Origin of the sequence: Streptomyces sp. NBC_00576 (genome assembly GCF_036345175.1) — a bacterium.
GTDB lineage: Bacteria > Actinomycetota > Actinomycetes > Streptomycetales > Streptomycetaceae > Streptomyces.
This window is the reverse complement of the sequence record NZ_CP107780.1, coordinates 6,093,674-6,209,016: the sequence shown is the minus strand read 5'-3', so window position 1 is coordinate 6,209,016 and position 115,343 is coordinate 6,093,674. Positions and strand designations below refer to the sequence as shown.

Below are 115,343 nucleotides of genomic sequence, written 5' to 3'. Positions count from 1 at the left end.
CACAGTGAAAATCAAGCCATGATCGGGGAGCTTCCCAGAAAACCCGGAATCACAAATTCCGGTTGCTGTCTGACTCAATATCGACGGGGCGACGGACGCCCGCCGCCGGGCTGCCCACCCCACGCTTCCCGCAGGCCGACCGGAGGACAAACACACCCGACGGCAAGCGCGACGACTCGGCAAGGATGGCCGAGTCGTCGCGCTGAACAGCGGCCCCAAGGGGGCGTTTCAGCCCCACGGGCCTACCGACGTACGAATGATTAGCGCCAGAACGCGGCTGCCGCCGACGCCGCGCGCAGTCCCTGGTCCCGGCCGGCGCGCGCCGCCCCCTCCCGCACCGCGGGGTCGAGCAGGTCCGGGCCGATCGCCGATGCGGCGGCGTCGTCCGGGCGGATCACCGTGACCTTCGCCCCCCGCTCACGCAACGCGGCGACCTGCTCGTCGAGGTCGGTGTTGCCGGGAATCGCCATCACCTGGAGCACGAGAATCCGGTCGCATCCCCCGACAAGATCGGCGTTCTCCGTCGTACGGGTACCGCCGTCGATATAGCGGCGTCCTTCGATCGTGACCGGCGGCCAGGCTCCCGGCACCGCGCAACTCGCCGCCACGGCGTCCACGAGATCGACGCCCGACGCCGGGTCGAACACCCGCTCCACACCGGTCTCCGCGTCCACGGCCACGATCTTCAGTTCCGACCTCGGCCAGTCGTGCGAGGGCAGCCGGGCCTCGATCACCGCACGCCGCTCGGCTTCCGTCACGGTCGGCGCCGTCATCGCCATGGCCCCGATCCGGCGCCGCACGTCGAGGGAGTCGCTGGCGCCGTCATGGGCATCGAGGACCAGCATCAACAGGTCCTCCGGGCCGAGTGCGGGGGCCAACTCGGGGGCCTGGAGCGCCGGATCGACCTGGCGATCGAGCAATTCTCCGAGTGGGGTCCCGCTGGTGATCTGCGCGGCCACCGTGGAGCCCGCGGACGTACCGACGATCACGTCCGCGTCTAGGACGTCGACTCCTCCTTCGACAAGCCCCGCCAGCAGACCCGTCTGCCACGCGGCCCCCGCCACACCGCCGCCGCCGAGTACCAGTCCACGTCGCGTCATCTGCCGATGATATGCCCACGCCAAACGGGACCAGTGGCCTCGACCGGCACCCGCGTCATCTCAACCCTTGCACCGTCAGCCGCAGGCCAGCTTGCGGCGGGCTGCCCGTCCGCGAATGGGAAGAGCCACATGAAGGTCCACTACTACCTCGACTCAGAGGTACCGGCTACTGGAGCGCATGCACCACAAACACCGCGAGGTCTCCGGACTAGCCCGGCGCTGTGGTGCAGCCGAAGCCCAATAGCGGTCCGCTATCTCGACCAGCCGTCCGTGGGGGAGGAGTTCGGCGAGGCGTCGGCCGTGTTCGGGCGGCATCACGCGGCCTCCGCCTGCTTGCTCAGACCACGAGGACGGGGTGCTTGATGCCGGCAGGCGTTCGGCCGCGGCAGGCAGGAAGTTGGTGTCTGCCGCGGCCGCTCGCAGTGTTCGTACGGCGTCGCGGCGGATCTCGGGCTGCTTCATGGCCGGCTTCGTCCACCGAGCGGTGGCGGCGTCTCCGCGCAGGGTCAGCCACCCGAACGCGATCGGGAGCCGCCGGAGCGGCCGCAGCCTCATCTGCTGCATACACAGTCCGAACATCCGGGGCGAGAGCTTGCCGGTGAGCACAAGCGTCTCGCCTGTCAGTCCTGGCAGGAAGTTGTCGAGCGCATCGCATGAGACGAGCACGATTCCTCCCAGGCGTGCGGCGCCGTCGCACATGAGCAGCTGGACGAGTGCTCCACCGGTGTCGTTGCCGACGAGGGTGACGTCGTGCAGATAGAGGCGGTCGAGGAACTCCGCGACCAGCCGTGCCACCCCGGGCAGCGACAGGTCGGCGTCGGCGTGCATCGCGTGACGGTGCGCGCCGAGCGGCAGCGTCGGTGCCACGCACCGGTGGTCGACGGACAGGTCGGCGATGGGTCCGTCCCACAGCGATGAGTCCATCATCAGCCCGTGCAGCAGTACGGTCGTAGGGCCGTCGCCGCCCGTGTCCTCGTATTCAATTGTCCCGGCGGACAGCTCGATCTCCCTCATGTCGGTCTCCCTCATGTCCGTTGGTGCAGCGGGGAATCCTCTGGTGCGCCGGGGAGTCCACGGTGCGGCGACGTCGGTGTCGCGTGGCGGGTGCGTTTCGATGTTCGCGTCGCGTTGGCGATCAGGGCTCCGAACGCGAGCACGGCCGCGACTGTCCGCCGGCCGTGGGCGATCTGCCAGTGATCACATACGGTCGCCCAGTCGACTGGTCGGCGTTGGTGGGCAGGTTACCCACGAATCTCAGGGCGAGGATCCCGACCCACAGGGTGAGCGCCGTCAGCGTCAACCAGAGGGTGTCTCCTCTCGCCTTGAACGTGAAGGTGACGAGGAATGCCGTGGTGATCAGTGCCGGCAGGAGCGTGACGACCGCGAGCTTGTCCAGCGAATCGAGTTCGACCTACCGGACCTGGAGAGGGGCTGCCCTATGCGTCTGGGACGGAGCCTGGGACCAGTGGCGTCCGCAGGACAAGATCAGATCCTGGCTGCGCGCCTGACCTGCGGAGCCGCTGCGCTGGCGGCCTCCGTCCTGCCGGAGCATCCCGACTGCGCCCAGCACTTCAGCGGCCTGGCCGACGATCGATACGTCGATACGTACCTGCGCCTCGCAGTGCAGACGGGCGCCGATGCACCAGAAGGCTAAAAAAGCCCATTTCATACCGATCCCGCTGGGCGTGAGTTCGACTGCAGCAGCCCGAGCGTCGCGCCTGTCGCACACAGCTCGACGATCATCTGCGTGCCCACTTGATGGGTTCGAGCCCATCGGCGTGGTTGTCGAGTACCAACAAAGCATCGGTCAACTCTGAGCCCGGAAACTCTGCTTCCGATGGCCGCCCCGGCACTGTCGCTGTACTCATGGCCGCACATTGGCCGCACATGGCCCTTGATGGTACCTCAGCTAACGTAGTCGTTACCGCAAAAGCCCAGCTCAGGGAGCATGTCCCTGGACATCACTACAGAAGCTGCACCTTGGACCTACGCATTGCGATGCGTAGACTGCATGTGTCCGATTGGCCCGGATTCCAAGGTCAACGAAAAGAAGAAACCCCAGGTCAGAGGCCCGACCTGAGGTTCACCATGGAGCCGCCTTCGGGATTCGAACCCGAGACCTACGCATTACGAGACCGTGAGGGATCGTGTTGCCTGGTGACAGCTGATGCCGCGTGATGTTGTTGTGCCTGATCAGACCACATGCGCAGTATTGAGCGCCGGTACCTCGTGCTGCACCGTCCAAAGGCGTCCGGCCACCGCCTGGCCACCACGGCCGCGAGCCTGCAGAGGATTACCGCTGCAGCTGTCGCTGGGCCTACGAAACCTGCAGAGAGCGGCATCGGCAGGGACAGCAGCAGTCCATTCTCGCCGCACTTCTCCGGTGGATGGACCACTCGCGAGCGCCTGAAACCTCTGGACAATCGCAATGGACCAACTCACGGTGACCCACCACCGGCCACGCCGCCCCGACGTCCGGTCGCCCACCTTGCCGTCATCCGACGCAGAAGCCCCGCCGCTTCCGGCGGGGCTCCTCGCTTTCCATCCCGTGCCCGTCAAGGCCTACGGCCCGACCCACGACCGCACCCTACGACGGCGACCTCGACACCCAAGGTCACCCGGTGAACTTCATCGTCTACGCCTCCGTGAACGGATACCCCGTTTCACGACGACATCGATGGATCTCCATCGATGGAGACGACCACCGATCCCGACCCCTCAGCCAGGTAGTCGTGGTCCGGGTAGTGGTCCACGTGAAGGTGGTCGTCCGCGTCCGCCTCCGAAGCGAAGCCCTCGATGTTGTCGGCGAGGAGAGCCAGGGCCTCGGGTCCGCCTCGCACATCGAGGGATTCGCTGTCTCCGGACGACGAGATCATGACCTTCCCGCTCGCGCGCCGGACGCTCATCCGTGACAACGACCTGTTGTACGGGAAGGGATCGGAGACCTTCTCCAGAGGAATCTCCCCATGTCCCTTCCGCAACTCCCGCCCGAGGGTCAGCAGTTCGGAGCGGGTTCCGGAGAGCTCCAGCTCCCCGGTCGAGTCACCGCGCAGGACCTTCACCGTCACGCCTCTCTCCTCGCCTGGCAAGGCGATCCATTCGTCGCCCGTCTCACAGCCCAGAAGCCCCACCAGAAACAGATTCTGGTGGGGCTTCTGATCATCAGCGAGATGGTTCGTCGCCGGAACCTGTACCACGCGGTAGTTCAGGAAGAGGCTCCATAACCCGCTATCGAACGCAAAGCACCCTCAATCGCATTGCGGAGGTACTGCCGCGCTTCGCCGGCATCAGCCTTCCCAACGAGAATCGAAAGTAGTTCAGGGTCCGGATAGCCGTTCGCCTCTTCGCCTTTCATTGCCAACACCTGCACCCAGATGACAATCATCATCTCGTTGCACGCCTCGGCCTGCCGCGCCCCCTCCCGAGCTTCCAGCATGAAGCATTCCCGTGCCGAGATTGCCAGTCGATGCCCCAAGGCCAGCAGAAACGCCTCCTTGGAGTCTGACGCCAGAGCCGAGAGAACGTGTTGGCGAACGCTCATTCCCCTAGATTCCACCAATCTTCTTCGGACTGCGGGCCACTGCTTCCGTAAGGCTCACGGGGCAACGAGTCCACGTCATACCCTCTGGATCGCAACGTATAGACTCTTGTATTTCCGTTCATGACCACACCGTCGTCCCGCACAATCAAAGCCTCATGCTGACCCGGCCTCAGCGAAGCGACGATATCGTCCGTCGACTGCTTGCTCCAGTAGTCAAGCGAGGCCTTATTGCTCCTTTCCAACGTCTCGTTGGAATGCAAGGCCCTCAGAGGGACGCAGGAGGAATTGTGTACGAGGACTGGAGTTTTTCCTGCCAGCACATAGTACGTGTGGAGGTCGGCGACGGTGAGGTTGTACATGCCGGCTACGCCTGGGCGGGTCCGCACTCCACGCAGCGTGACCTGACTGTCGTCTGCTGCCCTGAGGGTGTGGCCCGGGGTAAGCCGACCGGCCTCGACCCAACTGTGGGCCGTATCGTCCCAGAAGGGGTGGTGCGAGGTTGTGCGGATTGTCACGGCCTTGCCGTCCGGGCCGCTGACCTCGAGGTCGACGAGGTCGTTGTCGCGGTGGAGAAGTTCAGCCGTCACCGATCGCGGACCGCGTTTGCCGGTCTTGGGGTCCGTGGCGATGACCTTGTCGCCGATCCGGACGTCGACGATGGGCTTGGTGGTGCCGTCGGCCATGAGGACTTCGGTGCCCGGGTCGAAGCTGTTCCGGCAGGCGCCGGCCGCCTTGGTCTCGGCTCCCACGGCACCGCCGACGTAGGCCATGAACAACTCGTTGACGACGCCCTCGATGACCCTGCCGCGCGCGACTTCCTTGGCCTCGTCCGAGCACTGGGCCGCGTGGTAGACGCAGTAGGTGGCCGCGATCTCCTTGGCCTTCTCGACGTCCCTGCCGCCGTGCAACACGTAGAGGTTGGCCTGACGGCAGCCCTCGCGCCCATAGCAGGCGGAGGTCTGCCGACCCTTCTGGGACGTCTCGTAGACGGGGTTGTACCAGAACTCGTCCGTGAACTCCCCGTCCATCATGCTGGACCACTTGTCCTGGAGCGTGGCGAGATCGTTCGTGACAGGGGTGAACGACGCCACCCAGTGCTTCTTCGCCGCCTGGGAGCGCTTGTAGATGTTGCCGCGGTGGTAGTCGGACGTGCCGGTCCTGGCGTCGTAGCCGACTTCCTGCTGCTGGTGCTTGCTGCAGTACTTGACGTCGTACTGGCAGGAGTTGGGCCTGGAGCCGATCTCCGTGCCCGCCGGGTCGGAGTAGGTGAGGGGGTTGTTGTTGGCGTAGGTGTAGCCGTTCATCTGCTGCGGGTCGGTGGCCGTGAAGACCGGGTCGACCGACAGGAAACGGCCCGTGGCTGAGTCGTACTCGCGCGCACCGAGGTGCGTGAGACCCGTGGCGGTGTCTGTGGTGCCGCCGACGAAACCTCTGGTGCCGGTCCACGTGGTCGGCACGGTGCCACGCAGCCCGCCGAACGGCAGCGTACGGCGCTGGCTCAGCACCTGGGTGGTGGCGTTGACGGACAGCTGGGCGGTGCCGTGGTGGTCGGCCAGGGTGAAGGAGATGGTTCCGTCGTTGGCCTGGACGGCCTGGTGGCCGCCGCCGAGGTCGAAGTAGCGGGTGCCCTTGGCGGTCGTGGCGCCCTTGGCCAGGGTGATCTCCGTAGCGCCCAGGTAGAGCGTGGTCTCCGTCGGGGTACGGCCGATCAGACGGTTGCCGTTGGCGTCGTACAGGTAGTCGGTGACCTTGTCGCTGCTGCCCTCAACCGGCTGGGTGACCTTGGTGAGGTGGCCCTCGGCGTCCCAGTCCAGCGTCTGGGACGTGCCATTGCCCAGCAGACGGGTGTGGGTGTTGCCCGCGACGTCATAGGTGAAGCTGTCGGTGGACTTCACCGTGCCGACGGTGGTGTCCACCGAGCCCAGTGTGTGCGGCCGGACCGCACCCGGATCCGGGTAGTGGTAGCTCCGGCTGGTGTCCGAGGCACCGGTCGTGGCGCCGTGCTGGGTTTCGGTGAGCCGGTTGCCGACCTTGTCGTAGGTGTAGGAGGACCAGTACGGAGCCGGACCGCCCAACACACCGGTGGTGGGTGCGGTGGCACAGCCGGTGGTCGACTGGGCCCAGGCCTCCGCCACCCGCCCGAGGTAGTCGTAGCCGAAGCACTGGTTGTCGGTACCGGAGCGTGAGGTGTCCGAGACGGACAGGACGTTGCCCGCCTCGTCGTAGGAGTAGGTGTTGAACTGGTCTACGCCAGTGACGTCCTGGCGGTCCACCCGTGAGGTGGCCAGCCGCTGGGTGCCCCACTGGTAGGTGTTGGTCTCGTACGTCGTCTTGCCGCCGTTCGCTGCCAGCGAGTACTGCAGCGGCTTGCCGGTGAGGCTGTAGCTGGTGCTCCCGGTCAGGTTCAGCGGGCCGCTGACCCCGATGGGCCGCAGGGTGGCGTCCTCGTAGGTGTAGGCGACGGTGTTGGCGGCCAGGTCACCGGCCTTGGGGTAGCCGACGCCCTGCACCGTCCCCGAGTCGTTGTAGGTGGTCGCCGACAGATAGGTGCCTGCCAGCGCTCCCTCGGCCGACGGGATCGTCACCGAGGCGCGCAGCGGCCGGTACAGACGGTCGTAGGCTACGACGCTCGACTTGTACTCCTGGCCACCGCTGTAGCGCGAGCTGGAAGCGAGCTGACCCTTGGCGCCACTGATCGTGTCGTAGACCCACTTGGCCCGCAGCGTGCCGGTCGAAGAGGTGTCCCGCAGCTCTGTCTTGCGGCCCAGACCGTCGTAGAGGGCGGCGAGGACGATACCGCGGGCGTCCTTGGTGCTGGTCGCCTGGGAGCGGTCGTCGTAGTCACTGTGGCTGGCGCCCTTGTCGGGGTCGGTCGTGTCGGTGAGCCGGCCCATCAGGTCGTACGTCCACGTCCAGGAGTTGCCCGCCGGGTCGGTGACCCTGGTCGGCTCACCACGCGGCGAGTAGCCGTACGACGTGGTGTCGTAGGCGGCGTCGGCGTCACGGGAGCGCAGGAGGCGCAGTTCGGTTGTGAGGCCGCGGGCGTTGGTGACGGTGGTCTGTGCGGTTCCGCCGACCGGCGGGATGACTGTGGTGCGGTCACCGCCGTAGATCGTCTTCGTGACGTTGAGGACGGCTCCGCCGTCTCCGTTGCCGGCGATCTGCCGTATCTCGGTCGCCCGGCCCAGACCGTCGTAGGTGTAACGGTTCTGGGTCTCCACGCTCAGCGCGTTCTCGGGCTTGAACAGAGTCGTGGAGGGAGCGGTGGTGTCGGTGTAGTAGGTGGCGAACTCCTTGGCCGTCAGGCCGCGTTCGTCGTAGAAGGTGTCCGCCAGCAGTGTTCCGCCGTTCGGACCCGGGGCCTGCGTCTGGCGGGATCGCAGGAAGCCGTCGTAGAAGGCGTACGAGGTGTCCTGGGCACCCGAGTTGCCGATGGTCTTGGTGGACACCACGACCGGCTTGCCGTCGGTGATGGTGTAGCCGAACTCGAAGCTCGGGGTCTGGCTCGTGGTCCGGTCCGCCTGCCACACCTTGGTGGTGCGGCCCAACGCGTCGTACGCGTAGGTGATGACCTTCCCGTTGGTGTCGGTCTCGGTGAGCGGCAGCCCGCGCAGGGCGTCGAAGGCGGTGGTCGACGTCTGCGTGGTCGCGCTGTCGCCCGGCGTGGCGGGCGGGGTGGTCACCGTGTTGCTCGTCGAGAACCCCGTGGTCGGGATGTACGCGGTGGTGGTGGTCCGTCCGTCGGTGCGGGCAGCCCTGGTGAGCGCTCCCGCGGAGGTGACCGTGACGTCGGCGGTCAGGTCGGTGGTGGTCAGCGCCCGTCCGTAGCCGTCATAGGTGGAGGTGGACTCCAGGTAGACCGCGCTGGAGCCGCTGTACTGCTTGAGTTTGGCGGTCCTGGTGGCGTCGCCCTTCGTCGGTGCCGCGCCGTACGCCCCGCCGTCGTAGGCGGTGCGGACGTCGGACATGACGTCGGCCGGACGGCTGGTGGTGGCGTCGCACGCCTTGGCGACCGTCTCGACCCGTGCCGGGGCGTCCACGGGGATGCTTCCGGAGACGTAGGTGGTGCGGGTGCACTGGTCGTCGGCCGCGGTCGTCGTGTCGCCGAGGTCCTCGCTCTGGGTGACCAGGCCGGTGGTCGTGTCGTGGGTGTCGGACCCCGAGGTGGTCTGCCACTTGGTGCCCGCGCCGTCGTCCAGCGAGGTCCACGACTTGCTGGAGGCGGTGCCGGTGAAGTTGGCGGTGACGGTGCCCCAGGTCCGGACCTTCTTCGCGGTCTGCTGGAACCAGGGCCGGGTCACCGACTTGGAGAGCACCTTGCCGCCGGGGGCGGAATAGCCGACGGTCTTGTACGCGAAGCCGGCCTGCGACTCGTGGTCGGTGATCGGGTCGCCCTCACCCGAGTCGAGTGTGACCGAGACGCTCTTGGTGCCGCCGGAGGAACTCTGACGGTCGCCGTCCATACCGCGCAGGAAGTAGGTGTCCGCCTGCGACTTCATCGCCGACGCGCCGCCCTGACCACCGCTACGCACCCGCACATGACCGTAACCGCGCCACTGCGACCAGGTCTTGGACTTCTCCTTGGTCATCCCGTCGTCATCGTCGTAGTGCCAGGCCGCACCGTCCAGGTAGTCGTACAGGGTGACCTGGTCGGGCGAGCCGCCGGTACGGTCGGTCGAGGTGACCGTGTTCACGACGTACTTGTTGAACCACTGGCGGTCCGGGTCGTCGGTCGTGCTGCCGCCGATGTACTGCGGGAAGCAGCGGGTGGTGTTGGTCTCCGGGGTGGGCAGGGCTGCGGCGTCACAGACCGGGGCCGAGTAACCGACGTCGATCTGACCGCCGGACTCGTCCGCGACGGTGGACAGCCGAGACTTGATGTAGGGGGCGTAGCCGTCGCCGGTCGAGTCGAGACGGTTGGCGAGCTGGGTGTAGGCGAGGGTGACCTTCGGCAGCGTGATCGAGGCCGTGCCGTCGTAACCTGTGCGCTCGATGGAGTCCAGCAGCAGCTGGTAATCGGTGTCGGCCATGCCCCACCGGTGGGCGAGCTTCCAGCCGTCGACGTTGCTGTAGGCGCCGGACACCAGCACCTGGGTGGTGACGCCGGTCAGCCGCTTGCGGGTGAAGAACGCCGGGGAGGACCGGCCGTTGTCGCAGTCGGTGGCCGCCTCGCAGTTCAGGTCCCACGGCGTGTCGTACCAGTACTGGGAGCCGGTGGAGATGGACGAGCAGGTGGTCGAGCTGTCGGGGATGCACCGCTCGCTGTTGGTGAAGTTGACCTTGGCCAGTGCCTTGGCCGAGTACATGGCGGTGGACTTCAGCCCGTACTCGATCCGGTCCAGCGTCCCGCCGCGCACGTACGGGGTGTCGTCGGCGGCCTTGAGGTTGCGGCCGTAGGAGTTGGTCTCCTTGTCGTAGTAGTACGCGGCCGCGTTGCCGTGCCGGTCCACGACGTAGTCGAGGTTCCAGCGCCAGCCCTGCTGGCACCAGGACGCCGCGAACGTCGAGGCGTTGCACGGCTCACCGGAGTTGTTGCCGAAGACCGGCACCGTCCACGTCGAGTCGGTGGTCTCGTTGCCGCTCGCCCAGCCCGGCAGCCTGTTGTAGCCGAAGAAGTACTGCGTACCGTCGGGGGTGGTCACCCGCCAGTACTCGTCGTTGCGCGCGCCGTTGGACCGCACGTCGGACGTGGAACCGTAGATCCGGTCGATCTTCGTGCCGTCGTCGTTCTGGAGCTTCCAGGAGTTGGTGCCGTTGGGCACCAACTCCCCGCCGGAGCCGTTCAGCGACAGCGTGGCGTTGTCGTACGCCCAGCACTGATCGCCCGGCTTGTTCCCGTCGGCGTTGGTCGCCCCGTCGTCCGCACACCCCTTGTAGCTGCGCTCGATGAAACCGGGCGCCAGGTCGAAGCCGTCACCGACCCACGACGCCTGGTTGTTGGTGTTCCCCGTCCGGCCGTCGACGCCGCCGGAGGAGTACGACAGCCCGACCTTCGGAGTCAGGCCCCCGGGCACCTTTGGCACCGCCATGTCGTACGACCACGCGAAGGAACCGCTGCTCTGATCCGTGGACCAGGTCGACGAGGCGGCCAGGGACGTGGCTTTGTAGTCACCATTGCCGCTGCTCGCCGAAGCGGTCGCCGCCAGCACGGTCGCGGTGCTCGCGCTGAGGGCGACCGCCTGCGTGGTCAGCGTCTGCTTCTCGGTGTCGTTGACACTCTGGACCGGCTGGGTGGTACGGCACTGCGGTTTCTGCGGCGTCGTCAGCGCACACGCGGGCAGTTGGACGAGGGTCAGCCGTGACGCGTATCCGCCGCCGTACATGCCCGCGAACGAGGAGTAGTCCAGCCCGGCGCGCACCTTGCCGCCGCGCTGGGCACCGCCCTGGCGGGGAGTCAGGGTGAAGACGGGTCCGTCGACGCCCGTCTTCTGTGCCGCCGCGCGGGACAGCGTGCCTACGGTGTAGGTGCCGGTGGCCGCGTCAGCGGACCGCTTGACGCGCGTGTCCAGGGTGAGTGGCAGCCCCTTGACCCGGGTCGCCCCCTGCCTCAGCGTCACCGCCGCGGCAGTCGCCTTGGGCCAGCTGGTGGCCGGCGCCTTGGCGGGCGTCCGGGGCCCCTTCGTCACCTTACGGGGCACCGCCTTGCCCGCCGGGCCACCGGCGACCGGCGACTCGGCCTGCGGCAGCGCGGGCTTGGCCCAGCCCTGCGCGACGGCGGGCACGCCCGACGCCTGGAGCAGGGTCGCGGTCAGCACGGCGGCCGTGGCTATCGCCACCCGGCGCCAAGGCCTGCCTGTTCTTGCTCGTGATCTGGTCTTCATGGGGTCTGTCTTCCTCCCGTTGAGTGCTCCGCGGGCAGTGGGGTATCGCGCACGGCGGAGCGAAGCAGGTGGCCGGGGAACGGGCCGGCCGCAGGTGGCGGCCGGCCCGTTCCCGGTGGCTGGGCAGATTGGATTCAGTCGCCGCTGGGGACAGCGGTCTCCACGCCCGGCATGCCGACGGCGAGGTGATCGATCTGCGTCTCGGTCAGCGCGCCCTGGAAGACCCAGACATCGGACAGCGAACCGGGGAAGTACTGGCCGGACGTGGTCCCGGTCGTGTCACGGCCAAGCTGCAGGGTCTTCGCGGCCTTGTACGTCAGTACGTCGTCGGCCCACGAGACGGTGTCGGTGCAGCTCGCGTCGTCCTGCACCCCGTCGTCGTCGGCGTCGGCGCAGGCGGTCTCTTGGAGCTCGCCGTTGACGTAGAGACGGATCTCCTTGGAGAAACCGTCGTAGACGAGTGCCACGTTGTTCCAGTCGGTGGGGCTGTAGAACATGCCGTTGCCGACGTCGGAGACAGCGGCGGTGTCAATGTCGGAGTCGGGCGTGACGATCCGCCAGCGGCCCGGATCGGTGGCCGGGGTGGCGCTGGGTTCGTAGCGCACCGCGAACGCACTCTTCTTGGCCCCGGGCGCGCTCATCACGGTGACCGGGCTCGTCGGGACGGCGGCGGTCTGGACGAAGGCGCTGACGGTGAAGCTGGCACTGGTGTCGACCGGCACCACGGAGGCCGCGGCGTAGTCGTTCGTGCCGTCGAGGGCGACGGCACCGTCGACCCAGCCCGAGCCGATCTGCGCACCGTTGTAAAGGGTCATGGCGTTGCCGGCCGACGACGCGTCGGGCGAGGTCGACGGGGTGCCGGTGGCCGTCTCGAACTTCCAGCGGCCCTTGACCACCGCGCGCTGCTTGAACAGTTGCTGCACCTCACCGGCGGACACCGGACGGTCGAAGAGCCGTACGTCGTCGATCTGACCGGGGAAGAACGAGGTGGGCACTCCCTGGTACGCGCTGGCGCCGATCTGCACCGCGCCCCCCGCGTACCAGGTCGAGGGCAGGGCGGTGGTGCCGGCCAGGGTGCCGTTGACGTACAACGACAGCTTGTCGGCGACGGTGTCCTGCACGCCGACCAGGTGCGTCCACTCACCACCGTAGGCGGTGGTGCCCTCGGGCTGCAGGGCCCGCACCACAGTGGAGTCGGCGGTGTCGGCGCTGTGCTGGTTGAACACCCAGCGGTCGTAGGAGCTGGAGTAGTACAGCTCCGGTCCTGTCACCACGCTGCCGATCTGCGAGGCGACGGTCGCCGCGTGCGTCGGCTTCGCCTTCGGCAGCTTCACCCAGGCCGCGACCGCGAAGCTGTACGAGGTGTTGACCTGCGGACTTCCCGTGGTGGCGTAGTCGTCGGTCCCGTCCAGGGTCAGCGCGTTGCCGTCCACCCCGACCGCACCCGTCGCGGCGCCGCCCTTGAGGACCGCGGGGCTCACGTCGGCCCGCGCGCTCAGCTCGGTCGCGTCGGCGGGGTCGTCCAGGTGGAAGACCATCCGGGCCGGACGGCCGCCGCTCGTGTTCGAGGTGTAGAGGCTCGACACCTCACCCGCCGTCAGGGGCTTCTCGAAGGTCTTCACCTCGTCGATGGCCCCGGGGAAGAACGACGCGGGCGTGCCGCCCGGGGTGCTGGCGCCGATGAGCATGCCGCGCCGGCCGTTCCACGGCGTGGTGTAGGCCGTGGACCCGACCAGCGTCCCGTTGACGTACAGCTTCAGCAGCTTTTCGCTCAAGGAGTAGACGCCGACCAGATGGGTCCATTCGTTGGCCTTGACCCCGCCCGCGGCGGTCGCCATGGCTCGCACCGGAGTCCCGGAAGCGGTGTCGGCGCTGTACTGGTTGAACACCCAACGGTCATAGGCCTTGGAGTAGTACAGCTCGAAGCCCGGCTGGTTGTTGCCTCGTTGGGAGGCCACGATCGCCGCCTCCGAAGGCATCGCGGACAGCTTCACCCAGGCCGACACCGAGAAGCTGACGTCGGTGTTGACGGTCGCCAGGTCGGTGTCGGCGTAGTCGTCGACACCGTCGAACTGCACGGCCTTGCCGAACCTGCCCTCCACGTTCGGCGTCGGACCCCCGTGCATGACCGCGGGCTCCTCGGGCGCGCTGCCCACCGCCTGAGTCGCTCCGGCCGCCTCGTCCATCGACCAGTCGGCGCGTTCCAACTGCCCCGACTTCACCCGGAACTGGTAGGTGCGGATCTCGGAGCCGTTGCCGGCCGCGTCGAAGGACCGCGCCGTGAAGGTGTTGAGACCCGGTTTGAGAGGCAGTACGGGCACGGTCTTGGCCGCTCCGGCCGAGGTGGTGACCGCGTTGGCGGAGACCGGGTCGCCGTTGACTCCGTACCAGTACTTCGTCACGTCGGTGACGGCCCCGGTGATCACGAAGTAGCCGTACTGGCCCACTCCGTCGTACCAGGGGTCGTCGGGGTCCTCGGGGTTCGAGGCCGGGTAGAGGACGGAGGAGACGGTCGGGGCCTTCGGCACGCTGGTGTCGTACACGAAGTAGCAGCCGGTCGGGTCGCCTGTGTTCGACCACGGCGACCACTGCCCGCCGTCGTAGGAGCGGACTATCCAGTCCACCGTCTTGTTGGCGGGGATGGACGACGGCAGGGTGATCGCGAAGTCCGAGCCGGACTTCTTCGCCGTCGTGCGACCGGACTTCCAGCGGGTGATGACGCCCTTGCCGTCACCGGTGTCCCAACCCGCCCAGAACTCGACGGAGACGGAGTCACCGTCGGGGTCGGTGACGTTGTTGGCGTAGATCTTGCCCAGGGTGCGTACCCGCGCGGCACTGGCGGGCCTCTTGCAGGTTCCGCCGTACTCCATGGTCAGTTGGGACATCTTGACCTGCTGCGGCGGGCGGTTGTACTGCACGCGCAGATAGGCGTCGTCGGAGAACCGCTTCCAGGCGTACTCGTCGGTCTCGCTGGCCGCCTTCAAGCCGAAGGTCATCGTCGACCACTTCTTGTCCGCCGCCAGTTGCACCGCGGACTTCACGTCGAACTCCGCGTCCTTCGCGGCGCAGCCGGTGAATCCGTAGGCGAAGGACGCCGTCTTGAGGCGATCGATCCAGAAGCCGTCCGCGTTCTGCGAGTTCCAGGTGGTCGACGAGGAGATGTCCTTGGTACGCCACAGCTCCACGCTGCGGTCCGAGCAGGACGCCGACCAGGTGTTGCGGACCACGAACTCCGCCTGCAGCACGCTCCGGCCGGCGAACTTCGAGGTCGGGATGCGGTAGAAGAGCCGTTTGGTGTCGTACGGCGCGCAGTACGACCAGCCGCAGTAGCCCATGCCCGCGTCCGAGTCGCCGTTGAACTTCCACTGCGGCGACGACGCCCAGTACTTGGAGGCCATCGTCCACGCCGTGGCCTTCGGGGAGTACCACTGCGGGTCGATGAACACGGGGTACACCGTGTCCTCGCCGGTGAGCACGCCGCTGTCCGGCGTCAGCACCAGCGCGTCCTGCGCGGCGGGGACGTCCACGCCGACCGGCGCGACGTTCCCGGACTCGGCGGCGGTGGCTTCGGGGGCATCCGACCCGCCCCCGTCAGCGGCGGCGGTTTCTACGGCGGTTTCTGTAGCTGCGGCGCTGACGGTGGTTTTTGCTGTGTTCTTGGCTGCGGTTTTGGCTGTGGACTTCGCCGTTGTGTCGGGGGCCTGGGTGCTGGAGTCCCACATCACGGGGCGGGGGGCCTCGAACACAGCGCTTCCGGCGCCCTCGTCGATCGCTGCCAGTCCGCCGTCCGCGGTCTCCTTCACCTGCATGCCGTCGGCGTCCAACTTCAGCCGCAGCTGGCTCAGTTCATCGCTGGCCGCGGCCTCGGCCGACTTGACGACCAGGAGCTGGGTGAAGCCGTCCTGCTGCGCCGTCATCCGCAGATCGACGCCAGGCAGCACGTCCGGGTAGGTGACGGTGCTCCCGTTCAGCTCCGGAGCGGGCAACTCCTCGGGCCAGGACAGCGCCAGTTCACGGCCGTTCTTCAGCATCCGCACCAGCGGTGCCGAACCTCCGCCGGAGAACGTCAGACCGACGGTCGTGACCTTGGGCACCACCGCTCCGTCCGCGCCGCGGGTCAAGGTGGTGTCGATGTCCCGCCACTCGCCGTCCACCCGGGTCCGCACCGGACGCAGATGCTCCCGAGCCTCCAGGTGCCCTTCCGGGGTGGCGTACACCTCGCTGCTTTCACCGCGCAACGAGGTGATCTCCACCAGCTTGCCCGTGCGCGCGGCCTCGACCAGCGCCTTCGCGTCATCACCCGTTCCGTCGTCCGCGCCGGCTGTGTCCGCCTTGCCGGTTCCGGCGGCCTCGGCGGCCAGGGTGTCGGCTCTCTCGTCGGCCACCGCCATGGCGCCGTTGGACACACCCGCCGCAAGCACTATGGCCGCGGAGAACACAACGCCGGCTGCGCGCAGCCGACGTCTCCCCCCGTACGTATTCATATGAACTGCTCCCCCACCAGACCGCGTTGGGCTGCGCCTGGATGTCTTCGATCAAACGGTAAGGCCGCAACATACGGGCAGCGCCAGCTTGTTAACCAGAGACTCACAAGTGGACAAAGCCCACAAGATCCACTAACCAGGGAAAGTCAGGCGTGAATTACTTCACGTTTCCTCTACGAATTTTCCACGGTTGAGCACTCACACCCCTTTTGCCATGCACTCGCCGCGTCAACCCCTGAAAGCAAGAAAATGTCCCCGACTTGCCATGATGTCGTCGTGCGGGGAGGGCAAACTCCAGTGCCGGTGAGGCAGCCGTAGAGTGCGCTGCTGCGGTACTGAGTACGCACAGGCCCTGAATGACAGCAACAACAAGGTCACGGGAATCGGCGAATGCGCGGCGTTGCCCGCGTTGCCACCGGTGAACGTCCACGCCCGCTCGTCGGGCGGAAGCGCGGCAACACGGCCAGCGCGGACGTAGGTGCAGGCGACCTCGGCGAAAAGTGTCCCTTGGGGGAACTGGTCGCCTTCGCCGACGGCGACCAGCAGCAGTGCGGCGGTCCTGACCGCGACCTTCGACATCGAGGTCAGGTGGCTTCGACGGACGGTGGTTCTCCAGCCCGGCAGGCGTGAAGGTGGCCCGGACGAACTCCACCGCTACCGGCTCCAATCGACGGCATGGCTTCGCACGTCAAGGCCATGGCCGCCGAGGTGGGGCAAGGACGTACTTCGGCAGACAGGGTGCTGCCGGGGGCTTTTCCCAGCCCGTCTCGTGGTGGCGAAGCCGTACGCCTCGGATACGGACAGGGTGAAGTCACCGGTCAGCGCCTCGCAGGCCAAATCCGTAGCCAGTCCGCCGCACTGGCCCCACGGGAGCAGACCGGGCAACGGCCCTGCGCAGCCACTGCTGACGAAGAGCCGCCAACGAATCTGATGGAGGGCCAACGAAACCCAACTGGAGTATCAGAGCCGTTGAAGGTCTCTCGCACTCCTGCCGGTCCAGTGGGAACGGCCCAGCGCGATCATGGACTTCCAGGATCTGTTCCCCTTGAAGGGAATCTCGAAGATCCGGGCGAAAAGCCAGGCCCCGATCACCGAAACCGGCAGGGCCGCGATAAGCGTGAACCCGAACGTGGGCAGACCGGGCGATACGAAATGCGGGGCCACTCGGCGGATCACGGCCAGGACGATCGGCAGGTGGATCAGGTAGAGGCTGTAGGAGAAGCTACCGAGACTCCGAATGGGCCGCGCGGTCAGTAGCCGCACGAGGACGGCGGGTCTGCCGGTGGCAACCGCCGCAATCAGCATCGTCATGGCCGGAGCGATGGCGAGATCCACCCAGAAGTAGTGGGTCACCGTCCAGACCGACCCCCGGACGACGCCGAGAGCCACAACCGGCACGGCCGCCAGGACGGCGAACCATCCCCAGGGCAGGCGCCGGACCCTGTCCGACGCCACGACGATCCCCGCGCCCACCATGCCGGCGACGAACACTGGGGCGAGATTTGGAGCGAGCCAGTTGGCGCCCTCCACAGGAGACGCGCCTGCCGCCATCAGGCCACGCCCGATCACCGGAAGAGTCACGACCGCGACCAGGACCGCCGCGCCCCACCGCCGCCGGACGAACAGCAGAAGGGGAAAGAGGAGATAAAGCTCGGCCTCGACACCGATCGACCAGAACGCGCCGTTCGGTGTCGGGGCGGTGAACATGTCCTGAGCGAGAAGGCCATACACCAGAATCGACGAGTCCGTAGGCGGTCCGAAGCGCGAAGCCGGCACCACGAACCAGGAAATGATCAGACTCATGACCAGCGCCGCCCAATAGGGAGGCAGGATGCGCCAGGCGCGTCGGCGCAGGAACTGGGCGACGCCACCCGACCCCCAGCCGTGACGAGCCGGGGAGATCGCCAGCGAGAACCCGGACAGCACCAGGAAGAAGACGACAGCAAGGCGCCCGAACATCAGCCCGTCCAGCCATGGCGGCGCCGAACTGTTCGGATACCCCGGGAACGTGTACAACCAGCAGTGGAACAGCACCACATACAAGGCTGCCAGGCCACGGAGACCGTCCAGGCCCAGCACCTGCCGACGGACATCTGCCCCGCCTGCCCCCTCCTCCTCCACCGGGGCGGCCAAGTCGAGGGTGCTTCTGACCGGACTGCTCGCATCCACTGAAATCGTTCAGCCCTCTATCTGGACACCGCGTCTACAGCGCGCCGCCGACGCCTCGACGGTCGCTGCCGCTACACGATGCAACCTACGACAGACACATGCCCGCCGACCCGTTTCCCTGGTTAGTACGCCGGGCGCCGCGGTGCCGCCCCACAGCGACTGATACGTGACGTCCGGCTGAACAGTTCAACAGACAAACCTGGCACCAACACCGTGACTCTGTTGGTGATCTTGCGCGGGGCAGCTGGTGGGCGAAAACGTCGCCCCCAGATTCTGAACGACAGCAGATTCCAACCCGCCCGAAGCAACCCAGCCCTCGTTGCCGCACGACGAAGGGTCGCGCCGAGCACGCCATCTCTGCCGCGACGACTTCCCCTGGCTCAGGCTCAACCGACCAGCAAATGATTCCAGACGGACGGCCCGGCCCGCTCGCAGCCGAGAACCGTCGCGCCACAAACCATGGGCACACAACACCCGCATTGTCGACCTCCCACAACAACGGCAAGCCCACGGCGACCTCCGCCAACGCCGCCCCGCCCCACTCCATGCACGTACGCTGCACGGATGGCCACCGCTCGGCCACCCAAAACCTCGCCCATGCCGACTCGCGCATCAGCCAATCCCAAGAAACCGCAGGTCAACGCCGACATCTGGCTCGGGAGACCCTTCACCGAACCCAAAGAGCGAACCTCTGACCTACGCATTACATGCACAGCCTCAAGAGGCCCTCAGTACGCACATTCCAAGGTCAAGAAAACAAAGAAACCCCAGGTCACGGCGAGTGAGTCCTGGGGTTCCTCGGAGCCGCCTTCGGGATTCGAACCCGAGACCTACGCATTACGAGTGCGTTGCTCTGGCCATCTGAGCTAAGGCGGCGCGCTGTCCACACCATGGTGCGGTCAGCAACGTCGGCAAGTCTACACAGTTTCCGGGGGTGCTCCGCACACCCCCCGGACGCCTCCCAGAAGCCGCCGCACCGCCGCCCACCGTCCCGCTACGAGCACCGTTTCCCCTTCACCGGAGGGGTCCCCCGGAGCAAGTACGCGTTGATCGTTTCGTCGATGCAGTCGCTGCCCCGCCCGTACGCCGTGTGGCCGTCGCCCTCATAGGTCAGGAGGCGGGCCGAGGAGAGCTGGCCGGACAGGGACCGGGCCCAGCGGTACGGGGTCGCAGGGTCGCGTGTCGTGCCGACGACCACGATCGGGGCCGCACCCTTCGCCTCGATGCGATGCGGCGCGCCCGTCGGCCGGACCGGCCAGTACGCGCAGCTCAGGGAGGCCCAGGCCATAACCTCGCCGAAGACGGGGGACGCCCTCTCGAAGGACGGCAGCGCATCGCGCACCTGCTCGGGGGTGGCGTACGCCGCCGGGAGGTCGAGGCAGTTGACGGCCGCGTTGGCGAACATCAGGTTCGAGTAGCGGCCGTCGGCGTCGCGCTCGTAGTAGCTGTCGGAAAGGAGCAGCAGGCCCGAGCCGTCCTTGTCCCGCATCGCCGAGGTCAGCGACTCGCGCAGTTGCGGCCAGGTGCTCTCGTCGTACATCGCGGCGATCACGCCGGTCGTGGCGAGAGCCTCGCCCAGCTTGCGGCCGTCCGCGTCACCCGTCGGGATCGGCGACGTGTCGAGGCGGTCGAAGAACGCCTTCAGCTTCGTGCCGACCGCGCCCTCTTCCGTACCCAGCGGGCAGTCCGGCTGCCGTACACAGTCCTTCGCGAACGCGTCGAACGCCGTCTCGAAGCCCGTCGTCTGGTCGAGGCTCAGCCGGCTCGCGGACAGGGAGGGGTCCATCGCGCCGTCCAGGACCAGTCGGCCCACGCGGCCCGGGAAGAGACCCGCGTACGTCGCCCCGAGGAACGTTCCGTACGACGCCCCGACGTACGTCAGTCGCCGGTCGCCCAGCACCGCCCGCAGGATGTCCATGTCTCGGGCCGCCTCCACCGTGGACACATGCCGCAGCAGACCGGGCGAACTGCTGCCGCAGCCCTCGGCGAACTCCTTGTACGCGCCGACCAGTTCGTCCGTCTCCCGGGCGTTGTTCGGAGTCGTGTCCGTCTGTGTGTACGCGTCCATCTCGCGGCCGTCCAGGCACTCGATCGGCTCGCTGCGCGCCACCCCGCGCGGGTCGACCGCGACCACGTCGTAGCGCGCGCGGACCTTGGCCGGGTAGCCGATACCCGCGTACGACTGCACGTACCCGACCGCCGAACCGCCCGGTCCACCCGGGTTGACCAGCAGTGAGCCGAGCGGCTTGCCCGCGCCCGTGGCCTTCTTGCGGGAGACGGCGAGTCTGACGTCGCCCGCGGAGGGCGCCGCGTAGTCGAGGGGCGCCTTCATCGTGGCGCACTCGAACCCCGGGACACCGCACGCCCGCCAGCTCAGCTTCTGCTCGTAGTACCGCGCGAGGCCGGCCGGCGTGGCCGACGAACTCACGGCACTCGCCGTATTCGCCGCGCTCGTCGAACTCCCTGTCGAGCAGGCGGACACGAGCAGCGCGGCAACAGCGAGCAATGTCCAGGTCGGACGAGGTGTGCGCCTCATATGCATTCAGCGAGCGTAACCCTGAGGAACCATATGAATACTCTCCGTCCCCGATATGACCCGTACGAGTTACGGGTCATGAGTCACCAGTCACCAGTCACCCGTCGACAGCCACCCGTCGACAGTGGCGAGTTGCCGATGACGACCGTCAGCCCGCTCTCAGCGCCAGCGTCATCGCCTCCACCGCCAGCAGTGGCGCCACGTTGCGGTCCAACGCCTCGCGGCACGCGGCGATCGCGTCGATGCGGCGGAGCGTCGACTCGGGTGAGCCGGCGCGGGCGAGGCGCTCCAGGGTGTCCTCGGCCCCCGCGTTGGCGATCGCCAGGCGGGAGCCCAGCTGAAGGGCGAGAACGTCGCGGTAGAAGCCGGTGAGGTCGATCAGGGCCAGGTCGAGAGTGTCGCGCTGCGTACGCGTTCTCCGGCGCTTCTGGCGGTCCTCCAGCTCCTTCATCACGCCCGCCGTGCCGCGTGGCATCCGGCCGCCCTGGGCCGCGCCCATCGCCTGCTTCAGCTCCTCCGTCTCCTTCACGTCGACCTCCTCGGCGAGCTGCTTGGCATCCTCCGAAGCCGAGTCGATCAGCTCCTGGGCCGCCTTGAGACAGCCGCCGACGTCCTCGACGCGGAGCGGCAGCCTGAGTACGGCGGCCCGGCGCTCACGCGCCCGCGCGTCCGTGGCCAGTCGGCGGGCACGGCCGATGTGCCCCTGGGTGGCACGGGCCGCGGTGTGCGCGACGTCCGGCTCGATACCGTCCCGGCGGATGAGGATGTCCGCCACCGCCTCCACCGGCGGGGTACGCAGGGTGAGGAGACGGCAGCGGGAGCGGATCGTGGGCAGCACGTCCTCGATGGACGGGGCGCACAGCATCCACACCGTGCGCGGCGCGGGCTCCTCGATGGCCTTGAGCAGGACGTTGCCCGCGCCCTCGGTGAGGCGGTCCGCGTCCTCCAGGACGATGACCTGCCAGCGTCCGACGGCCGGTGACAGCTGGGCGCGCCGGACCAGGGCGCGGGTCTCCTTGACGCCGATGGAGAGAAGGTCGGTACGGACGATGTCCACGTCGGCGTGATTGCCCGTCAGGCTTGTGTGGCAGCCGTCGCAGAACCCGCAGCCGGGGACTCCGCCCAGGGCACGGTCGGGGCTCACGCACTGCAGGGCGGCGGCGAAGGCGCGGGCCGCTGTGGACCGGCCGGAGCCGGGCGGGCCGGTGAAGAGCCAGGCGTGCGTCATCTTCGACGCCTCGGGCTGGGGCTCGCTCGCGGCGACGGCAGTGACCAGGGCGTCGGCATCCCGCGCGGCGGCCTCCAGCTGCGCGCTCACCTTCTCCTGGCCCACCAGGTCGTCCCACACCGGCATGGGAGCACCACCCTTCCGTCACGCCATCGCGTCATACCGTCTCGGCACGCCGTTTCGTCACGGCTTGCCTCGCGGAGTCCATTGTGCGGGTCCCCACTGACAACGGGCTCCACGGGCGAACGGGACCCACTGCCGACGAACCCCCTGCCAACGAGCGCCCGCGTCAGCGGCGCCGCCCGCCCCGCCCGCGCCCCTCGTCCCGGTCGTCGTCCGCGTGCGGCCCGAACAGTTCGTCGGCCAGCGTCGGCAGGTCGTCCAGCGGAGTCTCCTCCGCCCAGTCGGAGCGCGGGCGCCGGCGCGGGTTGCCGTCGGCGTCGAGCTGGGGCAGCTCCCGCGTACGGTCCTCGCCGGCCCCGGACGGACCGTCCGCCCGCTCGTCCCGGAAGAACCCCGGCGGCACGCGATCCGCAGGCGCACCCTCCTGCCGACCCGCACTGCCGTCCCGTACGGGAGGCAGCACCGCGGTCTCATCGGCCGCACCCGGCACCACGGGCGGCAGCACAGCCGTCTCGTCGGCCGCTCCCGGGGGCACCGCCGGCAGCACCGCGGTCTCGTCCGTCGCACCCGGCACCACAGGACGCAGCACAGCCGTCTCGTCCGCCGCACCCGAGGGAACCGGCGGCAACACCGCGGTCTCGTCGGCCGCCCCCGGAGGCATCGGCGGCTTCTGCAGCTTGGCCGTCACCTCCGCATCGGAACCGCCGGACCGTCCGCCACCCGCCGCACCAGAACCCGCAGCCCCAACCCCAGTCGTACCACTGCCTGAAGCCGCACTCTCCGCAGCCGCCGCACTCTCCGCAGCCGCCGCGGCAGCCACCGCCGCCGAAGCCGCGGCCGCGGCAGAAGCCGCCGCCTCCGCGACCCGGCGCCGCTCGGCCTCCGCGCGGACCAGGGCCTCCTCGGCCTTCCGCTGCTTCTCCAGGCGCCGTTCCTCCGCCTCCGCGTGCAGCCGCGCCTCCTCCTCGGCCTGCCTGCGTCGGCGGTCCTCCTCGACCTTGCGGCGGGCCTCGGCCTCGGCGCGGGCCTTCTCCTCCGCGAGCAGCCGTACCCGCTCCTCCTCGGCGCGGCGGCGCGCGTCCTCGGCCCGCTGCCGGGCCTCCTCCGCCTGGCGTTCGGCCTCGCGGCGCTGCGCCTCCTCCAGCTCGCGGCGCTTGCGCTCCTCCTCCTCGGCGCGCAGCCTGGCCAGCGTCTCCTGGCGCTCGCGCTCGACGCGCTCCTCCTCGGCCTTGCGCGCGGCCTCTTCCTCCGCCTTGCGCCTGGCCTCCTCCTCGGCCGCCTTGCGCGCCTCCTCCTGGGCCTTCACCTCTGCCTCGGAGAGGGGCAGCATCAGGTCGAGCCGGTGCCGGACGACCGTCGTGACCGCCTCGGGCTCCTGCGCCGCGTCCACGACCAGATAGCGGCCCGCGTCGGCGGCGGCCAGCGTGAGGAAACCGGAGCGCACGCGCTCGTGGAACTCGGCCGGCTCCGACTCCAGCCGGTCCGGCGCCTCCGTGAACCGCTCGCGCGCGGCCTCCGGAGAAACATCCAGCAGGACAGTCAGATGCGGCACCAGGCCGTCGGTCGCCCAGCGCGAGATCCGTGCGATCTCCGTCGGGGAGAGGTCCCGGCCCGCGCCCTGATAGGCCACCGACGAGTCGATGTACCGGTCGGAGATGACGACCGCGCCCCGCTCCAGGGCAGGCCGTACGACCGTGTCGACGTGCTCCGCGCGGTCCGCCGCGTACAGCAGCGCCTCCGCACGGTGCGACAGCCCGGCGCTCGACACGTCCAGCAGGATCGACCGCAGCCGCTTGCCCACCGGGGTCGCCCCCGGCTCACGGGTGACCACGACTTCGTGCCCCTTGGCCCTTATCCACTCGGCGAGTGCCTTCGCCTGCGTGGACTTGCCGGCCCCGTCGCCGCCCTCCAGTGCGATGAAGAAGCCGGTTGTGGCGAGTGCCTGCGCGGGGTCGTCGCCGCCGCGCAGCGCGTCCCGCAGGTCGTGCCGCAGCGGTACGCCGGAACGGTCGTCGGCCTTGGCCAGGACCAGCGCGGCCACCGGCAGCAGCAGCGCGCCCACCAGCATCAGCGTGAACGCCGCGCCGCCGTGGGCGAACACGAACTTGCCGCTTTCCAGGCGGTGCGGCCCGATGAGGGCGGCCACCAGGGGGGCGATCAGCACGGCCAGCGCCACAGACACCCGTACGACCGCGTGCAGATGCTCGGTCAGCCGTGTCCGCCGCTGGTCCTCGGTCTCCTGGTCGAGCAGCGTGTGCCCGGTGTTGGCGGCGACGCCCGCGCCGATGCCCGCGAGGCCGACGATCAGCAGCACCGTCGTCACGTCCGGGACCAGCCCGGCGGCGAGCAGCGCGATCCCGGTGAAGGCGACGGCCAGCGCGAGCAGCCGGCGCCGCGACAGCGACACCAGCACCTTCGGTGCCGTACGGATACCGACGACCGTGCCGCCGGTCAGGGCGAGGACCAACAGCCCGTACATCACCGGGCCACCGCCCAGGTCCTTGGCGTGCAGGACGGCCACGGAGACGGCCGCCGCTACCGCGCCGGAGACGGCCGCGCAGGCCAGCACGAGCAGCGGGATCGCGCCCGTACGGCCCGTGTCGGCGGCCGTGCCGTACTTGGGGCGGCGCAGGCCTTCGAGGGGTGACCGCGCGCGTGGGGTGCGTGCGTCGGGCAGTTCCAGGGCGGTGAGCACGGACAGCGAGGCGGCGAACAGCCCGGCCGCGACGTACGACCCGAAGGCCCCCTGGTGCCGGCCGAACCAGTCGATCCCGGTGCCCAGTAGGTTGTTGACCAGCCCGGCGCCGACGAGCGCCGCGCCCGCGAACGGCAGCGCGATGAAGGTCGTACGCAGGGACAGGCGCCGCAGGGCGTCCATGTGGTCCGGCAGCGGGCGGACCGTCGCCCCCTCCGGGGGAGGCGCGGGCAGCAGCGCGGGCGCCGCGCTCTCCCTGCACACCGTCCAGAAGCGCTCGGCGACGCCCGTCACGAAGGCGGTCACCAGGAGGACGGCAAGGGCGTTCTCCGGCGTCCAGTCGATCCACAGCGGCGCGATGATCATGAGTACGGCGCGCAGTCCGTCGGCGCCGACCATGGTCCAGCGGCGGTCGAGCGGGCCCTCCTGCGAGGTGAGCGACGTGAGCGGGCCGAGCAGGACGGCGCCGAAGAGCAGCGTGGCCAGAACCCGCGCCCCGAACACGGCGGTCACGGCGAGCGCCGCACCTCGGTAGCCGCCGCCGAACGAACCCTCGGCGATGGCCGCCTGGAGGACGAGCACCACCACGACCAGCAGTGCCAGCGCATCACCGACACCGCCCACCAGCTGCGCGCTCCACAGCCTCTTCAGCTGGGGCTGGCGCAGCAGGGCACGGACGGCGCGTTCGCGGGAGTCCGCGACCAACGCGTCGTCGGGGGCCTGGTGGATGGCCGTTGGCTGCTCGGCTGGCGTCATGCTTTCAGCCTATCGGCAGCCACCGACAGCCCGAAGAGGCCGTCCGACGTACGACCGCCCCGACACCTGATGGTGCCGGGGCGGTCGTTTCACGAAGCTCGTGCGAAGGCGAAGTGAAGATCACTCACCGAAATCGGTCGTGACCACTCGCCACCGCTCCGCATCGGCCGGCAGGCTCACCGGCCGACAGGCTCACTCCTCGCCCGTGGCCCTCACCGCGGTCGCCTTCTTGGCCGGGGCCTTCTTCGCGGCCGTCTTCTTCGCGGTGGTCGTCTTGGCGGCCGTCGTCTTCTTGGCCGCGGCGGTCTTCGTCGCAGCGGCCTTCTTGGCGGGGGCCTTCTTCGCCGGCGCCTTCTTCGCGGTCTTCTTGGCGGGCGACTTGGCGCGCTTCTCGGCGAGCAGCTCGTAGCCGCGCTCCGGGGTGATCTCCTCGACGCTGTCGCCGGAACGCAGGGTCGCGTTGCTCTCCCCGTCGGTGACGTACGGCCCGAAGCGACCGTCCTTGACGACCACCGGCTGTCCGCTGACCGGGTCCGTGCCCAGCTCCTTCAGCGGCGGCTTGGCGGCGGCCCGGCCACGCTGCTTGGGCTGGGCGTAGATCGCCAGCGACTCCTCGAGGGTGATCGTGAAGAGCTGGTCCTCGGTCTGCAGGGACCGCGAGTCCGTGCCCTTCTTGAGGTAGGGGCCGTAACGCCCGTTCTGCGCGGTGATCTCCACGCCCTCCGCGTCCTTGCCGACGACCCTGGGCAGGGACATCAGCCGGAGCGCGTCCGCCAGGGTCACCGTGTCCAGGGACATCGACTTGAACAGCGAGGCCGTACGCGGCTTGACGGCGTTCTTACCGGTCTTCGGGGTGCCCTCGGGGAGCACCTCGGTGACGTACGGGCCGTAGCGGCCGTCCCTGGCGATGATCTGGTGGCCGGACTCGGGGTCGGCACCCAGCTCGAAGTCGCCGCTCGGCTTGGCGAGCAGCTCCTCCGCCAGCTCGACGGACAGCTCGTCGGGAGCGAGATCCTCCTGCACGTCCGCGCGCTGGTGGTTCTCGGAGTCCTTCTCGCCGCGCTCGATGTACGGGCCGTAGCGCCCCACGCGCAGCACGATGTCGTTGCCCACCGGGAACGACGACACCTCACGGGCGTCGATCGCGCCCAGGTCGGTCACCAGCTCCTTGAGACCGCCGAGGTGGTCCCCGTCGCCGTTGCCCGCCTCGGCCGCGCCGCCGACGCCGGTGGCGGGAGTGCCCTTCGCGCCCTCACCGAAGTAGAAGCGCCTCAGCCACGGCACGGACTGGGCCTCGCCGCGGGCGATGCGGTCGAGGTCGTCCTCCATCCGGGCGGTGAAGTCGTAGTCGACGAGCCGCCCGAAGTGCTTCTCCAGGAGGTTGACCACGGCGAAGGACAGGAAGGACGGCACCAGGGCCGTGCCCTTCTTGAAGACGTAACCGCGGTCGAGGATGGTCCCGATGATCGACGCGTACGTCGACGGGCGGCCGATCTCGCGCTCTTCGAGCTCCTTGACCAGCGACGCCTCGGTGTAGCGGGCCGGGGGCTTGGTGGCGTGCCCGTCGACCGTGATCTCCTCGGCGGACAGGGCGTCGCCCTCGTTCACCTGGGGCAGGCGCTTCTCGCGGTCGTCCAGCTCGGCGTTCGGGTCGTCCGCGCCCTCGACGTACGCCTTCAGGAAGCCGTGGAAGGTGATCGTCTTGCCGGAGGCACTGAACTCGGCGTCCCGGCCGTCGGCGGACGCGCCCGCGATCTTCACAGTGACCGAGTTGCCGACCGCGTCCTTCATCTGGGAAGCGACCGTGCGCTTCCAGATCAGCTCGTAGAGCCTGAACTGGTCGCCGGTGAGGCCTGTCTCCGCCGGGGTGCGGAAACGATCACCCGACGGGCGGATCGCCTCGTGCGCCTCCTGCGCGTTCTTGACCTTCCCGGCGTACACCCGCGGGGACGAGGGCAGGTAGTCGGCGCCGTACAGCTGCGTGACCTGGGCGCGGGCGGCGTTGATCGCCGTGTCCGACAGGGTCGTGGAGTCCGTACGCATATAGGTGATGAAGCCGTTCTCGTACAGCTTCTGCGCCACCTGCATGGTCGCCTTCGCACCGAAGCCGAGCTTGCGGCTGGCCTCCTGCTGGAGCGTCGTCGTACGGAACGGGGCGTACGGCGAGCGGCGGTAGGGCTTCGACTCGACCGAGCGGACGGCGAAGCTGGTGTCCACCAGGGCGGCGGCCAGGGCGCGGGCGTTCGCCTCGTCCAGGTGGAGGGTGTTCGCGCTCTTCAGTTGTCCCAGGGAGTCGAAGTCGCGGCCCTGCGCGACCCGCTTGCCGTCGACGGCCGAGAGGCGGGCGACCAGCGACGACGGGTCCGACGAGTCCCCCGCGCGGCCGGTCGCGAAGGTCCCCGTCAGGTCCCAGTACTCAGCAGAACGGAAAGCGATGCGCTCGCGTTCCCGCTCCACCACAAGTCGGGTCGCGACCGACTGGACACGGCCGGCCGACAGACGCGGCATGACCTTCTTCCACAGGACCGGCGAGACCTCGTAGCCGTAGAGACGGTCGAGGATGCGGCGGGTCTCCTGGGCGTCGACGAGCTTCTGGTTCAGCTCACGCGGGTTGGCGACGGCGGCCTGGATCGCGGCCTTGGTGATCTCGTGGAAAACCATCCGCTTGACCGGGACCTTGGGCTTCAGAACTTCCTGGAGGTGCCACGCGATGGCCTCGCCCTCGCGGTCCTCATCGGTGGCGAGGAAGAGTTCGTCGGAGTCCTTCAGCAGGTCCTTGAGCTTCTTGACCTGGGCCTTCTTGTCCGCGTTGACCACGTAGATCGGCTGGAAGTCGTGTTCGACGTCCACCCCGAGGCGGCGCACCTCGCCGGTGTACTGCTCGGGCACCTCTGCGGCGCCGTTGGGGAGGTCGCGGATGTGCCCGACGCTCGCCTCGACGACGTATCCGGGGCCCAGATAGCCCTTGATCGTCTTCGCCTTGGCAGGCGACTCGACGATGACGAGTCGGCGGCCGCCCTGTGCGGTCTCGCTGGTCGGGGACAACTTCGCTCTTCTCTCCGGTCGACACTGGGGGTCTCCCCCGGTCTTGCTCCCGGGGTCGGGTCATGCTGACGCTGCGGAGTGTGACGGTACATCCCGCCCCCGTGTCAAACGGGAAAAGCCCGCAACGGCCACTCGAACGGTAACCCGACTACCGCCATTCCTGCCGCCCGGAGTGTCGACCTGCCCCTTCGGACCTATTCGGAGGGGGACCTACCAGTTACCGGCGCGGCCCGCCGTATGCCCCACCCATACGCCTCTCGCGCACCTCACACAAGGGTGAAGCACCATGCGCCGACCCCGAGGGCGACCACCGCGGCGACGCTCGCGAGGACCGCCGATGCGACGGGGTTCACACCATGGGCGACGGGCGCCCCGTGCCGTACCCGGGCCGCGGTCCACACCAGCAGCCCGCCCCCGAACAGGGCGAACACCAATCCCACGAAGATCGCCGGTCCGCTCTCCATACCCCTGCGCGCCCCTTTCCTCCCGCCCGGGACTCCCCGGACCCGGGAGGCTGCCACGCCTGGGAAGCGTCCGCGCGAACCCGAGGTGAACGCCGGGCGGACGGCGGCCACGGGCCCCTCTGAGTACCCGCCCGACAACCCCGGAGCACCCGTGCGAACGGGTCGGCCGACCACGGTCCGTCGCGAACCCCGCCCATGAATCTCACAACTGGTGGCCGGAGCCCGCCCCGGACCGGCCACTCCAACTCGGCGCGAATATGCCGCCCGAACCTCGCCACCCACGCACTCGCCACGGCGACACAGGCGCCGCAAGCGGTCGGTCCGCACCACTCGCGCCACCCGCACGCTTCCCCCACGCCTCGCGCGCCGCCCCTTCGCCTCCCTCCGCCGTACGCCGCAGAGGTACGCGACCTGCCGTACCGACCTCGGCCACGACGCCCCTCTCCACCATGGTCGTCACGGCGTAGACCACAGCCTCACGCCGGCCGAACCGGCAGTACAGCGCCCCACGGCACACCCCCCGGAACGCTTACTCGCCCGACGGCTCCAGGAAGCCCTGCTCCACCAGCAGCCGGATCTGCGCGGGTGTCCGGTCCCGCAGCGACACCGGGTCCTCGCCGACCAGTTGGGCGATGGCGTCCAGAATCCGCCCGGCGCTCAGCGTGCCGTCGCACACGCCCGCGAAGCCCGCGCCGACCGTGTCCACCTTGGTGGCCCTGCGCATCCCGCGGTTCTGGCGCAGCACCACGTGCTCCGGGTCCTCGGCGCCGGGCAGCCCGACCTGCTCCTGCACGACCTCGCCCGCCAGCCTGAAGTGCGCAGCGAGCAGAGCCGCGTCGTCGTGCGCGCGCAGGTAGTCCACGCGCTCGAAGTGCGCCCGGACCGTGTCCCCGAGCGGCTGTTCGACGGGATGCGGCCACTCCTCCACGGTGATCGAAGGCTCGGCCACCCCCGTCCTCCGCAGCGTGATCCAGCCGAACCCGACCGACTTCACCTTGCGTGCCTCGAACTCGTCCAGCCACGCGTCGTAGTGCGCCCGGTACTCCGCCGGGTCGGAGCGGTGGTCACCGGCGTCGCGCAGCCACAGTTCGGCGTACTGCGTGACGTCCTGCACCTCGCGCTGCACGATCCAGGCATCGCATCCGCGCGGCACCCAGGACCTCAGCCTGTCCTGCCAGTCCTCCCCATCCACGTGCTGCCAGTTGGCGAGGAACTGTGCGAACCCGCCCTCGCGCAGCCGCTCGCCCGCCTCCTGAACGAGCGTGCGGCACAGATCGTCCCCGCCCATTCCGCCGTCCCGGTACGTGAGCCGCGCGCCCGGCGAGATCACGAACGGCGGGTTGGAGACGATCAGGTCGTACGTCTCGTCCCCCCGGACCGGTTCGAAGAGGGAGCCCTCGCGCAGGTCGGCCGCAGGGGCGCCGGACAGGGCGAGCGTCAGCGCGGTGATGTGCAGGGCGCGGGGGTTGAGGTCGGTCGCCGTCACGCGCGTGGCGTGCTGGGCGGCGTGCAGCGCCTGGATCCCGGAGCCGGTGCCGAGGTCGAGCGCGGAGGCGACCGGCGTACGGACGGTGATGCCGGCGAGGGTCGTGGAGGCGCCGCCCACCCCGAGAACGACGGCTGCGTCGTGACTGCCGATGCCACCGGCGCCCCCGACCGCGCACCCCAGGTCGGACACGATGAACCAGTCCTCGCCGCCCGGCCCGCCGTAAGGTCGTACGTCGACGGCGGCGGCCAACTCGCGACCGCTCCCGGAGTCCGTACCGACGGCGATGAGCCACCCGCTCGCCACACAGTCGTCGACGGGCAGCACGCCCGCCACGCGCGCGTGGGGCACGGACTGCTGCAACAGGAACAGCCGTACGAGCAGTTCCAGCGGCGTGTCGCCACGGGTCGCCCGGAGCGCGGGCACGGTCTCGCTGCGCGCCAGCGCGGCGTACGCGGGCGCGCCGAGCAGGTCGAGCAGCCCGTCGGCGGTGAAGTCGGCGGCCAGAAGTGCGCCCCGGAGGCGCGCGGCGACGTCAGAGCGGTCGGCGGAGGGCAGGGTGTGCAGGCTGGCGTTACTCACGCCCCCATTGTGTCCGCCCTGCCGCTCCGCCGCGCCCGCCTGTGGACAGACGGGCGCGAAGACCCGTACGCCTTTGGAAAACCTTCGGCGACGCGACGGAGGAAGCGGGTACTCGGCGGAAGGTCAGCTGGCCGTCGAAGAGGCCGCAGGGGAGGCAGAGGTCGACTTGCAGCTCTCCTGCTTGGCCATCGCCTTGCCGACGTCACCCTCCTCCAGAGCCTTCAGGGCGTCGTTTCCGCTCTGGCTGAGCTTGTCCAGCTGGGTGGCGACACCCTTGAGGCCGTCGGCGAACTTCGCCTGGTTCTTGATGTCGAGTCCGTCCACCTGCTTCTTCAGGCTGGCGTAGGAGGCCGAGATGTCGTTGAGTTCCTTGACGGCGTTCGTCTTCTTCGTCTCGCCGTCATCGACGTTCGGCGCGCCTGCGGTGTTCACGGCCGTGCCGATCGCCTTGTAGGAGTCCGCCATGTCCTGGAAGGCCTGCGCGTCGGTCTTCTGGACGGCCTCCGGCGTGCTGTTGTCGGAGGTCTCCTTCTGGATCGCGGCGTTGGCGGCCTCGATCTTCTTCGCCTGCGGTTTCACCGCGTCGCACACCTGCTTGGCCCAGGCATCCAGCTTCTCGTTGCCGTCGTCGCTGCTGCATCCCGACAGCGCCAGTACCAGTACCGCACCGCCGGACAGTGCGACCGCGAGCTTCTTGTTCACCGGATTGGTCCCTTCCATGGCTCTCGGCCCCGGAACATACACGCCAACTGGGCGACAGCAGCGTGACGAACATCCGCTTGATGTGTTATTGCAGCCATTTGCACCAAGAGAGAGAAGGCTCACGAAAATGGCGGGCAACTCATGTCGAGCGGGCGGTCGACGCGTCAAAACACGTCGTCCGCCCGCTCGTTGGCCGGTTCCTGACCAGCCGTAGGACATCGTCGGAGACAAAACCGTGGTGCGCGGAACCCCGCTCGGGCTACGAAACCACCGCGGGATCAGCCGACTTGGCCACTCGTTCCGCCTCCTCCGTCTCGTCGTCCCCGGCGACCCCGCGCCGCTTGGACACGTACACCGCGCCCACGATCACCGCGATCGACAGGATGGCGATGACGACGCGCAGTGCGAGGTTCTTGTCGTCGCCGTAGCTGAACTTGACGATCGCGGGCGCGATGAGCAGCGCGACCAGGTTCATCACCTTCAGCAGCGGGTTGATGGCCGGGCCCGCAGTGTCCTTGAACGGGTCGCCCACGGTGTCACCGATGACCGTCGCCGCGTGGGCCTCGCTGCCCTTGCCGCCGTGATGGCCGTCCTCCACCAGCTTCTTCGCGTTGTCCCACGCGCCACCGGAGTTGGCGAGGAACACCGCCATCAGTGTGCCGGTGCCGATCGCGCCCGCGAGAAACGCGCCGAGCGCGCCGACGCCGAGCGTGAACCCGATGGCGATGGGCGCCAGGACAGCCAGCAGCCCGGGCGTGGCGAGTTCCCTGAGCGCATCCCTTGTACAGATGTCGACGACGCGCCCGTACTCCGGTTTCTCGGTGTAGTTCATGATCCCGGGGTGCTCGCGGAACTGCCGCCGCACCTCGTAGACGACCGAACCCGCCGACCGCGAAACGGCGTTGATCGCCAGCCCGGAGAACAGGAAGACGACCGCCGCGCCGGCGATGAGACCGACCAGGTTGTTGGGCTGCGAGATGTCCATCACGAGGTTCATCGGCCCGCCCTCGCCGACCTTCTCGCCCACGTCGCGCGCCGCGGTCGTGATCGCGTCGCGGTACGACCCGAAGAGCGCCGACGCGGCCAGGACGGCGGTGGCGATGGCGATGCCCTTGGTGATGGCCTTGGTGGTGTTGCCGACGGCGTCCAGGTCGGTGAGCACCTGCGCGCCCGCGCCCTCGACGTCGCCGGACATCTCGGCGATGCCCTGCGCGTTGTCGGAGACGGGCCCGAAGGTGTCCATCGCCACGATCACACCGACCGTGGTGAGCAGGCCGGTGCCTGCCAGGGCCACCGCGAACAGCGCCAGCATGATGGACGTACCGCCGAGGAGGAACGCCCCGTACACGCCGAGGCCGATCAACAGGGCGGTGTAGACGGCCGATTCGAGCCCGATGGAGATACCGGCGAGGACGACGGTGGCCGCGCCGGTCAGGGAGCTCTTGCCGATGTCCCGTACGGGTCGGCGGGTCGTCTCGGTGAAATAGCCGGTCAGTTGCTGGATCAGGGCCGCCAGCACGATGCCGATGGCCACGGCGAGGAGCGCGAGGATCCGCGGATCGCCGCCCTTGGCCGCGATCGCCTCGTCGGTGACCCCCTTCAGATCGGCGTACGACGACGGCAGGTAGACGAAGACGGCGATCGCGACGAGTGCGAGCGAGATCACAGCGGAGATGAAGAAGCCGCGGTTGATCGCGCTCATGCCGCTGCGGTCCGAACGCTTCGGCGCCACCGCGAAGATGCCGATCATCGCCGTGAGCACGCCGATCGCGGGCACCAGGAGCGGGAAGGCGAGCCCGGCGTCGCCGAAGGCGGCCTTGCCGAGAATCAGCGCGGCGACCAGCGTCACGGCGTACGACTCGAACAGGTCGGCCGCCATCCCCGCGCAGTCGCCGACGTTGTCGCCCACGTTGTCGGCGATGGTCGCGGCGTTGCGCGGATCGTCCTCCGGGATGCCCTGCTCGACCTTGCCGACCAGGTCGGCGCCGACGTCGGCGGCCTTGGTGAAAATGCCGCCGCCGACACGCATGAACATGGCGATGAGGGCGGCGCCGAGGCCGAAGCCCTCGAGCACCTTCGGCGCGTCGGCCGCGTACACCAGCACCACACAGGAGGCGCCCAGCAGGCCGAGGCCCACCGTGAACATGCCGACGACACCGCCCGTTCGGAAAGCGATCTTCATCGCTTTGTGCGAGACGTCGGTGAGATCCTTTTCCGGCTCTCCTTCCGCCGGTGTCGCTTCCCGCGCCGCGGCCGCGACACGCACGTTGCTGCGCACGGCGAGCCACATGCCGATATAGCCGGTGGCCGCCGAGAACGCGGCGCCGATCAAGAAGAACAGCGACCGTCCGGCGCGCTGATTCCAGTCGTCCGCGGGCAGCAGCAACAGCAGGAAGAAAACGATCACGGCGAATACGCCGAGCGTGCGCAACTGCCGTGCCAGATAGGCGTTCGCGCCTTCCTGGATCGCCGTCGCGATCTCCTTCATGCTGTCGGTGCCCTCGCCCGCCGCGAGCACCTGGCGCACCAGCACCCCGGCGACCACGAGCGCCGCCAGGGCGACGACGCCGATGACCATCACGATCAGTCGGTTGTTGTCGGTCAGTACCGCGGCTGCGAAGGTTGTGGGTTGGTCGAACCGATGAGGGGTAGAAAGCCCCGCCATTCGTCCTCCTTGACGCTTGGGCTGAGCTCAAGATGTGGACGGGATTGTAGGTACCGGAAGCTGATCAAAACAGTACGCGGAAACGGAATAGATTGCCCCATGCTATTCAGCAAATGATCGGCAGAAGATCCATTGACCCAAATGGCGTAATGGCGCAGACACATTCACACTTGATCAAATCATCGCGCGACCGATCGTGAATATCTTCACTAATTCCGGAAGTCGCCGATAAAAACGCCAAAGGGCCCTGCTCAGCAGGGCCCTTGAGGTTGTACGGGGGTATACGGAGGCGTCAGGGGAGGAGCGTGGCCGGCGGCGCGGTCGGCCAGCTCATGCGGATCGATCCGCCGGTCTCCCCCGCGGTGACCTCCACGTCGTCGACGAGGCCGCTGATGACCGCGAGGCCCATCTCGTCCTCTTCGACATCCGCGTCCACCTCGCCGTCGGCACCCGGAGCGCTGTCGCCGGGAGCCGATCGGGGCGCTTCGTCGCCGACCTCGATGGAGAACAGCTTCTCCTCCTCGGTCAGCGTCACCCACACAGGCTCCGAGATACCACCGCTCTGATGCAGTCCGACGGCACGGGAGCAGGCCTCACCAACGGCGAGTCGCACCTCGTCGAGTACGGCCTCGTCCACTCCGGCCCTGCGCGCCACCGCTGCCGCCACCAGTCGGGCGGTCCTGACGTGCTCGGGCAGCGCGCTGAAGCGGAGCTCAACGGTGGCCATGCATCCCCCTCGGAATACGGGCGTGCGGTCAGGGGGTCGGGTCGCCGAGACCCGAACCCCCCTCGTTAACTTCTTCCGTCACGAACACGCACACGAGTGACCGCACACGCGTCCGACAAACGGCCGTCAGTCGGTGGCCGCCACCGCTTCGTCGACCGAGGTGTGGATCGGGAACACCTTGGTGAGACCGGTGATACGGAAGATCTTCAGAATGCGCTCCTGGTTGCAGACCAGGCGCAGCGAGCCCTCATGGGCACGCACGCGCTTCAAGCCGCCGACCAGCACGCCGAGCCCGGTGGAGTCGAGGAAGTCGACGCCCTCCATGTCGACGACGAGGTGAAAACTCCCGTCGTTGACCAGCTCGACCAGCTGCTCACGCAGCTTGGGCGCGGTATAAACGTCGATTTCGCCACCGACCTCGACGACCGTACGATCGCCGACGGTACGGGTCGACAGGGACAGGTCCACGGATCCTCCAGCACCTTGCTAATCGAGCGGTCATCCCAAGGGACACCTCGGCAGAGTCCCCAGGACGGTTCGCCAGCCGCGATGGCATTCAATCACTTACCGCAGGGCGTGCACGACGCCTTGGCCCCATTGTCCGTCACGCCAGTGACACACTCGATGCCGATGGCCAAGAATCACCGATCCGAACGACCCTCCGCTTTCGCCGCCGCGCGACCCGATCCGGGCACGATCCTGGACCGGCTCGCCTCGGGGCCGAGCCGGGCTTCGCGCATCACTCATACGGAGCACTTGCCCCCACGTGCGGGCCGCCATGCCGTCTGGCCCGACCGGATTCGCCCGGAGGTCATCGCGGCCGTCCAGGCCGCCGGTATCGAACACCCCTGGGCCCACCAGGCACTGGCCGCCGAGCACGCCCTGGACGGCGACAACGTGATCGTCGCCACAGGCACCGCCTCGGGCAAGTCGCTCGCGTACCTCGTACCGGTCCTCTCCCGCCTCCTGGACGGCTCCGAGGCCCCCAACGGCCGCGGGGCGACCGCCCTGTACCTCGCCCCGACCAAAGCCCTCGCAGCCGACCAGCGACGTTCCGTGAAGGAACTTTCACAACCTTTGGGAAACGCGGTACGACCTGCCGTGTACGACGGCGACACTCCCGTCGAGGAACGCGAGTGGGTCCGCCAGTACGCGAACTACGTCCTCACCAACCCGGACATGCTGCACCGGGGGATACTCCCGTCCCACCCCCGCTGGTCCTCATTCCTGAAGGCGCTGAAGTACGTCGTCATCGACGAATGCCACACCTACCGCGGCGTCTTCGGCTCCCACGTCGCCCAGGTCCTGCGCCGGCTGCGCCGCCTGTGCGCCCGCTACGGCGTCTCCCCCGTCTTCCTGCTCGCCTCCGCCACGGCCGCCGAGCCGTCCGTCACAGCCGGCCGTCTGACGGGCCTCCCGGTGGTCGAGGTCGCTGACGACGCCTCACCGCGTGGTGAACTGGTGTTCGCCCTATGGGAACCCCCGCTCACCGACCTGCACGGCGAGAAGGGCGCCCCGGTCCGCCGTACGGCCACCGCGGAGACCGCCGACCTGCTGACCGACCTCACCCTCCAGGGCGTGCGCTCGGTGGCCTTCGTACGCTCCCGGCGCGGCGCCGAACTGATCTCTGTGATCGCCCAGGAGCGACTGTCCGAGATCGACCGCTCGCTTGCCCGGCGCGTGGCCGCCTACCGCGGCGGCTACCTCCCCGAGGAGCGCAGAGCCCTCGAACAGGCCCTGCACTCAGGCGAACTCCTCGGCCTCGCCGCCACCACCGCCCTCGAACTCGGCATCGATGTCTCCGGGTTGGACGCCGTCGTCATCGCCGGCTACCCGGGCACCCGCGCCTCCCTGTGGCAGCAGGCGGGCCGCGCCGGACGTGCCGGACAGGGCGCGCTGGCGATCCTGGTCGCCCGCGACGACCCGCTGGACACGTTCCTCGTCCACCACCCGGAGGCCTTGTTCGACCAGCCGGTCGAGTCGACGGTCCTGGACCCGGACAACCCGTACGTCCTGGCCCCCCATCTGTGTGCCGCGGCGGCCGAATCCCCTCTGGTCGAGGAGGACCTGGAACTCTTCGGCCCCGAGACCGCCGCCCTGCTCCCGCAGTTGGAGGCCGCGAAGCTGCTCCGGCGCCGCACCAAGGCCTGGCACTGGACACGCCGTGAACGGGCCGCCGACCTGACCGACATCCGAGGCGGTGGCGGCAACCCGGTCCAGATCGTCGAGGAGGGCACGGGACGGCTGCTCGGTACGGTCGACGCGGGCGCCGCGCACACCACCGTGCACGAGGGCGCGGTCCACCTCCACCAGGGCCGCACATATCTCGTCCGCTCCCTCGACCTGGCGGACTCGGTCGCCCTGGTCGAGGAGGCGAACCCGCCCTATTCGACGGTCGCCCGCGACACGACGTCCATCGCCGTCCTGGAGACCGACGTCGAGATCCCGTGGGGCGACGGCCGCCTCTGCTACGGCTCCGTCGAGGTCACCAACCAGGTCGTCTCCTTCCTGCGCCGACGCGTCATCACCGGCGAAGTCCTGGGTGAGACAAAGCTCGACCTCCCTCCGCGTACGCTGCGCACCCGTGCCGTGTGGTGGACGGTCACCGAGGACCAGCTCGACGCCGCCCGCATCAACCCGGAGATCCTCGGCGGCGCCCTGCACGCCGCCGAGCACGCGTCGATCGGCATGCTGCCCCTGTTCGCGACCTGCGACCGCTGGGACATCGGCGGCGTCTCCGTCCCGCTCCACCCGGACACCCTCCTCCCCACGGTCTTCGTGTACGACGGCCACCCGGGCGGCGCGGGCTTCGCGGAGCGCGCCTTCCACACGGCCCGTTCCTGGCTGACGGCCACCCGCCAGGCCATCGCCGCCTGCGAGTGCGACGCCGGCTGCCCGTCCTGCATCCAGTCCCCCAAGTGCGGCAACGGCAACGATCCCTTGCACAAACGGGGGGCCGTGCGATTGCTGACGGTCCTGCTGCAGGGGTCGCCTGAGGAGAAGGCTCCGGACGACAGGGGTTGAGGCCAGGGCCTGCCCTTACGGGGGCGGCTCGGTCGGCCTCAGAGGGCCAGGGAGCCCTGGTGGACCCGCCCTCGACCTGACCTCCGCCCCGAACACTCCCCGTCCCGCTGTCACCGTCAGGTCCGACGTCTCGCCCACCAACGCGCACCGAACGAGCCGGGTGCCCTGGGCCGCGGCCACCCGGTCCGCCTGTGCACAGGCCACCGAGGCGCCCTCCGTCCAGTGGTCCGCCGCCGCGAGAGCCGCCAGATCCGCACCGGCGGCCGCCCGATGCCGGGCCACAGCGGCCTGCCCCATGGCAAGCACGACGCCGAACACCACACACAGGACGGCGATGGCACCCACGCTCCAAACGGTGGCGGAGCCACGGTCGGAGCGGATCGAGCGCGCGGAGACAGCTCTGGCGAGCCTGGCGGTCCACCCGCCTCCCAGACGCGTCATGCACCCACCCCCACCGTCTCCTCCGCCAACGCCACCGCTTCGTGCGCCACATCGACGGTCAGCCCACCGAGCCCCGGCGGCTGCGCCACCACCTGCACGCGCACGAGGTCGCCCTCTCTGGTGACGGTGACCTCCGCCCCGCGCGGGGCGGTTCCGCGAGCCACCTCGGCGACCGCGCCGGGCGGGTCCTGCCGGGCGGCGGCCCGGGCACCGGCCCGGGCCGCGTCCACGCACTGGATCTGCGCTGCGGCGACGAGCAGCGCCCAGACCAGCCCCATCGAGAACAGCACCAGCGCGGGCAGGACCACAGCGGCCTCGGCGGTCACGAACCCCCGATCCCGGAACCGCCCCACATCCCGCTCCCGGCCCTGGCGTTCACATTTTGGCATCGAGGGCCTTCTTCACGATGGCCTGCAACTCCGAGCTGACCTGCCCACTCGTCACCACTTTGTAGAGCACCGCGGCGAAGGCCACCGCGGCGATGATGCCAACGGCGTATTCCGAAGTCACCATTCCGGCATCCCTCCGCGCCACCAGCACCGCACGCGTCCTGCATACCAGGGCGCACATCCGCTCCCGTACCACTGTGAACATCTCAACTCCCGTAATTTTCAACTCTGTTGACGACTTGTTGTTGACGACTTGCTGTTGATGAACTTCCGTTGACGACCTGCTCCTGATCAGGCGCCGCTCACGTCATCCGCCACCCCCGCCCAGCAGCCCGTCCGCCAGCCCGATCACCACAGGCAGTACGCCGATCGCGATGAACGCGGGCAGGAAGCACAGCCCCACCGGCGCGGTGACCATGACGGCCGCCCGCCGGGCCCGTTCCGTCGCCGAGCGGCCCCAGTCGGCGCGGGTGTCGGCTGCGAGGCGGGCGACGGGCCCGGCCGCGGGTACGCCCGACTCGTCGGCCCGCTCCAGCAGCGTCGCCAGCGGGCCGGCGCCCGGTATCGACGCCAACCTCCGCCAGGCTTCGGCCGGTTCGCCGCCGAGCCGCACCTCCGCCGCACCCCGCGCCAGCCGCTCCCCGACCGGTCCCGCCAACGCCTCGCCCACGGCCTGGGCCGCGATCACCGGACCGGCGCCGGCGGCGATACAGGCCGCCAGCAGATCGGCGGCGAGCGGGAGTTGCCGTGCCGCCTCGGCCGCGTCGACGTCCTCCGCCGCCGGACCACAGGCCGACCGCCGCAGTCGCCACCGCCACAGCCCGAACCCCGCGACCAGCCCCACCACGACTCCGGCCCCGCCGCCGACCAGCACCCACCCGGCGCTCACCGCACCCGCCACCGGCAGCCACCGACGTACAGTCCCTCGGGCTCCCAACCACCGCCCCACCGGAGCGCGTTCCCGCTCCAGCTCCGGCGCGAGCAGCCGGGCCAGCCTCCGGTGCACCCTGCGTTCACGGCGTACCGTCTCGATCCACCGCAGCAGCCATCCCAGGGCCAGCACGACCCCCAGCGCCGCCCCCAGCCTGTGGAAAACCTCCGCGCTCACGTCAGCTCCCCTCTCCGGCCACCCTCAGCAGCCGCACCGGGACGGCCCCCGTCATCCACTCCGCCGGCCCTCATACCGCTTCCGCTCCCCGCACGATCCGCAGTGCCCACCACAGCCCCACGCCCTCCAGCACCCCGCCGACCAGCAGGCAGCCAAGTCCGGCGCCGGTGTGCAGCAGCATGTGCAGGGGGTCCGCGCCCAGTGCCGTGCCCAGGACCAGGCCCAGCACCGGCAGGCCGGCGAGCATCACCGCCGTCGACCGGGCACCCGCCAACTGGGCACGCAGGTCGGCCCGTTGGTCCCGGTCGGCGCGCAAAGCCCCTTCCAGGCGGTCCAGTCCGGCCGCCAGTCCGGCGCCCTGGTCCACGGCCACCCGCCAGCACGCCGCGAGGCCCAACAGCCCCTCCGCGCCCGGTTGTCGGGCCGCCGCGGCGAGCACCCCGGGTACATCACCGCCGAACCGCGCCGCCGCCAGCACCGACGCCTGCGCCACACCGAGCCCACCGGAGTCGCGTGCCGCCCGCAGCAGCGCCTCCCCCGGCTGCCGTCCGGCCCGCACCTCACCGGCGAGCGCCGCGCACAGCGCGATCACCTCGTCGCCCCGCCGCTCCCGCGCCCGCCGCACCTCACCGGCCAGCCTGACCCGGCGCAGCAACGGCACCCCCGCCGCGCCCAACACCGCCGGTACGACGGAGACGCCCACCAGCGCCACCATCAGCCCGACGGCCACCGACCACCACTCGGCCCGCAACCGCCCACGCAGCCGCCGCAGTTCACCGACCGCCCGTTCCCACGGAGGCGGCCCGGTCCCCACCGCCCCGACCCCGGCAAGCAGCAACTCCGCCCGCCGCGCCCCCGGATACCGCCCGCCCAGCAACCAGCAGACCGCCCCTACGCACACCCCGGCCACACCCATCGCCAACTCTCCCGTCCCCGTCACGCCGGTTCACTCCCTTGCCCCTTGTGACCGCCGGCGCGAAGCAGCCCCCGCAACCGCTCCCACCCCCGCTCGTACGCGAACGCCTCCTCGCCCCACCGCAGCGCCGGAACCGTCACCACCAGCCCTGACGGGTCCCGCTCCAGCACATGCACCTCGGCGATCCGGCGCCGCCCGGCCCGGTCGCGGACGAGATGCAGGACCACCGACAGCGCGGCCGCCAACTGGCTGTGCAGCGCGGTCCGGTCGAGCCCCGCGGCCGTACCCAGCGCCTCCAGCCGGGCCGGTACGTCCGCCGCCGCGTTCGCGTGGACCGTCCCGCAGCCGCTGTGACCCGTGTTCAGCGCTGCCAGCAGGTGCACGACCTCGGCGCCTCGAACCTCCCCGACCGCCAACCGGTCGGGCCGCATCCGCAGCGACTGCCGCACCAGATCCTCGAGGTTGACCAGGCCAGCGCCCTCCTGGTTGGCCGGCCTGGTCTCCAGCCGTACGACGTGCGGATGATCGGGCCGCAGCTCCGCCGAGTCCTCGGCGAGCACGATCCGCTCGCCCGGGCCGACCAGGCCCAACAGCGCGCTGAGGAGGGTGGTCTTGCCGCATCCCGTCCCGCCGCTGATCAGGAAGGACAGCCGAGCGTCGAGCAGCGCCCGCAACACCCGGTCGCCGCCCGGCGGTACCGTCCCCGCGGCCATCAACTCGTCCAGGGTGAACGCGCGCGGCCGTACCACCCGCAGCGACAGGCAGGTGCAGCCGACGGCCACCGGGGGCAGTACCGCATGCAGACGGGTCCCGTCGGGCAGCCGGGCGTCGACCCATGGCCGGGCGTCGTCGAGCCGCCGTCCGGCCACCGCGGCGAGGCGCTGCGCCAGCCGTCGTACGGCGCCGGCGTCCGGGAAGGAGACGGGGGTCAGTTCCAATCCGCCGCCCCGGTCCACCCACACCCGGTCCGGGGCCGCCACCAGTACGTCGGTGACCGACGGATCGGCGAGCAGCGGCTCCAGTGGGCCGGTGCCGACCAGCTCTGACCTCAACCGTTCGGCGGCACCCAGCACTTCGGCGTCCCCGAGCACCCGCCCCTGCTCCCGCAGGGCCTGCGCCACGCGCGCGGGGGTCGCCTCCGCGCCGCTCTCGGCCAGCCACTGCCGTACGCCGTCCAGCAGCCCGGCAGGCGCCCCCGGTCCCTCGTCCCAGCGCACGCCGCTCATACGCCACCTGCCTCGGCCAGCGCCCGCTCCCAGAACACCGTGCAGAACCGGGCCAGCGGCCCGCGTGTTGCCCCTCCTGGCGGCGCCTTGCCCTCGTGCGGGCGCGTCAGGGCCGATTCGACGGGGACCTCACCTGCCAAGGGCAGGTTCAGCAGCCGGGCCACCTCGTGGTCGTCCAGTCCGGGCGTGTACGGCCCCCGTACCGCCACGCGCAGGTCGCGCAGGACCATGCCGACGGCGGACGCCACCCGGCCGGCCGCGGCGACGGCGCGCAGTTCGCCGGGGACTACCAGGATCCCCACGTCCAGTTGGGCGAGGACTTCCGCGACGCCGTCGTCGATCCGCCGCGGCAGGTCGACGACGACCGCGCCGCCGCGCCGTCTGGCCGCGGCGAGCACCGCCCGTACTGCCTGGGGCGGGACGGCCACGCAGTCTCCGCGGTCCCAGCTCAGCACCCTCAGGGAGTGCAGTTTCGGCAGCGATTCCTCCAGGGCGCCGCCGCCGACCCTGCCGCGCGAGGCGGCGAAGGCCGGCCAGCGCAGTCCGTCGGCCGTCTCGCCGCCGAGGAGCACGTCGAGTCCGCCGCCCAGCGGATCCGCGTCCACGAGCAGGGTCCGCAGTCCCTCGCGCGCGGAGGTGACCGCGAGCGCGCAGGCCAGGGTGGACGCTCCGGCCCCGCCCCGGCCGCCGATGACGCCGACGGTGAGCGCGGGCCTGCCGACGCCCTCGGCGACGTCGGCGATCCGGTCGACGAGCCACTGCTCTCCGTCGGGCAGCATCAGGACATGGTCGGCGCCGATCTCGACGGCCCGCCGCCAGACCCCGGAGTCGTCCTGGTCCCGCCCGACCAGTACCACTCCCCGGCGCCGCGCGGCCCCGCGCACCCGCCGTACGGCGTCGTCGCCGACCAGGACGAGCGGGGCAGCCTCCCAGCCTCCGCCTCGCTCCGGCACCCCGTGGTGCACTTCGGGGGTGGCACCGGCCGCCGCGCAGAGCCGCAACAGGTCGTCGAGCAGGTCGGCGTCCTCTGTGACGATCAGCGGTCCGCTCTGCCGTCCCTCGGCCGCGGACTGATCGTTGTCGTGTGTGATGGCTCCTGCCATGTTTTCCGGCCCCCTTCGCTATATGAACGGCCGACAGAAACCGGCCAAACGCGTCCGACAAACGGACCCGGCCATGAACTTGGCCGCGAGCGGGACGCGTTGGAATCACGGTGCAGGGATCCCAGAAATCGTGTGGATCTTGATCGAAATCTGTGGACAACTCGGTGGTTGTGAATATCGCCGCCACCCAAACAGGTGAGTGACGTTCGACTTTCCACAGAGCAGCGCTTCAGTTACCCACAGTGACGAGAGGCGGACATGCGAAAGAGGCGGCCGGAGCCGCCTCGGACGGCACCACGGCCGCGAAGAGTGTTGCTTGGGAGAAAGAAAACCCACCCGGACATGCGACGACCCCCGCCGGGGGGGAGAGCGGGGGTCGTCCCCACGGTTCGACTCGGGGGGGGAGGAGCCGGACCGGGTTAGCACGGTCGCGAACGATCCGTGACTTCCATGGTGTACCCGAGAGCCCTCTCAGGCAAACCCACGGGCCACACCTTACGCCGAATGGTGGGCGCCTATGCTCAGCCTCGTGGAAAACCACTCCTTGCCCCGCACAGCCGCCTTCTTTGACCTGGACAAGACGGTCATTGCGAAGTCGAGCACGCTCACGTTCAGCAAGTCGTTCTACCAAGGCGGTCTGATCAACCGCAGGGCCGTCTTGCGCACCGCATATGCCCAGTTCGTCTTCCTGGCGGGCGGTGCCGACCATGACCAGATGGAGCGCATGCGCGAGTACCTGTCCGCGCTGTGCCGCGGCTGGAACGTCCAGCAGGTCAAGGAGATCGTCGCCGAGACGCTGCACGACCTGATCGACCCGATCATCTACGACGAGGCTGCCTCCCTCATCGAGGAGCACCACACCGCCGGCCGTGACGTGGTGATCGTGTCCACGTCGGGCGCGGAGGTCGTCGAGCCGATCGGCGAACTGCTCGGCGCGGACCGGGTGGTGGCCACACGCATGGTCGTCGGCGACGACGGCTGCTTCACGGGCGAGGTGGAGTACTACGCGTACGGGCCGACGAAGGCCGAGGCGATCAAAGAGCTGGCGGAGTCCGAGGGATACGACCTCGCGCGCTGCTACGCCTACAGCGACAGCGTCACCGACGTCCCCATGCTGGCGTCCGTGGGCCATCCGCACGCCGTGAACCCGGACCGGGCACTGCGCCGGGAAGCGGTCGCCCGCGGGTGGCCGATCCTGGACTTCCACCGCCCGGTCCGGCTGAAGCAGCGACTGCCCGCCCTCTCCGTACCGCCGCGTCCGGCCCTGGTCGCCGCCGCCGCGATAGGCGCGGCAGCCGCCACGGCCGGTCTCGTCTGGTACGCGAGCAGGCGCCGCCCCACGGTCGCCTGATCCGCCACTCCCGCCCCGTCCGGGCACACCAGCGCCCGATTCATTGCTGTTTGAGGATAAAAGTAAAGAAGTGCAGTCAGGGCTTCCGCTTGCTCCGGTCCAGGAGTAGAAAGGACTCAACGGCCCGCGAGACCAAGGACATCCGAAAGGATCACCTTAATAACGCATTTGGCCACACGGACCGCGCATGAAAACCGGGCACCCACGCGACGTCGACCCGTCGATTACGGGCCAGCCGCACCAGGTGACGGGCCAAGTACCCGCCCTGATGGGCAACACTATCGAGGACGCTTGGTAACCGGGTGGACATGCCAGCGGCGGTACGAATCCTCGTACCGCCGCATTCCTTTGCCGGCCCTCCACGGAGGGCCTTTTCACTTCCCTTGTGCCGTCATTTCTTACTTCCCTACGCCGCCCCACGCTGCAACGCCTCGCACACGGCCACCGATTCACGCGCCCCGAGTTCGACTGCCCGACCGCAGTGGGCGATCCACGCCCCCATGCCCTCCGGGGTGCCGGAGACATAGCCGTCGAGTGCGGCCAGATAGGCCGCGCGGCCCGGTTCGGCGTGGCCGACCTCGGCCGGGCACACGGACTTCGGGTCGAGGCCGCTGCCGACCAGGACGATCCGCTCGGCCGCGCGCGCGACGAGGCCGTTGTGGGAGCCGAAGGGGCGCAGCGCGAGGAGTTCGCCGTGCACGACAGCGGCTGTGACCAGGGCGGGGGCCGAGCCTCCCGCGATGATCAGCTCCGCGAGTCCCTCCAGCCGTCCGGACACCTCCGCCGCACTCGGCAGCGGCAGGTCGACCGCCGGCTCCTCGACTGGCTCACCGTCCTGGCGCGGGCGTCCCACCTCGTCGCCCGTGCCCGCGGCGGCGACCAGATGGAGCCGGGCCAGCACGCGAAGCGGTGACTGGCGCCAGATGGACAGGAGTTGGCCCGCCTCCGCGGTCAGCCGGAGGGCCGCGCCGACGACCCGGGCCTCGTCGTCACCGCTGAAGTCGGTGCGCCGGCGCACCTCTTCGAGGGCCCAGTCGGCGCCGGAGAGGGCCGCGGAACCGCGCGCGCCGCGCAGTGCCGCCTCACCGGTGATCTCGTTGCTTCGTCGCCGCATGATGCGATGCCCGTAGACCCGGTCCACGGCCTTGCGCACGGACTCCACGGAGTCGGCCACCCCTGGCAGTGCCCCCAGGGCCGCGAGCGGATCGGCGGTCGCGCCTGTCGTACTCATGAGTACGACCCTACGCACTCCAGGGAGCCCACCCACGAAGGAGTGGACTTCCTCACGCCCCCTGGACACTCTCAGCGCTCACTCCACTACCGTTAGTGAACATGAAAATTGCTTTCGTCGGGAAGGGCGGCAGCGGCAAGACCACGCTGTCCTCGCTGTTCATCCGCCACCTCACGGCCTCCGGGGCGCCGGTCCTCGCCATCGACGCCGACATCAACCAGCACTTGGGCGCCGCACTCGGCCTTCACGACACCGAAGCCGCCGCGATGCCCGCGATGGGCGAGCGGATGGAGCTGATCAAGGAGTACCTCCGCGGCACGAACCCACGCATCGCCTGTGCCGACGCGATGATCAAGACGACCCCGCCCGGCGGAGGCTCGCGCCTGCTGCGGATCCAGGAGACCAATCCGGTGTACGACGCCTGCGCGCGGCCGGTGGAACTCGACGGCGGCGCCGTCCGTTTGATGGTCACCGGCCCGTTCACCGAAGCCGATCTCGGAGTGGCCTGCTACCACTCCAAGACGGGCGCGGTGGAGCTGTGCCTGAACCATCTCGTCGACGGCCCGGGCGAGTATGTCGTCGTCGACATGACCGCGGGCTCGGACTCCTTCGCGTCCGGCCTGTTCACCCGCTTCGACATCACGTTCCTCGTCGCCGAACCGACCCGGAAGGGAGTCTCCGTCTATCGCCAGTACAAGGAGTACGCCCAGGACTTCGGCGTCGCCCTGAAGGTCATCGGCAACAAGGTGCAGGGTCAGGACGACGTCGACTTCCTCCGCGCCGAAGTCGGGGACGACCTCCTGGAAACGGTCGGGCACTCGGACTGGGTGCGTGCCATGGAGAAGGGCCGGACCGCACGGTTCGAGCACCTGGAGGACACCAACCACCGTTCCCTGCGCCGGTTGCGGACGGCCGTCGACGCCAGGTACGAGCTGCGCGACTGGGAGCGCTACACCCACCAGATGGTCCACTTCCATCTGAAGAACGCCCACTCCTGGGCCAACGCCCGCACCGGAGTCGACCTGGCGGCCCAGGTGGACCCCGGCTTCGTACTGGGCGAGCAGTTGGCAGCAACCACCGTCTGAGGTCGGGTGCGCGCAGCGCCCCGAATGGGCGCGGGGCTGTATCTGTCTGCGGCTCCGCCGCGGGCGCGACCAGCCCCCACCGACCCGCGGCCAAAGAATCGCACCCACCCAATCGCTACCGCTTGGCAGCCGGAGCCCCCGGTACCCCCTTCGGGGCCGGGCCCGGCCGCCCCGCCAGGAAGGTCGCCCAGCCCCCCTTCGGCGCCTCACCGACCCCGAGCGTGCGCAACCTCGCCAGGGTCTGCGGATCCTGCGCGTCCAGCCAGTCGGCGAGCTGCCGGAACGAGACACAGCGCACGTCGGCCTTCGTGCAGACGCGTTCGATGACCTCCTCGACGGCGCGCATGTAGACGCCGCCGTTCCACGACTCGAAGTGGTTGCCGATGAGCAGGGGTGCGCGGTTGCCGTCGTGGGCGCGCTCGAAGCCCTTGAGGAGACCGTCGCGGAACTGGTCGCCCCAGTACTCGTGCCGGCCCTTGGCGCCCGTGCGTGCCTGGGACTGGTTCATGTAGAAGTTGTAGTCCATGGTCAGCGTCTCGAAGCGGCGGCCGGGGACCGGGACGAGCTGCATGGACAGGTCCCACAGGCCCTGCTTCTTCGCGGGCCAGAGCTGGTCGTTGACACCGCTCGTGTCGTAGCGGAAGCCCAGTTCGCGGGCCGCGCTCATGAAGTTCTTCTGCCCTTCCAGGCAGGGCGTGCGGGCGCCGACGAGTTCCTTCTCGTAGTCGAAGGGCAGTGGGGACGCCTTCGTCATGCCCGTGGTGGTCTTCCAGGACTTCACGAAACGTTTCGCCTGGGCGATCTCGTTCTTCCAGTCCTCCACCGACCACTCACCGACACCGCCTCCGCTGCCACAGAAGTGGCCGTTGAAGTGGGTGCCGATCTCGCTGCCCTCCAGCCAGGCCAGCCGCAGCTGCTTCACGGTGTCGGCGATGCCCTGCTCGTCGTTGAAGCCGATGTCGGAGCGGCCCGGCGAGTGCCGGGGTGGCCGGTACAGGTCGCGCTTGTCCTCCGGGAGCAGGTACACACCGCTCAGGAAGTACGTCATCGTCGCCTTGTTGGCCTTGGCCACCTTGCGGAAGCGGGAGAACAGCCGCTGGCTGTCCTCACCCGCGCCGTCCCAGGAGAAGACGACGAACTGCGGCGGCTTCTGGCCGGGCTTGAGGCGCTCGGGCCTGGGCTGGTAGGGCTGGGCTCCGGTGTACGCGGTGGAGCCGTCGCCGATCAGCCGGGCCGCGCTCTTGGGTGCCGGTGCCGGGGCCGCCTTCTTCGCATCGTGCGCGCCCCCCTTCGCACCGGAGGAGCCGGTGGTTTCCGCCCCGCAGCCGGCGAGTGAAGCGGCACAGGCCGCGACGGCCATGACACCTGCGGCGATCCTCTTGGTGACGGCCATGTCCGCCCACCTCTTCCTTCGTTCGGGCCGGCGCTTTCGGGCGCGGCGCCGTCAAGGTCGCATGGGACCGAGAAGGAATTAGTACGACAAGCCGATCAAAAGTCCACTTCACTCATTGAGGTGATTCGTTAACCCATTTGCCCCGAAAATACATACACGTCCTTTACCGTGCATTACGATCCGTTTACCGAGCGTTGAATTATCCCGCCGCTTGCACGCCGTGACCCACGGCCGCGACCCGCCCCCCGCGCATCGACGGGGGACCACCTGTTCCGCGACCGCGCTGCCCCGGAGGAGACGGGAAACATGTCTGCCTGCATCCCCACTCGCGCCCCCGACCCGACTCGGACAAAGCGCATGCACCAGCCCCACAGCCCCCCACCGCCGCCGACACCGCCTCGCCGCTTCCGCGTCGCGGGCGCCGATGTGTCGGCCTCGATCGCGGTCTTCCTGATCGCCCTGCCTCTCTCCCTGGGCATCGCCCTCGCCACCGGCGCACCGCTCCAGGCCGGCCTGGTCGCCGCCGCCGTCGGCGGACTCGTCGCCGGACGGCTCGGCGGCTCCCCGCTCCAGGTGAGCGGCCCCGCCGCCGGGCTCACCGTCGTCACCGCCGACCTCATCCAGCGGTACGGGTGGCGTACGACCTGCGCCATCACCGTCCTCGCCGGGCTCGTCCAACTCGCCCTCGGCTGCGTGCGCGTGGCCCGCACGGCGCTCGCCGTCAGCCCCGCCGTCGTCCACGGCATGCTCGCCGGGATCGGCGTGACGATCGCCGTCGCCCAGCTGCACATCGTCCTCGGGGGTACGCCGGAGAGTTCGGTCCTCGACAATCTCCGCGCGCTGCCCGCCCAGCTGGCCGGCCTGCATCCCGCCGCCGTGTCGATGAGCGTGCTGACCCTGACCCTGCTGCTGGTCTGGCCACGGCTTCCCGGCCGGGCGGGGCGCGTTCTGCGCAAGGTGCCGGCCGCGCTCGTCGCCGTCAGCGGCGCCACACTCACCGCCGCGCTCGCCGGGCTGGTCCTGCCCAAGGTCGACCTGCCGTCCTGGCGCAGCCATGCGCTGGCCGGGCTGCCCGAAGGACCCGCGCTCGGCGTCGCCGCCGCCGTGCTCACCGTCACCCTGGTGTGCAGCGTGCAGTCGCTGCTCGGCGCGGTCGCCGTGGACAAGCTGGTGGCCTCCCGGCCCGAGCTGCTGGCCGGACGGGCCACCGGCGGCGGAGCGGCTCGCGTCGGCCGTGCCGACCTGAACCGTGAACTGCTCGGCCAGGGCGTCGCCAACGTCGTGTCCGGTGCGCTCGGCGGACTGCCGGTCGCGGGCGTGGCCGTGCGGAGTTCGGCGAATGTACAAGCCGGTGCCGTGAGCCGGAACTCCACGATGCTGCACGGCGTTTTCGTAGTAGTCGCCGCGTTGCTGATGGTTCCGATCCTGGAGCTGATCCCGCTCGCCTCACTCGCCGCCCTGGTGATGGCCGTCGGCATCCAGATGGTGTCCCTGCACCACATTCGCACGGTGACCCGCCACCGCGAGGTCCTGGTCTACGCGGTGACAACCCTGGGCGTCGTTCTCCTCGGCGTCCTCGAAGGAGTGATGCTGGGCGTCGCGGTCGCCGTCGGCGTCGCCCTGAACCGCCTCGCTCGCACCCGGATCACCTACGAAGTCAGACACGACGAGACAGGGGGAGTCCATTACGTACATGTCCGAGGGCAGTTGACCTTCCTCGCGGTGCCCCGGCTCAGCCGGACCCTGCACCTCGTGCCCCAAGGGGCGGACGCCGTCGTGGAGTTGGACGGATCGTTCATGGACCACGCGGCGTACGAATCCCTGCACCACTGGCAGAGCACGCACACCGCGCAGGGCGGCACCGTCGAGGTGACCGGCCGGGCGGGGACACGTATCGCCGAGCCCTCGAACGCCTCCGACTGCCGCTGTCGGCCCTGGACGCCCTGGCGCAACCACCAGTGCGAAGTCCCGGAGTCCGGACAGGGGCGAGGGGAGACGGCGGCTGGGCCCGGCGGGGCGAGCGGTGTCGCCGGCTCTCCCGGCTCGTGCAACTCTGCCAAATCGGCCCACTCGGCCGACTCGTCGGGCTTGTTCGGTGCCGGCGAGCCGAGCGGGCATCAACTGGCGCGCGGTATCAGCGCGTTCCAGCGGAACACCGCGCCGCTGGTACGCGGTGAGCTGGCCAGGCTGGCGCGCGAGGGGCAGCAACCCTCACAGCTGTTCCTGACGTGTGCCGACTCGCGCCTCGTCACGTCGATGATCACCTCCAGTGGTCCCGGCGACCTGTTCGTCGTACGGAACGTCGGCAACCTGGTGCCGCGGCCCGGCGAGGAGAGCGGGGACGACTCGGTGGCGGCCGCGATCGAGTACGCGGTGGACGTACTGAAGGTGCGCTCGATCACGGTGTGCGGGCACTCCGGGTGCGGGGCCATGCAGGCGCTGCTGAGCATGGAGCCCGACGGGGCACCGACTCCGCTCAGGCGCTGGCTGCGGCACGGACTGCCGAGCCTGGAGCGGATGGCCGCGACGGACCGGCCCTGGACACGGCTCGCCGGGCGGGCACCCGCCGACGTGGCCGAGCAGCTCTGCCTGACCAACGTCGTCCAGCAGTTGGAGCATCTCCAGGCGCACGAGTCGGTGGCCAGGGCGCTGCAGGAGGGCGCGCTCGAGCTGCACGGAATGTACTTCCATGTGGGTGAGGCACAGGCGTATCTGCTCACCGGAATGGTGGGCGGGGACGAGGTGTTCGATCATGTGAGGGCGGCCGGACTGTCCGCCTGACGAGGACGGGTGAACCGGGCGGCCATCGCGTACGTGACCTTGGTTGTCCCCCTCACGAAGAGGCGCGCCGACGGGAGCGACCCGAGGGAGCCCAAAGGTCTAAACCAATTTCTCGTCGGCCCTTGTCAGCGGGCCCCCCGGTCTGATGAGCTGTGGCCTGGGACACAACGGTCGCCCCGGCAAAGCACCGTAAGGGAGATGTCGTGAGCAACGAAAGCCTGGCCAACCTGCTCAAGGAAGAGCGCAGGTTCGCGCCACCCGCCGAGCTGGCCGCAGACGCCAACGTCACGGCGGAGGCGTACGAACAGGCCAAGGCTGACCGGCTCGGCTTCTGGGCCGCGCAGGCCCGCCGGCTGACCTGGGCCACCGAGCCGACCGAGACGCTGGACTGGTCGAACCCTCCGTTCGCCAAGTGGTTCAAGGACGGCAGCCTCAACGTCGCGTACAACTGCGTCGACCGGCATGTCGAGGCCGGGAACGGCGACCGGGTCGCCATCCACTTCGAGGGGGAGCCCGGCGACAGCCGCGCGATCACCTACGCCGAGCTCAAGGACGAGGTCTCCAAGGCCGCCAACGCCCTGCTGGAGCTGGGGGTCGAGAAGGGCGACCGGGTCGCCGTCTACATGCCGATGATCCCGGAGACGGCGATCGCGATGCTCGCCTGCGCCCGTATCGGCGCCGCGCACTCCGTCGTCTTCGGCGGGTTCTCCGCGGACGCGCTCGCGACCCGCATCCAGGACGCCGACGCCAAGATCGTCATCACCACCGACGGTGGCTACCGGCGCGGCAAGCCGTCCGCGCTCAAGCCCGCCGTCGACGCCGCCGTCGAGCGCGTCGACAACGTGGAGCACGTGCTCGTCGTCCGCCGTACCGGGCAGGACGTCGAGTGGCACGAGGGCCGGGACGTGTGGTGGCACGAGGTCGTCGAGCGGCAGAGCGCCGAGCACACGCCCGAGGCGTTCGAGGCCGAGCAGCCGCTGTTCATCCTCTACACCTCCGGTACGACGGGTAAGCCCAAGGGCATCCTGCACACCTCCGGCGGCTACCTCACCCAGGCCGCGTACACCCACCACGCCGTCTTCGACCTCAAGCCGGAGACCGACGTCTACTGGTGCACCGCCGACGTCGGCTGGGTCACCGGGCACTCCTACATCGTGTACGGACCGCTGGCCAACGGTGCGACCCAGGTGATGTACGAGGGAACGCCGGACACCCCGCACCAGGGCCGCTTCTGGGAGATCATCCAGAAGTACGGGGTGACCATCCTCTACACGGCGCCCACCGCCATTCGTACGTTCATGAAGTGGGGCGACGACATCCCCGCCAAGTTCGATCTGTCCTCCCTCCGGGTGCTGGGATCGGTGGGTGAGCCGATCAACCCCGAGGCGTGGATCTGGTACCGCAAGCACATCGGCGGCGATGTGACGCCCATCGTCGACACCTGGTGGCAGACCGAGACGGGCGCCATGATGATCTCCCCGCTGCCCGGCGTGACCGAGACCAAGCCGGGGTCCGCTCAGCGGGCGCTGCCCGGCATCTCCGCCACCGTCGTCGACGACGAGGCGCGCGAAGTGCCCAACGGGGGCGGCGGCTACCTCGTGCTGACCGAGCCGTGGCCCTCCATGCTGCGCACCATCTGGGGCGACGACCAGCGGTTCCTCGACACGTACTGGTCCCGGTTCGAGGGCAAGTACTTCGCGGGTGACGGCGCGAAGAAGGACGACGACGGCGACATCTGGCTGCTCGGACGCGTGGACGACGTCATGCTCGTCTCCGGGCACAACATCTCCACCACCGAGGTCGAGTCCGCGCTCGTCTCACACCCCTCCGTCGCCGAAGCGGCCGTGGTGGGTGCCGCCGACGAGACGACCGGGCAGGCCATCGTCGCCTTCGTCATCCTGCGCGGCACCGCCTCCGAGACCGACACCCTCGTCGCCGAACTGCGCAGTCACGTCGGCGAGGCCCTCGGCCCGATCGCCAAGCCCAAGCGCATCCTGCCGGTCGCGGAGCTCCCCAAGACCCGCTCCGGAAAGATCATGCGCCGCCTGCTGCGTGACGTCGCCGAGAACCGGGAGCTGGGCGACGTGACCACCCTGACCGACTCCACCGTCATGGACCTCATCCAGACGAAGCTGCCCGCGGCGGGCAGCGAGGACTAGCCAGAGGTGGACTGAAAAACCAGGGGGTCCCTCCGGGCGGCGCCTTCCCCGCACCTTAGGTAAGCTAAAGATCGCGTCAACGACGCGACAAGATCCGCGAGGATCGACAAGGTGCGCCGGGAAGTCTGGTCGGCATGTGTTCCGTGCTGCCCACCGTCCGGAGGTCTCCCCGTGGTCGCCCCCCGTACCACCAACCGCAAGCTTCTCGGACGGCTCTCGCTGCCCGAGCGGACATTCGTCGCGGACGCGTTGCGGACCGAGACCGTCGGCGGGGTGCTGCTGCTCGTCGCCGCCGTCACCGCGCTGATCTGGGCGAACACGCCGATCAAGGACACTTACGAGGCTGTCCTCGGCTTCCATGTCGGACCCGCCGCCCTCGGCCTCGACCTCTCCCTCCAGCACTGGGCCGCCGACGGACTGCTCGCGGTCTTCTTCTTCGTCGCCGGCATCGAGCTCAAGCGTGAACTTGTCGCCGGGGATCTGCGCGACCCGAGGGCCGCCGCGCTGCCCGTTGTCGCCGCCCTGTGCGGAATGGTCGTACCGGCGCTCGTCTACACCCTCACCAACATCACCGGCGGCGGGTCGCTCGCCGGATGGGCCGTGCCCACGGCCACCGACATCGCCTTCGCGCTCGCCGTGCTCGCCGTCATCGGTACGTCCCTGCCGAGCGCCCTGCGCGCGTTTCTGCTGACGCTCGCCGTCGTCGACGACCTCTTCGCCATCCTGATCATCGCGGTCTTCTTCACCGACGACCTGAACTTCGCCGCGCTCGGCGGCGCGCTCGTCGGCCTCGCCGTCTTCTGGCTGCTGCTGCGGAAGGGCGTACGCGGGTGGTACGTGTACGTCCCGCTCGCGTTCGTCATCTGGGGGCTGATGTACAACAGCGGCATCCACGCCACCATCGCCGGTGTCTCGATGGGCCTGATGCTGCGCTGCACGCCCCGGACCGAGGACGGGGAGGAGCGCTCGCCCGGTGAGCGCGTCGAACATCTGGTGCGGCCCCTGTCGGCAGGGCTCGCCGTGCCGTTGTTCGCCCTGTTCAGCGCGGGTGTCTCGGTGTCCGGCGGGACACTGGGGGACGTGTTCACGCGGCCGGAGACCCTCGGCGTCGTGCTCGGGCTGGTGGTCGGGAAGACGGTCGGGATCTTCGGCGGGACCTGGCTGACGGCCCGTTTCACCCGCGCCTCGCTCAGCGACGACCTCGCCTGGGCCGATGTCTTCGCCGTCGCCTCGCTCGCCGGGATCGGGTTCACCGTCTCGCTGCTGATCGGCGAACTCGCGTTCGACGGTGACGCCGCGCTCACCGACGAGGTCAAGGCCGCCGTCCTCACGGGCTCGCTCATCGCCGCGCTCGCCGCGACCGTGCTGCTGAAGATACGAAACGCCAGATACCGCCGACTGTGGGAGGCGGAGGAGCGCGACGACGACCTCGACGGCATCCCCGACATCTACGAGGAACACGATCCGGCGTACCACCTGCGCATGGCCGACATCTACGAGGGGAAGGCGGCAGAACACCGGCGCATCGCCGGGCTCAGAGCCGCCGAAAGGGCCGCCGAACTGGAGGCCGCCGAGCGGGACCGGCCTACCGAAGTGGTGGGCGGGGCGGGCGACGTGGGTGGCGGTCCGGCATGATCTGACACGTAGACGTCAGACACGTAGTCAGGTGCGTACGCCAGGCGCGTACGTTCAGACGTCTGAGCAAGGCAACCAAGACAACAGGGAGACCTCGATGAGCGCACCCGACGGCAGCCCGGTCGGCGCCGAACGCAGCATCGGCCAGTTGTTCGCCTCGGCGACGACCGAGATGTCCGCGCTGGTGCACGACGAGATCGCGCTGGCGAAAGCCCAGCTCAAGCAGGATGTGAAGCGCGGCGCGACGAGCGGCGGCGCCTTCACGGTGGCCGGCGCCGTACTGCTGTTCTCCCTGCCGATGCTCAACTTCGCCCTGGCGTACGCCATCCGGACCTGGAGCGACTGGAACCTCGCGGTCTGCTTCCTGCTTTCGTTCGCCGCGAACGTCCTCCTCGCCGTCCTCCTGGTGCTGGTCGGCGTCGTCTTCGCGAAGAAGGCCAAGAAGAGCAAGGGCCCGCAGAAGGTCGCCGCGTCCATGAAGGAGACGGCGGGCGTTCTGCAGAAGGCCAAGCCACACCCCCGGCCCGCCCCGGTGAGTGACGGAGTCGAGGTTGTGGCACGCTCGTCCTCATGACGGACCCCGCCACACCCTCGGCGCAACCCGCCTCGACCCAGCCCTCGTCGCCCCAGCCCTCATCGGCGCAACCCGCCTCGACGCAACCCGCCTCGGTCGTACGGCTCGACCTTCCCGGCGGGCGCGAGGTGATCCACCGGGATGTCGCCGCGAACGGCGCCCGGTTCCACATCGCCGAGCTGGGCGACGGGCCGCTGGTCATGCTGGTGCACGGTTTCCCGCAGTTCTGGTGGACGTGGCGGCACCAGTTGGCCGCCCTCGCCGACGCCGGCTTCCGGGCCGTCGCCATGGACCTGCGGGGCGTGGGCGGCAGCGACCGTACGCCGCGGGGTTACGACCCCGCGAACCTCGCCCTCGACATCACGGGCGTCGTCCGGTCCCTGGGCGAGCCCGACGCCGCGCTGGTCGGCCACGACCTGGGCGGATACCTGGCGTGGACAGCCGCGGTGATGCGCCCCAAGCTCGTACGGCGGCTCGTGGTCTCCTCGATGCCCCACCCCCGGCGCTGGCGCTCGGCGATGCTCGCCGACGTCAAGCAGACGGCCGCCGCTTCCTACATCTGGGGGTTCCAGCGGCCCTGGCTCCCGGAGCGGCAACTCGTCGCGGACGACGGGGCGCTCGTCGGGCGGCTGATCCGGGACTGGTCGGGGCCGCGGCTGCCGGACGACGAGGCGGTGGAGACGTACCGCGCGGCCATGTGCATCCCGTCCACCGCGCACTGCGCGATCGAGCCGTACCGCTGGATGGTCCGCTCGATGGCCCGTCCGGACGGCATCCAGTTCAACCGGCGCATGAAGCGGCCGGTGCGGGTGCCGACGCTGCATCTGCACGGCTCGCTCGACCCGGTGCTGCGTACGCGCAGCGCGGCCGGATCCGGGGAGTACGTCGAAGCACCGTACCGCTGGCGTCTGTTCGACGGGCTGGGGCACTTCCCGCACGAGGAGGATCCGGTCGCCTTCTCGACAGAACTGGTCAACTGGCTGAAGGACCCCGAACCGGACCGGTGATCCGAACCGGTGGCCCGGACCGGTGACCGCGCCGGTACGCCCGGTATCCGCGAATTGAACACCTGTCCTACGAACGGCCAATTGCCCGGCGCATAGGCCAATTCGGGGCCCGTGGGGCGGTTATCGACCTTGGGGCAGGGGCAGACGTCGGGGTATGGGCTGGACGCACGACTACAGTGACGCACCACGCAATCGCCGCTCGGGTCATGGCCTGAGCTCCCACCAAGGAGGTTCCCCGCACATCGCGGGGACGGACCTGAGGGTGGGAATCCCGCGCATCCTGCGCCGCCGGGCCCGCTGGGTCTCGGTGCGCCTGCGCCACCCCCGGCCCTGAGTCTTTACGGGACTCACCCGTAGGGGCGGCTTGCCTCCAGCGGCTCCAAAGGCTCCAGGAACCCGTAGGACTCGTCCGAGGGCCCGTCCCTACCGGCTCAGAGCGCGCAGCTGTCGCTGTCCACCTGCTGGTTGGCGAGGCGCCCCTGGTCGATGTCCTCCTGGATCTCGCCCGCCGTGAGCGCGTAACCGGTCTCCGGGTCGTCGAGGGACTTCGCGAAGACCACGCCGTACACCTTGCCGTCGGGCGTGAGCAGCGGGCCGCCGGAGTTGCCCTGGCGGACGGTCGCGAACAGGGAGTAGACATCGCGGCGCACCGTGCCGCGGTGGTAGATGTCCGGGCCGTTGGCCGTGATGCGACCACGCACGCGCGCGGGACGGACGTCGTACGACCCGTTCTCCGGGAAGCCTGCGACGATCGCGCTCTTGCCGCTGCTCGCGACCTCGGTCGTGAACTGCAGCACGGGCGCGCGCAGATCGGGCACGTCGAGTACGGCGATGTCGCGCTCCCAGTCGTAGAGGACGACCGTCGCGTCGTACTTCCTGCCCTCGCCGCCTATCTGGACGGTGGGCTCGTCGACGCCGCCGACCACGTGCGCGTTGGTCATCACGCGCCGTTGGCCGAAGACGAAGCCGGTGCCCTCCAGAACCTTGCCGCAGCTCTGGGCCGTGCCCACGACCTTGACGATGGAACGCTGGGCGTTGACGGCGACCGCGCTGTTGGCGAGCGCGGGGTCGGGCGGGTCGACGTCCTTGATGGGCTCGTCGGAGAACGGGCTGAAGACCTGCGGGAAGCCGTTCTGCGCGAGGACCGAGGTGAAGTCCTTGAACCAGGTGTCCGCGTCGGAGGGCAGCACCTCCTGCACGCCTGCCAGCACCTTGGAGCCGCGGACCTCCTTGCCCACCGTGGGCATCGTGGTCTGCGCGAGGGCGGCGCCGATCAGCCAGGCGACCAGGAGCATCGCGACGACGTTGACGAGGGCCCCGCCGGTCGCGTCGAGGGCGCGGGCGGGCGACCAGGTGATGAATCTGCGCAGTTTGTTGCCGAGGTGGGTGGTCAGTGCCTGACCGACGGAGGCACAGACGATCACGATGACGACCGCGGCGACGGCGGCGGTCGTGCTCACCTCGGCCTCGTCGGTCACACCGTCCCAGACGACGGGCAGCAGATAGACCGCGACGAGACCACCGCCCAAGAAGCCGATCACCGACAGGATGCCGACGACGAACCCCTGGCGATAGCCCACGATCGCGAACCACACGGCGGCGACCAGCAACAAGATGTCCAGCACATTCACGAACGCCACCTTGTCACGCGCGCCAGTCCAGCGGGACCTGCTTGTTTCTGTCCCAGGGACGCTCCCAGCCCGAGTAGTGCAGCAGACGGTCGATGACCCCGGCCGTGAAGCCCCATACGAGGGCCGATTCGACCAGAAATGCCGGACCCTTGTGGCCACTTGGGTGCATGGCGGTCGCACGGTTGGCCGGATCCGTGAGATCCGCCACGGGGACGGTGAAGACCCGGGCCGTCTCGTTCGGATCGACGACCCCGACCGGGCTCGGCTCGCGCCACCAGCCCAGCACGGGCGTGACGACGAAGCCGCTCACGGGGATGTAGAGCTTGGGCAGTACGCCGAAGAGCTGGACGCCGGCCGGATCGAGCCCGGTCTCCTCCTCGGCCTCGCGCAAGGCGGCCCGCAACGGACCGTCGCCCTGCGGGTCCCCGTCCTCGGGATCGAGGGCGCCGCCGGGGAAGGAGGGCTGACCGGCGTGGGAGCGCAGCGAACTGGCCCGCTCCATGAGCAGCAGCTCGGGCCCGCCGCCATCGCCGCCATCGCCGTCGTTTCCGGTCTTCCCGTCGCCCTCTCCGAAGAGGATCAGCACGGCGGACTGGCGGCCCCCGCCGTCCTCGGGCGGCAGGAAGCGGCTCAGCTGCAGCGGCTCGACCGTCTCGACGGCGTGCACCACCGGATCAAGCCAGCCGGGCAGGCCGTCCTTGCTGAGCGTCGCCTCGCCGCCCTGTGTGTTGCTCGCGCGCGTCACCGCCACCCCCGTTCTGCTGCTTCCAACGCCTGCGGCCACCCCGTTGGTTCCGTCCCGGAGTCCGCCGTACTGCTTCCATGCCTCGCGCAGGCCCTCACCCCGGGCCTCATCCGGCCCCCAGCGGGGGCGCCGGGATGCCGCCCGCGTCGAGGTACGCCTGCGGCGGGTTCAGCCGCTGGCCGGGGAAGCCGCCCTTCTCGTACTTCAGAAGCTTCTGGGCCTTCTCCGAGTCCGTCTCGCCCTCCCCGTACGCCGGGCAGAGCGGGGCGAGCGGGCAGGCGCCGCAGGCGGGCTTGCGGGCGTGGCAGATGCGGCGGCCGTGGAAGATCACGTGGTGCGAGAGCATCGTCCAGTCGCTCTTGGGGAAGAGCGCGCCGACGGCGGCCTCGATCTTGTCCGGGTCCTTCTCCGCCGTCCACTGCCAGCGGTGCACGAGCCGCTGGAAGTGCGTGTCCACGGTGAGGCCGGGGCGCCCGAAGGCGTTGCCGAGCACGACGAAGGCGGTCTTGCGGCCGACGCCGGGGAGTTTGACGAGGTCTTCGAGGCGGCCGGGCACCTCGCCGCCGAACTCCTCCGAGAGGGCTTTGGACAGCCCTATGACGGACCTGGTCTTGGCCCGGAAGAAGCCGGTCGGGCGCAGGATCTCCTCGACCTCCTCGGGGTTGGCGGCGGCCAGGTCCTCGGGGGTGGGGTACTTGGCGAAGAGGGCGGGCGTCGTCTGGTTGACCCGCAGGTCGGTGGTCTGGGCGGACAGGACCGTGGCGACGAGCAGTTGGAAGGAGTTCTCGAAGTCCAGCTCGGGGTGGGCGTAGGGATAGACCTCGGCGAGTTCGCGGTCGATCCGGCGAGCGCGCCGGACGAGAGCGGTGTGCGACTCGTTGCGGGGCGGCTTCGGGGCGACGGTCTTGGAGACGGTCGCTTTGGGGGCAGCGGTCCCGGAGACGGCAGCCTGGCCGGCGCGCTTGGCGGTTGCCGACTTCGAGGGCATGGCCTTCTTGGCCGGGGTCGCCTTCTTGGCCGGGACGGCTTTCTCAGCCGCCGCAGAGGCAGCCTTTTTCGCCGGCCCGGCCGACCGTGCGGCCCTGTCCTCCGGGGCGCTCTCAGGGGCACCCTCCGGGGCTCCCATTTCGGCCGTCCCAGCCACCTCGGTAGCCCCGGTCACCTTCTTGGCGGCTTTCTCCACCGACATCACCTCTGCCGCTTTCTACGCATTCCGGCCCCCACCCGTACCCTGTTCGCCCACAGCGGAATCGCACCCTGCGACCGCCCGCTCAGCCCGCTTGGCCTGTGCTCCCACCGGCGATTTGGACACCCGGCCAGCCTAGAGCCCGGCACTGACATCCGCCCCGGACCCTGAAGATCGGCGCCCAATTGGCCCCCTGCCACACTGATCGGGACACCCGTACGGCATCCTTGTGACAGATCACACTGTTTGGACCGTCCGGCAAGATGGGGAGCACGGTCCCCGGTAACCGGGGAGCAAGATCCCCTGAGCAGGTCGACAAGGAGAGAACTCGTGGACGACGTTCTGCGGCGCGCCCCGCTCTTCGCGGCGCTCGATGACGAGCAGGCCGCGGAGCTCCGCGCTTCCATGAGTGAGGTGACCCTCGCGCGCGGTGACGCCCTGTTCCATGAGGGCGACCCGGGTGACCGGCTGTATGTGGTCACCGAAGGCAAGGTCAAGCTTCACCGTACGTCTCCGGACGGGCGCGAGAACATGCTGGCCGTCCTCGGCCCCGGCGAGCTGATCGGCGAGCTGTCGCTGTTCGACCCGGGCCCGCGTACCGCCACGGCCACCGCACTGACCGAGGTCAAGCTGCTCGGCCTCGGCCACGGCGACCTCCAGCCCTGGCTGAACGCCCGCCCCGAGGTGGCCGCCGCGCTCCTGCGCGCCGTCGCCCGGCGCCTGCGCAAGACCAACGACCAGATGTCCGACCTGGTCTTCTCCGACGTGCCGGGCCGCGTCGCGCGCGCCCTGCTCGACCTCTCGCGCCGCTTCGGCGTGCAGTCGGAGGAGGGCATCCACGTCGTGCACGACCTGACCCAGGAGGAGCTGGCGCAGCTCGTCGGCGCCTCCCGCGAGACGGTCAACAAGGCGCTCGCCGACTTCGCGGGCCGCGGCTGGCTGCGCCTGGAGGCGCGGGCCGTGATCCTGCTGGACGTGGAGCGCCTCGCGAAGCGTTCGCGTTAGCCGGGAGCGTCCGTAAGCGCGAGAGGGGCCCTGCCGCACGGCGGGGCCCCTCTCGCATTCGACGGGTTCGCCGGGGCGGGGGCCACGCGGTGACGAGAACGTGCTGAACGGAACCAAGGGGTGGGTGGGATGCACCAGGACAGAGCGCCCGAGTCGGTCTGGGCGGCGGCGCCGGAGCCCGCGAAGCGCCGGTTGCGCCTCTTCCGCCGGGACCCGGAGGCGCAGCCCCTGTGGCAGTCCGAGTTCGAGCAGCGGGACCTCGGCGAGCCGCTCGGCCTGTGGGCGACGGACGAGGCGGTGGCACTGACCCGCTTCGACCGCGTGACGGCGTACGCACCGGCGACCGGTGAGCCCCTCTGGGCCTGGCAGCCACCGGGCCAGGACGTGATCGTCGGGGTGTCCCAGGACACCCAGGACGGTCTGGGCGTCGTCCTGCACCACGACGACGGCGCACCGGGCGCCACGCATGTCCGCCTCACCGCCCTCGACCTCGGCTCCGGGGCCGTGGCCTGGTCGCGCGAGCAGCCGAAGGACCAGCTGGGACACATCGGCGCCGAATCCACGCGCCACGTGACGATCGGCGGCGGCCGGATCGCGACCGCCCCCGTCCGGATCGCGAACAGCCAGGGCTGGAAGGGCGACGAACCGCCGGTCGTCCGGTGTCTTGACGCGCGCACCGGCGCCGTCCAGTGGGAGCGGTCGCTCCCGGACCGGTGGGGCGACTGGTTCTCCCTCCTGGCGACGGACCCGCCGGTCCTGTCCGTTCGCAACGACGGCAGGCGCTCCCGCCCCCGGCTGTACGTGGTCCGCGAGAACGGGCAGTGGCACGTCGAACTTCCTGACGGGTACAAGGACTTCGGGCCCGCGGTCGCCGTCGTCGGCGACACGCTCACCATCGGGTTGGAACCGGACGAACCCGCCGGCGACAACGAGAAGAGCGCCGACACGCTCCTGCGCGCCTACTCCGTGTCGACCGGCGAACAGCTCTGGGAGTGGCGCACCGACCACGGCCGTACGCTCCATCCGCTGGTCCACCGCGGGTACTTCATGGTGGGCAACGGCTACGGCAGCCGGGTGACCGTCCTCGACCCCGCCGACGGCCGGGTCGTCGCGGAGCGCAGGGTCCCCGGCTTCAGCTACCGGGCACGGTACGCGGCCTGGGACGACCGGCTGGCCGTGGTGTGCCACGCGGTGAGCGAGACCCGCCGCCTGCGCGTGTTCCGCTGGAAATGACGTACGGGGTGACACGACGCCCGGGGCTCGACGAGCACGGGTTCATCGCGCGTGAGGGCTCCCTCGCGCGTGTGCCGCCCGCTTTCCGACCCGTCGTCGGCGCGGCCCGCGACCAGCTCCTCGACGTCTTCGGGGAACGGCTGCACAGCGCGTACCTGTACGGCTCGATTCCACGCGGTACCGCGCGCGTGGGCCGCAGCGACCTGGACCTCCTGATCGTGCTGCGCGAGGAGCCCACGGAGGGGGACCGGACGGCGGCCGGTGCCCTGGACGCGGCGCTCGACAGGGAGTTCGAGCAGATCGACGGCGCCGGCACGCTGCTGGTCTCCCGGGCACAGGTGCTGAGCGACCTGGAGAGGCACGACCTGGGCTGGTTCCTGGCCTGCCTCTGCACCCCCCTCCTCGGTGAGGATCTCGCCGAGCACCTGCCCAGCTACCGCCCCGACTCCCTCCTCGCCCGCGAGACCAACGGCGACCTGGCCCTCTGCCTCCCGCGCTGGCGACGCCTGATCGCCGAGGCGACCGCTCCGGGAGCTCCTCCGGGGGCGGTACGCGCACGCGTGCGGGGCATTTCGCGCCGCCTGGTGCGTACAGGCTTCACGCTCGTGATGCCGCGCTGGGCAGGCTGGACGAGCGACCTGTACGAGATGGCCGAGGCGTTCGCCGCGTACTACCCGGAGTGGGGCCCACGCATGAGGGAGGCGGCGTCCTTGAGCCACGAGCCGACGGACGATGCGGCCGTCCTGCGGTCGTTCCTGCGCTCGCACGTCGAGGAGCTGGGCTCCTGGCTGGCCGAGGAGTACGCGCGCGTGCACGGCGTGAAGGCGCCGAGGCCCGGCTGACAGCGGCTGGGCCTGGGGCTGGGGCTAGATGAGGCCGTGTTCGCGGAGGTACTCCAGCTGGGCGCGTACCGACAGCTCGGCGGCCGGCCACAGGGAGCGGTCCACGTCCGCGTACACACGGGCGACGATCTCCGCGGGGCTCGCGTAGCCGTTCTCGACCGCTGTCTCGACCTGGGCGAGCCGGTGGGCGCGGTGGGCGAGATAGAACTCGACGGCGCCCTGGGCGTCGTCCAGGACGGGCCCGTGGCCCGGCAGGACGGTGTGCACGCCGTCGTCCACCGTCAGGGACCTCAGGCGCCTCAGAGAGTCCAGATAGTCCCCCAGGCGGCCGTCAGGATGGGCCACCACGGTCGTTCCGCGCCCCAGGACGGTGTCTCCGGTCAGGACGGCCCGATCGGCCGGGAGATGGAAGCACAGCGAGTCCGCGGTGTGCCCCGGCGTCGGTACGACCCTGAGCTCCAGCCCGCCGACGGACACGACGTCGCCGTGCCCGAGGCCCTCGTCGCCCAGCCGCAGCGCCGGATCGAGCGCCCGCACATGCGTTCCCGTCAGCTCGGCGAACCGTCCGGCGCCCTCCGCGTGGTCCGGATGCCCGTGCGTGAGCAGCGTCAGCGCGATCCGCTTGCCGGCCTTCCGCGCGGTGTCGACGACATGCCTGAGGTGTGCGTCGTCCAGGGGCCCCGGGTCGACGACGACGGCCAGTTCCGAATCCGGCTCGGAGACGATCCAGGTGTTCGTGCCGTCGAGGGTCATCGCGGAGGCGTTGGGCGCGAGGACGTTGACCGCGCGCGCGGTGGCGGGGCCCGAGAGAACCCCGCCGCGCGGCCGGCCGGGGAGGGCGGCGGCTTCTGTCATGCGGGGGCTCCCCCGATCCGGATGTGCTTGGTGAACTCGTCGTGCCCGGGCCAGGCGAGCACGATCTCGCCGTCCTCCACGCTGGCCCTGGCCAGGACAGGCGCCAGGTCCCGCTCCAGGGACCCGGCGAAGGCCCCGGACACGCTGCCGTACGGCGTCAGTGCTCGTAGCGTCGCGATCGTGGGCGGCATCATCAGCAGCTCGCCCCTGTCGTACGAGGATGCCGCGTCGGCCGGTTCGATCCACACCGTGCGGTCCGCCTCCGTGGAGGCGTTGCGGGTGCGCTGGCCCTTCGGGAGCGCGGCCACGAAGAACCAGGTGTCGTAACGGCGGGACTCGAACTCCGGGGTGATCCAGCGGGCCCAAGCCCCGAGGAGGTCCGACCGGAGCACCAGCCCACGGCGGTCCAGGAACTCGGCGAAGGACAGTTTCCGGGCGACCAGGGCCGCACGGTCCGCCTCCCAGTCGTCGCCCGTGGTGTCGCCGACCACGGAATCGGCGGCCGGGCCCGCGAGCAGGACGCCCGCCTCCTCGTACGTCTCCCGTACGGCGGCGCAGACCACCGCCTGTGCGGACGTCTCGTCGGTGCCCAGGCCCAGCCGGGACGCCCACCACGCGCGCGTGGGGCCCGCCCAGCGGATCAGGTGGTCGTCGTCGCGCGGGTCGACTCCGCCGCCCGGATACGCGTACGCGCCCCCGGCGAAGGCCATGGAGGCGCGTCTGCGCAGCATGTGGACGACGGGGCCGGTGTCGGTGTCCTTCAGGAGCATGACGGTGGCCGCGCGCTTGGGGGTGACCGGGGTGAGGGTGCCTTCGGCGAGCCCACGGATGAGGTCCGGCCACTCCGGTGGGTACCACTGCCCGTTTGCCATGGGCGGAGGCTATCCGGTGGTGGGCGCATGTTCGAGGCCCCGAGGGTTCTCGCCCCCGCCGCCCCTACCCGTCCCATCCCTGGGGGCGCTGCCCCAGACCCCCGTATCGCGCTCGTCCTCAAACGCCGGACGGGCTAAAGATCGCTCAGCTCCACCTGGACCTCGACCTCGACAGGCGCGTCCAGTGGCAGTACCGCCACGCCGACCGCGCTGCGCGCGTGGACGCCCTTGTCGCCCAGTACCTCGCCGAGGAGTTCGCTCGCGCCGTTGACGACCCCGGGCTGGCCCGTGAAGTCGGGCGCCGAGGCGACGAAGCCGACGACCTTCACGACGCGCGCGATCCGGTCGAGGTCACCGGCGACCGACTTGACCGCCGCGAGCGCGTTCAGCGCACACGTGCGGGCCAGTTGTTTGGCCTCCTCGGGCGTGACCTCCGCGCCCACCTTCCCGGTGACCGGAAGTTTCCCGTCCACCATGGGCAGCTGGCCCGAGGTGTACACGTACACCCCCGACCGCACAGCCGGCTGGTACGCGGCCAGCGGCGGCACGACAGCCGGCAGGGTCAGGCCCAGTTCGGCGAGGCGCGCCTCGACCGCGCTCACGCCTTCTCCCTCTTCAGGTACGCCACGAGCTGCTCGGGGTTGTTCGGCCCGGGCACGACCTGGACGAGCTCCCAGCCGTCCTCGCCCCAGGTGTCCAGAATCTGCTTCGTGGCGTGGACGAGCAGCGGCACGGTCGAGTATTCCCACTTGGTCATGGAGGCGACTTTATCCGCTGGCGCCGGGCACCTCGCGCCCACGTTGTCCACAGCCTCCGGCGTAGCTTCGAGCCGGACTGGTTAATCTCGAATACGTGAGCAGGTTCCAGGTCGTCAGCGGTAAGGGCGGGACCGGAAAGACCACGGTCGCCGCAGCGCTCGCGCTCGCCCTCGCCACCGAGGGGAAGCGCACGCTTCTCGTCGAGGTCGAGGGCAGGCAGGGCATCGCGCAGCTCTTCGAGACAGAAGTGCTGCCTTATGAGGAGCGGAAGGTCGCCGTCGCTCCCGGGGGCGGGGAGGTGTTCGCCCTCGCCATCGACCCCGAGCAGGCGCTGCTGGACTACCTCCAGATGTTCTACAAACTCGGGAGCGCAGGCCGCGCCCTGAAGAAACTCGGCGCTATCGACTTCGCCACCACCGTCGCCCCCGGGATCAGGGACGTACTCCTGACCGGCAAGGCGTGCGAGGCGGTCCGCCGGAAGGACAAGAGCGGGCGGTTCGCCTACGACCACGTCGTGATGGACGCCCCGCCGACCGGCCGCATCACACGTTTCCTGAACGTCAACGACGAGGTGGCCGGCCTCGCGAAGATCGGCCCGATACACAATCAGGCGCAGGCCGTGATGCGCGTGCTCAAGTCGCCGGAGACGGCGGTGCATCTGGTGACACTCCTGGAGGAGATGCCCGTCCAGGAGACCGCGGACGGTATCGCCGAGCTGCGGGCGGCCAAGCTGCCGGTGGGACGGATCATCGTCAACATGGTGCGGCCCGAGGTCTTGGACGAGGCAGAGCTGGAACTCGTACGAGCGGCTCCGCGCACCGCGCTCGCGCGGTCGCTGTCGGCCGCCGGGCTCGGCGGGGCACGGCGCGGCGGCCACGCCGAGAAGCTGGTGGACCCGTTGCTGACCCAGGCCGAGGAGTACGCCGAGCGGTATGCGCTGGAGCACGAACAGCGTTCCGTGCTGGGCGGGTTGCATCTGCCGTTGCACGAACTGCCGCTGTTCACCGAGGGCATGGACCTGGCAGGTCTGTACGAACTGGCCAACGAACTGCGGAAGCAGAGGATGTCATGAGCCCGGACCCGCACGGCACCGCTTCCCGCCATGGCCTGTCCCCCGCGCGCGTGCTCGCGGTGGATCCACTGATCGACGACCCGCACACGCGGATCGTGGTGTGCTGCGGAGCCGGCGGGGTCGGTAAGACGACCACGGCGGCGGCGCTCGGGCTGCGCGCCGCCGAGCGGGGGCGGAAGGTGGTCGTGCTCACCATCGACCCGGCCCGCAGGCTCGCCCAGTCCATGGGCATCGACTCGCTCGACAACGTCCCGCGGCGGGTCAAGGGCGTCGAGGGCCCCGGCGAGCTGCACGCGATGATGCTCGACATGAAGCGTACGTTCGACGAGATCGTCGAGGCGCACGCCGACGGGGAGCGGGCCGCCGCGATCCTCGCCAACCCCTTCTACCAGTCGCTTTCGGCGGGCTTCGCGGGCACGCAGGAGTACATGGCGATGGAGAAACTGGGGCAGCTGCGAGCCCGCGACGACTGGGATCTCATCGTCGTCGACACGCCTCCGTCCCGGTCCGCGCTGGACTTCCTGGACGCCCCGAAGCGGCTCGGTTCGTTTCTCGACGGCCGGCTGATCCGGCTGCTGACGGCGCCGGCGAAACTGGGCGGGCGCGCGGGGATGAAGTTCCTGAACGTCGGCATGTCGATGATGACGGGCACCCTGGGCAAGCTTCTCGGCGGCCAACTCCTCAAGGACGTCCAGACGTTCGTCGCGGCGATGGACACCACCTTCGGTGGTTTCCGTACCCGCGCCGATGCCACGTACCAGCTGCTTCAGGCACCCGGCACGGCGTTCCTGGTGGTGGCGGCACCGGAGCGCGACGCGCTGCGCGAGGCCGCGTACTTCGTCGAGCGGCTGGCCGCGGAGGACATGCCGCTCGCCGGACTGGTGCTCAACCGGGTCCACGGCAGCGGCGCCGCCCAACTGTCGGCCGAGCGTGCGCTCGCCGCCGCGGAAAATCTTGAAGAGCCCCGCATTGTCGATCAGGAGGACGGGAAAGCTGGACTTCGTAACTCTCCCGACACGTACGGCAGTTCAGACCATCCAGACCGTCCGGCTCACGACGTGGATGCCGAACACGCCGAAGGCTCCCCCACCACCACCGACAGTGAATCGACCGCCGACCCGAGTGAGCCCACCGTCCAACAACTCACCGCAGGCCTGCTCCGGCTGCACGCCGACCGTATGCAACTGCTCTCCCGCGAGCAGCGCACACGGGACCGCTTCACCTCGCTCCACCCGGAGGTGGCCGTGACCGAGGTCGCCGCGCTGCCCGGCGATGTACATGACCTCGCAGGACTGCGGGACATCGGTAACCGGCTCGCGACCGACCGGCCAGAGCTGCCGGAGCTTGCGGAGGCGAGTGACTGACCGAGACGGCGGCTCAGCCCACCGCCAAGTAGTTCTCGTACACCTCTTCCTCATCGAGAGGCAGGATTCCCGCCCCCCGCTCGTACTCCGTACGCGCTGTTTCGAGCAGCCGGCGCCACGAGGTGACGGTGGGACGCCTGCGCAGCAGTGCGCGGCGCTCCCGCTCCGTCATTCCTCCCCACACGCCGAACTCGACATGGTTGTCGAGCGCGTCGGCCAGGCATTCCGTGCGTACCGGACATCCGGTGCACACCGCCTTGGCCCTGTTCTGCGCTGCTCCTTGAACGAACAGTTCATCCGGATCGGTAGTGCGGCAGGCCGCCTGCGCACTCCAGTCGGTTACCCAGCCCATACCGGCGCCGTCCTCTCCCGAATCGAGGCTCCCCCACGGCGGCAGCGGCATATTCACCGCCGCCAGTTGAGGACGTTACGGAAGGCGGGCACGACGCAACACCCCCTTCGGGCCCAATCTTGAATGGCCCGAACGGACTATGGGTAAGCGGCAGATCACCCGGGGGAGTGAGCGACCGACATGCGTGACTATCCCGGCAAAGCGGGACAGTTCACCTGGGTCACAACGGACACCTCGTGACACACAAGGCGGATCCGGGCACGTTCTCCACAAAAAAAGTTGGGCTACATCCGAAACGATTCGGGTCTCACGGACGTATTGATACGTGACCTCACTGCTGTGACAGTTGTGAGCAGCTTAGGCCAAGGCCTATACGTGTGTCCGGCGAATGAGAACGTAGGCTGCCCTCATGCCAAACAAGCGCTCGGGCGGTGGCCTGTCGACAACACAGCAGGCCGCCAAGTTCCTCGGTGTCAGCGTGCTCGCGGGAGCCGTCATGGCAGGGATCGCCCTGCCCGCCGCCGGCGCGCTCGGTCTCGCGGCCAAGGGTTCGGTAGAGGGGTTCGACGAGATCCCGGCCAATCTCAAGCGCCCGCCGCTCAGCCAGCGCACCACGATCCTTGACGCCAAGGGCGGCCAGCTCGCCACGGTCTACTCGCGCGACCGCACGGTCGTCGAGCTCAAGGACATCTCGCCCTACCTGCAGAAGGCGATCGTCGCCATCGAGGACTCCCGGTTCTACGAGCACGGTGCGGTCGACCTCAAGGGCGTCCTGCGCGCCCTCAACAAGAACGCGCAGAGCGGTGGCGTCGCGGAGGGCGCTTCCACGCTCACGCAGCAGCTCGTGAAGAACGTGTTCGTCGAGGAGGCGGGCGACGACCCGACGAAGGTCGCGCAGGCCCAGCAGCAGACCATCGGCCGCAAGGTCAAGGAGCTGAAGTACGCGATCCAGGTCGAGGAGGAGCTGGGCAAGAAGAAGATCCTCGAGAACTACCTGAACATCACGTACTTCGGCCAGCAGGCCTACGGCGCCGAGGCCGGCTCCCGGCGCTACTTCTCCAAGTCCGCGAAGGACCTCACCCTCCCCCAGGCGGCCCTCCTGGCCGGCGTCGTCCAGCAGCCGACCCGGTTCGACCCGGTGAACGACCCGGCGGAGGCCATCAAGCGCCGTAACACCGTGCTCCAGCGGATGGCGGAGGTCGGTGACATCCCCCAGCAGGAGGCCGACGCCGCCAAGGAGGCGCCGCTCGGCCTGAAGGTCAGCAAGCCCAAGAACGGCTGCATCGCGGCGGTCAAGGGGGCCAGCTTCTTCTGCAAGTACGTCGAGAGGGAGTTCCTCGCCAGCCCGGTCTTCGGCAAGACCCGCGAGGACCGGACGAAGATCTGGAACCAGGGCGGCCTGACCATCCGTACGACGCTGGACCCGCAGTCGCAGGCGTCCGTGCAGGCGTCGATCAAGGAGCACGTGTACAAGTCGGACAAGGTGGCGACGGCGGTCACGCTGGTCGAGCCGGGCACCGGCAAGATCCTCGGCATGGGCCAGTCGAAGCCGTACGGCTACGGCAGGAACGAGACCGAGATCAACTACTCGGTCGGCAACGACCGGGGCGGCTCCAACTTCGGCTTCCCGACCGGTTCGACGTTCAAGCCGTTCGTGGCGGCGGCGGCCCTGGAGGAGGGCCGGCCGGCGATCCAGGAGTACTCGGCACCGTACGAGATGGAGTACCCGAGCCCGGTCCAGACGTGCAGCGGCAATCCGTGGACCAACCAGGAGAAGGCGAAGGTCGAGAACGAGAGCGAGTCGGAGAAGGGCCCGTACCGCCTGCGCAAGGCGATGGAGCTGTCGGTCAACACCTACTTCGTGCAGATGATCTCCGACATCGGCCTGTGCCCGGTGGTCAAGATGACCGACGCGCTGCACGTGAGGCAGGGCAACGGCGACAAGCTGCCCGAGGTTCCCGCCATCGCCCTCGGCTCCAAGGGCATCTCGCCCCTGACGATGGCGAGCGCGTACGCGGCCTTCGCCTCCCGGGGCATGTACTGCACGCCGATCGCCATCGAGTCGATCACGCAGAAGATCAACGGCCGCCAGAAGTCGCTGGAGGTCCCGAAGTCGACGTGCTCGCGCGCCATGTCGGAGAAGACCGCGGACACGGTCAACACCCTCCTCCAGGGCGTCGTCGACTCCGGCACCGGCAAGGAGGCCGGCCTCACCGACGGCCGCGCCAACGCCGGTAAGACGGGTACGACGGACGAGCGCAAGAACGCCTGGTTCGTCGGCTACACACCGACTCTGTCCGGCGCCGTCTGGGTCGGCAGCGCCATGCAGAACGTGAAGATGACCAACATCACCATCGGCGGCGTCTGGAACGAACTCGTCTTCGGCGGCAAGGTCCCGGGCCCCATCTGGAAGGACGCCATGACCGGCGCCCTCGAAGGCAAGGACTCCGGGCAGTTCAACCTCGTCCCCATCATCGAACCTCCCGTCCAGAAGCCGCGCGAGAACGGCGACGGCGACAACGGGGACGACCGGGGCAACAACAACGGCGGCGCGACGGACGGCAACAACAACGGCGCCAACAACAACGGCGGCAACACGACGTTCCCGACGCCGTCCTTCTCCATCCCCGAGGGCTTCATCCAGGGCAACGACAACGGCGGCAACAACGGGAACGGCAACGGGGACGGCGGCAACGGAGGGTTCCCGTAGAGGGCCCGCGCGCGCCTGGGTGGCGTGAGTCCTAGTACGTGAATGGGGGCGCCCTCCTTGAGGAGGGCGCCCCCATCGACGTACGGGTGCGTCGGTGTTCGCGGCAGGTCAGCCGGCGAGGAGCTTCTTCACGGCGGCGGCGACCCGGCCGCCTTCGGCGAGGCCGGCGACCTTCGGGTTCACGATCTTCATGACCTGGCCCATGGCGCGCGGCCCCTCGGCACCGGCCGCCTTGGCCTCCTCGACGGCCTGGGAGACGATCCGGTTCAACTCGTCGTCGTCGAGCTGCTTGGGCAGGTAGGTGGCGAGGAGCTCGCCCTCCGCCTTCTCGCGCTCGGCCTGCTCGGGGCGGTTGCCCTGAGCGAAGGCCTCGGCGGCCTCGCGGCGCTTCTTCGCCTCGCGGGTGATCACCTTGGTGACCTCCTCGTCGGAGAGCTCGCGCTTCTCCTTGCCGGAGACCTCTTCCTGGGTGATGGCGGTGAGAGTGAGCCGGAGCGTCGAGGAGCGGAGCTCGTCGCGCGCCCTGATGGCGGTGTTGAGGTCGTCCCTGAGCTTCGACTTGAGCGTGGTCATGCGAACGATTGTCGCAGGTGCGGGAAGCGGACCGCCCGTGGATTTCCGCCGCCCCTTCCGGCCTGACACGATGGGAGCATGCGCGCGCGATACGGAGTACCCCTGGGAATCACGGCGGTTGCCGCCGCCGGCCTCGTCTACTCGGCGGGTTTCGAGACCCGCTCCTTCCGGCTTCGACGAGTGACCGTGCCGGTGCTGCCCGCCGGTATGCGCCCCCTGCGCGTGCTCCAGGTCTCCGACATCCACATGGTCGGCGGGCAGTACAAGAAGCAGCGCTGGCTCCGCTCCCTGGCGGGACTGCGCCCCGACTTCGTGATCAACACGGGCGACAACCTGTCCGACCCGGAGGGCGTGCCCGAGGTGCTGGACGCGCTCGGTCCGCTGATGGAGTTCCCGGGCGCGTACGTCTTCGGCTCCAACGACTACTACGGCCCCAAACCCCGTAACCCCGCCCGCTACTTGGTCGAGAAGGTCCAGGGCAAGCACGGCCTCAACGGCAACGCGCCCGCCGTCGACGTGGTCCACAACCCGTGGGAGAACCTGCGCGACGGCTTCGACGGGGCGGGCTGGCTGAACCTGACGAACACCCGCGGCACGCTGAAGATCGACGGCATGTCGCTGGAACTGACGGGCCTGGACGACCCGCACATCAAGCGGGACCGATACGCACAGGTGGCCGGCGGCCCCTCCGAGACGGCAGACTTCTCGATGGCCGTCGTCCACGCCCCCTACCTCCGGGTCCTCGACGCGTTCACGGCGGACGCGTACCCGTTGACCCTGGCAGGCCACACGCACGGCGGCCAGCTCTGCATCCCGTTCTACGGCGCCCTGGTCACCAACTGCGACCTCGACACCGACCGCGTGAAGGGCCTGTCGACGCACACGGCGGAGGGCCGGACGTCGTACCTCCACGTCTCGGCGGGCTGCGGCGCCAACCGCTACACGCCCGTACGGTTCGCCTGCCCGCCGGAGGCGACACTGCTGACACTGACGGCGCGGGACTAACCCAGACAGCCCACCCGGATCGTCCCATTTGCCCGCCCGCCCTAGCGTGAGGGCATGACCACCCCGATACCCAGCGACATACCGGACCTCCCCGCGCTCCCGGGTGGCCCGACACTCGTCCCCTCCCCCGTCCCCGCCACGGCGGTGGTGACCCCGGTACGCCGCCCCGTGACGGCGGTCTTCCGCCTCCTCACCGCCGCCGCAGCGGCCACGGCCGTGACGATCGAACTGGTCCTGGGCAGCCCGGCCCAGGTTCTGAGCCAGTTCACGATCCAGAGCAGCATCCTGCTGACCGTGGTCATGACCATCTCGGCCCGCCGCGCCTGGACGACCCACCGCCCACTCCCCGACGCCCTGACGGGCGCCACACTCCTGTACGCCGTCATCGCAGCCCTGGTCCACCACCTGCTGGTGGCCAACCCGTCGAGCCCGTTCACCACACCGTCTCCGCCGACGGGCTGGCACGCCATCACCGACCAGACGCTGCATACGGCGATCCCCATCGCGGCACTCGCGAACTGGCTGCTACTGACCGCCTCCGGCCACCTGCACCTGCGCCAGGCGGCACCATGGCTCCTGTACCCCATGGCCTACCTGGCCTTCTCCCTGGCCCGCGGCGACCTCCTCCTCCCGGGCACACCGAACCGCTACCTGTACGGCTTCCTCGACGTGGAGCAGCACGGTTACAAGAGCGTCCTGGGCAACGCCCTCCTCCTCGGCCTGGGCTTCTACGCGCTGGCCGTCCTCCTCATAACCCTCGACCACATCCGCCCGAACCTCGTCCACCACCGCGCCAAAACCGGATTTCGCCTGGGGCCACCGGTGGGCTAAAGTAAACGACGTCGCCGCGACAAGCAGGTTGAGCAGGACAAGCAGCGACAATCGGGGTGTAGCGCAGCTTGGTAGCGCGCTTCGTTCGGGACGAAGAGGTCGTGGGTTCAAATCCCGCCACCCCGACAGTTAAAACACCAGGTCAGGGCCGGTGCTGAGAAATCAGCACCGGCCCTGATTTGCGTTGCGGGCCCATTTTGGGAGCCATTTGGGAGCCGACTTCGGGGAAAGGCTCCCCGGTGGCTCCCAGCGAGTGGCGTTCCACCTTCGAGCGCGCCGGGCGCCGCATGTGCCCCGGGAGAGTCATCCCCACGGCTTGTGCCGAGGAGCCCGCAGACGGTACGACGATCGCCATGCACCCTTGGTCTCCGTTAAACGACCGGCAGATCGCGCTCCTCACCCGCATCGAGGGTGGAAGCGACCCCGTCACGTCGGACAGCCCCGAGCTCGCTCTTACCGCCCGCGCGCTCAAGGAGCGGCGCCTGATCACCATGCCCAAGCAGGGCGGGAAGTGGCAGGCGGAGATCACTGACGCGGGCCGCTTCTACCTGGAGCACGGCCATCACCCGGACCGGCCGGAACCAGTTCCGCGCAAGCAGCGGTCGACGGGTCCCGAGCAACGGACACGAACAGCCCCTCCAGCGCAGAGGCAAGCCCCAGCCTCATCCACGACGGAGCCAGCGCCGCAGCGCACCGCGAAGCCCTCACGGCCGTCGCCGGCGGAAGTCGGAGCGGCCTTGATCGCGGAGGTACAGCAGGCTGGGCGGTTCCTCCGGATCCCGAATCCCAGCGCCGAGGAGCGGGCCCGCTACCGCAGGGCATTCGACGCAGCCCGGCAATGTGCCCCTGAGGGATACAGCCTGAAGTACAGCGGGCGGGCGAAGGGGGACTTCTTCCTCGGGCTGCTCAGGGTGACCGGCGAGGACGAGACCGAGTGGAACCGGATCCGGCTGGCGCGCAGTCGTGTGATCACCGATGTCCAGGTACGTCCCCAAGCAGCCGGGCCGCCGTACGTACGACTGGCAACGTGTCACCCCAGCCCAGAAGTCCGAGCCGTCCGGCGAGCTGGAGCTGCTGGTCAGCCAGCAATCGGGTTCCAGCTACAGCTACGGCTGGAAGAAGGAGTGGGCCGACACGGCCAAGAAACCGTTGGAGGAACAGATCGGTTCAGTCCTCCGGGCGTTGAAGGCTCGCGCGGAGGAAGAGGAGCGGGCTCGACTGGAACGTGAGGCGGAGCAGCAGCGCCTACGAGAGGAGCGGGAGCGGCAGGAGGCCGAGCGTCGGCGCCTGGAAGCGGAGCGGGAGGAGCGCGAGCGGCGGGAGTGGGAGGCCGCCGTCAGCGTGGCTTCGATCAAGGCGGTTCACGCGGTACGGGGCGAGCATTTCGGCACGGCCCTTGAGAGGTGGCAGGCTGCAGGGGAGATCCGGACGTTCTGCGCCGCTCTGGATGAAGCCGCCGCCGCGTCGGAGGACGCCCTCGAAGCCGAAAAACTGCGAGAGTGGTCGGCTTGGGGCAGGGCGGAGGCCGACCGGCTCGACCCCACCCTGAGCGGCAGGGGCCTGGCTTCTCTCGACTTCCACGCGGAGCCGACGGGAGATCAACTGCGGCCGTTCCTCGACGGCTGGCACCCACACCGGCCGGAGAAGGAAAAGAAGCCCGCTGCACAGCCGGCGCCGCCCAAGGCGGAGCCAGATCCGTGGCGCGGTCTCATCGACGCACGTCAGGATCAAGGCTGGCGACATGGACCCCAAGGTCGCGCTCAATGGTGGAGGCGATGACGCCGTGGCCGCGGTCGCGTAGTGCCTTGACCGCCTTCTCGACCAGCTCTCCGATCCGGATGACCTCGGCGCGTAGGGCAACCAACTCGTCGTAGCGGTCGGCCTTGTCCTGGCCGCACCACGCCCGGACGGTACGCAGGACGGCCGCCTCCGCGTCCAACTTGCGCTCGTCCCGCCGACTGTAGGAGTACCTGGAGGGCTGGGCACGCTCCTGCTCGATGTCCCGCTGCTTACGGTCCACCTCCGGAAGGATCTCGTCGGCGAGTCGGCCAGCCACGTGGCGGGCGATGCACTCGGTGATCGGCCACCCGGCAATGCACATGCCGTGGCGGTTCTCGTACACCATGGCGTCGCTACGGAGCTCGGCCGCGTCGATGCCGGTGAGCGGTGCCGTCTCGTCGAGGCGGCTCAGCTCCAGAACCCCTGCGTCCGCCACGATTCGGCGTAGGCGCAGCCTGTTCTTCGGGCGGACGAACCCGAGGATCATGCGGGCGGCCTCGAACTCCGTGCTGCCCCGGACGTGGCGGGAGGACTCCACCAGCGCCAGCTCCGCCGCGTCGTCCGCGCGGAACGTATCGACATCCACCCACGGTGCTACGAGAGAGCCGGAACTGACCCACTCCTGCAGGCCAACGGCATCGCCTTCGAGAAATCGCACGTGGATCCAACCAGACCTACCAGGACCGCCCACTCGAACGACCTCCACCTGGCGAACCGCGCTGCCCAGATCCTTCGGCCTCGCGCGGTAGGCCCAGTGTTCGCCAATCTCCATGTGCCTATTGAGCCAGGTCTGTTGGCCCCGTCACCGGGTATTTGCCGTAACGGCCGGAGCGAGCTGACCGCTCCATGTTGACGCTGGGCCGGTGAGGCATCGCGGGAGATGGCTGTGCTCCTGGCGGTGACCGCCAGGAGCACAGCAGCATTCACCGTTGGGGCTCTTCAGGCGCATGCGACTCTCTGCGTGCCCGTAGGAAATCGCCGAGTACGCGGACTGGTGACGTGGGGCTCATCGCCAGGCGAGCGTCGAGTGCCGTCTCCCATTGTTCAGTCAGTCCGAGCATGAGGCGCTTGCGCATGCCAGGGGTGACGTGGGCGTAGCGAGCCGAGACCGATCCGTCGATGTGGCCCATGCGTTCGTCCATGAGGACCTTCTCGGTGCCGAGGTCCTCCATCACGGTCCGGTGGGTGTGGCGAAGGCCGTGGGGCGTAAGGCCCTTGGCGATCGGGAGCCAGCAGGCGTCGGCCCGGTCACTGGCGCCACGTCCCCGGGCCGGGATGCCGGGCCGCGGTTCGCCCAGGAGCGGTACGGGGCGGGCATCCTGCGGTGCCTTCCTCGGGTACCAGCCGGAGACCGCCGGAGTGAACAGCCATGTCGCAAAGCCGTTTCGGCGCCAGTGGGCGGCGTGCTGCGCCACCACGCCGCCCCGCACGAACCCCAGGTCCACGATGGCCTGCTCCACCCTCACCCGCTTGGCCTCGGTGACGCGGTCGGGGTGGTTGAGGACGTTGGACACCGTGCCCGTGGAGACTTCGGCACGGCGTGCGACGTCGATGAGCTTCGCACCCTGGTGGCCGCCGGTGCGGGCCGCGCCCTGTCCCCGGAAGACGTAGGTCTTGCCGTGACACGGGCAGGGTTTCGGCTTCGTTCGGGCGACGTGGTTGGCGACCAGGGCCGACAACCAGTCCATCGCATCGATCTTGCGGTAGCTGTCGTCCTTGGGCGGACAGCGCACCAACTCGCCGGTGTCGAGTTCGTACAGCTGCCACTCGACGCGGACGGAGCCTGGGCGGGCGAACTCCGTCTCCAGGCCGACGATTTCGCCCCAGCGCATGCCGGTGTACCCCTTGAGGACGACGGCGACGAACTCGTCGTCGCGGCCGGAGAGCAGGGCGGCCCGTTCGGCGGTCAGCAGGATGCCGAGCGGGTCAGTGATGACCTTCTCCGGGCCGCGGTCGCGGGAGCGGCCGGCGCGCTTGCCGCGTCCGCGCCGCCTGGCCGCCGGGTTGGACGTGATCAAGCCCTCGTCGATCGCGTCCTCGAAGATCAGGTGGAGCGTCGAGCGCCAGGTCTTGACGCTGGAGGCCGCGTACACGGCCTTCTCCTTCTTCTCCCACAGGTCAACGTCCATGCGCAGGACGCCGGCGAGCGCCTTGTCCTCGAAGTCGGGGAGCAGGTGCTCCTCGATGTGACGCTTGTAGTTCTGCATGGTCGAGGCGGCCAGATCCTGGGCCGCGTACCAGCGGTTCGCGTACTCGCCGAAGGTCTCCTGGCCAAGCGACGGGTCGCGCCAGTCACCGCGCCGGTACTTGTTCTCGGCCTCGCTCGCGGCGCGCTGGGCCTCGCCCTTGGTGGCGAACCGGATCGCCTTGCCGTTCTCGTCGGCGACCGTGAGGTGCATGCCGGGCGCGGTCTTGTATCGGCCGCGCCAGTAGTTCCCACGCTTCTCCGCGAAACCCAACTTCCGTCTTCCTCCTTGCTCGTGGCTCGTGGCTGGGTGCGGGCGCGCTACACGACGGTCTCGTACTGGGTACGGCGCGGCGGCCGGGCCCGCAGATGCCCCGTCGTCGCGGCCGTCGTCGGCCGAGAAGACTGGGCGGCGCGAGTTCGTGCAGCGGGAGGACTTGTTACTGCTGGACCGGCCAGCGCACTGTTGAAGGATCGCTTCGGGCGCTCTTCGTGGAGGCGGACGATCTCGACGAGGTGTGCGGCGGTGAAGCGGTAGGCGCGGCCGACGCGGGTGTGCGGGATGAGGCCGCGCCGAGCACGGTCCTTGACCCACCAGGCGGAACAGCCGAGGGCTTCGGCGATTTCTTCGGGGCGGTAGAGACGGGGCAAGGGGGCTCCGCCCTCGGTGCCGGGAAAGCGGCGCACGAGGGCAGGGGATATCTCGGAATGGTGCAAGAAGAGTGGGTCCTAACTCGGTTGGGGTCCTGCTCACTCAGCAGTGCTGGGCGGCCTTCGTCACATGGCGCTCGGTCCCTGCAGCAGCACGAGGGGCGAGACGTGGAGGGCCTGGGCGAGGGCGACGAGGTCGTCGACGTCGCAACGGCGTTCGGCGCGTTCGATGCGGGACAGCATCGTGTTGGACATCGGGCGGCCGAGGGCGGTGACACGAGCGGCCAACTCTCCTTGGGCGAGACGGCGTTCGGTACGGAGGATTTCGATGGTGCGGGCGGCCCGTATTCCGGCCGGACCGATTTCCAGGGATCGTGTTGCCATAGCTCCAATTGGAACTCGCATTCGCCGGTTTGGTAAACCGGCGATCGTCGGCTATGTTGCGCCCGGCCGGGCAAGGGGCGTTGCCGCGGGTTGGGTTCCGGGCAGCCGGCGGGTGGTGGCTTCATCGGTCGGACGGGCGCTCTGACATGGGATGTTGTGTTGTAGCTTGCGCTCCGACGGAGGTCAACGGCTTCCCGATGTGATCCTTCTGGCTCGGCCCCGTGGGCAACCAATTTCGGCAACCGGCAGTCTGGGATTATCATTTAAGGAATGCCCCAGAGCGTGCGTTCGCCGTCAGCTGTCTGAATTCTCGGCGGAATGCTGGACTTCTGCGGCGTTGATGTGACTGTCTTGGCTAGGCGAAGCCACCAGTCCCCACGCCCCTCGGGCCGGGGCTGTACCGCCACTCTCCCCGCGCACTGCCCGACAAGGGCGCGCAACTCCACCTGCCCGTCCTGACCCAGGAGCCGCCGACCCATGAGCCTCGACGCCCGAGAGTGGGTGTGGGACCACAGCCGAAGCAAGGGCACAGCCCGCATGGTGCTCGCGTTGATCGCCGACCGCTGCCGCGACCGGAACTGCGTCGCGTACGCCTCCGTGCCCACCCTGATGAAGCGAGCGAACGCCTCCCGTACCGCCGTACGCGACGCCCTGGCGAAGCTGATCGCCGACGGCGAGCTCGTGGCGCTCGGTGACCACAAGGGGCCACGGGGAGAGACGTATTACCACCTCCCGGAAGCCGCTCGGTTCCTCGCCGAACACGCCGTTGAAGGGGACTGGGAACCGGCCCATCCGGGGGATCGGATTCCGACCCTCGGGGTACCGGAATCCGACCCTTCCGATCCTTTCGAAGAGGAGCCGGAATACGGCCCCGGGGAACGGAATCCGACCCCGGGAGGGTACGGATTCCGACCCGTCGGGGGCACGGATTCCGACCCCCAGAACAGTAGAGAACCAGAGGTGAACGGTAAGAGCAGCAGCTCTGCCCCACTCATCTCCGCCGACCAGTGGCAGATCGACGACGGCACCCGGGCCTGGTTGCAGCAGCACGGCCACCTCGACCGCCTCGGCGAACAAGCCGTCCGATCGGCCGACGAGAAGTGGCGCGTGTACCGGGCCACGTGGCCTCCCCGTACCGCAGCCGCCTGGGCTGCCGACTGGCGCACCTGGATCGCCCGGGAGCACACCCCCACCCCAGGCCGCCCGAACCTCTACGCCCTGCCCGACGGCACGCCCACCCGGGCCCCTGGCATGACGCGCTCCGAGCAGCACATGGCCGCCCTCGACGAACCGACCGGAACGGAGTAACCCGCCCTTGGACTCACGCGAAGTCGCCGCTGTCCTCGCCTACACCGGCCGCCTAGACCCCCGCACCATCCGCACCGGCACGGGCGAAGCCCGTGACCAGATCGCCCAGTGGCAGGAGCTGCTCGACGACGTGCCCTTCGCCACCGATCACGGCTGGGACGTCCGCGAGGCAATACGGGCCCACGTCCTCGACTCCCCGTACCCGATCCTGCCCGTGGACGTCGCCCGCAGATGGCGGGCCCATCGGCGCGACCGCCTTGACCGGCACACCGACCCCACACCGGCTGCCGACCCGGACGATCCTGCCGCCTGGCGAGCCGAGTTGCTCCGCGCCCGCCACGCCGTCGCGGCCGGCGTGGCCCCGCCTTCCACACACCGGCAGATCACCGGCGGTGACCCACAACGCGACATCGATGAGCACCTGCGCGCGATCGGGTCATATATCCCGCCGGCCGTCCGCACCGAGCTGACCCGCTACCGTCCAACCCGCGCCGCACGCGAGGCCGCCGTCACCACAGGTGCCCCCGACGCGCTCAATGTCCGGTGCGAGTGGTGCCACGCGCCCGCGGGCACCCCGTGCCGACAACGGCGGGCAAGCCCGGACGGCACCGCCAAGGGCAACGCGGTACGTGCGACTCCCCACCCGTCGCGCATCGACCTCGCGACTGCCCGGATGGACCGACAGCGGGCTGCGTGACGCGGGCCAGCCTCGCTCCTCACCGTAGCGTCGTAAGTCCCCCAGCCGTCGGGTCCCGGATCGGTAGGACCCGATGGACGAGGACGTCTCGATGAGCACCTTGGGGACCGCGTCCCGGGGACCGAGCCTGCGAAGTTCGGGGACCGGATCTCGGTCCCCGATGGTCCCCGCGATCACGGTCAACTCTTGGCGGGGACCGTGACGTGCGGGAGCACCGCGCGTCGGAATCGGGGACCGTGACGCCACCGAACTGGGGACCGGCTCAGGACCGGTCCCCAGAAACTGCAGCTCAGACGGGCTATCTGGTTGGTCTCCAGAGCGTCCCCGACGACGGGGACCGACCCCGCATCGGCGCACGCGGTTGGGGACCGGTCCCCGCAGTGCAGCAGGACGGGACGGTCCCCCTGACGACGGGTCACGGGGACCGTCCCCGATGAACATCTCGTCACGGTCCCGAACCGTCTGGGGACCGTGTACCGCCGCACGCACGCCGGGGAACCGGTCACCGGCGCACGTCCTTCGACCACGGCTCTCGGCCCGACGGCCCAACCTCAACAGCCCGTCTCAGATCTCGTCCCGCAACAGCCCAAGAGCTGCCCCATCCCTGGTCAATCGGCGCCTTGGCAGTTCAGCTCCCCAACCGAACACACCCCGGAGGACCGCACGTGCACGAACGACACCATGAACGCCTCGGCACCCGTCAGCAGGAGATGCCCGCCACCCCAACCACCAGCGCAGCAAGTTGGAGGTTCGGACACTCCCCCGCAGGGGGAGTGTCCGAACCCGACCCCGCCCCGGGGGTGGCGGGGTCCGTCCGGCGCCAGGGGGCGCCGGACGGGAAGGCTGCGACCGAGGGCGGATCGCAGCCGGGAATGGCCGGTCGCAAGCGCCGGACCAAAATCAAGGGGAAGGCGCGTCCGCGTGACAAGAAGCAGCGTCCTGCCCAGAGTGTCCGCCTCAGTGATCAAGAGCACGCCATCATCCAGGTCGGCGCCGATGCCGTAGGCATGAGTCTGGCCGGCTTCCTCGCCCACTCCGCGCTGGCCGCCTCCCGTGACCAGTCCCGCACCGCCGCCACCATTGCCACCGAACGCGATGTGCTCACAGAGCTGTTCGCCATGCGCCGTCAGCTCGGCTGGGCCGGCAGCAACCTCAACCAGGTGGCCAAGGCCCTCAACTCCGGCGGCGATGTCCCCCACCTCAAGGAGGTACTCGCCGACATTCACTGCGCGGCCCACGCCGTGAAGAAGGCCGCCGACCGGGTCACCAACCGCCAGGAGCAAGAAGGTGAGGCGGCTTGATCCCCAGCATCCACAAGCAGGGCAGCCGTACCCTCGGCCTGCTCCGCTACCTCTACGGCAAGGGCACCCACGAGGAGCACGTCGACCCGCACCTGGTCGCCTCCTTCGACCACATGGCGCCCGACCCCGGCCGCGACCCCTCGGCCACGATGGAGGACCTCAAGCAGCTCCTCGACCAGCCCCTCCATCTGCTCGACGCCGACCAACGGCCCGAGAAGCACGTGTGGCACTGTTCGGTGCGCGCCGCCCCCGACGATCCGATCCTGGCCGACGAACAGTGGGCCGACATCGCCCGCCGCATCGTCGCGGCCACCGGCATCGACCCCGACGACGGCGCCAGCTGCCGCTGGGCCGCCGTCCGCCACGCGGACGACCACATCCACATCGTCGCCACCCTCGTACGCGAAGACGGCCGCCGCCCTGACCACCACCGCTCCGGCAAACGCGCCCAGGCCGAAGCCCGCCTCATCGAAGCCGACTACGGCCTCCACCGCGTCACCCCCGGCGACGGCACCGCCGCGAAGCGCACCACCAGCGCCGAGCGGCACAAGGCCGAACGTCTGGGCAAGGAGCGTGCCTCCCGCGAGGAACTGCGTGAGACCGTCCGCCGCGCGGTGGCCGGCGCCGCTTCCACGGACGAGTTCCTCGGCCGCCTCAAGGACGCCGGGCTTCTCGTCCGCGTCAAGGTCCTGCCCTCCGGTGACCTGAAGGGCTACAAGGTCGCCTTGCCCGACGACCGCAACGAGGACAAGGAGCCGATCTACTACGCCGGATCCACCCTCGCCCCCGACCTGTCCCTGCCCCGCATCCAGCAACGCTTCACCACCGACTCCGCCCCCGCGGAGGCCGCCGACAGCGAGCGGCCGGAACGCCCTACCGCGCCCTCGGCACCCGCTGCGGCACGGCGCACCACCACCCACGCGGCCTGGGCGGCACTGCTCATCCTCGACCACAGCGGCGACGACGGCGCAGCTGCTGCCCAGATCGCCGCCACCGGCGAGGTCCTCGACGCCCTCGCCAAGACCTCCGCCCTCCGCACCCGCAACGAACTGCGCCAAGCGGCCTGGGAGTTCGAGCGGGCCTCCCGCTCCCACACCCGAGCCGGGTACCGCCACGCGCAGGACCTGCGCCGCGCGGCCCGCGACCTTGTCTACGGCGGGCCCGCGTTCGGCCGGGGCGAGGACGGGGCCGGCACCGCGATGGTCCTGGACACGCTGATCTTCCTCGCCCTCGCCGCCGCCCACTGGCACGCCCAGCGTCAGCACGCCCAGCAGGCCGAGGCCGCCCACCGGACCGCCGAGCACCTGCGGGCCGCCTACCAGCAGGCAGCCACCGAACCCCTCACCGTGCTGCGCGAACGGGGCCGCCGTATCGCCCCGTTCCTGCGCCACCACCACGCCACCACCGTGCGCGCCGCCCTGCCCGAACTCGCCGAGACCGTCCTGGCCGAGCCCGGCTGGGACGCCCTGGCCGCCACCCTCACCGACGCCACACAGGCAGGCCACAACCCGCAGGCTCTACTCGCCGAGGCCGCCGCCCGCAGGGAACTGGGCACCGCCGACTCCATCAGCGACGTCCTGGTCTGGCGCCTGCGTCACATGGCCGACCTTCCTGCCTACGCGCCGACGGCCCCGGAACCCACCCAGGGCAGCCGCCTCACGGCTGGCCAGGCCGTGACTCCGCCCATCGCAGCGCCTTCAGCATCACGCGCGCCGCGCCGCTGATCCTGGCACGGGTCCGTAGCCGACCACGCCGCTGACGTCACCGGCTGCGCGTCGCACGACGGGCCCGACCGGTTCTCCCGGTCGGGCCCGCCATCTTCTGACTCGTTCCCCAGGTCGGGCAGCCCTTCACGCCTCCGGCAACTCCTTGTACGCAGACGGCAGGCGCCGTGCGGTGCGGGCCAGGAGCCGTCGGCCGAGGGCTGCCGCGAGCGTGGCTCCCGTCACGGCTCCCAAACTCAGGGCGACTTGGGCGGGGCGGGGTGCCAGGGCCGCCGTCGCGCCCAGCACCGCGACGACCGGGCCGGCGAGGAACAGCACACTGCGGCCGCCGGCCGAGACGCGCCGTCCGGCGGTGTGGCGTGCCAGGGGCGCAGTGCCCGCGAGGAGGGCCGTGAGGGTGGTCAGGAGGAGCGGAAGCCGGGCCGACCCGGTAAGGACTGCCGTGAGGCACAGCGCCCCTGTCACCGCGTAGCCGGCTGTCATCGTCAGCCGGAACGCGGTGGAAGTACCGACGCCGTGGGGTCCGGGCCGCAGGCCCAGCACGATCGCCGTGGTGCGGAGCCCGGCGGACAGGTCCGTCTCGAGGTCCTTGATGTCTCCTCCTGCCACGTCGAACGCGGTGACCACCAGGGCGAGAGCGGCCGCCGCCGCCAGATGTCCGACCGCGGGTGCCGGGGTGAACGCGAGCAGCGGTGCGGCCACGCTGACACCCCAGAGCAGGTCGGACACCGGGGTGGGGACACGGGAGCGCTTCTGCCGCGTGTTGCCCCAGACAGTGAGGGCCAGGGAGACCCACAGGAGGGAAGGGTGCTCGCTGGGCAGGGTGAGCACCGCGAGCGTGAACAGCGCGCCCAGGAGCAGCGACAGGACGACAGCATGCCGGACCGGTACGCGTCCCGAGGTCAGGGGCCGGTTGGCTCGCCGTGGGTCCAAGGTGTCCAGTTCCCTGTCGGCGATGTCGTTGCTGGCACAGCTGAGGCCGTGCAGGGCCAGACCGGCTGCGAACCATGCGTACGCCGTTGCCGGTGAGCCGGTGGGTGACACGGCAAAGCCCAGCAGGAAGGGCGCCGACAGCAGGGGCAGGCACTCCAGCCGCACCAGACCCGTGTAGTCCCAGAGGCGTCCGGCGATCCCCGTGCCGTTACGGCCGGAGATGGCTGCGGCCGGTACGGCGTTGCCGTGCGCGGTCCTGGCGTCCCTCACGGTTCCTCTCGCCCGCCTGGTGCCGCCTCGCTCAGTGCGTCCAGGGCGTGCTGGAGCATCTCCAGGCTCCGCTCGGTTCCGGCCGCGGACAGCGCAGCGGCGGGGATCGGCTCGCCCCGGGCGACCCGGATCGTACTGAACGGACGGGGCACCGACTGGCCCTGGAACTCCCAGGCCCGGTCCGCGCGGACGCGCAAGGGGGCGACCGCCCTGCCGGTGTCCTTCGCCAACGCTGCAAGGGAAGTCCTCACCCTGCCGTCCCGGCGGCCTCCGTCCGTGAAGATCCCGACGGGCCCCGTGCGCTCGCGGAGGAAATCCCGGACCTGCTCGTACGGGCTGCGGTGTCCTCCACGACCGATGCGGAAGACGTCCACTCCAGCGGCCAGAGCGGGCAGTGCTGCCGCGTAGCCGCCGACCGTGTTGTCGTTGACCCAGGCGAAATGACGGAATCCGCGAGCGGCGAAGACCCCGGGGACGAGGTCCCCGTGCGGCATGTAGTAGAGCACCGGGTCCGGGGGCATCACCGTGCGCGGCACCCGCACGGTGGGGCGGAAGAGACCGATGCAGAGGGTGTAGTAGACACCGTAGGTGTGCCCGGTCAGCCGGGCACGGACCGGGGGCTTCACGCGGTCACCCCAGACGAGCATGGGCGCCTGATCCCTTCTCCGCTCGGTCGAGTTGCCCTGCGGCGCGTTCGGCCCATGTGTCGGTCAGTCCGAGGACGACTTCGGCGTCGGTCCGCGACAGCGCGGCGCGTGCCCGCTCAAGGCAGCGCAGTGCGAGTCGCAGCACCACGGCCGCTCCGCCGCTCAGATACAGCGCGTCGAGGAGGTCGTCCGCGGTGTGTGCGGCGAAGGGCGTGAGCGAGGGGTCGGCACTGTCGGGGGCGCTGATGCCCAGGGCACTGATGCCCAAGGAGACGGGGAAGGTGACGTTGCGGTGTTCCCAGTCCTCCCTCAGATCTTGCAGGTCGTCGAGCAACTGGAGTCCGGAACACAGGTCCGTAACGGCCTGGGGAAGCTCCGCGAGGTGCCGCGACCGTCCGCAGCGCGCCGCCACGACGACCAGGGCCAGAATCCCGGGGGCGGCCTTCTCTCCCAGACGGAACACGTCGTCGGGGCTGTAGTCGTCTTCCGGCCGTTCGTTGTGCGCGATGTCCCGCAAGAGCGCCTCGGCATAGGTGGCCGCACCGGCGGCATGGGACACCAGGAAACGCTCGGCTCCGGCCCCGAGCCGTGCCCCGCGCGTCAGGTACAGGGTGAGCGCGGCGTCCATGAGCACAGCTTGCCTGGGGGAAAGCCGTCCCTGGTCGACGAGCTGGTCGTGCAGGACGTAGTACAGGTGCCCGAGGCCGAAGACGGTGGCGACATTCTCCAGCCAGCCTCCGTCCTCCTCCCCCCAGTGCATGGCCTGGGCGAGTGGCATGTAGAAGAAGCCGGAATCGAGGCCGAACACCTTGCGAGGGAGTTCCCGGACCGTTGTGTCGAGCGCGGGTACGGCGTGGGTGATCTCGTGGTGAATGCGAGCGACGACGGTTTCCCAGGGCACGGCGGAGCGCGCCTCATTCAGGGACAGCATCAGGCGATCTTCTCCTGCTCACGGGTAGGGAGGGCCACCAGGCCGCGGGTCAACACGAGCCACACGGCGGTGAGGACGGCGACGACGACCGTCGCGAGGGGTGCCCAGAGCAAGCACGCCACCATCAACGAGAAGAAATTCAAGCCGAGATAACGCTCCCGGCCGTTCGGGTCCACGGCCCGCGCCTGCCGCACCAGCGTCCACAACGAATGGCCGGCCATGCCCTGGAGGACGAGCAGTACGACCGTCGTCACCGCGCGGTGTCCGGCCGGAGACGGCGCGGCCAGGACCAGTGCGAGAAGGGAAGACGCCGAACCGAGCAGCAGAACGCAGAGCAGCAGCAGATAGGAGCGCGTCGGTATCAGCCGGTCTGAATCGGTCAGCCGCACCCCCGCCCGGAGCGCTGTTGTGTCGTCTCCCACCGCCCGGTCGTGTTCGAGGTCCTTGAGATTTCCGGCGACGACATTGAGCAGGACCATGTGGATACCGAAGGCCACGGCCACCAGCCATGCGGGCGTGAGATCACGCGGGGCCGTCACGGCACAGCACAGGACAGCCGGTGCACCCATGTTCACGCCGAACAGGAGGTCCATCACCAAGGGATGGGCGATCCTGCGCTTCTGATAGGTGTTGGAAAAAGTGACGGTCGCGAAAAGGACGGTCATGCCTACGGCGAACAACCACCCGGATTCTCCGGCGACCGCGGCGAAGATTGTCAACGCGACGGCCAGAGCCAACTGAACTCCGAGAGCGATACGCGCCTCGGTAATACTGACAGCACCACTGACCAGAACACTTCTGCGTCGCGCCGGGTTCCGTCGGTCGGACTCCAGATCGGCGAGGTCGTTGACCGTGCACCCATAGGTGTGACCGAGTACCCCGAGGGCCGAGACCGCGATCACCGGAGCTGGGGAGACGTCTCCCCCCGCGGCCACCAAGGGGCCGAGGGGGTAGACGAAGGCCGCCGCGCTCGCGGCATGAACCCTGGTCAGCCGGCTGTACCGCCGGAGACCGGAATCCTTTCTCACCAAGTGACGCCTTCATCGGCTCGCGGTTCGAGAAGCCGTCGGCGTTCTCGTGTGTTGTCCGCCGTCTCCGCCGTACGCCAGTCCTGCTTGATCGAACCCACGAGCTCTTCGAACAATTTGCGATCTTCGATGGTTGCCGAACTGCCTTGCTGCACACCCGCCCCCTTGATCAGTGATGCAAAGTTCCAACAGTGTGACCGCGTACTTGATGAACTGTCCATACGTACGGAGTAGTTCGATTATCCGAGATCGGAAGTGCACAATGATGCGAGAGGATCACCGAAAAGATCTCAATCGCTCACGGCAAACGATCAGAACCGGGCGGGGAACCGGGGAATTCTATGCATGTGTGTTCGGTTCGGAAGTGGTGGACCGCGCGGGTCCGATTCTCGACATCGGCGCAGGCGACTCACCCTTCGGGCGTGAGCGGCTGGATGTCGTCCGGGTCGACCCTGCGTACGCGGACGAGCCCCCGGCGGGTTCGAGGGCGGTCGCCGCGCTCGGGCAGGCCCTGCCCTTCGGTGACCGTACGTTCTCCGTCGTCTTGGGGAACTTCGTCGCCCAGCATGTACGGGACGTCGACGAACTGCTGACCGAGTTGCTCCGGGTGGTACGGCCGGAGGGCTTGCTCGCCCTGCACCCGGTCTGGCGGCCGTCCGCCGGGCGCCGCGCAGTGAGTGAACTGGACGGACATGCCCGCCTGTTGCCGTCTGCCGACATCCGGGCATCCTGGTACGGCGGTCTGCGCCCGCCCCCGCGACGGACGCGGTGGAGGACGCTGCCTTCCTTGGTCCTGCGCCGGCCACCGCACGGGGCGCCGGGGGAACTCGGCCGGATCGCGGAGACGATCGCCCGGAGCCGCACACTTGTCCCCCCTGCCGTCATCGCCGTGCCGGCGCGCTGGGGCATGCGGGCCCTGGTCTGCGCGAGGGGTACGACACGGCTCACTCTTCCCGGTAACCGGGACTCACCTCCCTAATTCCCGGCAGCCTTTGGCGAGTCGGTCTCCGCCTTACGCTGCTGGGCAGCGCCGTGAGCCAGGACGGCGAGCGTCACCGCGGCGCAGGCGATCTGCAACGGCGCGCGCAGCACGAAGCGTGCCACGAGCAGGACATCGGTGTCGCCGCGCAGGTACAGGACGGTCATCACGAAGGCTTCCGCGGCGAACCGTGCCGCCCACAGCAAGGTGAGCAGTGCGTGCACCCGCTTCGAACCCGGAACCCGGAACCGCCATCGCCCGGCGACGGCGCGCAGCACCACGCCGATCAGGGGCCGCCGCAGCGCCACGCTCGCCGACAGCACCACCGCGTAGAGCGCGTCGACCAGAATGCCCGGCAGGAAGTAGTCCTGCGCCCGGCCCGTAAGGGCCGCGAGAGCCACAGAAAGAGCCAGCAAGCCCAGGGCCACCAGCATCTTTCGCGTATGCCCCAGGCGAGAGGCGATCAGCGTGGCAGCGCAACCGACTGCCAGGGCGACGCACGCCGCCACGGCCAGGGACGCCGACGCGAAGCGCCAGGCACCGTACCAGACGAGGGTCGGTGTGCCGACCAGAGCCACCAGGCAGGCGTCGCGGGCCATCACCGAGCGCCGCGACTGCGCCGGCTCCGTCGAATCTGGGGACGTCACGGCAGCGTTGCCCCTTTTCCATCGACTGATGCGTTCCATCCGTAGTCGTGCGGCCTCGAAGGGGTCGGCTACCCGAAGAGCCGAGGAACAGCACGCCCACGATGCCGCCCGCGACGGCTGCCGCCTACGTCCCCGACGCCATGAGCACCGCCAGGACGAGCCACAGGACGAGGAACATCACCGACGCGATCATCAGGGGAATTCGAGATCGCTGGGCTTGGCCGGGCGAGGGCCGGCAGATTCTCGGCGACCTTCGCGACGATCGCGAAGAGGATGATGCCCCCAAGAATCACGCTGACGACGGCCGTGGTCACCGTCTGACTGCCGTCCGCGAGCCGCACGTATTCCACCTAATACGGCCACCCTTCCCCCTGCCGGTCAGCTTCTTGATTCCGGCCAGTGTGGAGGGACCGATTGCCAACTGTCCTGATATCGGAGGCTTGTTGCCCGTTTCGTGACCAAGGAGGGGACGCGAAGCGTTGCCGCAGGGGGCCGCCGGGCAAATCCTGGTACGGGCAACAAGGTAGATCGAGCGTGAGGAAGGCGAGTCTTCGGGCCCGCCTTCCCCACGTTGGCCTGCCGTTACTGATACGGACCTCGCCCTCGATGACGAGCGGCTGCATCCAGCGCATCATCACTCCTCGACATCCTGCCGGGACGGGGCCCACAGATCTGCCGACGGTAAGTCCGGCACAATCGCTTCCGAACTCGACCCAGCCGACGCCGGTGCCTGGACGCTGTCGAACGGCAGTGGCTGCCGCGCGTGCATCCGGATCAGCGCGAGCGCCTCACGCTGGGCCTCACGGAGTTCACGGTCGGCGCGAGCACGCCGTCGGAACACGAAGTCTCCATTTCTGTCATCTGACGGGCAGAGGAAACGTGCAACTCAGGCCAAGCGGCGACGAGCAGCACGAGCCACTCCAGTTCGCGGATCGTCAGCCGCGGCGGACGACGCTGAGCCGGCCCTCGGCGCTCTCGGGCAGCGTGCGGCGAGGCACCGGGTCCGGTGAGGCGAGCGACGAGGCGAACGCGGCGACCAGATCGTGCGGGACGCTCGCGCTGAAGCTGGCACACCACAAATACGGGGCGCGCAGAACGGGTTGCGCCCATGCCTGCCAACCCACCAGGTCGGGACGCGGATCGGCGTCCTCGATCAGCGGCGGCAGCATCTCCAGGGAGACGCTGGAGGCGAACCCGGGGTCGATGGCGGTGGTGTGGGGCCGGTCCACGTCGCGGACCCAGCCCCGCGCGCTGAGTGCGTTGACGACCGTGTCGGGCCCCGCACAACCGACGTCCGGCGCCTCACGGGCGTCGAGCGCGACGAGGAGATCAGCGAGCGCCTCGTACGGGACACTGCTGGTGAAGTATGCGTTCCACTCCGCCATTGTGGAGGCGGCATTTAGGCGGGCACTCAGCTGCCAGGCAACGGGCAGTCCGCCCAGCTCAAACGGGTAGGCCGCCAGGATCCACTCGGCGCCGCGCAGCCCGTCCGGGCTCACGTACAGCAGGGTGTGGCGGGCCGTGGGCCACATGCGCCAGCCGAGGCCGGTCAGGGTGTCGCTGATCCGCTCGGCGAGTACGCCGTCGTCACCGGCCAGGTGGCGGGGAGTGACCCAGTACACCGGGTCCGACGAGTCGGAACGGGAGGGATCGCTGGGGTGGTGCGGGTGCAGGGGCGCCTCCGTGGGCTCAGGGGGTTTTACGCTAAGACGTTGTACGTTGACATGGTTTGCAGCAGCACACCAGTCCTTGCAGGATCTTTCCTGTCTGCCCCGGCGAACTGATGCAGTGGCACCCCACCATCAGCCCAGGCGGTAGACGCGGAGCGGGCACGGCTACCAGTGCCCGCTGGTAGCCATGCCCGCGACTGGGCTGGATCTGGCCGGGTGGATGTTGCGTTGCTCAGCAGCCGACGGAGGCGGGTGCACAAAGAAACCGGTCGAGGGAGGTGCCGAGGCGCTGGCACCCTGGTGCAATGTTGTTCAAGCTCACCGGGTCCAGTTGCTCGGGCAAAACGACGCTCGCCAACGGCACAGCTGGCAGACTCCGGCCGATCGTCGTGCACGACTTCGATGAACTCGGTGTGCCAGAGGGCGCCGACCTTCACTGGCGCCATCGAATGACCGAGATGTGGGTGCGACGCGCGCTGGAGTACCAGGATCGCGGCGTTGACCTTCTACTCACCGGGCAGTCTCCCCTGGGCGAAGTCCTCGCCGTGCCCTCCGCGCCACTACTGGACGGCATCGCCGTATGCCTGGTCGATGTCGCCGACGAGGTCCGGCGCGTTCGACTCGCCGAGCGTGACCCCGGCCGGTGGGACGCTCCGGCGGTCGACGCCTTCATCGGCTGGGCCGCATGGCACCGGAAGCACGCTCTCGACCCCCGTCACCGGCCCGACGTCGTCATCGACAACAGCTGGCCCGCGATGGCCTGGCAGCGCTGGACCAGGTGGCACGCCGATGATCCCCGATGGCGCACTCAACTGCTCGACACCACGGACCAGCCGGTCACGAAATCCGTAGACCAGGTCGAGCGGTGGATCACTGAGCAGCGCGAAATGCATCGGGCTGGCCGACTCGCCCTGGGTCACGACTGGGCTTCATGATCCGATCGGGCGGTCCGGGCGTACAGCTGCCATCATCACCCACGTCCACCAGGCCGGTCGTGGCTCATGTGAACTGCCGACCGAAGCAGTTGCCCACTCGGGACCTGGACACCGCCGAGTCCGTCAGCGACGTCCTCCTCCGGTGTGTGAGTCAGATCGCCGGCCTGTCTGCCGAGCCTGCTGCCCCAGCACACGGCCGCCCCGCCAGTGGCCCCGCCCCGATCACGACAGAAGCAGCACGGACGACAGTCGAGCTTTCCTCCGACGCCGAGATCTTTGCAATCGGGCGATCCGGCAGTAGCCGAAGCAGGTAAACTGGTTCACGGTCGCACGAGAGCGTTCTTGGTCACACTTGGACTGCCTTCGTGCGGCCACTTTCATGCCCTGGCCAGGGACTGCGCTCGGAGAGAAAGTCCGGCGAAGGCAGAGACCCCGGGCCCCTAGAATGGCCGTCGTGACCGACAACACTCAGCGCCCCGACAGCGGGCTAAACAGCTCCCCCGAACTGCCGACTCAGTACGCGCCGGCCGAGGTAGAGGGGCAGCTGTACGAACGCTGGGTAGACCGCGGTTACTTCGAGGCCGACGCAAAGAGTGACAAGCCCGCGTACACCATCGTCATCCCGCCGCCGAACGTCACCGGCTCCCTGCACCTCGGGCACGCCTTCGAGCACACGCTGATCGACGCCCTGACCCGCCGCAAGCGCATGCAGGGCTTCGAGACGCTGTGGCAGCCGGGCATGGACCATGCCGGAATCGCCACGCAGAACGTGGTCGAGCGTGAGCTTGCCAAGGAGGGCAAGTCCCGCCACGACCTCGGGCGTGAGGCTTTCGTCGACCGCGTGTGGCAGTGGAAGGCCGAGTCCGGCGGGCAGATCGCCGGCCAGATGAAGCGCCTCGGCAACGGTGTCGCCTGGAGCCGTGACCGGTTCACCATGGACGAGGGTCTCTCCAGGGCCGTGCAGACCGTCTTCAAGAAGATGTTCGATGACGACCTGATCTATCGCGCCGAGCGCATCATCAACTGGTGCCCGCGCTGTCTGACGGCCATCTCGGACATCGAGGTGGACTACCAGGACGACGACGGAGAGCTCGTCTCCATCAAGTACGGCGAGGGCGACGAGACCCTGGTCGTCGCGACGACCCGCGCCGAGACGATGCTCGGCGACACCGCAGTGGCGGTCCACCCCGACGACGAGCGGTACGCGTCGCTCATCGGCAAGCAGATCAAGCTGCCGCTGACCAACCGCACGATCCCGGTCGTCGCGGACACCCACGTCGACCCCGAGTTCGGCACCGGCGCGGTCAAGGTGACCCCGGCCCACGACCCCAACGACTTCGCCATCGGCCAGCGCCACGGCCTGGAGTCGCTGACCGTCATGGACGAGCGCGGTGTCATCACGGTGCACGGTCCGTTCGAGGGCCTGGACCGTTTCGAGGCCCGCTCCGCGATCGTCGCCGCGTTGCGCGCCGACGGCCGGATCGTCGCCGAGAAGCGCCCGTACGTCCACTCGGTGGGCCACTGCTCGCGCTGCAAGACGACGCTGGAACCGCGCCTGTCCCTGCAGTGGTGGGTCAAGGTCGAGACGCTCGCCAAGGCGGCCGGGGACGCGGTCCGCGACGGACGCGTGAACATCCACCCCGGCGACATGTCCCAGCGGTACTTCGACTGGGTCGACAACCTCAACGACTGGTGCATCTCACGGCAGTTGTGGTGGGGCCACCGCATCCCGGTCTGGCACGGCCCGAACGGTGAGACGGTCTGCGTCGGCCCCGACGAGCAGCCTCCGACGGGCGAGGGCTGGACCCAGGACACGGACGTCCTCGACACGTGGTTCTCCTCCGGCCTGTGGCCCTTCTCCACGCTCGGATGGCCGGAGCAGACCCCCGACCTGGAGAAGTTCTATCCGAACTCCGTGCTCGTCACCGGATACGACCTCATGTTCTTCTGGGTCGCCCGCATGATGATGTTCGGCCTGTACGCCATGGACGGCGAAGTGCCGTTCCGCACCATCGCGTTCCACGGCATGGTCCGCGACGAGTTCGGCAAGAAGATGTCGAAGTCCTTCGGCAACACCGTCAACCCGCTGGACTGGATGGACAAGTACGGCTCGGACGCCGTCCGCTTCACCCTGGCCAAGGGCGCCAACCCCGGCACGGACGTCCCGATCGGCGAGGACTGGGTCCAGGCGTCCCGGAACTTCGCCAACAAGATCTGGAACGCCACGCGCTTCGCGCTCATGAACGGCGCCACGATCGAGGGCGACCTCCCGCCCGTCGAGAAGCTCTCGGCCACGGACCGGTGGATCCTGTCCCGGCTCAACGCGACCGTCGCCGAGGCGGACGCGTACTACGACGACTACCAGTTCGCGAAGCTCGCCGACTCCCTCTACCACTTCGCGTGGGACGAGGTCTTCGACTGGTTCGTCGAGCTGTCGAAGACGACCTTCTTCGAGGGCGGCGAGCAGGCGAAGGTTTCCGGCCGCGTGCTGGGCGAGGTCCTCGACGTCACCCTGCGCCTCCTGCACCCGGTCGTCCCGTTTGTCACCGAGAGCCTCTGGACGACGTTGACCGGCCGCGAATCCATCGTGATCGCCGACTGGCCGACGGACAGCGGATTCCGCGACCCGGCGGCTGAGGCAGAGATCGACAACCTCCAGCAGGTGATCACGGAGGTCCGCCGCTTCCGCTCCGACCAGGGTCTGCAGCCGGGTCAGAAGGTCCCGGCCCGTCTGGACCTGTCGGGCACGCAGCTCGCTGCCCACGAGGCCGCCATCCGCCAACTGCTGCGCCTCCAGCCGGAAGGCGACGACTTCAACGCCACCGCGACGCTCCCCGTCGCCGGCGCCACGGTCGCACTCGACCTGTCCGGCACGATCGATGTCGCGGCCGAGCGCAAGCGTCTCGCCAAGGACCTCGCGGCGGCCGAGAAAGAGAAGGCCCAGGCCACGGGCAAGCTCGGGAACGAGGCGTTTCTGGCGAAGGCCCCGGACAACGTGGTCGACAAGATCCGCACCCGCCTCGCCAAGGCAGAGGAGGACATCGTCCGTCTCCAGACCCAGATCGACAATCTGCCGTCTGCCTAACGGCCAGGCCAGCGAAGAAGCCCCGGACCGTGGTCCGGGGCTTCTTGCTTGAGTGTGCGGCGGCTACGGGATTCCCAGGCACTCGAACGGACTCGACAGGGAGAACTCCCTCTGGCGAGCGACCGTCAGGGCCTGCTCGACGTCGTGCGTGGCCATGCGAATCAGGTCGTCGAGTCGAGAGGGCTTCGACGCAAGGACGTCGCGGGCAATGTCTTCTGCACTGCCGTCGCGCTGGAAGTGGTGCTGGAACAGGTCAAGGTTCTTCTCGACCACGAGGAGGGTCATGTCGAACTCGGAGATCGCGGCGTTGGACACGCGCCGGCCGCGCGAGTGCACCCGGTACTCGTGCAGCGGGCCGGAGATGCACACGATGGCGTTGTGCGCTCCGTTGCGGAAACGCCCGGCGAGGAGGTTCACGGCGAACGCCCAGTCCCCCCACTTCAGTACCTGCGGGTCATACATGCCGCCGTGGATCGCGTCGTCGCGGCGGTAGACGATCGAAGTGGGCACATGGTGCTTGCGCAGCACCAGCTCCTCCCGGCACGGATACGAGGAGATGGTGAGGCCCTCGAATTCGCCGATCATGCGGGACATCGTGTGCACGAAGGCCACGTGGTCGTGTGTCCGGAGGATCTCGACCGCGCGGTCCGGATAGCTGCCGTCTGCGAGGAGTTCCGGAGCGGTGGCGAGGCGGTCGTCGGCATCGAGCTGCATGACGTACTCGAAGCCCGCGGCTTCGACACCAGCATTCCTGGCCGCGTGGTGCCCGCTGCGACCGAGGCAGATTACCCGTACCTCCGGTCGTTCGCCACATGCTGCGATCGCGCTGAGAGTGCTCTCATCGTCCGATCCGTCATTCACGATCAGGACCTCGTACGGGAACACGTGCGGTTGCCCAATGAGGGAATCCACGGCCTCGATGAGGTAATCGCCCGAGTTGAAGCAGGGGATGACGAAACTGATCCCTGCTGGCATGGTCGACTTCACGATGATCTCCCTGTCACTGATCAGGCCGACGTGTTTGCCGCAATGACGGTGGCGCGGACCGCTTCGAAACAGTTGGCCCCGGTTCGGCTGTCTGTCTCGGCGTGCTCATCCCAGAGCAGCGTGACGTCCCACCCGTGGTAGACACGCTCGATGAGGCGCTGGAAAGACTCGGGCGAGTAGCCTGCTTCGCCCTCGATCTGCCGGAGCCGGCCCTCTGCGGATCTGCGGGTGATCGACGTGAAGACCTCAAGGTAGTGATAGTTTTTTGACCGCGCGTTGGCGACCGCGCTCTCCAGCACGGACTCGACGTCGGGTTCTGCGAGGTAATGCAGTACGTCCTTGGCGACGACTATCCCGAAGTTCCGGTCAATCGCGTACTCCTCAACGAGCAACTCACGTACGTCGATTCGCTGGGCCAAGTCCTCCTGCCCGTCCAGGCGCAGCAAGAGCACGCTGCTCGGGACCTGGTCGACGGCAACCACTTTGTACCCTGCCCGCGCCATGGCAATGGTGTAGTTCCCCGCGCCGTATCCAAGGTCTAAGGCCGTCCGCGGAGTCCCTTCCCCGATTGAGTCCAAGACCAGGTTGAACCGCTCAGAGATCGGGGCCTGGAGGTTCTCCGCTGTGTTCCTCCCTCGCTGGATCGCATCCACGTAGAAGGCATGTACGGACGCCTTCGACACCAGGTCAGCCATTGAACTCCTCCTCAGTCGCTGTGAGATGGGCACTGCGAGCCACTAGAACGGGACCTCGATCAGGCGGCCCGGAGTGAGGACCGCCGAGGCGAGCGCCTCGGTCACCTTCATCGGGAGGAGGTGGCTGGCCAGGGAGCTCCGCTCCTCCGCGCCGTTCAGCCAGTGCTCCATCAGCTGACGGTTGCTGTCGCTGTGGAACAGCCCGTCGAACGACTCCTCCGACACGTACTGCTCGTCGCGGAGGAGGGTGGCGTTGGCGCGCGTGGTCACACGGGCGAAGGCGTCGATCCCGTCTGCGCTGGCACCACGAGGGATGTCGTAGCAGTGGACGTGCGTGGAGAACAGCGTCGAGATCTGGGCCTCCATGTCGACGCTCGAAGTCCGGCCGTTCACGTTGTAGAGCTCTGGCGGGAGCTCGTCCCAGTTCCGGATCGACGGAGTGGTCTGCTCGAAGGACAGCGTGCCGAGCGAGACCGTTCTGCCCGACGCGATGTCGACGAGACGGAACGTGGAGGTTACGTCGGTCTCGCCGAACCGGAAGCCGTCGTCGGCGTCATCTGCCCAGAGCGGATCGCAGTCCTGGAACCTCCTCGTGATCGGCCGGGACATCCGCTGATGCTGGTCGATGGGGAACGCGCCGAAGCCGCTGAGCTCCAGTTTGAACTGGAGCTCAGGGAACAGGGCAGAGTTGAGCGAGAGGATCTGCGTCGCGAGATCGACGTAGTGGTACGCGCCGTGCATCATCATCCCGTAGCCGTACTTGTACGGGTGATCGTCGCGGCTCTCGAACTCGCGCTGGAGATTCCATACTCCGCCAGCTGCCCGGAGATGGAAGGAAGTCAGGGGTGCCTCCCATCTCTCCATTCTCTCTCTGAGTGACGCGATGACCCTCTGGTTGTAGATCGGGTGGTACCGACTCAGGGTCATGACCGAGTGCTCCGCCGGAGAGTCGACAGAGACCCCGATGAGCTCCTGCATGGTCTTGGTGATGTACGACGGTTTGAAGCGGCCATCCACCATGGGCGCCAACACGGGCTTCTCAACAAGCGAGTTGATGTGGTTCTCCACGCAGAACCGAAGGTATGCCTCATGCGCCCGTACTTCCGTGGCGATGTATACCTTCGTCGGTATTCCTGGCGTACGGAGACGTCGCACTGCCGCTGCGATGATTTCCTGCGGAGTCTCCCGCACCCTGGCATCGGAGTCCGGGAGGTAGACGATTCCTCGCGGCTTCAGGTCAACAGCCTGTACTCGCTGCTCGATTGCCGACCTCTGGCACTCCAGGTCGATGATGGAGTAGGAGTCGATATGGCCTGACTGGACAGCACCCTTGATGCAGGGAAGGTACTTGTTGGCGACGATCTCATCGAAACCGACCACAATGAGATGATGCTTCGCTATCACGGGACCACCTTTTCAAGTATGCCCAGGAGGCATGGCGAATGCGGTGAGTTTTTGAGCGCACGCCACTACAAACCGAAAGGCTGCAGTGCACGGTTACTGCAAGTTCAGCAGTCGGGAATTCCCTACCTGCGGCCGTTCATCGCTCCCTTGGAAGGCCCGTGAGACGAAGAGAACGGCATTACTTGCGACGACGCGGGCAGCAGATCGACAGCCACGGCGGAGCCCCTCCGATCTCGTACGGATACTGGAGACCGAGGCGGGTAAGCGATCGCCGCGTCGGTGTGACCATGACAGCGGCTCGGGGGTGTGCGGAGTATCACAAGCTGTTGCCGAAGCTGCTCATCAGCAGCTCATGGCCGGTTGGTCTGACTTTTCAACATCCGCTTACACACGGGTTCATGACAGGCAGACTTAAGCTCCGGATCATGACCAGGGATGGGCAGGCGATAGGCGCGGTGGGTAAGAGTCGCCCAGGGTGGCGCCCGGACAAGCTGAGGCAGCAGCGCGAGGCGCACGGCCTGACGCTCGAAGGCGCGGGTGAGCAGGTGCGCGAGGTGGCCAGGGCCGCGGGGCTCACGGTGCCGGCCGCCAACTTTCAGACGCTGTGGCAGCACGAGCAGGGTGAGGTCTATCCCGGGCCGCACTACCGTCGCGCGTATTGCCTGCTGTACCGCGCGACCGAGCCTGAGCTCGGCTTCCGTAACGCTCTGCCCGACGAGGCCACGAAGCTCAAGTTCACCGCGTCGAGCGAACCGCAGAACGGCGCCCATGTCCTAGCCGTGGAACGGGCGTTGCACCAGCTGGCACCCAGCGCGGAGGACGCCGACGGCATGGGCGTCCAGCAGCGGATCATCGATGCCTGGAAGCGGCGTCACACCGGCGGTGATCCGAACCGGCCGACGCTGATGATGGTCGGCGGCTACGCGGGCAGCGGGAAGTCGGAGTTCGCCCGCTTCCTGTCGCAGCTCACCGGATGGCCCGTCCTCGACAAGGACCCGATCACGCGCCCGCTCGTCGAGCGCCTCCTTGTTGAAATGGGCAGCGAGCCCAACGACCGGCACACCGACCTCTACCGGGAGAAGGTCCGCCCGCTGGAGTACCAGTGCCTGCTGGAGACCGCGTACGCGAACGTCGACTGCGCGATCAGCACCGTCCTCTCGGCCCCCTTCATCGCCGAGACCACCGACCCTCGGTGGATGCGGCGCCTGATCAACCGCTGCGAAGCACGTGGCGTCACCGTCGCTGTCGTCTGGATTCAGTGCGACCTCGACACGATGCACGAGTACATCAGCTTCCGGTCCGCCGCCAGGGACAGCTGGAAACTCCAGAACTGGGACACGTACGCCAGCGGGATCGATCTCGAACTGCGCCCCGTCGTGCCGCACTTGGTTGTCGACAACCGGCTCGGCGCCGCGATATCACTCACGGACCAGGTACGCCAGGTCTTCGGGACGATGTTCCCGTGAGGCAGGGCATCCTGCTGTACGGGCCGCCGGCCGCAGGCAAGGACACGATCACGGCCGCACTCACCGAACTCGACGCGCGGTACGTGCCATTCACCCGACTGAAGATCGGGACCGGGAAGACCAAGGGCTACCGGATGGGCACACCGGAGCAGTTGGCCGAACTAGAGGCACGCGGCGATGTCATCTACCGCAACGACCAGTACGGCAACATTTACGTCGTCGACCGGCCCGGCCTCGAACAGGCCATGGAGGGAGGCAGGATCCCTGTCGTCCACCTCGGTCAGGTGGTGGGGACAGAGCAGGTGACCGCCCTCTTCCCGGCGCACTGGGTGCGTGTTCTGCTGTGGTGCTCCAAGGAGACCACCGCCCGACGCTCACCCCAGCGGGGCGACGCCGACACGGCGGCCCGGCTGGCCGCGTGGGACGCCACTCAAGCCGATCTTGCGGCCCATCCTCAGGCTCAGTGGGAGCTGCACGTGGACACGGATGCGACGGCACCCCATGAAGCCGCACAGAGGATCGACGACATCGTCCGTGCCACGTCACCTCAGCCCTGACTGACTCGGCGCAATACACCCTGCTCAACTCAGGTTGTCCGCGTCTCCCCCGACGCGCAGGGCTTCCAGCGCCTCGGCGATATCCAGGCGCTCGTCTCTGTTGCCGTCCCACCGGGCGAGCGTCACAGCGGCGGCATGCATGAGGGAGTCCGGCAGCCCGGCGTCGGCCAGCAGAGCCGCCGCGTCCTCAAGCTCTGGGCCCCAACGCCAGGAACGTGCGGCCGTCTTGGGGATGTAATCGGTCTCCACGAGGTAGCTGCGGGTGCGCTTCGCCGCGATCACTAGCAGCTCGTCCGCGACACCGTACGTGTCCGCCGCCCCGTATGCCACGGCGGCCAACACACGGGAGACCTTCTGATAGCTGGAGTACGCGAGCTTGAGAGCGGAGGCTTTGCCGATGCTGTCGCCCAGAACATGGGTCTGCACGTCGGTGCCGGCGAAGAGTTCGGCGATTCGGTCGGCCTTCTCGCCGGGGCCAGACAGATAGAGCGTCGGGGACTTGCCGCCAACCGGAGGCGATCCGACTACGGCGGCATCGATGACCGGCATCGGGGCCAGGCGGTCGGCGATGCGCTGCACGCGCGATGGCGAGACGGCGTTCGCTTCAACATAGATCGTGCCCGCGTCGGCCAGGCCGAGCTCGGCTACCTGGGCGGCGGTCTCCTCCGCTGCGGCGGGAGGGCACAGGGAGAGGAGCACGTCGGAGCGGGAGACGAGCTCGGGCAGTGCCTCGGGTTCGAGGCCCGCGTGCTCGGCCCGGCGACGGGTTGTGTCACTACGCCCGTCGGGGCACCACAGCACGAGGTGGCCGCGGGCGCGCAGTTGGGCGCCGAAGGCGGATCCCATGCTGCCGGGGTGCAGCAGCCCGACGGTGTACGTCATGTCGTGGTCCTCGTGTCGCCGGCGGAGTGCAGAAGCAGCAGGTCGATGGCGGCGCGTGCGTGCGGCGCCGTGTGGTCGGGCTCAGGGGCGTCCGGCGGCCAGGAGCGGCCGTTGCCGATCCAGATGGTGTTGAGCCCCGCTGAGCGTCCGCCGCCGATGTCGTTGACCGGGTTGTCGCCGACCATCCAGCCGCCGTCGCTCAGCACAGTGCCGCAGCGGGCCGCCGCCAGGGCGAAGTGCCGGGTCTGCGGTTTGCGAGCGTCGGCCTCCTCTGAGACGAAAACGCCGTCCACGCTCTCGGTGATACCGGTGGCCCGCAGCTTGGCTCTCTGGATGTCCACCGCACCGTTGGTCGCCACCCCCACTCGCCAGCCGGCCGCACGCAACTCCTCCAAGCCGTCGAGGACCTCGGCCTGGCACGAAACCAAGGCCGCGATGTCGGTGCAGTACGCACGCCACAACTCCGCAGTCGACATGGGTAGCCGGTACCGAGTGCGGATCACGTCAAAGGTGAACGGATAGGCCCGCTCGGCCACCATGTCTAGGACGTTCGCCTGATCTTCGTCCCCCAGGCCGTGCTGGGCGGTGAACCCTGCGGTCCAGTCGGCGAGCGTTCCCCGCCGGTCCACGAGGGTGTTGTCGAGGTCGAAGAGAACCAGAGGCGGCTGCACATCCCGCACCCTAATGCGCGGCGGTCAGCTGTGTGCTCGGGGCTGCGGGGCGGGTCGAGTGACCCTTCCCGCTGCACTCTGCGCCACGCATCGTTCCTTCTTGCTGCCAAAGTGATCAATCTAGACCGATGGCGCCTACGGCTGCGCCGAGCCCAGGGCGGCATCCTTGTCCCGGCCGGCCCAGCTGTTGTGGGTGCGCCAGAGGAGGTGGACACCGTAGACGGCGAGCAGAGTTTCGGCGGCCCAGTCCTCGGCCGGAGGCTCGGTGAGGACCAGGTAGAGACGGTCGGCGGGGGCTGCCAGGGTGTGGTTGATCTCCAGGAGGCGGGCGGCACCCGAGCGGAGGTCGGTATAGGCGGAGTGACCGGCGCCGAGGATCTCGTATAGGAAGTCGCCATCTTCGGCCGTGCGGCTGACATCTACGACTTGGGATGACGTCGCCTGTTCGTCGGCCTCGAACAAGGCCGACATCAGGGCGTGGCGCACCGCTTCGTGCTTCTTGCACGTGCGGTCGGCGGCCGCGGTGGTCTCCAGCGTGTGCAGAAGATTCGTCGCGGACGGTGTCGTTACGGCGGTGTCCTCGGCGAATGCCATGGGCTCGGCTGCTTCCTGCTCGGGCTGCGGTGCGGAGGGTGTGGGTGCGGTCTCGGCTGTCGGCTCGGTCAAGGTGGTCATGCGGTGCTGAAGCGTCTCCCTGGCCTGGGCCAGAGAGGGGGACCAGTCCGTTCGCGCCAGGTTCTCGCGGAGACGACTCACGTCCAGGCTGTCGTCCTTGAGGGCGCGATTGGTTTCGGCGGCGAGGTCACGCAAGATGTTCAGACGCTGTCTGTCGGGTGAGCCGAGCACTCGTCTTACGTCCACCCAGTCCGCCTGGTCGCGGCGGAGTACGCGGTTGGCCATGCCCTTGAGCTCGGAGAGCCGTTCACGGGCGTTCTCCGGTAGGGCGACGCCGTCGGTGGTCAGTTCGTCGAACACGCCGAGCGCCGCCAGGTAGCGCTCGGCCATCTTCGCCGAGATGGGCTGGCGTCCACGCTGGTCCGTCGTGAGCAGGCAGTGGTTCCTCTCCTGCGCGAAGACCCAGCAGTCCAGCTTCTCGCCGGGGCGGGGCGGAGTCGATCCGTGGCGGACGGTCAGGATCAGCGGGACCTCGACCGGCGGGGAGAGCGCTTCGACCTTGTAGCGGCCGCCTGTACCCCGGTCGAGGACGCGGACACGAATGTCGGTGCCGATCTCGGGGACGTCAGCGGCCGCCATCGACGGCTCGGTGGGGGTGGTTCCAGGCCCGAGAGTATCGGTGGTGTCCATGAGGGCATCCGGGAGCGGGGAGGTGTGCAGGACGGTCAGACTCTGGGTGCTTCGGGTGAGGGCGACGTAGAGCTGGCGCAGCCCAGCCGGTCCGCGGTCGGCGATGGTGGCGGGTTCGACGACGAGGACGTGGTCGTACTCCATGCCCTTCGCGTGGGCGGCGGCGAGAACGGACACGGTGGCACGGTGCTCTTCGGTGAGGTCGGGGGTCTGGTCGAGATGATGATTGATCTCGTCGAGCCAGCCGGAGTCGTCGGGGACGATGACGGCCACGCGGCGCAGGGTGTGTCCGTCGCTGGTGCCGACGAGCCGGGTCGTCTGAGTGACGGTCTCGTCGAGCAGCGTCCACGGTTCGGCTGCCAGGATCCGGACGCTGTCGGCGCCCGCTTCGCGCACCGCCCGCGGGTAGGGGAGCGAGGGGGAGATCGTGCGAGCCAGAGGTGCGACGAACTCCATGATTTCCGCCGGTACGCGGTAACTGGTGTTCAGTTCGGCGACATGCCAGTCGCCGTGGTCGGACAGCAGAGTGCCGAGGCGGTCCCAGTCGGCGTAGGCATGCGGACCCGTGGCCTGGGCGAGATCGCCGAGTACGGTCATGGAGCCGTTGACCGCGATGCGTCGGCGCAGTGAGCGTGCCTGCATGGGGGTCAGGTCCTGGGCCTCGTCGATGACGATGTGCCCGTAGCGTTGTGGAGTCTCTCCGGTGATGAGGTAGCGCAGCTCTTCCAGGCAGACGCGGTCGTCGAGGGTCCAGAGGTCGGCGTCCGCCGTGGCTGCCCTCGGACGGTGAAGGGCTGCCTGCTCCTCCGGGTCGAGGACGCCGTCGGCGCAGGTGCGCAGGAGTTCGGGGGAGTCGTAGAGGCTTCGGAGGGCTTCCCTGTCACCGGGCGACTGCCAGACGCGTTCAATCAGCCGCTCGACCTGGCGGTTGCGTTCCAGGTCCCGGCGGATCGTGTCTCCTTGGCTGCGGCGTGGGGCCAGAGCAACGAGTTCCTGCAGCAGGCGGTCCACGAGCAGACTGCGGAAGCGGTTGCGGCGCTCCCGGTAGGAGCCGTCGCCCTCGCGTGCCTCCTGGAGAAGGACGAGAACCTCGGAACGCGGGATACGCAGAGTGGTACTGCCAGCAGTGACCGCGAGTTCGGGCTTGGCGTCCTTGTATGAGGGCGTAGTGGTGAATTCGTCGATCGCGTCGGGGCGGCACTCGTGTTCCACGCGTCGGCGCAGGACGGCGGCCATGCGGTCGTCGGACTTGACCAGTCGCGCGCGTGGGGTGTCGGTGCCGAGGACATCGCCGTCCCAGAGGCGGTTCATCTGAACCGCGTTGATGTTCCGGGTGCCGAGGGTCGGGAGGACCTGGCCGACGTAGTCGAGGAAGCGCTCGTGCGGGCCGATGACCAGGATGTCCTGCGCCTTGAAGTGGTCGTTGTTGACGAGCCACGTCACGCGGTGCAGGCCGACCGCGGACTTTCCGGTGCCCGGGCCGCCCTGCACGACAAGGATGTCGGCGGGAGAACCGGTGACGAGATCCATCTGATCGCGGCGGATGGTCTCGACGATGTCCCGCATGCTGCCACTGCGGGAGCGCTGGAGCTCTCGCAGGAGGAAGTCGTCGGGCGGCTGTTGTCTCTGCCGATGGAGCTGGGTGACATCGGACGGGGTAGGAGCCGGCGGGGCCGTCGGCGTCTCGGACGCCGCGACCTTGGAATCGTCCTGGACCCCCGCTTCGGGCTCGGTGCCGTCGATGACAGACGGCGTGGTGGGAGAAAAGACGGAGATTTCATCGACGTACGTTTCGACGACGTTCTTCGCGCAGCGCAACTGTCTCCGCAGGAGCACTTCGCCTGGCGCCTCGGGCCGGGCCTCCCCCCACTTCTCCGCCACCGGGGCGGTCCACAGCACTACGACGGTCTCGCGAGTCTCGACGTCGGAAACGGCACGGCGGCCGATGTAGAAGGTGTCCGACTCTTCGCCCGGCTGGACTTTGACGCGGCTGACGACCAGCGACGCGTCCCCGAGGCCAGCGTATTCGGCGGCCTTCTCCTCGGCGTCCTTCCGGTTGGCGACGCTGTCCTTGCCGCTGGCGGAGGCCGTGGCGATCGAGCCGCCGCTCAGTTCGGCCAGTCGCTTCTCGTAGCAGTCGTAGGCGCGGTCCACCGCCTTCTGCTCTTCGGCGATGATCTCGTCGCGCACGGTGGTGCTCATGTACGTCCCCTCCCCCTGCGGCGCCCCAAGAGACGCCGCGCGCCGGGAATATGCCCGGCCCCCCGGCAAAAGACTTACCAGACGCATGGGCCAGCTGTGAATATTCGGTCAACGAGGCAATTCCCGTACCAGTTCGCTGACTTCCGCACGCCATGCGTGGACCTGGTCTCGGGTAGGGCCGATCTCGTACTGGTGGTAGTGGCACCCGAGGCAGAGGTGCGACCAGATGGAGTTGGCCCTGCGGGCGGTGGTCGCGGCGGTGTAGCAGCGCAGGCAGAGCATCTTCGCCCGCGTGGTGATGCCGGCCAGTCCCGGCATCACGGCGTCGAGTGTGCGGTCGACCGCGATCTCCAGGGCGGTCCGCAGCGCGAGTGAGGCTCCACGGTGCCGCCCGGCCGCCGAGGCTTCGATGCTGGGGTCGGAGAGCAACTGGTCGGCTGTCAGCAGTAGTTCGTCGATCGAAGTACTTGCGGCGCCGGTCACTTTGCCACCTCCGTCTTGCGCACCTTCTGCGCGAGCTCGCTGATCTCGGTCACGAAGCGGTGCGCGTCGGCGATGCGGGTTCCCGTGGCGTGGGCACCGCTCTGACACTGCTTGAGGAGGTCCACCGCACGCGGGCCGCAACGGGTGCGGAGCTCCCGGTAGACATCACCGGTGCGGCCGATGTCGCCGAAGAAGGCCAGCGCGGCCATCTTCATGAGCTTGTCCGCGTCGGCGACGGCGGACTGCAGATCGTGCTCGGAGCCCCCGGAGCGGAGGTGCTGGACCCAGGCCGCCTCGACGAAGGCGTTCTCCAGCGCGATCCGGCACAGTGCGGGGAGCACGTGGGTGCGGGCCGCCTCCGGAAGACTCTCGGTGCTGGCGAGAGCCCTGGCATCCGCGATCGCCTGGCGGATCGGATCGGTCACCGCCTTGACGTTCACCTTGGACGCCTTGCCCCGCTCGACCTCGAACACCGTGACCGGCAGCTCCTGGGTCGTGAAAGCGCGCTGAAGCCGGGTGTCGTGGGTGAACACGACCACCTGCCGGTGCTCGCCGAGCTCGTGCAGGACCTGGGCGAGCCCGTTGACCTTGGCCGGGTCCATGGACTGCACGGGGTCATCGATGACGATGAAGCCGAACGGGCTGTCGGCGGTGGCCGCACGGGGCAGGAACAAGGACAGCGCGAGAGAGTGCTGCTCTCCCTGGCTCATGACGCTCAGCGCGGAAGCCTCCTCCCCATCGACGGTGACGTCCATGACAAGCTTGCGGACGTTGGCCCTCTCGCTGCCCTGAAGGCTCACCGACTGGAGGTCGATGTCGCTCTCCTGGCGAAGCTTCTCCCAGATCCGCTGGGAGTGGCCGGTGAAGCCCTCCATACGCCTCTCCCGCAGCTCGGCGGTGAGAGTCTTGACCCAGGTGCGGGCCCTCCTGACATGGCCGAGCCGGGGCTCGGCGTCCGCCGCGGTGCGGGCCATTTCCGTCCAGGTCGCCAGGCGCGTGACGAGCTGGCGCCACCGTTCGTCCCGCTTCTCCAGCTCGCGGACCGCGTTGTCCTTCACGGCGGCGCAGGCGTCGGCCAGGGTCAAGGCGGTGTCGTGGAAGCGATGCACGAGCTGAGCCGGATCGCTGATCGCACGACAGGCGAGCCATTCGTTCCAGGGATCGGTCAGGGCGGCCGGGATCCGCTGAGGCGTCTCGATGAGGTTCTGAGCCGCCCGTGCCGCCGACCGCAGTTCGCTGCGCGCGTCCTCGGCGGTCTTCGCCTCCTGCCGGAGCAGGGTGATCTGGGCATCGGCGTCGGCGGCCCACGCGGCGTCGAGGACCCGTTCCGTGCCGCAGACCGGGCAGGAGCCCTCGTCGGGATGACGGTTGCTGTGGGCCAGGGCCTTCTCCAGCAGGCCGACGCGCTGCAACGCGTCCTCGGCCCCGGTCAGGCGCACGTCCTCGACTCCGGCGAGTGCCTCGCGCAGCCGGTCCACCGCTGCTCCGACCTGCTCCAGGTCAGGTCCCCGCATGTCGACCGCGGCACGCAGTTCGGCGAGGAGACCATCATCCTCGGAGGGCAGGCCCGCCACGAGCCTGTCCAGTGCCTCGAAGTCGGGCCGGCCCTTCGTCTCAATGGCGACGAGCGCCTGGACCGCACGCTCGTCGTCCTCGAGCGCGTACAGCGCGGCCTTGATCTCCGGCAACTCATTCTTCGCCGCCTTAACCGCGTCGCCCAGCACCTTCTCCTGCAGCCCAAGGTGGTTGTACGCGGCGCTCAGGTGCCCGAGTCCGAGGATCGTGGCGATGGAGTCATACATCTGGGAGGGCTTGCCGCTGATCATGCGGCCGAGGTCGACGTACGACAGAAAGGGACGGTAGTCCGTCAGGGCCTGCTTCCACGCCGCCTGGTCGAGGGGGACTGCGCCGTGTCCCGGACGCCGGAATGTGCCCACGCAGTCGGTGATGTCGTGGCCGGTCCAGGCGCGAGTGAGCGTGCTCCGGCCGGAGTCGCCCTCAACCGTCAGCTTGACCTCGATCTCCGTCTTGGCGCCATCGTGCAGGTTGCGCCAGTTGCTGGTGCGCGTCGCATCCTGCCCGAGCCAACGCATGTTCGTGCCGGTGAACGCCGTCTCGATGGCTTCGGCGATGCTGGACTTCCCCGAGCCGTTGCGGCCCACGACGAGCGTGACACCCGGCCGGGGACTAAGGTTCAGCCAGGCACGGGGGCCAATGCCGCGGAAACCTTCCACAGAGACGGAGTCGAGGAAGATCCGGCCCATGGGCGAGTTCCCCGGGGTCTGCGCGCTGCCGAGTGCCTCGGTCAGGAGCGCCTTCACGGGTTCGCCGAGGGGCGCGGCAGCCAGACGTGTCTCCACCAGGTCTACGAGCGGCACGGACTCGGCGGCAGGAGCCTGTGGGGCGGGGGGCGCGGAGGGGGACGCGGCAGGCTCGTTCTGTTCCGAACTGGTCATGGGAGTGCTCCTTGATCCGGTACTTGACTGGGAAGTGGCGCAACAGCTGTGCTGCGGGGGCGCTGGGTTATCCCCTTGCGCCGGTTCCGATGAGCTCGACACCCAGAGATGTCGGAGATGACGAAGTCGACAGGGGCGGCGGTCGGTCGCCGATGGCGTGCGCGCGTCGCACGTACGCCGGTGGGCGGTTCCCCGTGAGCGGTCAGCCGCCGAGGGTGTACTCGAGGCCGTCAGCTCGAAGGGCGGCCTCCGTCCGCGAGAGAGCGCCGTGACGGGACACCTCTCAGGCGGCCAGGGAGGGAGGCTCCTCGACGTCAGCCGACCTTCTGCCAGTCCTGGCAGCCGCTGGTCTTGAAGTACTCGCCCTTGTTGACGGTGACGCGGCCCTGCCCCTGGATGTTGTCGTTGGCGATGATCGCGTCGAACTCGCCGGAGGCGTTCTTCAGGCGCGCCCAGTAGCAGTTGGGGATGATGCTGTCCTTCTCCGGGCCGGAGGTCCGGTAGGTGCCGGCCTGGAGGTCCTCGCCCACGAGGTACTGGCCTTCGCCCGAGGAGCTGCTCGGGGGGCCGGACTTCTTCACCGGCTTCGGCTTGGCGGTGACCGTCGCCTTGACCGTCTCGGTGACAGTCACGGCCGGCTTCGGTTCGCCCGCGGCGGCCTTGGTGACCGTGACGGCCGGGGCGGGACTCGAGGAGCCCGCCGTAGCGCCGGACTCTCCGCCGTCACCGATCGCGGCACCGAAGATCAGCGCGACGAGTGCCGTCGCGCCGTGAGTGAGCCAGACCTTGCGCCGCGAGGGCGTATGCCCGGCGGGCGGCAGGCCCGGCACGGGCGGCTGGGTGAACGTGTGCGGCGTCGGCTGTGGAGGCACCGTCGCCCAGCCGGGGCCGGGGCCCATGCCTTCCGACGGCTGGTGGACGGGCGGCATCGAGGGCATGTCAGTCATGGGGAGACCTCCGGATCGCGACTGCGGCGAGCACCGGGTGTCGGTGCGCCGAACGAGCACCAGAGTGGGACCGGAAGGATCAGAAATTTGTTGGAGATGCTGATAACCGGGGTTATCAGCTTTCCTCTCCTGCCCCTTTCCCCTTCTCGGTAGTGTTCTGCCTGCGTCGGTGCCCGCTGATCGACCGGCGAGGATGCCCGAACAGGACCGGTACGGAAGGGAGAGTGGAGCGAGTGACCAGCACACGCGAAGAGGCCGTGTCGCCCATCGTGCCCGAGCCGCCGGCCTGGCGGATCACGTATGCGGAAATCGCCACCCTTGCCCAGGTGCGTCGGCCCGTCCCCACCACCTGGAGCCGTAGGCACCCCGACTTTCCCGCTCCCGTCGCCCACGAGGAAGGGCGGCCCCTGTTCGACGCCCGCGCGGTCGTCGACTGGCTGACGACGACGGGCCGCGGTAACGCGGACGCCCGCCATCTGCGGGCCGAACTGGCCCTGTACACCCTGGCCGCCTGGCGGACGCCGGTCCTTTCCGCCTCCGTCCTGGTGGGAGCGCTGACCGCGCTGATCTGCCTGCGCCAGCAACTCGACGTCCCTCTCTCGGGCCAGAGCTGGGACGCGGTCCTCACCCAGGCCGACGAGCTCGATCCCGAGGACACGTACGTGTCAGCCGAGTTGAAGGCCGTTCTGGAGCCGGACCGCATCGGTCCCGAGCTGGCCGCGTTGGCCGACGAGCTGACCGAGGCCGCCTACACCCCCGCCGAGGCGTTCGACTGGGTCCTGGAGGCCCGGCGCCGCCTCGGCTCCCACGACCTGGCCGCCGACGAGCCCACCCCAGCCGTGGTACGCGCCCTCGCTGCCCTGTCCGGCGTCAACACCCTCGACGAAGGCTCCGTCGTCGCCACCCCGCACGCACGCTCCGGCGACCTGCTCGCCGCCCTGCACGCCCGGGCCGCCGAGGACTCCGGCCACACCTACCTCGCCGCCGACCCCGACCCGGTGCGGGCCCGCCTGGTCCGCCGCCGGATGCTCGTCCGAGGCGTGAACGAGTTCGACCTCGGCGTCACCGAAGGGGAGGACCTGCCCGTCGACGACTGGGGATATCCCCATCTGCTGGTCTCCGTCCTCCCCTACGAGTCGGGGGAGAACCGGAGCCCACAGGTCGTCCTGGAACAGGTACAGGCACTCACCGACTACCTCGACGAAGGCTCGACAGCCGTCGTTCTCGGCCCCGCCGACGTGCTCGTACGCCCGTTCCCCCGGCACAGCGAGGCCGACCGTCTACGCCGGTCCTTCCTCCGGGACGGTTTACTCAAGGCCGCGGTGAGCCTGCCCGACGGCGCGTTCCCCTACCGTCCCGGCTACCGCACCGCCCTCTGGGTGCTGGCCCGCACCTCGGCGGAACACCGCACGGGCCTGGTCCTTCTCGCCGACTATTCCGCGCAGCCGCTCACTGACACGGTCCTTGACGTGCTTGCCGAGGACATCGCCATCTGGCGCGCCGCCCCCTGGCGCGACGACCGCCGCCACGAACCCCGCCACGCGGTGATCGTCCCCGCGAAGGACCTCGACGACCGGCCGGGCGCCGCCTTCACCACCCAGCACCGCCCGCCCATGGCCCGCTACACCCGGGGCGTCATCGAGCGTCCGGTCCGCATCAGCGCCTTGGAGCAGCGCCTGACGGAGCTGCACGAGCAGGCCCGGCAGCGCGCCGACTTACGCACGGCACTGAGGACCCAGGCCGTACTACGTCCCGACGATCAGCCCGTGCGGCGCACCACCGTCCGCAGGCTCCTCGACGACCGGCGCCTGCGCCGACGCCCCGGGCACCGTTTCGCCGATGAACACCTCACGGCAGACGGCCACTACACCGTGCTCACCCCCGACGAGGTCCTCGGCATCGCACGCCCGGGCGGACGCCGCATCGACCGCGGAGTTCTCCTCACCGGCTACGAACACGCCCTGTTCACCGAGCCGGGCGACATCGTCGTCACCACGAGCCCCCACTTCGGCACCTACGTTGACGAAGCGGGCATGTCCCTGGTGGCAGCCCCGGCCCGCATCCTCCGCGTCACCCCCGACGCCGACCCGCCAGTGCTGCCACGAGTGCTCGCGGTACTGCTGCGGGCGGCCGCCGCCGACTACGCGCGCACCAGCGGTGCGGTGCGGGCCTCGCGAGGTATCGAAGACCTTCTCATCCCTGAACTGAGCAGGCGCGAGGCCGAGCGCTTCGACTCCGTGCTCGCCGAGATCGAGACCCGCGCGCACCTCCTGCGGGAGCAGTCCGCCGCTCTCGACGACCTGGTCCGCCTCACCGCCGCCGGCATCGCCGACGGCACGCTCACCATCCAGAACCTGCCCGGAACCGACGACTGAAGGAGACGGTCTGCCCCATGACTACCGCTGCGAAGAAACCCACCGAACAGGCGGAGTTGTTCAACGCCTCCACCGCCAAGGAGATCCAGGCGATCCTGTGGAAGGCCGCCGACAAGCTGCGCGGCTCCATCGACGCCGCGCAGTACAAGGAGTTCGTCCTCGGCCTGATCTTCCTGAAGTACGTTTCCGACGCCTTCGACGAGCGCCGGGGCCAACTCGCCGCGGAACTCGCCGATGACGGCATCACCGAGGACCGGATGGACGACTTCCTGGAGGACCGGGACGAGTACACCGGCGCCCACGTCTTCTGGGTACCAGAGACCGCCCGTTGGACGTGGATCGCCACCCACGCCAAGAGCCAGGGTGTCGGCAAGCTCCTCGATGACGCGATGGACGCGGTCATGCGTGAGAACGCCTCGCTCACGGGCGTCCTGCCAAAGATCTTCAACCGCGACAACGTCGACCAGAAGCGCCTCGGCGAACTCGTCGACCTCATCAGCGACGCCCGCTTCGGCGGCAGCGGAGACAAGCCCGCACAGGATGTGCTGGGTGAGGTGTACGAGTACTTCCTCGGCAACTTCGCGCGGGCCGAGGGCAAGCGCGGCGGCGAGTTCTACACCCCGCAGTCCGTGGTCCGGCTGATCGTGGAGATCCTGGAGCCGTACGAGGGACGGGTCTACGACCCGGCGTGCGGCTCGGGCGGCATGTTCGTCCAGGCGGCCAAGTTCATCGAGGCCCACGCCGGGCGCGCCCACAAGGCCGACATCTCCGTCTTCGGCCAGGAACTCAACGAACGCACCTGGCGCCTGGGCAAGATGAACCTCGCCATCCACGGCATTGACGGCAACCTCGCCCCCCGCTGGGGCGACACCTTCGCCGACGACAAGCACCCCGACCTCAAGGCCGACTTCGTCATGGCCAACCCCCCGTTCAACATCAAGGACTGGGCAAGGGACGAGGGTGACCCGAGGTGGAGGTATGGGGTACCACCGAAGGGCAACGCCAACTACGCCTGGCTCCAGCACATGATCGCCAAGCTGGGCGAGCGGGGCACGGCCGGCATCGTCCTGGCCAACGGGTCCATGAGCTCCCAGCAGAGCGGAGAGGGCGAGATCCGTCAGGCGCTGGTGGAGGCCGATCTGGTGGCCTGCATGGTCGCGATGCCGTCCCAGCTTTTCCGCACGACGCAGATCCCGGCGTGCCTGTGGTTCCTGGCCAAGGACAAGACCCCGCAGGGCGCGAAGCGCCTGGACGACCGGCGCGGCGAGATCCTGTTCATCGACGCCCGGAACATGGGCGAGATGGTCGACCGTACGGAGCGGGTCCTGACGGAGGTCGACCTCGCGAAGATCGCCGGCGTCTATCACGCGTGGCGGGGAACGGCGTCGGCGCGCGAGGAGGGGTTGGCGTACGCGGACGAGGCGGGGTTCTGCTTCTCGGCCGACCTCGCGACGGTGCGGGAGCACGGGTACATGCTCACGCCGGGGCGGTACGTGGGGGCGGTTGAGGCGGAGGAAGAGGGGGCGGATGCGGTGGCGGAGCGGATCGCTGCGCTGACGGAGGAGCTGTACGGGCTGTTCGACAGGTCGGCGGAGCTGGAGAAGACGGTCCGCGTGCAGTTGGGGAGGGTCGATGTCTGAGTGGAACAGGGTCCCACTCGAATCCTTGTTGAAGAGTGGGGTCTCGTACGGAATTGTGCAGCCGGGATCGGCTGAGGCGACCGGGGTGCCGATCGTACGTGTCAAGGATGTGCGCAATGGAAGAATCGATACAAGTGATCCCCTGCGCGTATCTCCTGACGTCGAGGTCAAATATTCGAGAACCCGCCTACAAGGCGGTGAGGTCCTTTTGACCCTGGTTGGGTCTACGGGGCAGGTGGCAATCGCTTCAGATCGGCTCGCCGGGTGGAACGTAGCTAGGGCAATCGGAGTACTGCGGCCTATCCCGGATATTTCTCCTCGATGGCTGCAGTATTTTATCGAATCCGAGGATGCCCAGCAATACATTCGGGAACGCCTGAACACAACAGTGCAGGCCACACTCAATCTCAAAGATGTGCGTGTACTCCCGGTACCCCTTCCCTCGCGTCAAGAACGCGAAGGGATTATCTCCGTCATTGGGTCACTGGATGACAAGATCGCCGTCAACGAGCACATCGCAGCCACAGCGGACACGTTGGTAAGCGCTCATTACCAGAGCGAACAAGCCGGCCTGCCCGCAGAGTCCGAACACCTTGGTCGGCTGGCCCACGTAGTGGTCGGTGGTACGCCGAGCCGCTCCATTCCGGAGTACTGGTCTGGCGGGACGATCAACTGGATCAATTCCGGGAAGGCCAACGAATTCCGCGTTCTTGAGCCCAGCGAGATGATTACCGAGGATGGGTTGTCTGCAAGCTCTGTGAAGCTTATGCCGCCCGGAGCCACCTTGATTGGGATTACCGGCGCCACGATGGGGCAGGTCTCCCGCTTGGAGATCGTCGCCGGGGGTAGTCAGAACGTCGCCGGGGTTTGGTCCGACGACCCGGCGCTCACCGACTGGCTGTTCTACGACATCAAGGCACGAGTCGCCGATCTCACCAAGCATGCTTCGGGCGGGGCCCAGCAGCACATCAATAAAAGGATCATCGTAGAACTTGAGTGTGGGGTGCCCACCGCCGCGCGGCTCGCGGCGTGGTCGGCGAAGACCTCTCCGCTCCTGCAGATTGCCGCTCACGCCCTCGTGGAGACACGCACCCTCGCCACCCTCCGCGACACCCTCCTCCCCCAGCTCATGTCCGGCCGCCTTCACGTCAAAGACGCCGAGAAGATTGTCGAGGATCACACATGACGCACGACGACGAGAGCGGAAGCAGAAGAGGCCCGAACCACCGCCCCCTGGAAGCCGACTGGGAGTTGCTTGCCCTCGACGAGCTCGCCGAGTTGGCCTGGCTGCCGGCATCCGGCAACGAGTTCGCCCCCGGCTCCGGGCACCGTAAGTCCTGGGACGACCTGATCCTCTACCCCGACCTCCGTGAGGCGATCGAGCGGCTCAACCCCGAGTTGCCCCCGGACGCCGTACGCGACGCCATCGCCGCCGCGGCGACCCCGGAGTCGCAGGACACGTACGAGGAGAACCGCACCGCCCACGGTTACCTGACGACCGGCATCCGCTCCGTCGTCTACACCGACGCCTTCGGTGCCGAGCACAACCCGACCGTCCGCCTCGTCGACCTGACGGACCCGGACGGGAACACGTACCGCGCGCTGAACCAGGTAACCGTCGTCGACGGCGAGAAGCGGCGCCGCTTCGACATCGTTCTGTACGTCAACGGACTCCCGCTCGCCGTGCTGGAGTTGAAGCGCGCCGGCGACGAGAGCGCCACGCTCCAGGACGCGCACTCCCAGGTCGCCCGGTACGTGAAGGAGTTCCCGACCGCCTTCCGCTACAACGCGGTGGTGCTGCTCTCCGACGGCATCACGGCGAAGTACGGCACGCCCTTCACCCCGTACGAGCACTTCGCGCCGTGGAACACGGACGAGACCGGGGCCCGCGTCACCCCGTTCGCCGTGGACGGCGACGGGGTGGCCGACTCGGGTCAGAACCTGGCGCTGCACGGGCTGTTCACCCAGACCCGGTTCCTCTCTCTGTGCCGGTCCTTCATCAACTTCGTGCCGCCCAAGCGGATGAAGCGCATCGCGAAGCCGCACCAGTACTTCGCGGTGACCCGGGCCGCGGAGAAGGTGCGCGAAGCGGCAGCCGGAGACGGGAAGGCCGGTGTCATCTGGCACACGCAGGGCTCGGGCAAGTCCGAGGAGATGGTGCTCACCACGGCGATGGTGATGAGCGATCCGGCCCTGCTGAACCCGACCGTCGTCGTCATCACGGACCGCAACGACCTCGACGACCAGCTGTACTCCACCTTCCTCGAGAGCGAGATCCTCCCGGGGACTCCTCTCCAGGTCGCGACCCGGGCCAAACTGCGGGAGGAGCTCGCTGCCAAGAGGACCGGTGGCATCCTCTTCACCACCCTGCAGAAGTTCGGCAGGACCAAGGAGGAGAAGGAGTCGGGGGCCGACCACCCACTGCTCTCCGACCGGCGCAACATCGTGGTCGTCGTCGACGAGGCCCACCGCAGCCACTACGACAACCTCGACGGCTACGCCCGCCACCTCCGCGACGCCCTCCCGCACGCCACGCTC

The 115,343-nt window shown here is 69.1% G+C and carries 85 protein-coding genes, 2 tRNA genes and 2 pseudogenes (1 of these 89 cut by a window edge); 32 read left to right on the top strand and 57 right to left on the bottom strand.

The window, feature by feature from the left end:
* Positions 1-260 precede the first annotated feature (260 nt).
* From OG734_RS26825 to bldG, 19 genes are all read right to left on the bottom strand, one after another.
* Positions 261-1,100, bottom strand: coding sequence for a patatin-like phospholipase family protein (locus tag OG734_RS26825; protein ID WP_330290043.1), 840 nt, complete (start codon positions 1,098-1,100; stop codon positions 261-263).
* Between the two features lie 153 nt (positions 1,101-1,253).
* Positions 1,254-2,114 carry an alpha/beta fold hydrolase gene (locus tag OG734_RS26820; protein ID WP_330290042.1) on the bottom strand — a complete coding sequence of 287 codons (861 nt, stop codon included), beginning with the start codon at positions 2,112-2,114 and terminating at the stop codon, positions 1,254-1,256.
* A 1,649-nt stretch (positions 2,115-3,763) separates the two neighbouring features.
* The gene (locus tag OG734_RS26815; RefSeq protein ID WP_330290041.1) at positions 3,764-4,168 is read right to left on the bottom strand and encodes an Imm32 family immunity protein; all 405 of its coding nucleotides are present in this window, start codon (positions 4,166-4,168) and stop codon (positions 3,764-3,766) included.
* Between the two features lie 137 nt (positions 4,169-4,305).
* On the bottom strand, positions 4,306-4,641 hold the full coding sequence (locus OG734_RS26810) for a hypothetical protein (protein ID WP_330290040.1): 336 nt from the start codon (positions 4,639-4,641) through the stop codon (positions 4,306-4,308).
* Positions 4,638-11,462 (bottom strand): polymorphic toxin-type HINT domain-containing protein, encoded by a 6,825-nt coding sequence (locus OG734_RS26805; protein ID WP_330290039.1) that lies wholly within the window; start codon positions 11,460-11,462, stop codon positions 4,638-4,640. The genes OG734_RS26810 and OG734_RS26805 overlap by 4 nt, the downstream gene beginning before the upstream one ends.
* 134 nt (positions 11,463-11,596) lie before the next feature.
* A complete protein-coding gene (locus OG734_RS26800) occupies positions 11,597-15,946 on the bottom strand; it encodes a LamG-like jellyroll fold domain-containing protein (protein ID WP_330290038.1) in 4,350 nt (1,449 codons plus the stop codon).
* 228 nt (positions 15,947-16,174) lie between these two features.
* Positions 16,175-16,525: a hypothetical protein gene (locus OG734_RS26795; protein WP_330290037.1), complete on the bottom strand. Its 351-nt coding sequence runs from the start codon at positions 16,523-16,525 to the stop codon at positions 16,175-16,177.
* 381 nt (positions 16,526-16,906) lie between these two features.
* Entirely contained in the window at positions 16,907-18,079 is a 1,173-nt protein-coding gene (locus tag OG734_RS26790) for an acyltransferase family protein (RefSeq protein WP_330290036.1), read from the bottom strand.
* An 838-nt stretch (positions 18,080-18,917) separates the two neighbouring features.
* Positions 18,918-18,991 (bottom strand) — tRNA-Thr (locus OG734_RS26785).
* A gap of 118 nt (positions 18,992-19,109) precedes the next feature.
* The gene (locus OG734_RS26780) at positions 19,110-20,657 is read right to left on the bottom strand and encodes an alpha/beta hydrolase (RefSeq protein WP_330290035.1); all 1,548 of its coding nucleotides are present in this window, start codon (positions 20,655-20,657) and stop codon (positions 19,110-19,112) included.
* Between the two features lie 142 nt (positions 20,658-20,799).
* Positions 20,800-22,005: a DNA polymerase III subunit delta' gene (locus tag OG734_RS26775; protein WP_330290034.1), complete on the bottom strand. Its 1,206-nt coding sequence runs from the start codon at positions 22,003-22,005 to the stop codon at positions 20,800-20,802.
* 163 nt (positions 22,006-22,168) lie between these two features.
* Positions 22,169-25,453: a dTMP kinase gene (tmk, locus tag OG734_RS26770; RefSeq protein WP_330290033.1), complete on the bottom strand. Its 3,285-nt coding sequence runs from the start codon at positions 25,451-25,453 to the stop codon at positions 22,169-22,171.
* A gap of 192 nt (positions 25,454-25,645) precedes the next feature.
* Positions 25,646-28,498, bottom strand: a complete 2,853-nt coding sequence (topA, locus tag OG734_RS26765) for a type I DNA topoisomerase (RefSeq protein WP_330290032.1) — start codon at positions 28,496-28,498, stop codon at positions 25,646-25,648.
* Between the two features lie 266 nt (positions 28,499-28,764).
* Entirely contained in the window at positions 28,765-28,962 is a 198-nt protein-coding gene (locus OG734_RS26760) for a hypothetical protein (protein ID WP_330290031.1), read from the bottom strand.
* Between the two features lie 529 nt (positions 28,963-29,491).
* The gene (locus OG734_RS26755; protein WP_330290030.1) at positions 29,492-31,030 is read right to left on the bottom strand and encodes a class I SAM-dependent methyltransferase; all 1,539 of its coding nucleotides are present in this window, start codon (positions 31,028-31,030) and stop codon (positions 29,492-29,494) included.
* A gap of 123 nt (positions 31,031-31,153) precedes the next feature.
* The gene (locus tag OG734_RS26750; RefSeq protein ID WP_330290029.1) at positions 31,154-31,750 is read right to left on the bottom strand and encodes a small secreted protein; all 597 of its coding nucleotides are present in this window, start codon (positions 31,748-31,750) and stop codon (positions 31,154-31,156) included.
* A gap of 241 nt (positions 31,751-31,991) precedes the next feature.
* A complete protein-coding gene (locus tag OG734_RS26745) occupies positions 31,992-34,397 on the bottom strand; it encodes a sodium-translocating pyrophosphatase (protein ID WP_330290028.1) in 2,406 nt (801 codons plus the stop codon).
* 292 nt (positions 34,398-34,689) lie between these two features.
* Complete coding sequence (locus tag OG734_RS26740) at positions 34,690-35,124, bottom strand: ATP-binding protein (protein ID WP_330290027.1); 435 nt, start codon at positions 35,122-35,124, stop codon at positions 34,690-34,692.
* A 126-nt stretch (positions 35,125-35,250) separates the two neighbouring features.
* Entirely contained in the window at positions 35,251-35,592 is a 342-nt protein-coding gene (bldG, locus tag OG734_RS26735; RefSeq protein WP_005475923.1) for an anti-sigma factor antagonist BldG, read from the bottom strand.
* Positions 35,593-35,673: 81 nt separating this feature from the next.
* Here bldG and OG734_RS26730 point away from each other — a divergent pair, with 81 nt between their 5' ends.
* Positions 35,674-38,148: a DEAD/DEAH box helicase gene (locus tag OG734_RS26730; protein WP_330290026.1), complete on the top strand. Its 2,475-nt coding sequence runs from the start codon at positions 35,674-35,676 to the stop codon at positions 38,146-38,148.
* 15 nt (positions 38,149-38,163) lie between these two features.
* Here the strand turns inward: OG734_RS26730 and OG734_RS26725 are convergent, their stop codons facing one another.
* From OG734_RS26725 to ssd, 7 genes are all read right to left on the bottom strand, one after another.
* Entirely contained in the window at positions 38,164-38,589 is a 426-nt protein-coding gene (locus tag OG734_RS26725; protein ID WP_330290025.1) for an Rv3654c family TadE-like protein, read from the bottom strand.
* On the bottom strand, positions 38,586-38,978 hold the full coding sequence (locus tag OG734_RS26720) for a TadE family type IV pilus minor pilin (protein ID WP_330290024.1): 393 nt from the start codon (positions 38,976-38,978) through the stop codon (positions 38,586-38,588). Before OG734_RS26720 ends, OG734_RS26725 begins: the two co-directional genes overlap by 4 nt.
* Positions 38,965-39,183, bottom strand: a complete 219-nt coding sequence (locus OG734_RS26715; RefSeq protein ID WP_307628551.1) for a DUF4244 domain-containing protein — start codon at positions 39,181-39,183, stop codon at positions 38,965-38,967. The genes OG734_RS26720 and OG734_RS26715 overlap by 14 nt, the downstream gene beginning before the upstream one ends.
* A gap of 102 nt (positions 39,184-39,285) precedes the next feature.
* Entirely contained in the window at positions 39,286-40,086 is an 801-nt protein-coding gene (locus tag OG734_RS26710) for a type II secretion system F family protein (RefSeq protein ID WP_330290023.1), read from the bottom strand.
* A 70-nt stretch (positions 40,087-40,156) separates the two neighbouring features.
* Positions 40,157-41,026: a type II secretion system F family protein gene (locus OG734_RS26705; RefSeq protein ID WP_443064913.1), complete on the bottom strand. Its 870-nt coding sequence runs from the start codon at positions 41,024-41,026 to the stop codon at positions 40,157-40,159.
* Positions 41,023-42,228 carry a TadA family conjugal transfer-associated ATPase gene (locus tag OG734_RS26700; RefSeq protein WP_330290022.1) on the bottom strand — a complete coding sequence of 402 codons (1,206 nt, stop codon included), beginning with the start codon at positions 42,226-42,228 and terminating at the stop codon, positions 41,023-41,025. Before OG734_RS26700 ends, OG734_RS26705 begins: the two co-directional genes overlap by 4 nt.
* On the bottom strand, positions 42,225-43,331 hold the full coding sequence (ssd, locus tag OG734_RS26695) for a septum site-determining protein Ssd (protein ID WP_330290021.1): 1,107 nt from the start codon (positions 43,329-43,331) through the stop codon (positions 42,225-42,227). The genes OG734_RS26700 and ssd overlap by 4 nt, the downstream gene beginning before the upstream one ends.
* A 517-nt stretch (positions 43,332-43,848) precedes the next feature.
* Here ssd and OG734_RS26690 point away from each other — a divergent pair.
* Positions 43,849-44,682: an HAD family hydrolase gene (locus OG734_RS26690; protein ID WP_330290020.1), complete on the top strand. Its 834-nt coding sequence runs from the start codon at positions 43,849-43,851 to the stop codon at positions 44,680-44,682.
* 406 nt (positions 44,683-45,088) lie between these two features.
* Here OG734_RS26690 and OG734_RS26685 read toward each other — a convergent pair whose 3' ends face one another.
* Positions 45,089-45,913: an oxidoreductase gene (locus OG734_RS26685; RefSeq protein WP_330290019.1), complete on the bottom strand. Its 825-nt coding sequence runs from the start codon at positions 45,911-45,913 to the stop codon at positions 45,089-45,091.
* Positions 45,914-46,014: 101 nt separating this feature from the next.
* On the opposite strand from OG734_RS26685, the gene OG734_RS26680 reads away from it, so the two are divergent.
* The gene (locus OG734_RS26680) at positions 46,015-46,998 is read left to right on the top strand and encodes an ATP-binding protein (RefSeq protein ID WP_330290018.1); all 984 of its coding nucleotides are present in this window, start codon (positions 46,015-46,017) and stop codon (positions 46,996-46,998) included.
* 115 nt (positions 46,999-47,113) lie between these two features.
* Here the strand turns inward: OG734_RS26680 and OG734_RS26675 are convergent, their stop codons facing one another.
* Positions 47,114-48,391: a hypothetical protein gene (locus OG734_RS26675; RefSeq protein ID WP_330290017.1), complete on the bottom strand. Its 1,278-nt coding sequence runs from the start codon at positions 48,389-48,391 to the stop codon at positions 47,114-47,116.
* 306 nt (positions 48,392-48,697) lie between these two features.
* Between OG734_RS26675 and OG734_RS26670 the strand changes: the two genes are divergently transcribed.
* The 6 genes from OG734_RS26670 (at position 48,698) to OG734_RS26645 (ending at position 56,881) form a co-directional block, all read left to right on the top strand.
* Positions 48,698-51,172, top strand: a complete 2,475-nt coding sequence (locus OG734_RS26670; protein WP_330290016.1) for a SulP family inorganic anion transporter — start codon at positions 48,698-48,700, stop codon at positions 51,170-51,172.
* A gap of 203 nt (positions 51,173-51,375) precedes the next feature.
* Entirely contained in the window at positions 51,376-53,331 is a 1,956-nt protein-coding gene (gene acs / locus OG734_RS26665) for an acetate--CoA ligase (RefSeq protein WP_330290015.1), read from the top strand.
* Positions 53,332-53,502: 171 nt separating this feature from the next.
* Complete coding sequence (gene nhaA, locus OG734_RS26660; protein ID WP_330290014.1) at positions 53,503-54,966, top strand: Na+/H+ antiporter NhaA; 1,464 nt, start codon at positions 53,503-53,505, stop codon at positions 54,964-54,966.
* A 97-nt stretch (positions 54,967-55,063) separates the two neighbouring features.
* Positions 55,064-55,540, top strand: coding sequence for a phage holin family protein (locus OG734_RS26655; protein WP_330290013.1), 477 nt, complete (start codon positions 55,064-55,066; stop codon positions 55,538-55,540).
* Entirely contained in the window at positions 55,537-56,547 is a 1,011-nt protein-coding gene (locus OG734_RS26650) for an alpha/beta fold hydrolase (RefSeq protein ID WP_330290012.1), read from the top strand. Before OG734_RS26655 ends, OG734_RS26650 begins: the two co-directional genes overlap by 4 nt.
* A gap of 154 nt (positions 56,548-56,701) precedes the next feature.
* Positions 56,702-56,881, top strand: coding sequence for a hypothetical protein (locus tag OG734_RS26645; RefSeq protein ID WP_330290011.1), 180 nt, complete (start codon positions 56,702-56,704; stop codon positions 56,879-56,881).
* 97 nt (positions 56,882-56,978) lie between these two features.
* On the opposite strand, the gene OG734_RS26640 is transcribed toward OG734_RS26645, so the two are convergent.
* The 3 genes from OG734_RS26640 to nth form a co-directional block, all read right to left on the bottom strand.
* Entirely contained in the window at positions 56,979-58,178 is a 1,200-nt protein-coding gene (locus OG734_RS26640; RefSeq protein WP_330290010.1) for a MarP family serine protease, read from the bottom strand.
* Between the two features lie 13 nt (positions 58,179-58,191).
* The gene (locus OG734_RS26635; RefSeq protein ID WP_330290009.1) at positions 58,192-58,923 is read right to left on the bottom strand and encodes an NUDIX hydrolase; all 732 of its coding nucleotides are present in this window, start codon (positions 58,921-58,923) and stop codon (positions 58,192-58,194) included.
* A gap of 106 nt (positions 58,924-59,029) precedes the next feature.
* Positions 59,030-60,112 carry an endonuclease III gene (gene nth / locus OG734_RS26630; RefSeq protein ID WP_443064912.1) on the bottom strand — a complete coding sequence of 361 codons (1,083 nt, stop codon included), beginning with the start codon at positions 60,110-60,112 and terminating at the stop codon, positions 59,030-59,032.
* A 327-nt stretch (positions 60,113-60,439) separates the two neighbouring features.
* Between nth and OG734_RS26625 the strand changes: the two genes are divergently transcribed.
* From OG734_RS26625 to OG734_RS26615, 3 genes are all read left to right on the top strand, one after another.
* The gene (locus OG734_RS26625; RefSeq protein ID WP_006382668.1) at positions 60,440-61,114 is read left to right on the top strand and encodes a Crp/Fnr family transcriptional regulator; all 675 of its coding nucleotides are present in this window, start codon (positions 60,440-60,442) and stop codon (positions 61,112-61,114) included.
* Between the two features lie 129 nt (positions 61,115-61,243).
* Positions 61,244-62,347 carry an outer membrane protein assembly factor BamB family protein gene (locus OG734_RS26620; protein ID WP_330290008.1) on the top strand — a complete coding sequence of 368 codons (1,104 nt, stop codon included), beginning with the start codon at positions 61,244-61,246 and terminating at the stop codon, positions 62,345-62,347.
* Positions 62,344-63,189, top strand: a complete 846-nt coding sequence (locus OG734_RS26615; RefSeq protein WP_330290007.1) for a nucleotidyltransferase domain-containing protein — start codon at positions 62,344-62,346, stop codon at positions 63,187-63,189. Before OG734_RS26620 ends, OG734_RS26615 begins: the two co-directional genes overlap by 4 nt.
* Before the next feature lie 42 nt (positions 63,190-63,231).
* Here OG734_RS26615 and OG734_RS48000 read toward each other — a convergent pair.
* The 5 genes and pseudogenes from OG734_RS48000 to OG734_RS26595 all read right to left on the bottom strand — a co-directional run.
* Positions 63,232-63,330 (bottom strand): annotated as a pseudogene (locus OG734_RS48000) (MBL fold metallo-hydrolase); the annotation flags it as partial.
* A gap of 114 nt (positions 63,331-63,444) precedes the next feature.
* Positions 63,445-63,942, bottom strand: a pseudogene (locus OG734_RS47995) (MBL fold metallo-hydrolase); the annotation flags it as partial.
* 98 nt (positions 63,943-64,040) lie between these two features.
* The gene (locus OG734_RS26605) at positions 64,041-64,916 is read right to left on the bottom strand and encodes an NUDIX hydrolase (protein ID WP_330290005.1); all 876 of its coding nucleotides are present in this window, start codon (positions 64,914-64,916) and stop codon (positions 64,041-64,043) included.
* Positions 64,917-65,050: 134 nt separating this feature from the next.
* Positions 65,051-65,518, bottom strand: coding sequence for a RidA family protein (locus OG734_RS26600; RefSeq protein ID WP_330290004.1), 468 nt, complete (start codon positions 65,516-65,518; stop codon positions 65,051-65,053).
* On the bottom strand, positions 65,515-65,673 hold the full coding sequence (locus OG734_RS26595; protein WP_019063748.1) for a DUF4177 domain-containing protein: 159 nt from the start codon (positions 65,671-65,673) through the stop codon (positions 65,515-65,517). Before OG734_RS26595 ends, OG734_RS26600 begins: the two co-directional genes overlap by 4 nt.
* 95 nt (positions 65,674-65,768) lie before the next feature.
* Here OG734_RS26595 and OG734_RS26590 point away from each other — a divergent pair, with 95 nt between their 5' ends.
* Together OG734_RS26590 and OG734_RS26585 are read left to right on the top strand one after the other, a co-directional pair.
* Positions 65,769-66,746 carry an ArsA-related P-loop ATPase gene (locus OG734_RS26590; RefSeq protein ID WP_330290003.1) on the top strand — a complete coding sequence of 326 codons (978 nt, stop codon included), beginning with the start codon at positions 65,769-65,771 and terminating at the stop codon, positions 66,744-66,746.
* Positions 66,743-68,110: an ArsA family ATPase gene (locus OG734_RS26585; protein WP_330290002.1), complete on the top strand. Its 1,368-nt coding sequence runs from the start codon at positions 66,743-66,745 to the stop codon at positions 68,108-68,110. Before OG734_RS26590 ends, OG734_RS26585 begins: the two co-directional genes overlap by 4 nt.
* A gap of 13 nt (positions 68,111-68,123) precedes the next feature.
* On the opposite strand, the gene wblA is transcribed toward OG734_RS26585, so the two are convergent.
* Positions 68,124-68,462, bottom strand: coding sequence for a transcriptional regulator WblA (gene wblA, locus OG734_RS26580; RefSeq protein WP_330290001.1), 339 nt, complete (start codon positions 68,460-68,462; stop codon positions 68,124-68,126).
* Between the two features lie 409 nt (positions 68,463-68,871).
* On the opposite strand from wblA, the gene OG734_RS26575 reads away from it, so the two are divergent.
* Positions 68,872-71,172 (top strand): transglycosylase domain-containing protein, encoded by a 2,301-nt coding sequence (locus OG734_RS26575; RefSeq protein WP_330290000.1) that lies wholly within the window; start codon positions 68,872-68,874, stop codon positions 71,170-71,172.
* 108 nt (positions 71,173-71,280) lie between these two features.
* Here OG734_RS26575 and OG734_RS26570 read toward each other — a convergent pair whose 3' ends face one another.
* Complete coding sequence (locus OG734_RS26570; RefSeq protein WP_330289999.1) at positions 71,281-71,745, bottom strand: GatB/YqeY domain-containing protein; 465 nt, start codon at positions 71,743-71,745, stop codon at positions 71,281-71,283.
* A gap of 78 nt (positions 71,746-71,823) precedes the next feature.
* Between OG734_RS26570 and OG734_RS26565 the strand changes: the two genes are divergently transcribed.
* The 4 genes from OG734_RS26565 (at position 71,824) to OG734_RS26550 (ending at position 75,360) form a co-directional block, all read left to right on the top strand.
* A complete protein-coding gene (locus OG734_RS26565) occupies positions 71,824-72,750 on the top strand; it encodes a metallophosphoesterase (RefSeq protein WP_330289998.1) in 927 nt (308 codons plus the stop codon).
* A 54-nt stretch (positions 72,751-72,804) separates the two neighbouring features.
* The gene (locus OG734_RS26560) at positions 72,805-73,581 is read left to right on the top strand and encodes a Pr6Pr family membrane protein (RefSeq protein ID WP_330289997.1); all 777 of its coding nucleotides are present in this window, start codon (positions 72,805-72,807) and stop codon (positions 73,579-73,581) included.
* Positions 73,582-73,633: 52 nt separating this feature from the next.
* Positions 73,634-73,707, top strand: a tRNA-Pro gene (locus OG734_RS26555).
* An 849-nt stretch (positions 73,708-74,556) separates the two neighbouring features.
* Positions 74,557-75,360, top strand: a complete 804-nt coding sequence (locus OG734_RS26550; protein ID WP_330289996.1) for a hypothetical protein — start codon at positions 74,557-74,559, stop codon at positions 75,358-75,360.
* On the opposite strand, the gene OG734_RS26545 is transcribed toward OG734_RS26550, so the two are convergent.
* From OG734_RS26545 to OG734_RS26530, 4 genes are all read right to left on the bottom strand, one after another.
* Positions 75,290-76,132, bottom strand: coding sequence for a PE-PGRS family protein (locus OG734_RS26545; RefSeq protein WP_330289995.1), 843 nt, complete (start codon positions 76,130-76,132; stop codon positions 75,290-75,292). The genes OG734_RS26550 and OG734_RS26545 overlap by 71 nt on opposite strands.
* Positions 76,133-76,283: 151 nt before the next feature.
* Complete coding sequence (locus OG734_RS26540; RefSeq protein WP_330289994.1) at positions 76,284-77,819, bottom strand: LacI family DNA-binding transcriptional regulator; 1,536 nt, start codon at positions 77,817-77,819, stop codon at positions 76,284-76,286.
* A 47-nt stretch (positions 77,820-77,866) separates the two neighbouring features.
* Positions 77,867-78,232, bottom strand: coding sequence for a helix-turn-helix domain-containing protein (locus tag OG734_RS26535; protein WP_330289993.1), 366 nt, complete (start codon positions 78,230-78,232; stop codon positions 77,867-77,869).
* A 90-nt stretch (positions 78,233-78,322) separates the two neighbouring features.
* The gene (locus tag OG734_RS26530) at positions 78,323-78,580 is read right to left on the bottom strand and encodes a helix-turn-helix domain-containing protein (protein ID WP_330289992.1); all 258 of its coding nucleotides are present in this window, start codon (positions 78,578-78,580) and stop codon (positions 78,323-78,325) included.
* Between the two features lie 477 nt (positions 78,581-79,057).
* Here OG734_RS26530 and OG734_RS26525 point away from each other — a divergent pair, with 477 nt between their 5' ends.
* The 4 genes from OG734_RS26525 (at position 79,058) to OG734_RS26510 (ending at position 83,610) form a co-directional block, all read left to right on the top strand.
* Complete coding sequence (locus OG734_RS26525) at positions 79,058-79,888, top strand: helix-turn-helix domain-containing protein (RefSeq protein WP_330289991.1); 831 nt, start codon at positions 79,058-79,060, stop codon at positions 79,886-79,888.
* Between the two features lie 7 nt (positions 79,889-79,895).
* Complete coding sequence (locus OG734_RS26520) at positions 79,896-80,585, top strand: zinc finger domain-containing protein (protein WP_330289990.1); 690 nt, start codon at positions 79,896-79,898, stop codon at positions 80,583-80,585.
* Between the two features lie 872 nt (positions 80,586-81,457).
* Positions 81,458-81,886, top strand: a complete 429-nt coding sequence (locus OG734_RS26515) for a plasmid mobilization protein (RefSeq protein WP_330289989.1) — start codon at positions 81,458-81,460, stop codon at positions 81,884-81,886.
* Positions 81,883-83,610: a relaxase/mobilization nuclease domain-containing protein gene (locus tag OG734_RS26510; RefSeq protein ID WP_330289988.1), complete on the top strand. Its 1,728-nt coding sequence runs from the start codon at positions 81,883-81,885 to the stop codon at positions 83,608-83,610. Before OG734_RS26515 ends, OG734_RS26510 begins: the two co-directional genes overlap by 4 nt.
* 126 nt (positions 83,611-83,736) lie before the next feature.
* On the opposite strand, the gene OG734_RS26505 is transcribed toward OG734_RS26510, so the two are convergent.
* The 4 genes from OG734_RS26505 to OG734_RS26490 are packed head-to-tail and all read right to left on the bottom strand — an operon-like array spanning position 83,737 to position 87,419.
* Positions 83,737-84,813, bottom strand: coding sequence for a UbiA family prenyltransferase (locus OG734_RS26505; protein ID WP_330289987.1), 1,077 nt, complete (start codon positions 84,811-84,813; stop codon positions 83,737-83,739).
* Entirely contained in the window at positions 84,810-85,439 is a 630-nt protein-coding gene (locus tag OG734_RS26500; protein ID WP_330289986.1) for a hypothetical protein, read from the bottom strand. The genes OG734_RS26505 and OG734_RS26500 overlap by 4 nt, the downstream gene beginning before the upstream one ends.
* 4 nt (positions 85,440-85,443) lie before the next feature.
* On the bottom strand, positions 85,444-86,391 hold the full coding sequence (locus OG734_RS26495; protein WP_330289985.1) for a hypothetical protein: 948 nt from the start codon (positions 86,389-86,391) through the stop codon (positions 85,444-85,446).
* On the bottom strand, positions 86,391-87,419 hold the full coding sequence (locus tag OG734_RS26490) for a UbiA family prenyltransferase (RefSeq protein WP_330289984.1): 1,029 nt from the start codon (positions 87,417-87,419) through the stop codon (positions 86,391-86,393). The genes OG734_RS26495 and OG734_RS26490 overlap by 1 nt, the downstream gene beginning before the upstream one ends.
* Before the next feature lie 349 nt (positions 87,420-87,768).
* Here OG734_RS26490 and OG734_RS26485 point away from each other — a divergent pair, with 349 nt between their 5' ends.
* A complete protein-coding gene (locus tag OG734_RS26485) occupies positions 87,769-88,398 on the top strand; it encodes a class I SAM-dependent methyltransferase (protein ID WP_330289983.1) in 630 nt (209 codons plus the stop codon).
* Here OG734_RS26485 and OG734_RS26480 read toward each other — a convergent pair.
* Positions 88,395-89,045, bottom strand: a complete 651-nt coding sequence (locus tag OG734_RS26480; protein WP_330289982.1) for a DUF3159 domain-containing protein — start codon at positions 89,043-89,045, stop codon at positions 88,395-88,397. The two genes, OG734_RS26485 and OG734_RS26480, sit on opposite strands and share 4 nt — an antisense overlap.
* Before the next feature lie 935 nt (positions 89,046-89,980).
* A complete protein-coding gene (locus tag OG734_RS26475; protein ID WP_330289981.1) occupies positions 89,981-90,667 on the bottom strand; it encodes a DUF317 domain-containing protein in 687 nt (228 codons plus the stop codon).
* 353 nt (positions 90,668-91,020) lie between these two features.
* Between OG734_RS26475 and OG734_RS26470 the strand changes: the two genes are divergently transcribed.
* Both OG734_RS26470 and OG734_RS26465 read left to right on the top strand, forming a co-directional pair.
* Entirely contained in the window at positions 91,021-91,650 is a 630-nt protein-coding gene (locus OG734_RS26470; RefSeq protein ID WP_330289980.1) for a hypothetical protein, read from the top strand.
* Positions 91,651-92,104: 454 nt separating this feature from the next.
* The gene (locus OG734_RS26465; RefSeq protein ID WP_330289979.1) at positions 92,105-94,735 is read left to right on the top strand and encodes a valine--tRNA ligase; all 2,631 of its coding nucleotides are present in this window, start codon (positions 92,105-92,107) and stop codon (positions 94,733-94,735) included.
* 63 nt (positions 94,736-94,798) lie between these two features.
* Here the strand turns inward: OG734_RS26465 and OG734_RS26460 are convergent, their stop codons facing one another.
* From OG734_RS26460 to OG734_RS26450, 3 genes are read right to left on the bottom strand one after another with little or no spacing between them, the layout of a single operon-like run.
* Positions 94,799-95,722 (bottom strand): glycosyltransferase family 2 protein, encoded by a 924-nt coding sequence (locus OG734_RS26460; protein WP_330289978.1) that lies wholly within the window; start codon positions 95,720-95,722, stop codon positions 94,799-94,801.
* Between the two features lie 20 nt (positions 95,723-95,742).
* On the bottom strand, positions 95,743-96,417 hold the full coding sequence (locus tag OG734_RS26455) for a class I SAM-dependent methyltransferase (protein WP_330289977.1): 675 nt from the start codon (positions 96,415-96,417) through the stop codon (positions 95,743-95,745).
* A 42-nt stretch (positions 96,418-96,459) separates the two neighbouring features.
* A complete protein-coding gene (locus OG734_RS26450; RefSeq protein ID WP_330289976.1) occupies positions 96,460-97,821 on the bottom strand; it encodes a hypothetical protein in 1,362 nt (453 codons plus the stop codon).
* A gap of 425 nt (positions 97,822-98,246) precedes the next feature.
* Between OG734_RS26450 and OG734_RS26445 the strand changes: the two genes are divergently transcribed.
* Complete coding sequence (locus OG734_RS26445; RefSeq protein ID WP_330289975.1) at positions 98,247-99,287, top strand: AAA family ATPase; 1,041 nt, start codon at positions 98,247-98,249, stop codon at positions 99,285-99,287.
* Entirely contained in the window at positions 99,284-99,844 is a 561-nt protein-coding gene (locus OG734_RS26440; RefSeq protein WP_330289974.1) for a phosphotransferase-like protein, read from the top strand. Before OG734_RS26445 ends, OG734_RS26440 begins: the two co-directional genes overlap by 4 nt.
* A gap of 24 nt (positions 99,845-99,868) precedes the next feature.
* Here the strand turns inward: OG734_RS26440 and OG734_RS26435 are convergent, their stop codons facing one another.
* The 6 genes from OG734_RS26435 to OG734_RS26410 all read right to left on the bottom strand — a co-directional run bounded on the left by OG734_RS26435 (position 99,869) and on the right by OG734_RS26410 (position 108,790).
* Positions 99,869-100,726: an NAD(P)-dependent oxidoreductase gene (locus tag OG734_RS26435; protein ID WP_330289973.1), complete on the bottom strand. Its 858-nt coding sequence runs from the start codon at positions 100,724-100,726 to the stop codon at positions 99,869-99,871.
* Positions 100,723-101,397 carry an HAD family hydrolase gene (locus OG734_RS26430; RefSeq protein WP_330289972.1) on the bottom strand — a complete coding sequence of 225 codons (675 nt, stop codon included), beginning with the start codon at positions 101,395-101,397 and terminating at the stop codon, positions 100,723-100,725. The genes OG734_RS26435 and OG734_RS26430 overlap by 4 nt, the downstream gene beginning before the upstream one ends.
* Positions 101,398-101,532: 135 nt before the next feature.
* Positions 101,533-104,904 carry a HelD family protein gene (locus OG734_RS26425; protein ID WP_330289971.1) on the bottom strand — a complete coding sequence of 1,124 codons (3,372 nt, stop codon included), beginning with the start codon at positions 104,902-104,904 and terminating at the stop codon, positions 101,533-101,535.
* Positions 104,905-105,012: 108 nt separating this feature from the next.
* Complete coding sequence (locus OG734_RS26420) at positions 105,013-105,387, bottom strand: hypothetical protein (RefSeq protein ID WP_330289970.1); 375 nt, start codon at positions 105,385-105,387, stop codon at positions 105,013-105,015.
* Positions 105,384-107,843, bottom strand: coding sequence for an AAA family ATPase (locus tag OG734_RS26415; protein WP_330289969.1), 2,460 nt, complete (start codon positions 107,841-107,843; stop codon positions 105,384-105,386). Before OG734_RS26415 ends, OG734_RS26420 begins: the two co-directional genes overlap by 4 nt.
* A gap of 314 nt (positions 107,844-108,157) precedes the next feature.
* Positions 108,158-108,790 (bottom strand): hypothetical protein, encoded by a 633-nt coding sequence (locus OG734_RS26410; RefSeq protein ID WP_330289968.1) that lies wholly within the window; start codon positions 108,788-108,790, stop codon positions 108,158-108,160.
* A gap of 233 nt (positions 108,791-109,023) precedes the next feature.
* Between OG734_RS26410 and OG734_RS26405 the strand changes: the two genes are divergently transcribed.
* The 4 genes in view from OG734_RS26405 to OG734_RS26390 are tightly spaced (at most 17 nt apart) and all read left to right on the top strand, a layout consistent with a single transcriptional unit that may run on beyond the window.
* On the top strand, positions 109,024-111,165 hold the full coding sequence (locus tag OG734_RS26405; RefSeq protein WP_330289967.1) for a hypothetical protein: 2,142 nt from the start codon (positions 109,024-109,026) through the stop codon (positions 111,163-111,165).
* Between the two features lie 17 nt (positions 111,166-111,182).
* A complete protein-coding gene (locus OG734_RS26400; protein ID WP_330289966.1) occupies positions 111,183-112,805 on the top strand; it encodes a class I SAM-dependent DNA methyltransferase in 1,623 nt (540 codons plus the stop codon).
* Entirely contained in the window at positions 112,798-113,991 is a 1,194-nt protein-coding gene (locus OG734_RS26395; protein WP_330289965.1) for a restriction endonuclease subunit S, read from the top strand. The genes OG734_RS26400 and OG734_RS26395 overlap by 8 nt, the downstream gene beginning before the upstream one ends.
* Positions 113,988-115,343, top strand: the start of a protein-coding gene (locus OG734_RS26390; protein ID WP_330289964.1) for a type I restriction endonuclease subunit R. The gene runs 1,923 nt beyond the window's last position; only the first 1,356 of its 3,279 coding nucleotides appear in the window; the start codon lies at positions 113,988-113,990; its stop codon lies beyond the right edge, outside the window. Before OG734_RS26395 ends, OG734_RS26390 begins: the two co-directional genes overlap by 4 nt.

Coding starts and splice junctions, on each gene's coding strand:
- OG734_RS26825 (WP_330290043.1), bottom strand. CDS start 1,100: ATGACGCGACGTGGACTGGTACTCGGCGGCGGCGGTGTGGCGGGGGCC.
- OG734_RS26820 (WP_330290042.1), bottom strand. CDS start 2,114: ATGAGGGAGATCGAGCTGTCCGCCGGGACAATTGAATACGAGGACACG.
- OG734_RS26810 (WP_330290040.1), bottom strand. CDS start 4,641: ATGAGCGTTCGCCAACACGTTCTCTCGGCTCTGGCGTCAGACTCCAAG.
- OG734_RS26805 (WP_330290039.1), bottom strand. CDS start 11,462: ATGAAGACCAGATCACGAGCAAGAACAGGCAGGCCTTGGCGCCGGGTG.
- OG734_RS26800 (WP_330290038.1), bottom strand. CDS start 15,946: ATGAATACGTACGGGGGGAGACGTCGGCTGCGCGCAGCCGGCGTTGTG.
- OG734_RS26795 (WP_330290037.1), bottom strand. CDS start 16,525: ATGTCGAAGGTCGCGGTCAGGACCGCCGCACTGCTGCTGGTCGCCGTC.
- OG734_RS26780 (WP_330290035.1), bottom strand. CDS start 20,657: ATGCATATGAGGCGCACACCTCGTCCGACCTGGACATTGCTCGCTGTT.
- OG734_RS26775 (WP_330290034.1), bottom strand. CDS start 22,005: ATGCCGGTGTGGGACGACCTGGTGGGCCAGGAGAAGGTGAGCGCGCAG.
- tmk (WP_330290033.1), bottom strand. CDS start 25,453: ATGACGCCAGCCGAGCAGCCAACGGCCATCCACCAGGCCCCCGACGAC.
- OG734_RS26760 (WP_330290031.1), bottom strand. CDS start 28,962: ATGGAGAGCGGACCGGCGATCTTCGTGGGATTGGTGTTCGCCCTGTTC.
- OG734_RS26750 (WP_330290029.1), bottom strand. CDS start 31,750: ATGGAAGGGACCAATCCGGTGAACAAGAAGCTCGCGGTCGCACTGTCC.
- OG734_RS26745 (WP_330290028.1), bottom strand. CDS start 34,397: ATGGCGGGGCTTTCTACCCCTCATCGGTTCGACCAACCCACAACCTTC.
- OG734_RS26740 (WP_330290027.1), bottom strand. CDS start 35,124: ATGGCCACCGTTGAGCTCCGCTTCAGCGCGCTGCCCGAGCACGTCAGG.
- OG734_RS26730 (WP_330290026.1), top strand. CDS start 35,674: ATGGCATTCAATCACTTACCGCAGGGCGTGCACGACGCCTTGGCCCCA.
- OG734_RS26725 (WP_330290025.1), bottom strand. CDS start 38,589: ATGACGCGTCTGGGAGGCGGGTGGACCGCCAGGCTCGCCAGAGCTGTC.
- OG734_RS26720 (WP_330290024.1), bottom strand. CDS start 38,978: ATGCCAAAATGTGAACGCCAGGGCCGGGAGCGGGATGTGGGGCGGTTC.
- OG734_RS26715 (WP_307628551.1), bottom strand. CDS start 39,183: ATGTTCACAGTGGTACGGGAGCGGATGTGCGCCCTGGTATGCAGGACG.
- OG734_RS26700 (WP_330290022.1), bottom strand. CDS start 42,228: ATGAGCGGCGTGCGCTGGGACGAGGGACCGGGGGCGCCTGCCGGGCTG.
- ssd (WP_330290021.1), bottom strand. CDS start 43,331: ATGGCAGGAGCCATCACACACGACAACGATCAGTCCGCGGCCGAGGGA.
- OG734_RS26690 (WP_330290020.1), top strand. CDS start 43,849: ATGCTCAGCCTCGTGGAAAACCACTCCTTGCCCCGCACAGCCGCCTTC.
- OG734_RS26685 (WP_330290019.1), bottom strand. CDS start 45,913: ATGAGTACGACAGGCGCGACCGCCGATCCGCTCGCGGCCCTGGGGGCA.
- OG734_RS26680 (WP_330290018.1), top strand. CDS start 46,015: ATGAAAATTGCTTTCGTCGGGAAGGGCGGCAGCGGCAAGACCACGCTG.
- OG734_RS26675 (WP_330290017.1), bottom strand. CDS start 48,391: ATGGCCGTCACCAAGAGGATCGCCGCAGGTGTCATGGCCGTCGCGGCC.
- OG734_RS26670 (WP_330290016.1), top strand. CDS start 48,698: ATGTCTGCCTGCATCCCCACTCGCGCCCCCGACCCGACTCGGACAAAG.
- OG734_RS26655 (WP_330290013.1), top strand. CDS start 55,064: ATGAGCGCACCCGACGGCAGCCCGGTCGGCGCCGAACGCAGCATCGGC.
- OG734_RS26650 (WP_330290012.1), top strand. CDS start 55,537: ATGACGGACCCCGCCACACCCTCGGCGCAACCCGCCTCGACCCAGCCC.
- OG734_RS26645 (WP_330290011.1), top strand. CDS start 56,702: ATGGGCTGGACGCACGACTACAGTGACGCACCACGCAATCGCCGCTCG.
- nth (WP_443064912.1), bottom strand. CDS start 60,112: ATGTCGGTGGAGAAAGCCGCCAAGAAGGTGACCGGGGCTACCGAGGTG.
- OG734_RS26620 (WP_330290008.1), top strand. CDS start 61,244: ATGCACCAGGACAGAGCGCCCGAGTCGGTCTGGGCGGCGGCGCCGGAG.
- OG734_RS26615 (WP_330290007.1), top strand. CDS start 62,344: ATGACGTACGGGGTGACACGACGCCCGGGGCTCGACGAGCACGGGTTC.
- OG734_RS26605 (WP_330290005.1), bottom strand. CDS start 64,916: ATGGCAAACGGGCAGTGGTACCCACCGGAGTGGCCGGACCTCATCCGT.
- OG734_RS26595 (WP_019063748.1), bottom strand. CDS start 65,673: ATGACCAAGTGGGAATACTCGACCGTGCCGCTGCTCGTCCACGCCACG.
- OG734_RS26585 (WP_330290002.1), top strand. CDS start 66,743: ATGAGCCCGGACCCGCACGGCACCGCTTCCCGCCATGGCCTGTCCCCC.
- wblA (WP_330290001.1), bottom strand. CDS start 68,462: ATGGGCTGGGTAACCGACTGGAGTGCGCAGGCGGCCTGCCGCACTACC.
- OG734_RS26575 (WP_330290000.1), top strand. CDS start 68,872: ATGCCAAACAAGCGCTCGGGCGGTGGCCTGTCGACAACACAGCAGGCC.
- OG734_RS26570 (WP_330289999.1), bottom strand. CDS start 71,745: ATGACCACGCTCAAGTCGAAGCTCAGGGACGACCTCAACACCGCCATC.
- OG734_RS26565 (WP_330289998.1), top strand. CDS start 71,824: ATGCGCGCGCGATACGGAGTACCCCTGGGAATCACGGCGGTTGCCGCC.
- OG734_RS26560 (WP_330289997.1), top strand. CDS start 72,805: ATGACCACCCCGATACCCAGCGACATACCGGACCTCCCCGCGCTCCCG.
- OG734_RS26550 (WP_330289996.1), top strand. CDS start 74,557: ATGTCCAGGTACGTCCCCAAGCAGCCGGGCCGCCGTACGTACGACTGG.
- OG734_RS26545 (WP_330289995.1), bottom strand. CDS start 76,132: ATGGAGATTGGCGAACACTGGGCCTACCGCGCGAGGCCGAAGGATCTG.
- OG734_RS26530 (WP_330289992.1), bottom strand. CDS start 78,580: ATGGCAACACGATCCCTGGAAATCGGTCCGGCCGGAATACGGGCCGCC.
- OG734_RS26525 (WP_330289991.1), top strand. CDS start 79,058: ATGAGCCTCGACGCCCGAGAGTGGGTGTGGGACCACAGCCGAAGCAAG.
- OG734_RS26515 (WP_330289989.1), top strand. CDS start 81,458: ATGGCCGGTCGCAAGCGCCGGACCAAAATCAAGGGGAAGGCGCGTCCG.
- OG734_RS26495 (WP_330289985.1), bottom strand. CDS start 86,391: ATGCTGTCCCTGAATGAGGCGCGCTCCGCCGTGCCCTGGGAAACCGTC.
- OG734_RS26470 (WP_330289980.1), top strand. CDS start 91,021: ATGTTGTTCAAGCTCACCGGGTCCAGTTGCTCGGGCAAAACGACGCTC.
- OG734_RS26455 (WP_330289977.1), bottom strand. CDS start 96,417: ATGGCTGACCTGGTGTCGAAGGCGTCCGTACATGCCTTCTACGTGGAT.
- OG734_RS26445 (WP_330289975.1), top strand. CDS start 98,247: ATGACCAGGGATGGGCAGGCGATAGGCGCGGTGGGTAAGAGTCGCCCA.
- OG734_RS26435 (WP_330289973.1), bottom strand. CDS start 100,726: ATGACGTACACCGTCGGGCTGCTGCACCCCGGCAGCATGGGATCCGCC.
- OG734_RS26425 (WP_330289971.1), bottom strand. CDS start 104,904: ATGAGCACCACCGTGCGCGACGAGATCATCGCCGAAGAGCAGAAGGCG.
- OG734_RS26415 (WP_330289969.1), bottom strand. CDS start 107,843: ATGACCAGTTCGGAACAGAACGAGCCTGCCGCGTCCCCCTCCGCGCCC.
- OG734_RS26410 (WP_330289968.1), bottom strand. CDS start 108,790: ATGACTGACATGCCCTCGATGCCGCCCGTCCACCAGCCGTCGGAAGGC.
- OG734_RS26400 (WP_330289966.1), top strand. CDS start 111,183: ATGACTACCGCTGCGAAGAAACCCACCGAACAGGCGGAGTTGTTCAAC.
- OG734_RS26395 (WP_330289965.1), top strand. CDS start 112,798: ATGTCTGAGTGGAACAGGGTCCCACTCGAATCCTTGTTGAAGAGTGGG.